The 115,343-nt window shown below is 34.1% G+C and carries 102 protein-coding genes (2 of these 102 running past the window's edge); 49 read left to right on the forward strand and 53 right to left on the reverse strand.

The window, feature by feature from the left end:
* Positions 1 to 1,043, forward strand: the 3' portion of a protein-coding gene (locus tag SCB73_RS00710; RefSeq protein ID WP_320568283.1) for a PAS domain S-box protein. 2,188 nt of this gene lie to the left of the window's left edge; 1,043 of the gene's 3,231 nt are visible here — the last part of the coding sequence; its start codon lies off the left edge, out of view; it ends in the stop codon at positions 1,041 to 1,043.
* Positions 1,044 to 1,237: 194 nt separating this feature from the next.
* On the opposite strand, the gene SCB73_RS00715 is transcribed toward SCB73_RS00710, so the two are convergent.
* The 15 genes from SCB73_RS00715 to SCB73_RS00785 form a co-directional block, all read right to left on the reverse strand.
* Positions 1,238 to 3,157, reverse strand: coding sequence for a sialate O-acetylesterase (locus SCB73_RS00715; RefSeq protein WP_320568284.1), 1,920 nt, complete (start codon positions 3,155 to 3,157; stop codon positions 1,238 to 1,240).
* 389 nt (positions 3,158 to 3,546) lie between these two features.
* Complete coding sequence (locus SCB73_RS00720; protein WP_320568285.1) at positions 3,547 to 5,466, reverse strand: RagB/SusD family nutrient uptake outer membrane protein; 1,920 nt, start codon at positions 5,464 to 5,466, stop codon at positions 3,547 to 3,549.
* A 13-nt stretch (positions 5,467 to 5,479) separates the two neighbouring features.
* Positions 5,480 to 8,554: a SusC/RagA family TonB-linked outer membrane protein gene (locus tag SCB73_RS00725; RefSeq protein ID WP_413927821.1), complete on the reverse strand. Its 3,075-nt coding sequence runs from the start codon at positions 8,552 to 8,554 to the stop codon at positions 5,480 to 5,482.
* 541 nt (positions 8,555 to 9,095) lie between these two features.
* Positions 9,096 to 10,070, reverse strand: a complete 975-nt coding sequence (locus tag SCB73_RS00730) for an aldose epimerase family protein (protein ID WP_320568287.1) — start codon at positions 10,068 to 10,070, stop codon at positions 9,096 to 9,098.
* A 25-nt stretch (positions 10,071 to 10,095) separates the two neighbouring features.
* Complete coding sequence (gene fsa, locus SCB73_RS00735; protein WP_320568288.1) at positions 10,096 to 10,752, reverse strand: fructose-6-phosphate aldolase; 657 nt, start codon at positions 10,750 to 10,752, stop codon at positions 10,096 to 10,098.
* 372 nt (positions 10,753 to 11,124) lie between these two features.
* Entirely contained in the window at positions 11,125 to 12,450 is a 1,326-nt protein-coding gene (gene xylA / locus SCB73_RS00740) for a xylose isomerase (protein WP_320568289.1), read from the reverse strand.
* A gap of 9 nt (positions 12,451 to 12,459) precedes the next feature.
* Positions 12,460 to 13,941, reverse strand: a complete 1,482-nt coding sequence (locus SCB73_RS00745; RefSeq protein WP_320568290.1) for a xylulokinase — start codon at positions 13,939 to 13,941, stop codon at positions 12,460 to 12,462.
* Positions 13,942 to 13,943: 2 nt separating this feature from the next.
* Positions 13,944 to 14,951: a GntR family transcriptional regulator gene (locus SCB73_RS00750; protein ID WP_320568291.1), complete on the reverse strand. Its 1,008-nt coding sequence runs from the start codon at positions 14,949 to 14,951 to the stop codon at positions 13,944 to 13,946.
* 393 nt (positions 14,952 to 15,344) lie between these two features.
* A complete protein-coding gene (locus tag SCB73_RS00755) occupies positions 15,345 to 16,370 on the reverse strand; it encodes a glycoside hydrolase family 43 protein (RefSeq protein ID WP_320568292.1) in 1,026 nt (341 codons plus the stop codon).
* A 31-nt stretch (positions 16,371 to 16,401) separates the two neighbouring features.
* Positions 16,402 to 17,835 carry an MFS transporter gene (locus tag SCB73_RS00760; RefSeq protein WP_320568293.1) on the reverse strand — a complete coding sequence of 478 codons (1,434 nt, stop codon included), beginning with the start codon at positions 17,833 to 17,835 and terminating at the stop codon, positions 16,402 to 16,404.
* Positions 17,836 to 18,058: 223 nt separating this feature from the next.
* Entirely contained in the window at positions 18,059 to 19,168 is a 1,110-nt protein-coding gene (locus SCB73_RS00765) for an endo-1,4-beta-xylanase (RefSeq protein WP_320568294.1), read from the reverse strand.
* Positions 19,169 to 19,384: 216 nt separating this feature from the next.
* Positions 19,385 to 21,991 (reverse strand): glycosyl hydrolase 115 family protein, encoded by a 2,607-nt coding sequence (locus SCB73_RS00770; RefSeq protein ID WP_320568295.1) that lies wholly within the window; start codon positions 21,989 to 21,991, stop codon positions 19,385 to 19,387.
* A gap of 139 nt (positions 21,992 to 22,130) precedes the next feature.
* Positions 22,131 to 23,294 (reverse strand): mannonate dehydratase, encoded by a 1,164-nt coding sequence (uxuA, locus tag SCB73_RS00775; protein ID WP_320570062.1) that lies wholly within the window; start codon positions 23,292 to 23,294, stop codon positions 22,131 to 22,133.
* Positions 23,295 to 23,416: 122 nt separating this feature from the next.
* Complete coding sequence (locus SCB73_RS00780) at positions 23,417 to 24,154, reverse strand: SDR family NAD(P)-dependent oxidoreductase (RefSeq protein WP_320568296.1); 738 nt, start codon at positions 24,152 to 24,154, stop codon at positions 23,417 to 23,419.
* Positions 24,155 to 24,329: 175 nt separating this feature from the next.
* A complete protein-coding gene (locus tag SCB73_RS00785; RefSeq protein WP_320568297.1) occupies positions 24,330 to 26,483 on the reverse strand; it encodes an alpha-glucuronidase family glycosyl hydrolase in 2,154 nt (717 codons plus the stop codon).
* A 447-nt stretch (positions 26,484 to 26,930) separates the two neighbouring features.
* On the opposite strand from SCB73_RS00785, the gene SCB73_RS00790 reads away from it, so the two are divergent.
* Complete coding sequence (locus SCB73_RS00790; protein WP_320568298.1) at positions 26,931 to 28,547, forward strand: L,D-transpeptidase family protein; 1,617 nt, start codon at positions 26,931 to 26,933, stop codon at positions 28,545 to 28,547.
* 61 nt (positions 28,548 to 28,608) lie between these two features.
* On the opposite strand, the gene SCB73_RS00795 is transcribed toward SCB73_RS00790, so the two are convergent.
* The gene (locus SCB73_RS00795) at positions 28,609 to 29,526 is read right to left on the reverse strand and encodes a hypothetical protein (RefSeq protein ID WP_320568299.1); all 918 of its coding nucleotides are present in this window, start codon (positions 29,524 to 29,526) and stop codon (positions 28,609 to 28,611) included.
* 580 nt (positions 29,527 to 30,106) lie between these two features.
* Here SCB73_RS00795 and SCB73_RS00800 point away from each other — a divergent pair.
* Together SCB73_RS00800 and SCB73_RS00805 are read left to right on the forward strand one after the other, a co-directional pair.
* A complete protein-coding gene (locus SCB73_RS00800; protein WP_320568300.1) occupies positions 30,107 to 30,775 on the forward strand; it encodes a response regulator in 669 nt (222 codons plus the stop codon).
* Between the two features lie 242 nt (positions 30,776 to 31,017).
* A complete protein-coding gene (locus SCB73_RS00805; protein ID WP_320568301.1) occupies positions 31,018 to 32,370 on the forward strand; it encodes a GH1 family beta-glucosidase in 1,353 nt (450 codons plus the stop codon).
* Positions 32,371 to 32,449: 79 nt separating this feature from the next.
* Here SCB73_RS00805 and SCB73_RS00810 read toward each other — a convergent pair whose 3' ends face one another.
* Positions 32,450 to 32,815 (reverse strand): hypothetical protein, encoded by a 366-nt coding sequence (locus SCB73_RS00810; RefSeq protein WP_320568302.1) that lies wholly within the window; start codon positions 32,813 to 32,815, stop codon positions 32,450 to 32,452.
* Positions 32,816 to 33,179: 364 nt separating this feature from the next.
* Positions 33,180 to 33,806, reverse strand: coding sequence for a hypothetical protein (locus tag SCB73_RS00815; RefSeq protein WP_320568303.1), 627 nt, complete (start codon positions 33,804 to 33,806; stop codon positions 33,180 to 33,182).
* 555 nt (positions 33,807 to 34,361) lie between these two features.
* On the opposite strand from SCB73_RS00815, the gene SCB73_RS00820 reads away from it, so the two are divergent.
* Together SCB73_RS00820 and SCB73_RS00825 are read left to right on the forward strand one after the other, a co-directional pair.
* Positions 34,362 to 34,562 carry a hypothetical protein gene (locus SCB73_RS00820; RefSeq protein ID WP_320568304.1) on the forward strand — a complete coding sequence of 67 codons (201 nt, stop codon included), beginning with the start codon at positions 34,362 to 34,364 and terminating at the stop codon, positions 34,560 to 34,562.
* A gap of 51 nt (positions 34,563 to 34,613) precedes the next feature.
* Complete coding sequence (locus tag SCB73_RS00825; protein ID WP_320568305.1) at positions 34,614 to 36,323, forward strand: tetratricopeptide repeat-containing sensor histidine kinase; 1,710 nt, start codon at positions 34,614 to 34,616, stop codon at positions 36,321 to 36,323.
* A gap of 274 nt (positions 36,324 to 36,597) precedes the next feature.
* Here the strand turns inward: SCB73_RS00825 and SCB73_RS00830 are convergent, their stop codons facing one another.
* The 5 genes from SCB73_RS00830 to SCB73_RS00850 all read right to left on the reverse strand — a co-directional run bounded on the left by SCB73_RS00830 (position 36,598) and on the right by SCB73_RS00850 (position 43,623).
* Positions 36,598 to 38,040, reverse strand: a complete 1,443-nt coding sequence (locus tag SCB73_RS00830; protein ID WP_320568306.1) for a TolC family protein — start codon at positions 38,038 to 38,040, stop codon at positions 36,598 to 36,600.
* On the reverse strand, positions 38,033 to 41,200 hold the full coding sequence (locus SCB73_RS00835) for an efflux RND transporter permease subunit (RefSeq protein ID WP_320568307.1): 3,168 nt from the start codon (positions 41,198 to 41,200) through the stop codon (positions 38,033 to 38,035). Before SCB73_RS00835 ends, SCB73_RS00830 begins: the two co-directional genes overlap by 8 nt.
* Positions 41,201 to 41,305: 105 nt before the next feature.
* Complete coding sequence (locus tag SCB73_RS00840) at positions 41,306 to 42,388, reverse strand: efflux RND transporter periplasmic adaptor subunit (RefSeq protein ID WP_320568308.1); 1,083 nt, start codon at positions 42,386 to 42,388, stop codon at positions 41,306 to 41,308.
* Positions 42,389 to 42,566: 178 nt separating this feature from the next.
* The gene (locus SCB73_RS00845; protein ID WP_320568309.1) at positions 42,567 to 42,950 is read right to left on the reverse strand and encodes a hypothetical protein; all 384 of its coding nucleotides are present in this window, start codon (positions 42,948 to 42,950) and stop codon (positions 42,567 to 42,569) included.
* 259 nt (positions 42,951 to 43,209) lie between these two features.
* Complete coding sequence (locus tag SCB73_RS00850) at positions 43,210 to 43,623, reverse strand: GNAT family N-acetyltransferase (protein WP_320568310.1); 414 nt, start codon at positions 43,621 to 43,623, stop codon at positions 43,210 to 43,212.
* Between the two features lie 173 nt (positions 43,624 to 43,796).
* Here SCB73_RS00850 and SCB73_RS00855 point away from each other — a divergent pair, with 173 nt between their 5' ends.
* A complete protein-coding gene (locus SCB73_RS00855) occupies positions 43,797 to 44,360 on the forward strand; it encodes a hypothetical protein (RefSeq protein ID WP_320568311.1) in 564 nt (187 codons plus the stop codon).
* 54 nt (positions 44,361 to 44,414) lie between these two features.
* On the opposite strand, the gene SCB73_RS00860 is transcribed toward SCB73_RS00855, so the two are convergent.
* The 6 genes from SCB73_RS00860 to SCB73_RS00885 all read right to left on the reverse strand — a co-directional run bounded on the left by SCB73_RS00860 (position 44,415) and on the right by SCB73_RS00885 (position 50,718).
* Positions 44,415 to 45,026: a tetratricopeptide repeat protein gene (locus SCB73_RS00860; RefSeq protein ID WP_320568312.1), complete on the reverse strand. Its 612-nt coding sequence runs from the start codon at positions 45,024 to 45,026 to the stop codon at positions 44,415 to 44,417.
* Positions 45,027 to 45,174: 148 nt separating this feature from the next.
* On the reverse strand, positions 45,175 to 46,062 hold the full coding sequence (locus tag SCB73_RS00865; RefSeq protein WP_320570063.1) for an IS3 family transposase: 888 nt from the start codon (positions 46,060 to 46,062) through the stop codon (positions 45,175 to 45,177).
* Positions 46,008 to 46,526 carry a helix-turn-helix domain-containing protein gene (locus SCB73_RS00870; RefSeq protein ID WP_320567984.1) on the reverse strand — a complete coding sequence of 173 codons (519 nt, stop codon included), beginning with the start codon at positions 46,524 to 46,526 and terminating at the stop codon, positions 46,008 to 46,010. The genes SCB73_RS00865 and SCB73_RS00870 overlap by 55 nt, the downstream gene beginning before the upstream one ends.
* An 81-nt stretch (positions 46,527 to 46,607) precedes the next feature.
* Positions 46,608 to 48,479 carry a M1 family metallopeptidase gene (locus SCB73_RS00875; protein WP_320568313.1) on the reverse strand — a complete coding sequence of 624 codons (1,872 nt, stop codon included), beginning with the start codon at positions 48,477 to 48,479 and terminating at the stop codon, positions 46,608 to 46,610.
* Between the two features lie 269 nt (positions 48,480 to 48,748).
* Positions 48,749 to 50,329 (reverse strand): NADP-dependent glyceraldehyde-3-phosphate dehydrogenase, encoded by a 1,581-nt coding sequence (locus tag SCB73_RS00880; RefSeq protein WP_320568314.1) that lies wholly within the window; start codon positions 50,327 to 50,329, stop codon positions 48,749 to 48,751.
* 77 nt (positions 50,330 to 50,406) lie between these two features.
* Complete coding sequence (locus SCB73_RS00885) at positions 50,407 to 50,718, reverse strand: rhodanese-like domain-containing protein (protein ID WP_026728137.1); 312 nt, start codon at positions 50,716 to 50,718, stop codon at positions 50,407 to 50,409.
* A gap of 455 nt (positions 50,719 to 51,173) precedes the next feature.
* Between SCB73_RS00885 and SCB73_RS00890 the strand changes: the two genes are divergently transcribed.
* The gene (locus tag SCB73_RS00890) at positions 51,174 to 51,800 is read left to right on the forward strand and encodes a Crp/Fnr family transcriptional regulator (protein WP_320568315.1); all 627 of its coding nucleotides are present in this window, start codon (positions 51,174 to 51,176) and stop codon (positions 51,798 to 51,800) included.
* A 289-nt stretch (positions 51,801 to 52,089) separates the two neighbouring features.
* Complete coding sequence (locus SCB73_RS00895) at positions 52,090 to 52,875, forward strand: sulfite exporter TauE/SafE family protein (RefSeq protein ID WP_320568316.1); 786 nt, start codon at positions 52,090 to 52,092, stop codon at positions 52,873 to 52,875.
* A 135-nt stretch (positions 52,876 to 53,010) separates the two neighbouring features.
* On the opposite strand, the gene SCB73_RS00900 is transcribed toward SCB73_RS00895, so the two are convergent.
* The 6 genes from SCB73_RS00900 to SCB73_RS00925 all read right to left on the reverse strand — a co-directional run bounded on the left by SCB73_RS00900 (position 53,011) and on the right by SCB73_RS00925 (position 58,849).
* The gene (locus SCB73_RS00900) at positions 53,011 to 53,862 is read right to left on the reverse strand and encodes a hypothetical protein (protein ID WP_320568317.1); all 852 of its coding nucleotides are present in this window, start codon (positions 53,860 to 53,862) and stop codon (positions 53,011 to 53,013) included.
* A gap of 187 nt (positions 53,863 to 54,049) precedes the next feature.
* On the reverse strand, positions 54,050 to 54,544 hold the full coding sequence (locus tag SCB73_RS00905; RefSeq protein WP_320568318.1) for a hypothetical protein: 495 nt from the start codon (positions 54,542 to 54,544) through the stop codon (positions 54,050 to 54,052).
* Positions 54,545 to 54,732: 188 nt separating this feature from the next.
* A complete protein-coding gene (locus SCB73_RS00910; protein ID WP_320568319.1) occupies positions 54,733 to 55,209 on the reverse strand; it encodes a hypothetical protein in 477 nt (158 codons plus the stop codon).
* A 246-nt stretch (positions 55,210 to 55,455) separates the two neighbouring features.
* Complete coding sequence (gene cydB, locus SCB73_RS00915) at positions 55,456 to 56,532, reverse strand: cytochrome d ubiquinol oxidase subunit II (RefSeq protein ID WP_320568320.1); 1,077 nt, start codon at positions 56,530 to 56,532, stop codon at positions 55,456 to 55,458.
* A gap of 2 nt (positions 56,533 to 56,534) precedes the next feature.
* A complete protein-coding gene (locus SCB73_RS00920) occupies positions 56,535 to 57,881 on the reverse strand; it encodes a cytochrome ubiquinol oxidase subunit I (protein ID WP_320568321.1) in 1,347 nt (448 codons plus the stop codon).
* Positions 57,882 to 58,258: 377 nt separating this feature from the next.
* On the reverse strand, positions 58,259 to 58,849 hold the full coding sequence (locus SCB73_RS00925) for an HD domain-containing protein (RefSeq protein WP_320568322.1): 591 nt from the start codon (positions 58,847 to 58,849) through the stop codon (positions 58,259 to 58,261).
* A 225-nt stretch (positions 58,850 to 59,074) separates the two neighbouring features.
* Here SCB73_RS00925 and SCB73_RS00930 point away from each other — a divergent pair, with 225 nt between their 5' ends.
* The 7 genes from SCB73_RS00930 (at position 59,075) to SCB73_RS00960 (ending at position 65,487) form a co-directional block, all read left to right on the forward strand.
* Entirely contained in the window at positions 59,075 to 60,493 is a 1,419-nt protein-coding gene (locus tag SCB73_RS00930; RefSeq protein ID WP_320568323.1) for an MBL fold metallo-hydrolase, read from the forward strand.
* Between the two features lie 95 nt (positions 60,494 to 60,588).
* Entirely contained in the window at positions 60,589 to 61,152 is a 564-nt protein-coding gene (locus SCB73_RS00935) for a YeeE/YedE family protein (RefSeq protein WP_320570064.1), read from the forward strand.
* Positions 61,153 to 61,162: 10 nt separating this feature from the next.
* Positions 61,163 to 61,639 carry a DUF6691 family protein gene (locus tag SCB73_RS00940; RefSeq protein ID WP_320568324.1) on the forward strand — a complete coding sequence of 159 codons (477 nt, stop codon included), beginning with the start codon at positions 61,163 to 61,165 and terminating at the stop codon, positions 61,637 to 61,639.
* A gap of 261 nt (positions 61,640 to 61,900) precedes the next feature.
* Positions 61,901 to 63,478, forward strand: a complete 1,578-nt coding sequence (locus tag SCB73_RS00945; RefSeq protein ID WP_320568325.1) for a glycerol-3-phosphate dehydrogenase/oxidase — start codon at positions 61,901 to 61,903, stop codon at positions 63,476 to 63,478.
* A gap of 311 nt (positions 63,479 to 63,789) precedes the next feature.
* The gene (locus SCB73_RS00950) at positions 63,790 to 64,245 is read left to right on the forward strand and encodes a MarR family winged helix-turn-helix transcriptional regulator (RefSeq protein WP_320568326.1); all 456 of its coding nucleotides are present in this window, start codon (positions 63,790 to 63,792) and stop codon (positions 64,243 to 64,245) included.
* Positions 64,246 to 64,256: 11 nt separating this feature from the next.
* On the forward strand, positions 64,257 to 64,889 hold the full coding sequence (locus SCB73_RS00955; RefSeq protein ID WP_320568327.1) for an NAD(P)H-dependent oxidoreductase: 633 nt from the start codon (positions 64,257 to 64,259) through the stop codon (positions 64,887 to 64,889).
* Between the two features lie 31 nt (positions 64,890 to 64,920).
* Complete coding sequence (locus tag SCB73_RS00960) at positions 64,921 to 65,487, forward strand: YceI family protein (protein ID WP_320568328.1); 567 nt, start codon at positions 64,921 to 64,923, stop codon at positions 65,485 to 65,487.
* Positions 65,488 to 65,553: 66 nt separating this feature from the next.
* On the opposite strand, the gene SCB73_RS00965 is transcribed toward SCB73_RS00960, so the two are convergent.
* Both SCB73_RS00965 and SCB73_RS00970 read right to left on the reverse strand, forming a co-directional pair.
* Positions 65,554 to 65,871 carry a type II toxin-antitoxin system RelE/ParE family toxin gene (locus SCB73_RS00965; protein ID WP_320568329.1) on the reverse strand — a complete coding sequence of 106 codons (318 nt, stop codon included), beginning with the start codon at positions 65,869 to 65,871 and terminating at the stop codon, positions 65,554 to 65,556.
* Positions 65,862 to 66,098 (reverse strand): hypothetical protein, encoded by a 237-nt coding sequence (locus SCB73_RS00970; RefSeq protein ID WP_320568330.1) that lies wholly within the window; start codon positions 66,096 to 66,098, stop codon positions 65,862 to 65,864. The genes SCB73_RS00965 and SCB73_RS00970 overlap by 10 nt, the downstream gene beginning before the upstream one ends.
* Positions 66,099 to 66,325: 227 nt before the next feature.
* On the opposite strand from SCB73_RS00970, the gene SCB73_RS00975 reads away from it, so the two are divergent.
* The 17 genes from SCB73_RS00975 (at position 66,326) to SCB73_RS01055 (ending at position 82,419) form a co-directional block, all read left to right on the forward strand.
* Complete coding sequence (locus tag SCB73_RS00975; RefSeq protein ID WP_320568331.1) at positions 66,326 to 67,606, forward strand: hypothetical protein; 1,281 nt, start codon at positions 66,326 to 66,328, stop codon at positions 67,604 to 67,606.
* A 305-nt stretch (positions 67,607 to 67,911) separates the two neighbouring features.
* Complete coding sequence (locus SCB73_RS00980) at positions 67,912 to 69,312, forward strand: anthranilate synthase component I family protein (protein ID WP_320568332.1); 1,401 nt, start codon at positions 67,912 to 67,914, stop codon at positions 69,310 to 69,312.
* A gap of 197 nt (positions 69,313 to 69,509) precedes the next feature.
* Complete coding sequence (locus SCB73_RS00985; RefSeq protein ID WP_320568333.1) at positions 69,510 to 69,953, forward strand: hypothetical protein; 444 nt, start codon at positions 69,510 to 69,512, stop codon at positions 69,951 to 69,953.
* 72 nt (positions 69,954 to 70,025) lie between these two features.
* Positions 70,026 to 70,592, forward strand: a complete 567-nt coding sequence (locus SCB73_RS00990; protein WP_320568334.1) for an anthranilate synthase component II — start codon at positions 70,026 to 70,028, stop codon at positions 70,590 to 70,592.
* Positions 70,593 to 70,733: 141 nt separating this feature from the next.
* Entirely contained in the window at positions 70,734 to 71,141 is a 408-nt protein-coding gene (locus tag SCB73_RS00995; RefSeq protein ID WP_320568335.1) for a GNAT family N-acetyltransferase, read from the forward strand.
* A 140-nt stretch (positions 71,142 to 71,281) separates the two neighbouring features.
* Complete coding sequence (trpD, locus tag SCB73_RS01000; protein ID WP_320568336.1) at positions 71,282 to 72,274, forward strand: anthranilate phosphoribosyltransferase; 993 nt, start codon at positions 71,282 to 71,284, stop codon at positions 72,272 to 72,274.
* A 48-nt stretch (positions 72,275 to 72,322) separates the two neighbouring features.
* A complete protein-coding gene (gene trpC, locus SCB73_RS01005; RefSeq protein ID WP_320568337.1) occupies positions 72,323 to 73,102 on the forward strand; it encodes an indole-3-glycerol phosphate synthase TrpC in 780 nt (259 codons plus the stop codon).
* Positions 73,103 to 73,270: 168 nt separating this feature from the next.
* A complete protein-coding gene (locus SCB73_RS01010) occupies positions 73,271 to 73,903 on the forward strand; it encodes a phosphoribosylanthranilate isomerase (protein ID WP_320568338.1) in 633 nt (210 codons plus the stop codon).
* An 11-nt stretch (positions 73,904 to 73,914) separates the two neighbouring features.
* On the forward strand, positions 73,915 to 75,096 hold the full coding sequence (trpB, locus tag SCB73_RS01015) for a tryptophan synthase subunit beta (RefSeq protein ID WP_320568339.1): 1,182 nt from the start codon (positions 73,915 to 73,917) through the stop codon (positions 75,094 to 75,096).
* Positions 75,097 to 75,154: 58 nt separating this feature from the next.
* Positions 75,155 to 75,472, forward strand: coding sequence for a gamma-glutamylcyclotransferase family protein (locus SCB73_RS01020; protein ID WP_320568340.1), 318 nt, complete (start codon positions 75,155 to 75,157; stop codon positions 75,470 to 75,472).
* Between the two features lie 15 nt (positions 75,473 to 75,487).
* Positions 75,488 to 76,225, forward strand: coding sequence for a carbon-nitrogen hydrolase family protein (locus SCB73_RS01025; RefSeq protein WP_320568341.1), 738 nt, complete (start codon positions 75,488 to 75,490; stop codon positions 76,223 to 76,225).
* Positions 76,226 to 76,316: 91 nt separating this feature from the next.
* A complete protein-coding gene (gene trpA / locus SCB73_RS01030) occupies positions 76,317 to 77,078 on the forward strand; it encodes a tryptophan synthase subunit alpha (RefSeq protein ID WP_320568342.1) in 762 nt (253 codons plus the stop codon).
* Positions 77,079 to 77,096: 18 nt separating this feature from the next.
* Positions 77,097 to 77,618 carry a hypothetical protein gene (locus SCB73_RS01035; protein WP_320568343.1) on the forward strand — a complete coding sequence of 174 codons (522 nt, stop codon included), beginning with the start codon at positions 77,097 to 77,099 and terminating at the stop codon, positions 77,616 to 77,618.
* A 175-nt stretch (positions 77,619 to 77,793) separates the two neighbouring features.
* Complete coding sequence (locus SCB73_RS01040) at positions 77,794 to 78,423, forward strand: TetR/AcrR family transcriptional regulator (protein ID WP_132989778.1); 630 nt, start codon at positions 77,794 to 77,796, stop codon at positions 78,421 to 78,423.
* Complete coding sequence (locus tag SCB73_RS01045) at positions 78,413 to 79,732, forward strand: TolC family protein (RefSeq protein WP_320568344.1); 1,320 nt, start codon at positions 78,413 to 78,415, stop codon at positions 79,730 to 79,732. Before SCB73_RS01040 ends, SCB73_RS01045 begins: the two co-directional genes overlap by 11 nt.
* Before the next feature lie 12 nt (positions 79,733 to 79,744).
* Positions 79,745 to 80,824 (forward strand): HlyD family secretion protein, encoded by a 1,080-nt coding sequence (locus SCB73_RS01050; protein WP_320568345.1) that lies wholly within the window; start codon positions 79,745 to 79,747, stop codon positions 80,822 to 80,824.
* A gap of 5 nt (positions 80,825 to 80,829) precedes the next feature.
* On the forward strand, positions 80,830 to 82,419 hold the full coding sequence (locus SCB73_RS01055) for a DHA2 family efflux MFS transporter permease subunit (RefSeq protein ID WP_320568346.1): 1,590 nt from the start codon (positions 80,830 to 80,832) through the stop codon (positions 82,417 to 82,419).
* A gap of 294 nt (positions 82,420 to 82,713) precedes the next feature.
* Here the strand turns inward: SCB73_RS01055 and yaaA are convergent, their stop codons facing one another.
* On the reverse strand, positions 82,714 to 83,472 hold the full coding sequence (yaaA, locus tag SCB73_RS01060) for a peroxide stress protein YaaA (RefSeq protein WP_320568347.1): 759 nt from the start codon (positions 83,470 to 83,472) through the stop codon (positions 82,714 to 82,716).
* Between the two features lie 396 nt (positions 83,473 to 83,868).
* Between yaaA and SCB73_RS01065 the strand changes: the two genes are divergently transcribed.
* Positions 83,869 to 85,302: a CCA tRNA nucleotidyltransferase gene (locus tag SCB73_RS01065; protein WP_320568348.1), complete on the forward strand. Its 1,434-nt coding sequence runs from the start codon at positions 83,869 to 83,871 to the stop codon at positions 85,300 to 85,302.
* Positions 85,303 to 85,314: 12 nt separating this feature from the next.
* Positions 85,315 to 86,340, forward strand: coding sequence for a COX15/CtaA family protein (locus SCB73_RS01070; RefSeq protein WP_320568349.1), 1,026 nt, complete (start codon positions 85,315 to 85,317; stop codon positions 86,338 to 86,340).
* Between the two features lie 186 nt (positions 86,341 to 86,526).
* Here SCB73_RS01070 and SCB73_RS01075 read toward each other — a convergent pair whose 3' ends face one another.
* The 10 genes from SCB73_RS01075 to SCB73_RS01120 all read right to left on the reverse strand — a co-directional run bounded on the left by SCB73_RS01075 (position 86,527) and on the right by SCB73_RS01120 (position 94,224).
* Positions 86,527 to 87,294: a LytR/AlgR family response regulator transcription factor gene (locus SCB73_RS01075; protein WP_320568350.1), complete on the reverse strand. Its 768-nt coding sequence runs from the start codon at positions 87,292 to 87,294 to the stop codon at positions 86,527 to 86,529.
* A gap of 46 nt (positions 87,295 to 87,340) precedes the next feature.
* On the reverse strand, positions 87,341 to 87,709 hold the full coding sequence (locus SCB73_RS01080) for a 2TM domain-containing protein (protein ID WP_320568351.1): 369 nt from the start codon (positions 87,707 to 87,709) through the stop codon (positions 87,341 to 87,343).
* A 17-nt stretch (positions 87,710 to 87,726) separates the two neighbouring features.
* Entirely contained in the window at positions 87,727 to 88,095 is a 369-nt protein-coding gene (locus tag SCB73_RS01085) for a 2TM domain-containing protein (protein ID WP_320568352.1), read from the reverse strand.
* An 18-nt stretch (positions 88,096 to 88,113) separates the two neighbouring features.
* Entirely contained in the window at positions 88,114 to 88,419 is a 306-nt protein-coding gene (locus SCB73_RS01090) for a 2TM domain-containing protein (protein ID WP_320568353.1), read from the reverse strand.
* Between the two features lie 2 nt (positions 88,420 to 88,421).
* Complete coding sequence (locus SCB73_RS01095) at positions 88,422 to 88,757, reverse strand: 2TM domain-containing protein (RefSeq protein WP_320568354.1); 336 nt, start codon at positions 88,755 to 88,757, stop codon at positions 88,422 to 88,424.
* A 2-nt stretch (positions 88,758 to 88,759) separates the two neighbouring features.
* The gene (locus tag SCB73_RS01100; protein WP_320568355.1) at positions 88,760 to 89,062 is read right to left on the reverse strand and encodes a 2TM domain-containing protein; all 303 of its coding nucleotides are present in this window, start codon (positions 89,060 to 89,062) and stop codon (positions 88,760 to 88,762) included.
* Entirely contained in the window at positions 89,062 to 90,420 is a 1,359-nt protein-coding gene (locus SCB73_RS01105; protein WP_320568356.1) for a 2TM domain-containing protein, read from the reverse strand. Before SCB73_RS01105 ends, SCB73_RS01100 begins: the two co-directional genes overlap by 1 nt.
* A gap of 21 nt (positions 90,421 to 90,441) precedes the next feature.
* The gene (locus SCB73_RS01110) at positions 90,442 to 91,065 is read right to left on the reverse strand and encodes a hypothetical protein (protein ID WP_320568357.1); all 624 of its coding nucleotides are present in this window, start codon (positions 91,063 to 91,065) and stop codon (positions 90,442 to 90,444) included.
* 48 nt (positions 91,066 to 91,113) lie between these two features.
* A complete protein-coding gene (locus tag SCB73_RS01115) occupies positions 91,114 to 91,521 on the reverse strand; it encodes a DUF2141 domain-containing protein (RefSeq protein ID WP_320568358.1) in 408 nt (135 codons plus the stop codon).
* Between the two features lie 537 nt (positions 91,522 to 92,058).
* A complete protein-coding gene (locus SCB73_RS01120) occupies positions 92,059 to 94,224 on the reverse strand; it encodes a TonB-dependent receptor (RefSeq protein WP_320568359.1) in 2,166 nt (721 codons plus the stop codon).
* Positions 94,225 to 94,365: 141 nt separating this feature from the next.
* On the opposite strand from SCB73_RS01120, the gene SCB73_RS01125 reads away from it, so the two are divergent.
* The 11 genes from SCB73_RS01125 (at position 94,366) to SCB73_RS01175 (ending at position 102,963) form a co-directional block, all read left to right on the forward strand.
* Positions 94,366 to 94,824 (forward strand): DinB family protein, encoded by a 459-nt coding sequence (locus SCB73_RS01125; RefSeq protein ID WP_320568360.1) that lies wholly within the window; start codon positions 94,366 to 94,368, stop codon positions 94,822 to 94,824.
* 14 nt (positions 94,825 to 94,838) lie between these two features.
* Positions 94,839 to 95,294 carry a YciI family protein gene (locus SCB73_RS01130; protein WP_320568361.1) on the forward strand — a complete coding sequence of 152 codons (456 nt, stop codon included), beginning with the start codon at positions 94,839 to 94,841 and terminating at the stop codon, positions 95,292 to 95,294.
* Positions 95,295 to 95,296: 2 nt separating this feature from the next.
* Positions 95,297 to 95,872: a sugar O-acetyltransferase gene (locus tag SCB73_RS01135; RefSeq protein WP_320568362.1), complete on the forward strand. Its 576-nt coding sequence runs from the start codon at positions 95,297 to 95,299 to the stop codon at positions 95,870 to 95,872.
* A complete protein-coding gene (gene gloA2 / locus SCB73_RS01140; protein WP_320568363.1) occupies positions 95,872 to 96,261 on the forward strand; it encodes an SMU1112c/YaeR family gloxylase I-like metalloprotein in 390 nt (129 codons plus the stop codon). The genes SCB73_RS01135 and gloA2 overlap by 1 nt, the downstream gene beginning before the upstream one ends.
* A 217-nt stretch (positions 96,262 to 96,478) precedes the next feature.
* Positions 96,479 to 97,777 carry a chloride channel protein gene (locus SCB73_RS01145; RefSeq protein ID WP_320568364.1) on the forward strand — a complete coding sequence of 433 codons (1,299 nt, stop codon included), beginning with the start codon at positions 96,479 to 96,481 and terminating at the stop codon, positions 97,775 to 97,777.
* An 85-nt stretch (positions 97,778 to 97,862) separates the two neighbouring features.
* Positions 97,863 to 98,462, forward strand: a complete 600-nt coding sequence (locus tag SCB73_RS01150) for an HPP family protein (RefSeq protein ID WP_320568365.1) — start codon at positions 97,863 to 97,865, stop codon at positions 98,460 to 98,462.
* 198 nt (positions 98,463 to 98,660) lie between these two features.
* Positions 98,661 to 99,203 (forward strand): IS1096 element passenger TnpR family protein, encoded by a 543-nt coding sequence (locus SCB73_RS01155; RefSeq protein ID WP_320568366.1) that lies wholly within the window; start codon positions 98,661 to 98,663, stop codon positions 99,201 to 99,203.
* 96 nt (positions 99,204 to 99,299) lie between these two features.
* Complete coding sequence (locus SCB73_RS01160) at positions 99,300 to 99,659, forward strand: four helix bundle protein (RefSeq protein ID WP_320568367.1); 360 nt, start codon at positions 99,300 to 99,302, stop codon at positions 99,657 to 99,659.
* Positions 99,660 to 99,704: 45 nt separating this feature from the next.
* Positions 99,705 to 100,763 carry a nucleoid-associated protein gene (locus SCB73_RS01165; protein ID WP_132989752.1) on the forward strand — a complete coding sequence of 353 codons (1,059 nt, stop codon included), beginning with the start codon at positions 99,705 to 99,707 and terminating at the stop codon, positions 100,761 to 100,763.
* A 189-nt stretch (positions 100,764 to 100,952) separates the two neighbouring features.
* Positions 100,953 to 101,990 carry a hypothetical protein gene (locus SCB73_RS01170; RefSeq protein WP_320568368.1) on the forward strand — a complete coding sequence of 346 codons (1,038 nt, stop codon included), beginning with the start codon at positions 100,953 to 100,955 and terminating at the stop codon, positions 101,988 to 101,990.
* Positions 101,991 to 102,000: 10 nt separating this feature from the next.
* A complete protein-coding gene (locus tag SCB73_RS01175) occupies positions 102,001 to 102,963 on the forward strand; it encodes a hypothetical protein (protein WP_320568369.1) in 963 nt (320 codons plus the stop codon).
* A gap of 72 nt (positions 102,964 to 103,035) precedes the next feature.
* Here the strand turns inward: SCB73_RS01175 and SCB73_RS01180 are convergent, their stop codons facing one another.
* Together SCB73_RS01180 and SCB73_RS01185 are read right to left on the reverse strand one after the other, a co-directional pair.
* On the reverse strand, positions 103,036 to 103,617 hold the full coding sequence (locus SCB73_RS01180; RefSeq protein WP_320568370.1) for a TetR/AcrR family transcriptional regulator: 582 nt from the start codon (positions 103,615 to 103,617) through the stop codon (positions 103,036 to 103,038).
* A 73-nt stretch (positions 103,618 to 103,690) separates the two neighbouring features.
* Positions 103,691 to 104,443 carry a glucose 1-dehydrogenase gene (locus SCB73_RS01185; RefSeq protein WP_320568371.1) on the reverse strand — a complete coding sequence of 251 codons (753 nt, stop codon included), beginning with the start codon at positions 104,441 to 104,443 and terminating at the stop codon, positions 103,691 to 103,693.
* A 229-nt stretch (positions 104,444 to 104,672) separates the two neighbouring features.
* On the opposite strand from SCB73_RS01185, the gene SCB73_RS01190 reads away from it, so the two are divergent.
* On the forward strand, positions 104,673 to 107,042 hold the full coding sequence (locus tag SCB73_RS01190; protein ID WP_320568372.1) for a GAF domain-containing protein: 2,370 nt from the start codon (positions 104,673 to 104,675) through the stop codon (positions 107,040 to 107,042).
* A 168-nt stretch (positions 107,043 to 107,210) separates the two neighbouring features.
* Here SCB73_RS01190 and SCB73_RS01195 read toward each other — a convergent pair whose 3' ends face one another.
* The gene (locus SCB73_RS01195; RefSeq protein ID WP_320568373.1) at positions 107,211 to 108,398 is read right to left on the reverse strand and encodes a Pycsar system effector family protein; all 1,188 of its coding nucleotides are present in this window, start codon (positions 108,396 to 108,398) and stop codon (positions 107,211 to 107,213) included.
* A 26-nt stretch (positions 108,399 to 108,424) separates the two neighbouring features.
* Between SCB73_RS01195 and SCB73_RS01200 the strand changes: the two genes are divergently transcribed.
* A complete protein-coding gene (locus SCB73_RS01200; RefSeq protein ID WP_320568374.1) occupies positions 108,425 to 112,171 on the forward strand; it encodes a metallophosphoesterase in 3,747 nt (1,248 codons plus the stop codon).
* 173 nt (positions 112,172 to 112,344) lie between these two features.
* On the opposite strand, the gene SCB73_RS01205 is transcribed toward SCB73_RS01200, so the two are convergent.
* Together SCB73_RS01205 and SCB73_RS01210 are read right to left on the reverse strand one after the other, a co-directional pair.
* Entirely contained in the window at positions 112,345 to 113,202 is an 858-nt protein-coding gene (locus SCB73_RS01205; protein ID WP_320568375.1) for a hypothetical protein, read from the reverse strand.
* Between the two features lie 88 nt (positions 113,203 to 113,290).
* A complete protein-coding gene (locus SCB73_RS01210) occupies positions 113,291 to 114,343 on the reverse strand; it encodes a hypothetical protein (RefSeq protein ID WP_320568376.1) in 1,053 nt (350 codons plus the stop codon).
* A 94-nt stretch (positions 114,344 to 114,437) separates the two neighbouring features.
* On the opposite strand from SCB73_RS01210, the gene SCB73_RS01215 reads away from it, so the two are divergent.
* On the forward strand, positions 114,438 to 115,343 hold the 5' portion of the coding sequence (locus SCB73_RS01215) for an ABC transporter ATP-binding protein (protein WP_320568377.1). It continues 6 nt past the right edge of the window; 906 of the gene's 912 nt are visible here — the first part of the coding sequence; the start codon lies at positions 114,438 to 114,440; its stop codon lies beyond the right edge, outside the window.

The following is a 115,343-nucleotide window of genomic DNA, read 5'->3' on the forward strand; positions in this document are numbered from 1 at the left end:
CACAAAAAATCAAAGGATATAAAGCTGAAGAAATTATTGGTAAAAATTTCTCTCAATTTTACACCGAATCTGACCGAAAAAATAATCTTCCTCAGAAATTATTGAATTTAGCCATTGAAAAAGGAAAATCAAGCCACGAAGGATGGCGTGTTCGAAAAGACAAAACACTTTTTTGGGCAAATGTAACGTTGACTGCAATTCATAACAAAAACAATCAGATTATTGGTTTCTCAAAAATGACGCACGATCTTACAGAGAAAAAAAGTGCCGATGATAAACTGAAAATGAACGCCTTAGAACTTGAACATAAAAATGTAGAACTTGAAAAAATGAATCAAGAACTTCAATCTTTTGCTTACATTTCAAGTCATGACTTACAAGAACCATTGCGAAAAATTCAAACTTTTGCTACGCAGATTATGGAAAAAGAATCTGAAAATTTATCTGATTATGGAAAAGATAAATTCAAGAGAATGCAAAATGCCGCGCAACGAATGCAAACTTTAATCAACGATTTGCTTTCGTATTCTAGAACGAATATTCAAGAAAGAGTTTTTGAAAAAATAGATTTAGGGAAAATTGTAGCTGAAGTCATAGAAGATTTAAAAGAAGAAATTGAACAGAAAAATGCCAAAATCGAGAGTTTGGAAAATTGTGAAGCTAATATTATTCCGTTTCAGTTTAGACAGCTTTTGTATAATTTAGTCAGCAATTCTCTTAAATTTTCAAATCGAGAAAAACCAATTGTGATAAAAATCAATAGCGAGATTGCCAAAGGTTCTGATTTGAAAAATGAAAAATTAGTGCCCGAAAATTATTATTGCCATATCAGAATCGAAGACAACGGAATTGGTTTTGAACAACAATACAGCTCAAAAATCTTTGAGGTTTTCCAGCGTCTTCACGGAAAACTCGAATATACAGGAACTGGAATTGGCCTTGCAATCGTAAAAAAAATCGTAGATAATCATAACGGAATTATTACGGCAATGGGCGAACTAAATAAAGGCGCCATTTTTGACATCTATATTCCGGCTACATAAAATCAAAACTATACTACTTTAAACAAATTCTAAATGAATAAATTGCCTCCAGCTTTAGCTGGAGGAATTTATAGGATTTTTTTAAGGCTTTAGCCAAACTTGCTTTTTTTGGCTAAAGCCAACTTAAGATTCATTATTAACCCTCCAACTGAAGTTGGAGGCAATTGATTTAAAGCTTAAATTTTCATTAGATCTTACTTAAATACAGCACCCTCAAAAGGTGAAGCAGGCAAATTTTCTTTATTGTACAAATTGGCCTCAATTGGATTATCTGCCCAAGCATAACGAACTTTGACAGGCTTGGCAATATTTTCATTCCAAACGTTGACTTTATTTCCTTCGATCACAGCGCTTGCCCAAACAAATTTTCCGTCGCTTCCAGCAATTTCAAATCCTTTCAAACGATCGCTATTTTTAATCATCAAGCCACTTCCAGTATCAGTAAAAGATAAAATCAATTGATTGCCTTTTTTTTCTGCCGATTTAAAAAGCGGACCCGAAGCCACAATATTTTTTTCTCCGTACGCAATTTTTTCAGCTTGTAATGCCAATCTTTTTCCAACATCATATTTGTTCAAAGGATGAATGTCATTCCATTCACCGAGATCTATCGTTACTGCCATTCCCGTATTCGGAATTGCTAAAGTGTTTTTTTGTTGTTGACGCAAAGCGGCCCAATTGCTTTCTGCCGGTTCTGTTTTCGGTTCCATAAAATTGGCTAACTGTACAACCAAAAATGGAAAATGGCCTTGCTTCCAAGCTGAACGCCAACTTGAAATTAACGTTTCCATCAGTGCACCATATTCCTCAGGTTTTTTAGTGCTCGATTCTCCTTGATACCAAAGTGTTCCTTTTATAGCATAATTCGTCAAAGGTGCAATCATAGCATTATATAATCCCACGGGTTTCCACCTGATGAAAGTTGGGGATGGCAGAGGAGACATTTTCACTCCTAATTTATATTTCCACGGACCTCTCAAATCAATTGAGTCTTTATCTAAAATAAGCTGATACGGTTTATCCTCAACAAAACCTCCTTTTCCTGAATTATTGATTACTCGAATTGCAATTTCATTTTTTCCCTCTTTTAAAAATTTCGGATCAAAGGAATATTTTCTTGGTGGATACAAATAAGAAGTTGTTCCAACGAAATTCCCATTTACATAAACCGAATCAGCATCTACGATTCTTCCCAAAATTAATTTAGCTGAAGAAGCTTTTAGATTTGACAAATTGACTTCTTTCCTGAACCAGACTGCACCATTAGTTTTCTCTAAAGCATAATCGCTCCAATATCCAGGAATATTCATAACAGGCCAGTCGATATCATCTAAATCAGCTTTTGACCATTGTTTTTTCAAACCTTCATCTTGGCGATTTATTCCAGAATACCAATCGGAGCTGACTTTTTTGTCATTCGCTTCAATTTGTGTTCCTAAAGTTCCATCCTTGAATTTTTGATACTCCGCATCATATTCGGGAAATTTCTTCACAGCATCGGCGCTCAGCCAAGATTCTGCAGGAGAACCTCCCAAAGCGCTGTTGATTAAACCAATCGGAACTTTGTATTTTGCATAAATTTCGCTTGCAAAAAAATAAGCAACTGCCGAAAAATTTAAAATATTTGCTGCGTTTACTGCTTTCCATTCGCCCGAAGACAAATCCGTATTTTCTTTGGCAAAATCATATTGATCCGGAACTAAAAATTGTCTTATTTCCGAATTGTTTGCTTTGGCAATAATATCTCGGTATTTATCTTTTACGCGTTCCATCGGCAATTCCATATTCGATTGTCCAGAACAAAGCCAAACATCACCAAACAAAATATCTTTGAGAACAATTGAATTACTCGCTGACAAAGTCATTTCATAAGGTCCGCCCGCTTTTTGAGAAGGCAAGGTAATTATCCAATTTCCATCTTGAGAAGCTGTGGTGTTAAACTTTTTTTTGTCGAAAGAAAGCTCAACTTTTTCATTTGGTGCCGCCCAGCCCCATATTTTCACCGGAATATCGCGCTGTAAAACCATTCTGTCACTAATCAATCTCGGAAGTTTTATTTGAGAATAAGTAGTACTGCAAATGAGCGCACTGATAAAAATTAGTATTTTTTTCATTTTCAAAATTTTATTTTCTGCTAATCCCGAAACTTCGGGACTGAAATCATTTTTAAAGATAATTAACCCGTTGGTGTAATTTGAAAAAATATTTCAACACATAGAAACATAGATTTTTCTTTTTGAAAAGGTAGTTGAAAAAAACTAGTTTCTAACAATCGGGAATGTTTCTATATATTAAAATTAATATCCACATCAAGTTTATTATTCTCCTCTAACATTTGACAGCAAAAAGCCGAGAGGGCTCAACTCTCGGCTTTTATATAAAACAATTTATTTGCAATTTTAGCCAATTCTGTAAAAGAAACACTTACTTACAACTTTATCCAACTTAATTGGCTGTTTTAATTGTTTTATCAATTTGATTTCGGTTATTAGGATTTTATTTCTTAGTAACCTGGATTTTGATACGTTGCTTTTTCTGCTGTTGTCATTACCATAGCATCTAATTGCCCTTGTGGGATTGGACGCAAATAATGATGCTTATCAATAGTTCTTGTAACGGTTACAGGCGTATGATCACCATATGTACTACCACAAATTTGGTATGAACCAGCAAGTTCTTCCCATTTTTGAGTACGAACTAAATCAAACCAGCGATATCCTTCTGCATAATATTCACGAGAACGTTCTGCTAAAATATAATTGATATCGATTACTGCTGGAGTTGCTGCAGTCAAGGCTGCGCTATTATCAGCCACTTTTGCCATATTTCCACCATTATCCCATCTCCATTTTCCAGCTCGTGCGCGAATAACGTTTATTAATTCGCGAGCACTTTTACCAGCTCTTGGAGCTGCGCCTTTTACAGCAGCTTCAGCGGCAATAAAGTAAAGTTCAGAGAATTTTGCAATATTAAATGGACGTGTACTAGCTGCGTTTGGCTGTCCTAAGCCCGTTCCATTATCTGTACGATAAACACCCAATTTCCAAAGTCCTGGATAAACAATTCTGCTGATACCGCTCGGATTAATAACATAATCTGCTCTTCCTGGCAATAAGCCGGCACCAATATTTCCTGTTGATGCAGCATAAACTACAGCTGGATTATCTTGAGGCAAAAATGACAAAATAGCTCCACCTGGACTTACAGGCAATCCGTTTGCATTATTTAAAGTTGCAGAAGTATTTCCTGCCTTGTTCCAATTTCCTCTATATACTGTTGTAAAAGTTCCGTCGTAACGAGAATCATTTGTTTTATCAGCAAAAGTGTTTTTAATTACATTGATTGTAGGGCACATACGTGTCCAAGGACGTCCTAAAGGTTGAACAGCTTCACGTTGCACAGAACTTACTCCAGAACTTCTGATGTTCGTATAATTCCATGTCATCATCCAGCCTGCAAAGTTTTCTGGCGCTGCACCATTTGAATAAGTCAAACTACTTGCATTATAAAATTCGCTTGACTCTGTGTGGTCTGCATATAATAATATTTCACTATTTCTATCATTAGTACCTACATTCACATCATAATATGTGTTTTGCAAACTAAACGATCCTGGATTTTCAATTCCGTCTGCAGCAATATTATAAGCTTGTTGAAAATACCAGCTTGCGTCGTGTCCGTCAGGATCTGTTCTATTTGTTTCAGGATAAGTTGGAACATTATTCGGATTTTGAAGCCACCAAGCATAAGTTAAATATGCTTTTGCCAAATACAATCTTGCAACCGTTTTAGTTACACCTCCTTTTACTCTTCCTGCCACTGGCAAATCATTTACAGCAATCAATAAATCAGGGAAAATCGCTTTTGTATAAACTTCAGTCACCGTGTTGCGTTTAGAAGTTCTCACAGGATTTGTATTAAATTTCAACTCTCCTGCACCTAAATCTAGTGGTACACCTCCAAAAGTTTGAACCAAAAGAAAATAATCAAAAGCGCGGAAAAACCTAGCTTCGGCAATTAATGCATTTGAAATAGTTCCAACTGCCGCTGCATTTTCAATAATACCGCTCGCTGTATTTATATTTGGAAATGCAGTACCCCACAATCCGTCAGAACGGCTGCTAGTAGCTGTTATTGAACCAACACCTGAAAGATCCATATCCTTAAAGTTGTTGTCGGCACTTTGTGCATATGTCGCTTCATCTGTTCCGGTCACTAATGTGTTGTAATAATAAGCCGGACCATAAATATAACGCAAGTGCGCATACATTGAAGTCAATCCTCCAAAAACACCTTTTTCTGTCTTAAAAAAACCAGGCTCATAAATACTTCGTGGCTTTTCATCCAAAATTTCACTGCATGACCCTAAAAACAGCATCAAAAATAGTGCTGTTATAAAAGTTCTTATTTGTATACGTTTCATCGTTTTCTTTTTTTTAAAATGTTAAGTTAAATCCAATCAAGAAGTTTCGTGTAGCTGGAGTATTAGTTCCAAGGGTAAGCAAACGTCTTTTGTAAGCAGTTGTTACTGCAGCGTTTTCATCACCATAAGAATTTGTTTCTGGATCCATACCCGACTCTTTATGATATGGCGAGAACATAACGAATGGATTTTGTACAGTACAATAAATTCTAAATTTATCTAAGCCTGTTTCTTCTAAAAATTTGTTTTTGAAATTATAACCTAATGAAATAGTACGAACTTTTAAATAAGAAGCATCAAAATATCCTAAAGTAGAACCATATTTTGGATTATCTCCATCTGAAAGTCCACCTGGTTTTGGGTATTTAGCACCTGTATTTTCTGGTGTCCAATAATCTACATCCACGTTTCCACGACGACCGCTTAACATATTAAGATATCCTGAAGAAGAATATAGCGTACTGATTAAAATTCCACCACTTTGGAAAGCTCCTACTGCAGTCAAATCAAAATTTTTGTAGGCAACACGCGTATTGAATCCACCTTGAAAATCTGGATCTACTTTTAAAATTTGTCTGTCGTCTGGACCAATTTGTCTTGTTGGAGTTCCATCTGCATTAAAAGTTCCTGTGTATTTTACTTTGATCATTCCCGGATTTCCTCCTGGCTCATATTTCGTCAAGTTGGCATCGCCTTGTTGCCAAAGTCCGATTTTTTCATAATCATAAATTACATTGATTGGTTTACCAACAAACCACCAGTTCGCTTCGTCTCTTTGTTGTCCTGAAGCCAATGCAACCAATTCATTTTTATTTGAATAGAAGTTCACTCCTGCTTCCCAAGTCCAACCTCCTACATTGTCAAGAATTACTCCATTTAATGAAAACTCAATACCTTTGTTTTGAGACTGCCCGATATTTCCTGTATAGCTGCTTACACCAGAAGTGCTTGGAAGATTTACTCCTAAAAGAATATCTTTTGTATCTGTCACATAATATTCTGCTGTTGCAGATAAACGGTTTTTAAGAATTGTAAAATCTAATCCGTAATTCCAAGTTGTCGAATATTCCCAACCTAAATTTGGGTTTGGCAACTCAGACACATAATATCCTACTGCGTAATCTGTCCCAAAATTGTAAGGTCTTGTGCTCAAACGCCCAAGCGTTGCGTATGGATTGATAGACTGATTAGAAGTTTCTCCGTATCCAACACGAAGTTTTAATGCATCAATGAAATCTACATTTTTCATGAACGATTCTCCTTTGATGTTCCAACCAGCAGAAATCGCTGGATAAGTATGCCATTTATGTCCTTCCGCCAATCTTGAAGAAGCATCAGAACGTACTGTAGCTGTCAACATATAGCGATTGTCATAAGAATACATTGCACGTCCCATCCAAGAAATCAAACCACTTTTATAATAGTTTTGATCATTTGGATTAATTGTGATTTCGCCCGTCGCATTTCCTAAATTGTAAAATTGAAAAGCATCTGAAGGAATCCCTCTTGCTGAAACTGAAGAACTATTGAAAGAAGTTTGTTCTGACGAATATAATCCTACAACATTAATTTTATGCTTTTGTGCAAAAGTACGATCATACGTCAACAAGTTTTCGAGCACCCAGTTTGTAGTAAGTGAATGATTAATATTGGCTGTTGAAGGTGTAGTTGGGGTTGTGCTGAAAACGCCTTCTCCAGTATAACTTCCACCATCTGTCATACGCAAATTAAGACCTACGTTTAGGCGATATTTCAAACCTTCAACTCCTGGAATCTTAACTTCTCCAAATATATTGTTGTAAGATCCAAAAGCTCTTGTTTGATTGATCCATTTATCTCCTAAAGCCTCTACACTTTCTCTTGTGTAAACCCATTGCTGGTCTAAAGGCATTTGGATAATTCTTTTTAAAGATCCATCCGGATTATATGGATTTGCGATTGGTGTACTGTTTAAAACACCATACATTGATAAATTGCTTCCGTTTGTAATAGAATAATTATTATTTGTTGTGATTCCGAAACGGAAAGATTTTCCAATTTCTTGATCTACAGCAGCACGTAATGAAATACGCTCGTAATCTTGTCCTGGAAGTACAGCTACATCTTTATAGTGTCCTAATCCAAAATTATACGAACCGTTTTCAGTTCCTCCATTTACGCCAAAATCATTTGAGGTAACCATTCCTGTTCCATAAAACAAATCCTGCCAGTCTGTATTGACATCATTTGCTTCGTCAATACCATTTGTATAGATTCCCGCAGTCTGGCGAAGTTTTACAAAATCTGGCCCGCTCATCATTGGGTAGCGAGCAAAAACGCTTTTTAAACCATAGTAATTATCAAATGTGAATCTTGCTTTTTGTCCCTTTTTTCCTTTATTTGTTGTGACCAAAATAACTCCATTTGCTCCACGAGAACCATAAATCGCAGTTGAAGATGCATCTTTAAGAATATCTACACTTTTAATATCTGTCGGATTAATGTCTCCCAAAGATCCAGCAAACGGTATTCCGTCGAGAACAACCAAAGGATCGTTGCTTGCATTTAAAGAACGTGTACCACGAATTCTGATCTGCATGGTCGCTCCAGGTTTCGAAGAAGTCTGCGTCATTTCGACACCGGCAATTCGTCCTTGAAGCGCCTGAGTAATATTTGCAGATGGAACTTCCCTCAAAGCTTCCCCAGTAATTGAAGCTACAGAACCCGTTACTGCCTCTTTGCGCTGTGTACCGTATCCTACAACAATTACTTCCTGCAGATTATTTAAGTTTTCCTCTAAAACTGCATTGATCTTAGTTTTTCCTGCAACCGGAATTTCTTTGTCTTTTAATCCTAAAAAACTAAATACTAAAACTCCATTAGAAGGAACATTAGCAATAGAATAATTTCCGTCAAAACCTGTCGCGACACTGTTTTTAGTACCTTTAACAGTAACATTCGCCCCCGGAATTGGTCCAGTAGCATCAGATACAACTCCTGTAATAGTATTCTGTGCCACTGTGTTGACAGAAAACAGAAACATCAAGGATAAAAACCCCAGGCATTTCAGGAGTTTTGATTTGCTTTTAATTGTAAAAAAGTCAGTCATAAAAATTAAGTTAGATAGTTAATATAATAGTTTAGTTAGTTGAAATTCATGAAGCAAAATCATGTGCTTTTGCAAGGCTAAAACAGATATTTTTGCATTTGTTTAACAAATATATATAAAATTTCAAATTACACAACCGGTTGTTTATTATTTTTTTATTTAGTCGAAAAAAAATAGTTGTAAAAAATAGTAGTTGAATAATTTTTAAGCCAAAAAAATAAGTAATTCATAACAAATTAGCTTTTTCAACAAACCTGAGTAGATGAAATTTATTGTTTTTAAAAAATGGTTAACAATTCCCTAAAACCCAACAATAAAGCATATTATAGGATTTTTTTATTCCGTAAAACAAAATATGTTTCAGCCAATAAAAAACACAAAACATTAAGAAAATATTCATTTGGAAAAAAATTCAAAACAAAACCGCTTCCAATTTATCGTTTGCTTTAAAAAGAAACCATTTTCAACACAATCGTTTGCATAAAAAATAAAAAAAAACTCCTTTTTCACAAAAGAAGTTTAAAATTGATAAAAAATGAATTTATCCAAAAGTAAAAGCAAAAATCATTTCATTTAGATAAGTTTCGCCAGGCTTCAAAATTGAATTGGGAAAATGTTTTTTATTTGGAGCATCGGGAAAATTTTGAGGTTCAAAACAAATTGCAGGGAAAGTTCCAAATTGATTATCATTTGAAAAAGGCAAATCTGGAAATTTTTCTGGAGTATAAACTACCATTGCTGGCTGATTAGAATATATATCCATAATTATACCGCTTTCTGCAGAAGACAAAGATGCCTTTAGTCGCTTTTCATTAAAAACAAAAGTATCATCAAAACCTTTAAAATCTTCTCTTTTTATTTTAGCTTTTTTATTTCGATCAAAAGAAGTTCCTTCTGATTTATTCAATTTTCCCGTTGGAAGCAATTGTGAATCAACATCTAAATGAAAATCGCTATTAATTTGCAATTCATGATCTAAAATTGAATCTTTTCCGTTTAAATTCATATAAACATGACTGGTCAAATTCACTGGCGTGGCTTGATCCGTTTGCGCTTGATATATTATTTTCACTTCATTTTCAGGCGTCAGCTCAAAAATTGCTTCAACATTCAAATTCCCAGGATAACCTTCTTCAAGATGTTTGCTTTCATAAGTCAAAACGGCGCGGTTTTGAAAAACTTCTTTTACTGACCAAAACTTTTTAAAAAAGCCGTTTCTGCCTCCATGCAAATGAACTCCGTCTTCATTTTCGATTTTATAAACAACATCATCAATCGCAAATTGACCACCAGAAATTCTTCCAGCATATCTTCCGATACTGCATCCTAAAAAGAGTTTCACATTTGAATAAGGAGCTTCAAGATAATTCGAAGCTTTTTCCAAACCAGCCGCAACGTCAAAGATTTCTCCTTTTGCATTTTTAACTTTCAGCCCAATAACGGTAGCGCCAAAATTGGAAATTTTCATTTCCAATGCATTATTATTTCTAATTGTAATTACCTCTAGCTTTTCCATTTTACAATTGATAAATTCTGAAATCTTATAAATTCATCTTTTTTGCGTCATCAATAAATTGGTTCAAACCAATATCAGTAAGAGGATGCTTCAGCAAACCTTTAATTGCCGACAACGGTCCGGTCATAACATCAGAACCCACTTTGGCACAATTAATTACGTGCATTGTGTGACGCACAGATGCCGAAAGAATTTGAGTATTGAAAGCGTAATTATCATAAATCTCTCTGATTTCAGCAATAAGATGCATTCCGTCAGTTGAGACATCATCCAATCTTCCTAAAAATGGAGAAACGTAAGTCGCACCCGCTTTTGCCGCTAAAAGAGCTTGCCCTGCAGAGAAAACAAGAGTCACATTCGTTCTAATTCCTTTATCCGAAAAATATTTACAGGCTTTAATTCCGTCAGCAATCATTGGTAATTTCACTACAATCTGCTCATGCAAAGCAGCAAGTTCCTCGCCTTCTTTGATCATTCCTTCAAAATCAGTTGAAATTACTTCAGCTGAAACATCGCCGTCCACAATATTGCAGATATCCAAATAATGTTTTAAAATATTAGCTTTTCCAGTAATTCCTTCTTTCGCCATTAACGACGGATTTGTTGTTACGCCGTCTAAAACGCCTAAGGCCTGCGCTTCTTTAATATCGTTTAAATTTGCGGTGTCAATAAAAAATTTCATTGGTTTTTGTTTTTTTATGTTAATAGAGTTCATTAAGAAATTCTATATCTTCAATTCATAACAAGATGAATCTTCAATACAGACAAAATGATTTTATGTTTTAATTTGAAATGAAAAGCAAAAGAAATTGCTTTGAAAAGACAGCAGAAAACTATCCTTTGAATATGAACTTAATCATATGACCGTCAGTGCTTCATTCATCCAACGGTCATAATCACTAATTAATAAAGTTTTCTCTGGCGCATCAACTAACCTTCAAATATGCACCAGAGAAGAAAAACTACAAAAAACAATCTTGATTCCGATTTTATGATTTTATACAAAACCGAAAATTATTTTATGCAAAAACTGCGTTTACAGTTTGTTAATCAATTAAATATATTGATTGATGATGTTTTCAAACAATTCTTGTTTACCGCTTTGAAGATTTAATTCTCCATTTTCATGAGCGATAGTGTAAAGATCTTTTAAACCTAATTTTCCATCAGCAAAATCTTTTCCTTTTCCAGAATCGAAAGAGCTGTATCTTTCTTTTCTCAATTTTTCATATGGAGACGAAGAAATGATTTTATCTGCTGTCAATAAAGCTCTTGCAAAAGTATCAGCACCGCCAATGTGTGCTAAGAAAACATCTTCTAAGTCTGTTGAGTTTCTTCTGATTTTAGCATCAAAGTTAACTCCACCGCCTTGTAATCCGCCAGCTTTTAAGAAAACCAACATAGCTTCAGTAGTTTCTTGGATGTTATTTGGGAACTGATCTGTATCCCATCCGTTTTGGTAATCTCCTCTATTTGCATCGATACTTCCTAACATTCCAGCTTTTGCCGCAACTTCTAATTCGTGTTGGAAAGTGTGTTGTGCCAATGTAGCGTGGTTTACCTCGATATTGATTTTGAAATCTTTATCTAAACCATATTCTTTCAAGAATCCGATTGCAGTTGCCGAGTCAAAATCGTATTGGTGTTTTGATGGCTCCATTGGTTTTGGTTCAATAAAGAAAGTTCCTTTAAAACCTTGTGCTCTTGCGTAGTCTCTAGACATTGCCAAGAATTGCGCCATGTGGTCTAATTCTCTTCCCATATCTGTGTTTAGCAAAGACATATAACCTTCTCTACCTCCCCAGAATACGTAGTTTTCTCCGCCTAAAGCGATTGTTGCATCAAGCGCTAATTTTACTTGTCCTCCAGCTCTTGCCACTACATTAAAATCAGGATTTGTAGCCGCACCGTTCATGAATCTTGGGTTTGAGAAACAGTTTGAAGTTCCCCAAAGCAATTTAATTCCAGATTCTGCTTTTTTCTGTTTTAAGTAATCTGTAATAAAAGCCAAACGTTTTTCTGATTCTGCGAAAGTTGCTCCTTCAGCAATCAAATCGTAATCGTGGAAACAGAAATAATCGAATCCCATTTTGCTGATGAATTCAAAAGCAGCATCTGCCTTGTCTTTTGCAGCTTGATAAGGATCCGATGAAGCATCCCATGCAAAATTTTGAGTTCCCGGTCCGAATGGATCGCTACCTTGTCCGCAGAAAGTATGCCAGTAAGCAATCGCAAATTTAAAGTGATCGCGCATTGTTTTTCCAGCTACAACTTGGTCTGGATTGTAATATTTAAATGCCAACGGATTGTCAGATTCTTTTCCTTCAAATTTAATTTGGCCAATACCTTTGTAGTATTCTTTATCTCCTAAAACTATCATTTTATCTTTTTATTTATTTGTTAATATTAATTCTAATTCTTGTTTCCATTTTTTATAAGCCGTCTCATAAGGCTCCTTGTTGTGCAACGGCAAAAACGTCATTACGTGATCGTTGTCACTAACATTAGCTCCAAATTTGCTGTAATCGCCATCTTTTAAGCCAACCGCTCTCGCTGCGCCAACTGCTCCTGTCGTATTGTAAATCTCAATTTCGTGGCCAATTAAAGTCGCCACAGTATTGGAGAAAATCTCGGAGCGGAAAAGGTTATCATTTCCGGCTCTAATGACATTGATTGTTGCATTATCCTCTTTCAAACATTCCATTCCGTACACAAATGAAAATGCAATTCCTTCAAGAGAAGCTCTAAACAAATGCGCGCTGTTATGAATATTTAAGTTGAGGTTTAAAAAGTGAGTTCCGATTGTTTTATTGTTGAACATACGCTCAGCACCATTTCCAAACGGAATCACCACAACGCCTTCTGATCCAATTTCAATATTTGAAGCTTTTTCATTCATTACTTCGTAACTTTCGTTGCCCATATTATTACGCAACCATCTGTATTGAATTCCCGCTCCGTTAATATTCAAAAGCTTACCTACTCTAGGCGTTTCTAATTCGTAATTTACGTGAACAAAATTGTTTACTCTTGTGCTCTTTCCAGAAGACATTTCGCTAACGGCATAAAAAACTCCTGAAGTTCCGCCCGTAGCCGCCACTTCTCCCGGATTCAAAACATTTAATGACAAAGCATTATTAGGTTGATCTCCCGCTCTATAAACAATCGGAATTCCAGCAGGAAGACCTGATTCTGTAGCCGCTTTTTCAGTAACAACTCCTTGATTCGTAAAGTTTTCTACGATTTTCGGAGTCAACCCTGTATCAATTCCGTAATATTCTAAAAGCCAATCGGCTACTTTATTTTCTTTGTAATCCCAAAGCATTCCTTCAGACAAACCATTTTTGGTCGTCGTTACTTCGCCTGTCATTTTCAAAGCGATGTAATCTCCCGGAAGCATGTATTTAGCGATTTTATTGTAAATCGCAGGTTCATTTTCTTTAACCCATTTCAGTTTCGAAGCCGTGAAATTCCCAGGCGAATTCAATAAATGCGACATACATTTCTCTTCTCCAATTTCGGCGAAAGCCTTGTTTCCAATTTCAACCGCACGGCTGTCACACCAAATAATGGAATTTCGAAGCGCATTTCCAGCTTCATCCACAATCACCAATCCGTGCATTTGGTACGAAATACCAATTCCTTGAATGTTAGACGCGTCAACGTTTGCTTCTTTAATCGCTCTTTTTGTTGCCGTACAAATGTGCTGCCACCAGATTTCAGGATCTTGTTCAGCCCAGTCTGGGTGAATTGAAAGGATTTCCATTTCGTTCTGAGGTTCATTCAAAACGATCACTTTTTTACCCGTTTCTGCTTCTACCAAGGCTGCCTTGACAGAAGAACTTCCAATATCATAACCGATATAATACATACTTACAATGATTCTCTAATTATTAATTTTGTCGGCACATAACATTTCGTTTCTTCGTCATGCGTAATAAATGCCGCTGCTTTGGTTCCTATTTCTTTAAAATCAGTTGAAACAACCGAAATTCCTTTGTATATAAACTTCTTCATCGGGGTTTCGTTGTACGATAAAAAGCCAACGTCTTTTCCCGGTTCGTAATCTTTCTCTTTGCATTGCTCTAAAAAGTACCCCAAAATCCTATCACTAACACTGATGTAGGCTATTCCTTTTTCGATATTGAACTTTTTAGGATCTGTAATAATGTCGTATTTAAAACTAAAATCGGCACAGAATTTCTTAAAATATTCTACCGTTTCCCACGGATGATTCGTAAAATCTGGATACACAAACTGTATCTTTTTATACTTTTTAAACAAATCCACCGCCTCTGTCAAAGACTCATAAAACGCCTTTCCAAAATCCTGAAAAATGTAATTGTTCGTTTTATCGGCCTGAATATTCCAGTCGATCAAAAGCAATTTGTCTTTTGAAATTGCCGACAATGCTGGAGCAATATCCTGATGATCAAAATTCATCACCACATACTTGTAATACTTCCCGATTCCGTTATTAATGATCGTTTTAAAAACATCAATATTATAATGGTGAAACTGCACATCTGTAATCACATTATCCGCCAGATTATTTACAAACGAATGATACAAAACCTCTTTATAAGCCTTAAACGTATCCAAAACCAAAAGCACTTTTCTCGTTTCTCCCGCTACATAATATCCTTTATTAGGCACAGAATCAATTACATTTTGATCTTTTAAAATCGAATATGCTTTAAAAACTGTGTCTCTCGAAAGCTGGTATGTTTTGCAAATTACATTCACAGACGGAAGCAAATCTCCCTTTTGTAAAATATTCTCCGCAATGGCGTTTGTAATTCCGTCAACCAATTGCTGATACTTCGGAATATCACTTTCGTGATTCATTATAAACTCAAATTTTTCTTCTTCTTTTAGCATACCGTTCTGTTCCGTTCTGTTATGCTAAAGTAACTAAAAAACTTTTATAAAAAATTAATTTTTAAATGAATTATGTTAAGTTTTTAAAATTCTATATTTCAATATTTTGGGCGTGCCCCGCCGAAAAAGGCGGGTCGGGCTATCCGTTGCAAGTCCTCGCACTTCCTTCGTCAGGCTGTGGGCTTTCCACTGCTATCCCTCACGCATACAGGCTTCAAAAGAAAATCTTCGTCATATTTGTCATTGCGAGGAACGAAGCAACTTCACTTAAATTTTAATTTAGCAAATGCGATTCCTCATTCCTCAGCATGACAAAACGTTGTAACCAGTATTTCTCAAAAAACTTACTCTCGCTTTTTTCAAACAACCGGTTGTGGTTTCAGGGAAATTTTTTTAATCTTGGTTCTTATAAGGATCAATCGTCACAATCGAACCGTCTTCGTTATACTCAATTTTGGTAACTTTTATAGATCGCAAATGCGTCACGCCTTTTGACAAACTCGAATCATGATAAAACAAATACCATTCGTTTTCAATTTCGCAAATAGAATGATGCGAAGTCCAGCCTACCACAGGATTTAAAATGCGTCCTTTATAAACAAAAGGTCCGTATGGACTGTCGCCAATTGCATAACAAATAAAATGCGTATCACCGGTTGAGTACGAAAAATAATATTTTCCTTGATATTTATGAACCCACGAAGCTTCAAAAAATCGACGTTCATTATCTCCAGCTAATAAAGGTTTTCCGTTTTCATCCAAGATTTTAATCTCTTTTGGATCTTCAGCAAACTCTTTCATATCATCAGAAAGCAAAGCTACGATTGGACCTAAAGCTTCTTCATTTGCCAGCGGTTCCTCATTTGATTTATCGTATATATTGTTTCTATACTTTTGAAGCTGACCGCCCCAAATGCCACCAAAATAAATATAAAACTTCCCATCATTATCCTCAAAAACGGCTGGATCAATAGTGTAGCTTCCTTTTATAGCAGTTGGTTCTGATTTAAATGGTCCAATTGGAGAATCGCTTATTGCAACACCAATCTGGAAAATTCCGTCTGCGCGTTTTGCTGGAAAATACAAATAATATTTGCCATTTTTACAAGCAGCATCTGGCGCCCACATTTGGCGAACAGCCCACGGAACATCATTAACATGTAAAGCTACGCCATGATCTACTGCTTTTGCATTAACATTCTCCATCGAAATTACATGATAATCCTCCATTCCAAAATGGTCTCCATTATCATTAAAGGGAATTCCCGCATCAATATCATGCGATGGATAGATGTATATTTTGCCGTTAAAAACATGTGCCGACGGGTCAGCGGTGTAAATATGATTGACTAATGGACTTGAAATTGCACGCTTATCTAATGCGGCAAAATCAATGTTTTCAATGCTATCTTCAGGCATACTCTCTTTTTTTAAAATTTTCTTTAATACATTAAACTCTTCTTTCTTTTAAATCTGATTCAATCTGCACTTCCATTTTCTTGTCGATTTTGTAAAAAAACAATAATCCAACGCCAATTAGGAAAGGTATTGCAGGAAAAACACTAACCAGCAATTTTATTCCATTTATTGCTATATCTGTCTGCTGCGGAGCATTTGGAACGTAATTAAAATATCCTAACAGTGAAGTTGTCAAAGCACCTCCAATACTTAAACCTGCTTTTAACCCAACCATCATGGCTGAAAAAATAATTGCAGTCGCACGGCGGTTATTCAGCCATTCAGAATAATCGGCAACATCAGCAATCATTGCCCAAAGAAGCGGAATTGTAATTCCGTAGAAAAATCCATGCAGGATTTGCGAGAAAAACATAAAGCCGATTGATGTTGAAGGAAAAAAATAGAAGGCAAGAATAAAAAGCGTTGAAATGAATAAAAACAAACCGAATATATTTCGCTTTCCGTATTTATCTGCAAGGCTTTTGGACAAAGTAATTCCAACTATCATAAAGATGATGCCACCGGCATTAAATAATCCAAATCCTGCTGAAACGGGATCACTACCAAAATGGTTCAACCCAATATTTGATAAGGTATTTAAAATTGGCCGAATAAAAACTGCCAATTGATCTTTATCTACATAATTTTCAAAATAATATACATACGATCCGCCTTTCATTGCCAGTGTAATAAAAACCAAAGTCGTAAGCGAAAGCATAATTACCCATGGCCTGTTTTTTACCAAATCGCTTAAATCCTCTTTCACGCTTGATTTTTGCTCTGGCTTTGGAACTATTCGTTCTTTTGTAGTGAAAAAAGTAATCAAAAGCATAATGGTCCCAATAATTGCCAAAACAGTCATTACTTTCTCGATTCCAACAGCTTTGTCGCCATTTCCAACACTTTTTATAATTCCTAGCATAAAAACTTGAACAAAAAACTGTGCAAACATAACCGCCACAAATCGGTAGGATGACATACTGTTTCGTTCGCCCATGTCACCTGTAATCACACCGCTTAACGCAGAATATGGCAGATTATTTGCTGCATAAAAAAGCAATAACAAGCTATAAGTTGTAACGGCATAAATTACCTTGCCTTGATAAGAGAAATTTGGTGTTGTAAAAGCAAGCAATGCTATTACACCCAATGGCACGGCAGTCCATAAAATCCAAGGTCTGAATTTTCCCCATTTACTAGTCGTTCTGTCTGCCAGGACACCAATAATAGGATTGAAAATAAAGGCAGCGATCAAACCAACAACCAACATTATAATGGAGGAATGTGCGGGCGATAATCCGTAAATATCAGTATAAAAATACGCCAGATAAGTCATCAATGTCTGAAACACTAAATTTGCTGCAAGATCACCTAAGCTATATCCAATTTTTTCTTTTATGGATAATTTTTGGGAATTAAAATTCATTATTGATTCGTGGTTATTTTGGTTAATTTTAAAATCAATCCTTATAAAAAAATTGATTATTTTAGTTAGCTTTTATACTGATTTCAAAAGGATTTCGCTTAAGCAATCGGTTGTGTAAAATTAGCAAAAAAAATATATCATGCAAATTTACTTTGCTTTATTGCATAATTTTCACAAAAACAGTTCGTGGGGGATTCACAATAAACAAAATTCGCACTCTTTTTTAATCTTTTTTTGCTTTAAGCTGCAAAATGCTGTTGTATGCTTTTTTATGTTTCAATTGAGTATCAAATGGAAGCGGGTAATTCGTTCTTCCTTTTATAGGCCAATCGTTTAACCAAGATTGTCCGTCATGAACACCCCAAAAAGTTACTCTGCTGATTTTGTCTTTGTGTTTTAAAAACAATTTAAAAATCGAAGCATAACGCTCTGCAAGTTGGTTTTGAATAGAATCTGGCAATGCTTTTGGATACGGATTCTTTTTTTCGCTTCCTTCAAAATTCTGATTTACATCTGCCCCTTTTAAATCCCACGGATTTGGCAAGACCGTAATATCTAATTCTGTAAACGCAACTTTAATTCCTAAAGCTGAATATTCCAAAATACTTTTTTCAATTTCTTCAATTGACGGACTTGCTAATCGCCAATGTCCCTGAATTCCAACACCGTCAACCTTTCCGCCAGCAGCTTTTATTTTTTTGATTAAAGCGATTGCTCCGGCTCTTTTTGCAGGTTCTTCAATATTGTAATCGTTGTAATATAAATCTACTTTTGGATCTGCTTTTGCTGCTAATTTGAAAGCATCAACTAAATATTGTTCGCCAAGCGTATTCAAAAAAACTGATTTTCGTAAAGTTCCATCTTCGTTTAAAGCTTCATTTACAACATCCCAGGAACCAATTCTTCCTTTATATTTAGAAACAATCGTCGTGATATGATCTTTCATAAAAGCTTTCATTTCGGTACTGTCTTTTATTTTTTCCATCCAAGGCGCTAATTGGCTGTGCCAAATCAAAGTATGTCCGTGAACAAACATTTTATTTTTTTCGCCGTATGCCAAAAATTTGTCCGCCAATGTAAAATCATATTTATCCTTTTGCGGATGCACAAACATTGATTTCATAATGTTTTCTGCAGTAATTGCATTAAACTCTTTTTTAATCAAGGAATCTTCTTTAGTATTTTTTTCTTGAATTTGGTCTGCACTTAAAGCCGTTCCAATGTAGAAATCGTTTTTATAAGCGTCTTTTAAAGATAGCGTTTCTTTTTTTGAAGAACAGCTTACCATCAACAACGTTGCAGCGGCAAACACATAAGGGTTAATAAATTTCATATATTTTGGTTTTAATAGTTAATAGTTTTTATTCTTAACTGAGACCTGACAGGTTTTAAAACCTGTCAGGTCTAATATTTGCTCATAGTTTTGTCATTTCGACGTAAGGAGAAATCTTCACAAGAAACTCTACAAAGTTGATCCAGCATGCGGAGCTACTAACGAAGATTTCTCCTTACGTCGAAATGACAAACAGAACGTAGTATTATAAAAATATCATTCCTTTCTAAAACTCTCTGGAGGCCCCAAATACGACTCCAAAACCTTTCCTTCTTCAGTCTCAATTACAATTTTCTGAAGTACCAAAGCCGCATCGATCGCATAAATTTTCAAAACGTGATTCCCTGAATTTTCTATTTGATGTTCTGATGTTATTATTTTAATATTATTTGCTACCGATGTTGCCCAAGCTTTTTCAGAAGAATCTCCATTGAGGTTCATGATTTGCGGTTTTTCTGAATCAAATCCAATTCCGTATTTTAAGCCGTCACCCATTTTAAAATTGATTGTGGGTGAAAAAAACGCTTTTACTTTTACCTTTCCTTTGCTGAAAAAATGAACGTTGTATTCTAATCTTGGAGATTGTTCCGAGATTTCAATCGGCTGGATATTTGAAGGTTTTATTGTTATTCCAGAATCTGTTTTACCTAGATTTGGAATAATCGTCCATTTCACTGAATCCGAATTTATTGCCTCAGAATAATTTTTACTTTCTATCGAAATATAACCGTTATCCTCAACAAAACCTCGAACATTAGCTAAATCTCTATTTTTATTAATTGATGTTTCAGCATTCGGAGTATCTTGAGCAGAAATCCCAGCTTCTGATTTGTTTAAAACCTCAACTGTTTTAGTTTTCGGAATCACATTTTTATCCGGCTGTTGCCAATTTGTATAACCAATGTGTGTCTGCGACATCATGTGATTCCATTTTCCATTTGCCACTTTGGTATGATAATAATTCGTCAACAGGCTATCTCTTTCAAATAATGATTTTACTTTTTCTACGTATTCATTTGCCGATGCCTTTCCCTGCGCTGCATACAAATGATTTTTGGCCGTCGCGACATACAATTCATTTAAGTTTGCACTTGCCAAAACCGGAAATAAAACCAGCTGATAAAAAGCATCTTTATATTCAGGCTGTAATTTCTCATTTATTGCATTGGCTTTTTCAACCAATTTTTGATAATCGGCAACAACTCGGTCAGCTTCGTTATAATTTGTGACGCTATAGGTTTTCTCATCCAATAATTCAGGTTTTCTGCGCGAATTGTATTTGGTATATAATTTTAAAATTGTAGCAATTTCCTCTGCAAACTGACCTCCAAAATTCTCTTTTGCCCAATTCACATAATATTCTTGTAAATTTCCGGCATTGAATTTTTCAGGATTCCATGCCATATCTAGGAAAAAGGCAATCGGAAATTCCATTGGTTTTATATCGCCAACATTTACAATCCAAATTTTATCAACTCCGCGTTGGTAAGCCAAATCCATTTGTTCCCAAGTGCGTTCGATTTGGTTAGTGTTGATCCATTTATAATTGCGCGGACCGCCCACATAATCATAATGATAATAAATTCCGTAACCGCCTTTTCTTGGTTTTGCGTTCAATTCCGGAAGTTTTCTAATGTTTCCCCAATTGTCATCGCACAATAAAAGCGTCACATCATCGGGCACTCTCATTCCTTTGTCGTAATAATCCTGAACTTCTTTATAAAGTGCCCACATTTGTGGCGTTTTTTCGGCTGGTTTTTTCGTAACTTCTGCAATAATATTTCTTTGCGTTTTTACGATATTTTCCAAGAGTCCAATTGCAGTTCCTTCCGTCATAGGTTCATCGCCGTCGCCACGCATTCCAATTGTCACAATGGTTTCTTTATTTCCCATTCGTTTAATTCCATCTTTCCAGAATGTAATCAAAGCCTCTGAATTGGTATTAAAATCCCATTTTCCTTTTTCTTTTCCCCATTCAGCGTGCGCTCTCGATAATGGTTCATGATGCGAAGTTCCCATCACAATTCCATATTCATCGGCCAAAACAGCATTCTGCGGATCTTCGACATAAAACATTCTGCCCCACATTGCCGGCCATAAATAGTTGCCTTTCATTCTCAGAATCAATTCAAAAACATTGTCGTAAAATTTCGAATTGAATCCGCCAAATTTTTCAAATGCCCAGCCTGTTAATGCAGGAGCTTCATCATTTATAAAAATACCGCGATACTTTACTTTTGGCTCTCCTTGCGAATGTATTCCAGGCAAAACATGCAATTCCGATTGTTTTTTCGCAGGAACATCAGCCCAAAAATACCAAGGAGAAACACCAATTTGACTAGACAAATCGTAGATTCCGTAAATTGTTCCTCTTTTATCTGAACCTGCAATTACCAGAGCTTTTTTGATCCCTTTAAACGGATTTTCAACAATTTGAGTCGTAAATTTTTCCCATTTTCCCTGAAGTTCCTTGGCATCAATTTTTCCTTTTTTGGCCAATTGATTTATGATTTCGCTTTTTCCAATTGTTCCAATTATCACTACAAAATCTCCTGCTTCAGAAACCTTTTTAATTCTTTTCGGATGCAAATCAGAAACTTTAAAAAGATCGTTTTCTAAATGCCCCGTCACTTTTAAAACTCCTGCATAATCTTTATCGTCAACTAAAACCGAAGCTATTTTTCCTTTTGAAACCAAAGGAAAATTTTCATTAGAACCCTGATTAACTATATATTTCTCAGGATTTATGGCATACGAATTTGCGCTTAATCCGATTAGGAAAAACAATAAAATTATGTATGATGTTTTAATTTTTAAGCACATAGCGTTACAAACTTTTTTATTTAATCTCGCAAAGTCGCAGAGTCGCAAAGCAATTCTTTTTAAGCTTTTTCAAAACAAAACTTTGCGACTCTGCGACTTTGCGAGAGATTCTCAGCGCATTAGATTTAGTAAACTTTATTTACAAATTCAATTTATACCCAATTCCCATTTCCAAACCTCGCAATTCCGCCAAACCTTTTAATCTTCCTGTCAACGAATAACCTGGATAGGTTTCTGTTTTTTCATCAACTGCATGGAGAAAACCATGATCTGGGCGAACTGGGAGACTTGTTTTAGTTTTATTCATTAGAAGCAAAAATTTCTCTACAATCAATTCCATTTTTACATCACCGTTCAAATGTTCTGATTCTCGGAAAATGGTTTCGCTTTCGCGGATGGTATTTCGAAGATGCAAAAAGTGAATTCGGTCTCCATAATCATCAATTATTTTTTCCAGATTATTTTTTGGATCGGCGCTTAATGAGCCTGTGCAATAACACAATCCGTTTGCTGTTGAAGGAATGGCATTGAAAATCGCTTTCAAATCGGCTTCTGTCGAAACAATTCTTGGCAAACCTAAAACTGAAAATGGTGGATCGTCTGGATGAATCGCTAATTTTTGTCCATTTCCCTCCGCAATCGGAGTTACTTCTGATAAAAAATAAATCAGGTTTTCTCTTAGTTTTTGATTGTCGATTTCGGCATAATTTTCTAAAAGCGCCAAAATCTGTTCCGCGGTAAAATTGATTTTACTTCCTGGAAGGCCTAATAATACATTTTTAAAGAGCAACGCTTTTTCATCTTCAGATAATTGATTTCCAAATTGCAACGCTTTTTCTTTTTCAGCATCTGAATAATCATTTTCTGAATTTGGTCTTTTTAAAAGATAAACATCAAAATAAGTAAATGCATCCTGATTGTACAGCAAAGCTTTGCTTCCATCTTCGTTTATAAAATTATGATGGGTTCTCACCCAATCCAGAATCGGCATGAAATTGTAGGTTATGATTTTGATACCACATTCTGCCAAATTCTTCAAACTAATTTTATAATTTTCAATGTATTGCAGATAATTTCCTGAAGCTCGCTTAATCTCTTCGTGAACAGGAAGACTTTCAACAACCGCCCATTCCAGACCTTCATTTTTAATGATTTGCTGTCTTTCTTTAATCTCACTGATTGTCCAAATTTCGCCAACTGGAATATGATGCAAAGCCGTAACAATTCCGGTTGCTCCAGCTTGTTTGATATCTAATAAAGTCACGTTGTCCTGAGGTCCAAACCAACGCATTGTTTGTTGCATTTTTGTCATATTTATTTTTTTAATCTCGCAAAGGCGCAGAGGCGCAAAGTTTTTATTTAAAAAAGTTTAAAAAGAAAAATACTTTGCGCCTCTGCGTCTTTGCGAGCAATTTTCAGCGTTCACTAAAAACCAATACTATTCCCGCCATCAACAGGCAAAATAGTTCCGGTTGTATATTTTGATTCGCTTAAAGCGAAATAATAAACGGCATCAGCAATATCCGAAGGTTCTCCTAAAAATCCCATTGGTGTTCTTCCTAATACTTTGTTTTTTCTTTCTGGATCGCTGTCCAAAGCTTTTGCCGACATTTTAGTTTTGATAAAACCTGGAGCGACACAATTTACACGAATCCCAAATGGCGCCAATTCTACCGCCATTGCACGTGTCATTGATTCGATTGCGCCTTTGCTGGCTGAATACGCAATTACTTTCGGAATTCCGTATTGCGATGCCATCGAGCTGATGTTTACAATACTTCCTGCCCCATTTTCTTTCATGTTTTTTACAACCGCTTTGCTTACTGCAAAAACACTTAAAAGATTGGTGTGAATTATGGATAAAAAATCTTCATCGGTTACGTCTAAAAATTCCTTTTTTAAATTGATTCCGGCATTGTTTACCAAAATATCAATTGGATTTTCTTTTGTGATGCTTTCAATCATTGCTGGAATTCCGGCCAAATCATTCAAATCGAAGATTACCGGAATAGCATTTTCTCCAATTTCCTTGCAAGCTTCTTCTGTTTTTTCTTTTGATCTTCCTATTATGTAAGTTGTGATTCCGTTATCACAAAGTTTTTTTGCTGTTGCAAATCCTAAACCTGAATTTCCTCCGGTTACAATTGCCGATTTTTTGCTCATAATTTTTAATGTCTATTTTTTTAGTACGCGGATGAAACGGATTCGCTATCGCGAAAACGCTGATTTACACGGATTTTTTTTATTCTTATTTTAATTGGAAAAAATCAGTTTTTTTCCGTGTCTTCACGATAGCGAATCCGTTTCATCCGCGCTACAATTACTCCAAATAATTTATTTATCCATTTCCCGGTGCAAAAGGAAATTTTAATGATTTAAAATACTCTAATGTCTGTGTTGGTTTTTCAACTCCCGCCGGAAGTTCTTTTCCTGAAAACTGCTGAAAATATAACAGACATGCATCACGCCACCATTTTGCTTCTTTGTACTGAATTTCTAACAACATTCCGACTTCGTTAAAACGTTCGTTGTCAATGTATTTTTCGGTTTTCTTCCAGACATTCTGCATATTTTTTACCTGATTTACGCCTTCCTGATATTTCAGTGCCAAACCATTCCAAAGCGTCTGACCGTTTTTCAGTTTATAATCCCACGAAACATGATGAAACCATAAGAGATCTTTTTCTAGACACGTTTCTAAATTATCAAAAAGCGTTTCAACTTCAGGCGCATATTGCGAAGTGGCATTTGTCCCCGATTTTGATCGGTCAAAACCAATTCCGTTTTTGTCTGCTTTATGATAATACGTCGGATTCCATTCTGGTCTTGATAAATTCGAAACCCACGGACCTGGCCCATAATGATGTCCAGTATCCATAATGTGATGCAATCCAAGAGGCGTCATATAATTGACCACCGCTTCGCGCGATTCGATCATTATATTTTTTACAGGTTTAATGAAATTTTCATCGTTTGAAAAAGTACACCTCAACCATTCATCGGCTATTGTTTCGGAATCTAAATAAAGATTCCATGCCAATCTGCCGAAACCGTACCAATTTGCCTGCGCAAAAGGATGTCCTGTCCAGTTTAAATCGTTCCCAATATTGGCAACGCCCGCAATTCCGGTTAGTTTATTATTGTATAATGAACCATCAACGACTTTAACAACGGTTGAACCTTTTCCTTTTTGATACGTATCAGATTCTAGAACTTCCTGAAATAATTTAGGTAGAAAAACCAAATGCGTGCTAAAGCCTAAATATTCCTGCGTGATTTGAAATTCCATCATTAATGGCGTCTTTGGCATTGCTCCAAATAACGGATGAAAAGGCTCTCTAGGCTGAAAATCTATTGCTCCGTTTTTGACCTGAACAATTACATTTTCTTTGAATTTTCCATCATACGGCTGGAATTCGGCGTAAGCTTGTTTGGCACGGTCATTTGCATCGTGTTCAGAATATACAAACGCTCTCCACATAATTACGCCACCAAAAGGCGCAACGGCATCGGCCAGCATATTCGCCCCATCAACATGATCTCTTCCATAATTTTGCGGACCCGGCTGGCCTTCTGAATTGGCTTTTACCAGAAATCCTCCAAAATCTGGAATTCGTTTATAGATTTCTGCCGACTTGCTTTTCCACCAATTAATCACTTCCGGATCTTTTGGATCGGCTGTTTTTAAACTTCCAATTTCGATTGGTGCCGAAAATCTTGCTGTCAAATAGACTTTTATTCCGTAAGGCCTAAAAACATTGGCCAAAGCCTCGACTTTTTCTAAATATTGTGGAGTCAGGATTAAAGCGTTGGCATTTACATTGGTCAAAACCGTTCCGTTAATTCCAATTGACGCATTTGCTCTGGCGTAATCAATATAACGCTGATCTATAAAATCAGGCAATTTCTGCCAATTCCAAAGTGAAAATCCGGCGTAACCTCTCTCCACCGTTCTGTCTAAATTATCCCAATGATTTAGGATTCTGATATTGGTTTTGGGAGAATCGGCAATGTTTAAATTTTTAACCGATTTATTCGTCTGCAAAATTCTTAGGAAATTAAAAACTCCGTATAAAACGGCAACGTCATTTTTTCCGGTAATAATGATTTGTTTTTTATTTTGAATAGAAACCGATTTGATGATAAAACCTTCGCTGTTTATTTTATCAAAATCAGAATGAATTGCCTTTTTTATTTCGGGATTTAATGAAAATTCAGCGCCTACGATTAGGTTATTTTCTTCTTTTATTTCAGATTTTATTTCTGGAACATTTCCCAACATACCCAAAAATCCGGTTTTAAGTTCTTTCTCGACAATTTTAATGGTTTCGGAGTTTCCTAAAACCACAATTCCTTTAAGATTGTTTTTATATTCTGAAACCATTGCATCATTTTTCATAGCATTATACTGAAGCCATAATTTATAATCCTTTTGTGCCGAAAGGGAAAAGGAAATCAGAAGAAAAAGAAAAACAAATCTTAATGAAGTCATTTTGGTTTTTAATTTATTTTTTAAAAATTCGATTTTGAATGAATCAGCATTTTTCTTCTGTATAAAAATATTTGATAAAATTTTAATCTAAAAAATACATTATTCGAAATAAAACAATAATTGCAATCGGTTGCGTAAAAATATAGGATTGCTATTGAAGAAAAAAACTTTTCTTCGATTTTTTTTCAAAAAAATAATTTCTTTAACAAATAAAGGCCGTTTAATTTGAAAAACTATCCTGCACTTTCGTTCCTCGATTGAAAGCAATTTTCAGTTTTAACAATTATTATTTTTTTTGAACATTTTCTTAAAATACAAACCTCAAAATATTAAGATATTTTTTATAAATTTGAGTAAGAATACTGATTTCCCCAAATCATTTTTTTTACAACTTACTGCTTGTTTCCAATATTTTATAAGAGGATTTATAACGTAAAATCGAAAAAAATGAAAAACTTTACTTTTGCCGTAATTCTTTTACTGGGAATTCTTTTTAGTTCCCCAAATGCTTTTTCTAAAAATGATTTGCATTTTTCTGAAGCCCATAAAACAATTGTTTTTTCTGTCTATTCTCCAGAAATTACTACTGCTTCAATAACTGCATTTTTCAAAAAGTATTCTGATTTAAAAGCCTATCAAACAGATGTTGTCGCTTTATATAAAAATAAAGCCAATAAGCCGATTTGGTTTGAAGGAAATGATATAAACGAATTTGGATATCTTTTATATCATAAATTAAATTCAACTTACGAAGAAGGCGTTCAGATTGAAATTCCGTATAAAAAGAAACTTGACGAAGTTTTTAACGAGGAGTCAACATCAAAATCGAAAATTTCAGATTCTGATACCGAACTTTTATTGAGTTCCATGTATATTTTGTACGCCAAACATGTTTATCAAGGAATTGATGCTGCCGAGCAAGATAAAATTCAATGGTATTTGCCAAAGAAAAAATTCTCTTATGAAACATTGCTCGATTCAATTGTAAGCAATCCAGATTTATTGAAGGAAAATAAACAGGTTCTTTTTAGTCAATATTACAAACTTCAGGAAGTTTTAAAAAAATACCGCGAAATCGAAAAAAGCAAACAATGGACCCCTATCTATATGGACACGCCTTATAAAGACTTGCGTCCAGATGCAACTTCTCAAACTATTGCAGACGTGAGACATCGCTTATTTATAATTGGCGATTTAGCCAATGATTCAAAAAGCAATTTTTATGATCAAGAATTGATGGATGGCGTTATGAAATACAAACTCCGACATGCGTTGACGCCAAATTACATCCTCTCGAAAGAACATATTGACCAAATGAACGAACCTATCAGCGACCGCATTAAAACCATAATGCTGAATATGGAACGTTGCAGATGGATTCCGCCTACACTAGAAAATCAAAGCGAATATGTGATGGTCAACATTCCTTCGTTTATGCTATATTTTGTGCGCAATGGAAATTTTGATATTGTTTCGAAAGTTTTTATTGGAACACCATTAACCAAAACCGTGATTTTTAGTGGTCAAATTGATCGTATTGTCTTTAGTCCGTATTGGAATGTTCCTGCCAGCATCATTCAAAACGAATTAAAATTAAAAATGGCCGAAGACAAAAATTATCTTGCTGATCACAATATGGAATGGAATGGCGGGAAAGTAAGGCAAAAACCCGGGCCGGATAATGCTTTAGGACTTGTGAAATTTATGTTCCCAAATCCGAATGACATTTATATGCATGATTCTCCATCGAAAAGTTTATTTGGATTTGAAAAACGTATTTTCAGTCATGGCTGTATCAATGTTGAAAAAGCAAAAGATCTAGCCATTTCAATGCTAAAAGATTATCCGGATTGGACACTTGAAAAAATAAATGCAGCGATGAACGGCCAAAAAGAAACCCCTTTTATGTTGCCTAAAAAAATTCCGATATACATTGGTTATTTTACAGCTTGGGTAACTCGAGACGGAAATATGAACTTTTATCCAGATGTTTATGATCGAGATACTCGTTTAAACGGAATGCTGTTTCCAAATGATACTGCTTATAAATCAGATCAGGAATAAACCGCATCAAAAGTAAACCTCATCAAAACCTCCCAAAACAAAGTTTGCTTTGGGAGGTTTTTTATTTTGCAGCACTAGACCTATGTGCGTACTTTTTAAAAATATCTTTTGTCAATGGTTTCAGCGCAATATTATTTTCGGGATGCCTTCCGTGACCGTTAAAAAAGTCAATTCCATCAGCAGTTTGGGCATACCAAATTATAGCGCGTCCGTATTTATCAAAACAAATAGTATGATCATCAATATCAACTTTCTTCAAATGAACCAAACTTTCATCTAATAATTCAACAGGATTTCGTGTAAGCGAGCTTTGTGATTTCAAATCGCACCTAACAAGCTCGTAATGATCACCAGACCACTGCATACATTCTTTCTGCGGAAGCGCCAAATAAATAATAACACCTATCAAACAAGCAACAGCTGTTATTGCTGCAGCTCGAAACATTTTAAATTTTGACTTATAAATTCTAATTTTCCTTTTCTTATTTGGCGTTTTAATTAAAACTGGTGCTTCCGGATTTTTTAGTGTTTCAATTGTTTTTTCACTTTCATTTTTGCTTAAAACCTCGGCGCCAAAAACCGTAATTTGCTCTTCCTGAGACATTGCTTTTGCCTTAAATTTTCTAAAAGGCCTTGGTTGAAAATCAATCAAAATTGCGGCCATATCAACAGTATCGATTTTTTGGGGTTCTTTCTCACCTTTCAAAAATGCGCCTACTTTTTTATACTTATCCGTATAAGTTGTACAAGTATCTTCTATATTATTATCGAAAGGAACACCTTTAAAATCCCAATACACTTTTAAATCGTCTGGAGCAGGATTTTCACGTAATATTTTCCAACATAAATCTCTCAAATGAGCTTGAGAAGGTGTTTCCAGATAATTAGAGTTTTCCCCTAATTCTTTTTCGCTATTATATTTTCTTCGTATAGCTTCTTTATAAGCTTTTTCATAGTTGCATCTTGTAATGTGGTCCATATACATTCAGGATTTTCAGGATTTTTAAGATTAATTCTCGGATTTTTCAAGAAAATCAGGAAAATTAGGAATCTCCAGATTTCCTTATCAATTCAGAGGAAAATAAATGATTACTTTGCCTCAGAATTAGTGCTCGTTCTGACTCGCGATCATAACAAATGTACAAAACTAGTTTGCCTATAAATTGCGGGAAACCGTAAATTTTAGCTTAGGCTGAAAACCCAAATCAAGACTAACTATTCTACGCTCTTTTCTTCGCAAACAGACAGTTTAATTGCCAAAAAACGATTCAGAACAATTCTGAATAGCAATGCTTATGCCAAATTTTGAAATCTTAAAAAAATGCCTTAAATAATTAATTACTACTTTCGACGAAAGTAAATCTTATGCTAAAATCTCCTTTTTATGTCTCATTATAGTTGTTTTTGCTAGTTCATGCAAAGGCAAAAAAGCTGTTCTTTTAAAAAATGATTTCCAAAATACGGAAAACCGTATTTTGCTTCCAAAGAGAACCATTAATTTTGACACTGAACCTGATAAAGGTTTTAAAATAAAGATATCCATGCCTAAATAATTTGTTATGTTTAAAAAAGTAATAATAGCCGAAGATCTAGATAGCATCAGTTTTGGAATCGAGCAAGTCCTGAAAGATTTAGGAATTGAAAATTTCGACTATTCCAAATATTGCGATGACGCCTATTTAAAAATACGCAAAGCCATTCAAGACAATGATCCTTATGATTTATTGATAAGTGACCTTTCGTTCAAAACAGATCATCGTGAGGTAAAACTTAGTAGTGGCGACGAATTGGTACAGAAAACACGAGAAATACAACCTGATATTAAAATACTAACCTATTCAGTCGAGGACAAAAGTTATCGCATCAAATCGCTTTTTGAAAATGCGTCAATAAATGCCTTTGTTTTGAAAGGAAGAAACAGTATTGATGAACTTAAAAAAGCAATCGGGATTATTTCGGCTTCTGAGGACAAATTCATTTCACCAGAAATTGCATCTGTACTGCAAGAAAAAACCAATTTTGAAATTGACGATATCGATATTAAAATCTTGAAATATCTAACCGAAGGAAAATCACAGGACGATATTATCGAAATTTTCAAAAATGCCAATATAAAACCCAACAGCAAAAGCGCCATTGAAAAAAGATTATCAAAATTGAAAGACTTTTTTAAAGCCAGTAATACGGTACAGCTTGTTTATATTGCAAAAGATATGGGGATTATTTAAAATTATCCCCAGTGGTTTCTAACGCGCTTTTTGTCGATTTTTGAGCGATTTTCATCGTATTTAATTATTTGATAATAATGACTTTACAATTTATTCACATTAGTTTTTTTAATTTGAATAAAAACAAAAAGTTATGAAACTCTTTAATCTAAATTTTCTAGTATCATTCAAAGAATGGCTTTTTTTAAGAGCAATGCAATCTTCTTTCCTTCATTAATAATTAAAAAGGAAAGCAGAATTGAATGAATAAAATTGAAAAATCATTTTTGAACAAAAATCAATTTGGTGAAGATTTCTTGTGGGGTGTTTCAACCGCCGCTTTCCAAATTGAAGGTGCTCATGATACCGACGGAAAAGGTTCTTCGATCTGGGATGTTTTTACTGCCCAGAAAGGAAAAATCAAAAACGGGCATCATGCTATAACTGCTTGTGATTTCTATAATTCGTACCAAACAGATATTAGTTTGATTCGCGAATTGAATATCCCTAATTTTCGATTTTCAATTTCCTGGACTCGAATTATGCCTACGGGAACTCATCCTGTAAATCAGGCCGGAATTGACTATTACAATAAAATTATTGATTCGCTTTTGGCGCAAGGAATCGAGCCTTGGGTGACACTTTACCATTGGGACTTGCCTTATGCACTTGAAGAAAAAGGCGGATGGACAAATCGTGAATCTGTTACTTGGTTTTCAGATTATGTTGCGATTTGTGCAAAACATTTTGGCGATCGTGTAAAAAACTGGATAGTCATCAATGAACCTTCTGTTTTTACTGGCGCAGGTTATTTCTTGGGCATACATGCACCTGGAAAAAAAGGCATCACAAATTATATCAAAGCCATGCATCATGTGACTTTGGCAACAGTTGCTGGCGCAAAAAAACTTCGAGAAAATGTTCCTAATGCAAATATCGGAACCACTTTTTCTTGCACGCATATAGAACCTTTTTCTCAAAATCAAAAAGATATCGAAGCAGCAAAACGCGTTGACACGCTGCTAAACCGAACTTTTATCGAACCGCTTTTAGGACTAGGTTATCCGCAAGACGATCTGCCAGTTTTGAAAAAACTAAATAATTATATTTTTGAAGATGATCGAAATAATCTTGCATTTGACTTTGACTTCATCGGACTTCAATGTTATACTCGAGAAGTTGTAAAAGCATCATTATTGACGCCCTATATTGGTGCCGAATTAATAAGTGCCGAAAAACGAAATGTAATTTCCACCGAAATGGGCTGGGAAGTTTATCCGCCTGCGCTCTATCACATTTTAAAAAGATTCAACGGCTACGAAGGCATCAAAAAAATTATAATTACTGAAAATGGCGCAGCATTTCCGGACACCGTAACAAACGGAAAAGTCTATGACATAAAACGTACACATTTCATCCAAGATCATTTAGAACAAATTTTAAAAGCCAAAGAAGAAGGCTTAAATGTCGATGGCTATTTTGTTTGGACTTTGACTGATAATTTTGAATGGGCAGAAGGTTACAACGCCCGATTCGGATTAATTCATATTGATTTTGAAACGCAAAAGAGAACTATAAAAAATTCTGGATATTGGTTTAAAGATTTTTTATCGTAAATCTTATTCTTTAAAAATAAAAAAAAGCCTTTCGTATTACGCATACAAAAGGCTTTTATGTTTGAAATAAGATTATTTATTATTGAAATCTAAATTTATAATTCTGCTTTAGAATTCCAATATAAAGCTTACCGTTTCCTTTTAAATAAGCTGTTACCTTAATATATTTTTCTTCTGGATATTTTACATCATAATTAAACGTGGTATCTTTTGTTTTGACCTGAAGCAGATGATTTCCTTCATCAGATATTGAAAAATCTGCTGTTTCGTAAGTCGGCATTTCATTTGTTGCTTTTAAGTTGATATCTTGAACTTTCTTTTTGTCAAGAAATACTTCCAGTTTTAAATTATCCAATTTCATATCCGTTGGCTGTTCAAAAGACACTACATACTTTTTACAACCGAAAGTGGATAAAACAATTAATAGTATTAAAAGCTTTTTCATAACTAATATTTTAAATTGATTCTTGAGGGAAATCAGATTGTTTTTTCTCTTTTATAAATATAAATAATTTTATGGCAATTTGGTCTAAAAAAACAAACTTCATCCGAATTATTCATCGAAAAACAAACCTAAAATAACCGAAAAAAAAGTTGCTGAAAAAGGCGAAAAAAAATCATTATTTTACTGATTTTATTAGGTTTAACGGTATTTTTTTCTTATCTTTATAGTGTAAATAACAGTAAATATATGCCGAAAAACAAACTTTTTAAATGCCTAAATTTCACTTTAAAAAACCATTCTTTTTCCAACTTTTTGCATTTTATTTTTCAAAATGCGTTTCATCTTCATTTGGAAATTATTCGAACTAATCTTTTTTCTGCACAAAGTATAAACACGCAGAAGACACCAACGCAACCGCTCCGATTGCAATCGTAATTACTTTTCTTGGATATATTTTCTGAGCCATTTTTTTAGCAAATATATCTTTTAAATTCAAAAAAAGATTTCCTTTTTTAGGAAGCGCTGTAGACTCTTCATGCTCATTTTTCACAAAACTCTTTAATTCTATGACTTCATTCTCAATTGTTGCAGATGCTTTACTCCTTTCTACGTTTTCAATCCTTTTAGCTTCTTCATTTTCATTTCTAAACTTTTTAAAAGGACGCGGTTGAAAATCGACCAGAATGGCCGCGAGATTTATAGCGTCGATATTTGACGGATCTGTTTCGCCTTTAAAAAAGGTTTCAATGGGTCTAAACTTATCTTTCTGTTCCTTAAACTTATTCTTTTTAGTATGATCAAAATCTAAACACAATAAATTCCTAAAAACATTCAAATCATCTTGGGTTGGATCGTTTTCGAAAATGAGCCAGCACAAATCGCGAAGTTTTCCTCGAGATGGATTATACAAGTAATCGAAGTGTTCTCCTTCTTTTTCGAGTTCATATTTAATTTTAATCGCCTTTTTATATTCTTCTAATGTATTATTCATTTTCTCTTTTTTAAGAAACTCTCTGGGGTCTTTATTTTCATTTTTAATCTAAACTTTTTTATATGCCTTTATTTTTGACTTTTAAAATCTGTATTAGCCTTTCATTTTTTACTTTAATTCCAAATTATCTTCACTTTTTTTTCACAATCCAACCAACTTTTGCCAAACTTTTTGCCTCTATTATAGTAGGACTTTGTTTAAAAATAAATCACATTTAATCAAAAAATAGGCATTGCATTTTTATTTTATTGGGAAATCTCAGGAATCTTAGGAAAACGCAGGAATTCCGGGAATTCCGTATCTACAGTAGCTTAGAAGTGCCTTTCCTTTGCATAAGAAATTAGTTCAAGTTTTGTCTGCAGACTAAAACAAAAATAAAAAACTAGTTCTAATTAACATTGTGGAAAACCGTAAGACCGAGTTTATTCGGGAAGTTTAAATTACGTCTTACAGTCTACACGATCAACTTCCCAAAACCAATTTGGTATTGCCAATAACAAACTCTGGATAACTCCGGACAGCAATACCTATGTCTAATTTCTAAATTAAATCAAAATGAAAAAGCTATTATTTTTTAGCGCTATTGCGTTAATGTTCACTATATTTTCTTGTACTCCGGATGAGTTTGAAACGCAACCAAAACAAGAAACAAAAAAAACTATTAATATAGCAAAAGATACCTTTGCTGAGGATGGGCCGGGTGATGGTAAAACTCCTCCACCTCCACCAACAACACCACCACCAGCAGATGAATAAATATATTTTTAGTATCTAATTAATTACTATTTTCGGGGAAAGTAAATTTATATGTTACGGTCCCCGTTTTTTTATTTCATAATTCTTCTTTCTCTTTTTTCATGTAAAGAAAAAAAGACCGTCAATCCTAATACAGAAGCTATACAAAAAGAAGCGCTTAGCTTACGAAATAAAGGATACGAAAATATCTTAAAACAAAATTTCAACACTGCTTTTCATGAGTTTAATAAATCCAAAATACTTTTCGAAACTTTAAAAGACAGTGTCAATATTGGATATGTCCTTCTACAGTTGGCCGCAATACAGCAAGTTAACGGAGATTATTACGGCAGCAAGGAAACAGTTACTGAAGCATCAGCGTATTTTAAAAAAAATAGTATATATGCTCCTGATATAAATATCGTCTTAGGCATTGCCGATAAAGAACTTTCCTTATACAATGATGCAATTTATTATTATAAAGAATCTGCAAAAGAATATAAAGATCCTATTGCAAAACTAGGCCCGCTATCTAATATTGGCCCCATCTATATCCAACAAAAAAAGTACGATAAGGCAATTGCTCTTTTAGAATCTATTTTGGGCAAAAATTTATTAAATAATGAAGCTCAAGCATCCTCTAAAGCTCGAATTCAAGATAATTTGGGTTATGCTTATTTTAAATACGGAATGGATGAAAAAGGATTTCATTTAATGGATAATGCGCTCAAAAAAAGAAATGAAATCAAAGATACATACGGAAGTATTGAAAGCTACCTTCATTTAGCAGACTATTATTCCAAAAAAGATGTTCAAAAATCAGATGAAAATGCCCTGAAAGCATACAATATTTCTACAAAACTAAATAGTGTTGATGAAAGATTAGAAGCTTTGCAAATTTTAATTTCAAATGACCACAGTCCTAAAAAGCAAAAATATGTTCAAAAGTATTTTACGCTAAACGACAGTATTATTAAAGTTAGAAACAACTTCAAAAATAAATTCGCCAAAATCAAATACGATGCTAAAAAAGAAAAAGACGAAAATCAAAAACTTCGTTTAGAAAAAGCGGAAAACCAGTTAGCGCTTCAGAAAGAAAAATTTCTGCGAATTGTATTGCTAATCATATTTATTTTTCTTGTCATTTTAATAGCAATCCTAATACGTTATTATAAAAACAAAAACAAAGCAATCGAATTTAAAGCTTCGTACGAAACCGAAACGAGAATTGCTAAAAAAATACACGATGAGTTGGCGAACGACGTTTTTAACGTAATTGCTTTTACGGAATCTCAGCCTTTGTCTATAGAAAACACCAAAGAGAATCTTCTTCAAAAATTAGATGATATTTATGGTCGTGTAAGAGGAATTTCAAAAGAAAATAATAAAATTGATACTGGTGCAAATTTCACCCGAAACATAAAAGAACTGTTTTCGACTTACAATACTAGCACAAGAAATATCATATTTACTAATTTAGAAAACATACATTGGGAAATGGTCGATGATATAAAAAAAATTACCATTAACCGAATTTTGCAAGAGTTAATGGTAAATATGAAAAAACACAGCAAGGCAAATCTTGTTGCTATAAAATTTGAAAGCGATCAAAACTCAATCTTCATCAATTACACCGATAATGGAGTTGGTTGTGAAAAAAACACAATAACAAAAAATGGTCTGCAGAATATGGAAAGCCGTATTCAGGCCGTTAAAGGAACTGTAGATTTTGAAACAGAACCGAACAAAGGTTTTAAGGCTAAAATAATTATTCCTAAATAGGCAAAAACTTAAAAAGCCTTTAAGACATTTCTGAAAGGCTTTTTTGTATTACTATATTTTAACTGGACTGAAGTCCAGCCCTACAATATGGTAAGAGCCTAAGGCTCTTTTTATAGTTCCGAAGGAACAATTTATATTGTAGGGCTGGACTTCAGTCCAGTTCTGAGTTACAATATAAATTGTTCCTGCGGAACTTGTATTTATGATCTACAAAAAACCTCCCAGAATTTAACTTCTGAGAGGCCTCTACTAATAACTAATTAAAATGGGTATTCTACTTCCAACCTCCGCCTAGGTCTCTGTAAACATGAACTGCAGCGTTAAGTTGTTCTTTTTTAGTATCAATCAATTCTAAATTTGCTTCTAATGCATCGCGTTGTGTCATTAAAACCTCAAAATAATCAACTCTTGCAGATTTGAATAAATCATTCGATACATCAATCGACTTGTTTAATGCATCAACTTGTTGTGATTTCAAATCATAGCTTTTTTGCAGATTATCAATTTTAGAAAGCTGATTAGATACTTCTAAATAAGCGTTTAAGATTGTTTTGTCATAATTATATAATGCCTGAAGCTGTCTTGCATTTGCGCTTGAAAACTCAGCCTTAATAGCGTTTCTATTGATCAGTGGCGCAGCAAGATCTCCTGCCAATGAATACAAAAGTGATTCAGGAAGTGTAAACAAATACGATGGTTTGAACGCTTGAACTCCAAAAGCTGCCGTAATGTCAAGTGAAGGATAAAATTCTGCACGAGCCACTTTTACATCTAGTTTTGCAGCAACCAATTCTAATTCTGCTTGTTTCACATCAGGACGATTCATCAACAATTGAGATGGAATTCCAGCACTTACTGAAGCTGGCAACAAAGTCAAAAATTTTGTGTTGCTTCTTTTAATTTCCTGAGGATAACGTCCTAGCAAGAAATTAATTTTGTTTTCCGTTTCTTTAATTTGCTGCAAAATATCAAACTCCATACTTTTTGAAGTCAATACTTCGGCTTCAAACTTCTTAACTCCAAGTTCTGTTGCTCTCGCCGCTTGCTTCTGAATTTTCACAATTTCCAAAGCGTTAGATTGCAGCGTAATGGTTTGCTTCACAATATCCAACTGATTGTCTAGCGCTAATAATTCATAGTAAGAATCAGCTATTTCAGCAATAAGATTGGTAACCACAAAGTTTTTACCTTCAACGGTTGCTAAATATCTGTTTAAAGCTGCTTTTTTAGAATTACGCAGTTTTTTCCAGATATCAACTTCCCAGTTTGCATAAGCCGCAATAGTAAAATCTCCAAGAGGATCTGGCATTTCAACTCCAGGTTTGATTTCTGTAGTGGCATCACCAGCACCTTGGCTGGTATACCTTCCTACTTTTTCTACTCCAGCTCCGGCACGAACACCAACTTGCGGCAATAAAAGTCCTTTACGAACTCTAACATCGTTCTTAGCAATTTCGATTTCCTGCAGCGTCATGTTTAACTCCTGATTGTTTTTCAGGGCCACATCAATCAAATCGACAAGGTTTTGATCCTTAAAGAACGCTCTCCATTTTACAGTTGAGGTATTTGTTGTATCCTGAGTGGCAGCAGCACCAAATGATTCTGGAACCGGCTCACTAGTAGTTGTTGTATCTGGCGCAGGAGCTTTACAGCCTACTACAGCCAAACACAAACCTAATGCAGCGCTATATTTATATACTTTTAATTTATTATACATGATTGTTGTCAATTTCTTCAGTTAATGGGTTTTCTTCTTCATGTTTAACCAGTTTGTGTTTTTCTGCAATTCTTCCGAAGATGTAGTACAATCCTGGAATCAAGAACACCCCACAAATAGTTCCGATAAGCATTCCTCCCGCAGCTGCAGTACCAATAGTTCTATTACCAATTTTACCTGGACCCGTTGCAAAAGCAAGCGGCAACAAACCAGCGATAAACGCAAACGAAGTCATTAAGATAGGACGGAACCTTGCTTTTGCACCTTCCATCGCCGCGTCAAGAACCGATTTTCCGGCAGCATGCCTTTGAATTGCAAACTCAACGATCAATACGGCATTTTTACCTAATAAACCAATAAGCATTACCATGGCAACTTGAGCGTAAATATTGTTTTCTAATCCTGTGAATTTCAATAAAAGGAAAGCTCCAAAAATACCTGCCGGCAAAGAAAGAATTACTGATAATGGCAAAATAAAACTCTCGTATTGAGCCGCTAGAACCAAGTAAACGAATCCTAAACAGATCAAAAATACCCAAATTGCTTGATTACCTTGCGCAACCTCATCGGCAGAAATACCTGCCCAGTCAATATCGTATCCTCTTGGTAGTTTTTTCTCTGCTATTTGCTGAATTACTTTAATCGCCGTACCAGAACTGTAACCCGCCGCTGGAGAACCACTAATTTGCGTTGAGGTATACATGTTATGGCGCGTAATCTCCGAAAGTCCGTACACTTTCTCCAATCTCATGAAAGCAGAATAAGGTACCATTTCATCACGATCATTTTTAACATACAATTTCAAGATATCATCTGGCTGTGCACGATATTCTGGCGAAGCCTGAACAATTACTTTATAGTTGATTCCGAATTTGATAAAACTGATTTCATAGTTACTACCTACAAGCGTTGACAAAGTATTCATTGCGTTCTCGATAGAAACTCCTTTTTGTTGTGCCAAATCATTATCGACTTTCATCATGTATTGAGGGAAACTCGAGCTATAAAAACTGAATACATTCGATAATTCTGGTTGTTTATTCAACTCGGCAACAAATTCATTATTTACCTTCTCCATTCGTTTATAATCTCCAGAACCCGTTTTATCTAACAAACGAAGCTCAAATCCTCCGGCAGCACCATATCCAGGTACAGCAGGTGGTTGGAAAAATTCGATATTTGCTCCCGCAATATCTTTACATTTTTCCTCCATTTCGTGCATAATCTCAACAACAGATTCTTTTCTGTCGCTCCAGTCTTTAAGATTCACCAAACATGTTCCTGAGTTTGCACCAGTACCTTCAGACAGAATTTCATATCCTGCTAATGAAGAAACAGATTTTACTCCATCAATAGTTTCAGCAATTTTTTGAACTCTTTCAGCAATATTGTTTGTTCTTTCTAATGATGAACCAGGAGGCGTCTGAATAACTGCATAAAACATTCCCTGATCCTCATTCGGAATAAATCCAGAAGGAACAGAACTGCTTATCGCCCAAGTTCCAATACAGAATCCAATTAAAGCAACAAATGTTACTACTCGTCTGTTAACGATTTTTCCTAATACATTTTGATATTTACCTTGTGCAAGGTTGAACTTTTCGTTAAATGCATCAATAAATCGATTCGCTGGTGTTTTCTTTTTAGGTTTTCCGTGATCGTTTTTCAACATCATCGCACAAAGTGCCGGTGTCAATGTCAATGCGACAATACCAGAAAGAATAATAGCCGTTGCCATAGTTACAGAGAACTGTCTGTAAAATACTCCAACTGGACCAGACATAAATGCTACCGGAATAAATACCGCTGCCATAAGGAATGTAATTGCTACGATCGCTCCAGCAATTTCATGCATTGCTTGTTTTGTTGCTTTAAATGGCGAAAGATGCTCTTCTTCCATCTTGGCGTGCACCGCCTCAATAACCACAATCGCATCATCGACCACGACCCCAATTGCCAATACTAAAGCAAATAACGTAATCAAGTTCAACGAAATATCGAAAAATGTCATGAATACAAATGTTCCAACCAATGATACAGGTACCGCAATTGCAGGAATAACTGTTGAACGCCAGTCTCCTAAGAAAAGGAATACTACCAAACCTACCAGAATAAACGCCTCAACAAGTGTGTGGATTACTTTTTCAATAGAAGCATCAAGGAATTTAGAAACGTCGTATGAAATTTCATAATCCATTCCTTTAGGGAATTTTTGCTTGATTTTTTCCAGTTTTGCTTTTACCTCTTCAATAACCTGATTCGCGTTACTTCCAAAAGATTGTTTTAATACAATCGCTGCAGATGGCCTTCCATTCAAATTAGAATAGATATCATACATCGAGCTACCAAATTCAACTTTAGCAACATCTTTCAAACGTAAAAGCTCTCCATTTGAATTTGCTTTCACTACAATGTTCTCGTATTGTTCTTTTGTTGTAAAACGTCCAGAATATTTCAATACATATTCAAACGCCTGAGAACGTTTACCAGAACTCTCCCCTGTTTTACCTGGCGAAGCTTCCAAACTCTGACTGGATAATGCTTCCATTATTTCATCAGCAGAAATTTTATAAGCCAACATACGATCTGGCTTCAACCAAATACGCATTGCATATTCACGTGTTCCTAAGATATCCCCAGAACCAATACCATTTACCCTTTTTAATTCAGAAAGTACGTTGATATCAGCATAGTTATACAAGAATTTCATGTCGGTATTTGGGTCTGTACTGTAAAGGTTCACGTACATCAACATACTAGGTACTTCACGCGTAATTTTGATACCCTCACGAATTACCAAAGGAGGAAGTTTATTGGTAACCGAAGCCACACGGTTTTGAACGTTAATCGCCGCTTGGTTAGGATCTGTACCTAAATTAAAAACCACTTTTATAGTAGCCTCACCGTCGTTACCCGCATCAGAAGCCATATATTTCATTCCAGGAACACCATTTAGGGCTCTTTCCAGGGGAATTACAACGGCTTTGATCATCAACTCACCATTGGATCCTGGATAATCTGCAGTAACGTTCACCATTGGTGGTGAAATGGTAGGGAACTGTGTAATTGGCAAACTCAATACCGACAGCACTCCCAAAAAGACAATAACCAACGATATTACTATCGACAGAACAGGTCTTTGAATAAATTTATTAAACATTTTTATATTTTTTAATGATTAAACTAACTGAAAGTTTAAAATTGTTTCAGGTTTCAAGTTTCAAGTTTCACGAAACCAGAAACTTGAAACTTTTAAACAAAATCCTTATTCCGCTTTTACGCGTAAATGTTTTATTACCTCTTGAGGAGCTTGGTATTCATATTTAATTTTGTCGTTTTCTTTTACTTTCTGAACACCTTCAAGTAAAATTCTATCGTTTTCTGAAATACCGCTTTTTATAACATATAAATCAGGTATTTCGCCAGTAATTGTAATTTCTCTAGAGCTAACTTTGTTGTCTTTTCCTACTACAAAAACATATTTTTTATCCTGAATTTCGTAAGTAGCTTTTTGCGGAATTACAATGGCATTTTTAAGAGGCAAAAACATTTGAACTTGTCCTGTTTCTCCATTTCTAAGTAATTTTTCAGAATTTGGGAATCTTGCTCTAAAAGCGATATTTCCGGTTTCATTGTTGAATTCACTTTCAATTACTTCAACATTTCCTTTATACTTAAATGTATCTCCATTTGCTAAAACTAAGTTTACTTTATTTTCTGCACGACCCGCAACATTAGTTTCATATTGAAGATATTCTGGTTCCGTAACATTGAAGTAAGCAAACATTTGGCTATTGTCTGAAAGGCTTGTCAATAATTCACCTTCATCAATAAGACTTCCTAATTTTAATGGAATACGGTCAATTGTCCCGTCAAACGGAGCTCTGATTTCTGTAAATGATAAATGAAGTTTTGCCAATGAAACTTCAGCTTTTGCAGATTGTAGTTTAGCCTGCGCAACACTTAATTCATTTTTAGAAACGATATTTTTATCTGCTAAAAGTTTAGCATTTTGCAATTCAATTTCAGTTGATTTTTGCTCAGCCTGTGCTTTAAGTAATTCTGCCTGATACATATTTGGCATAATTTTAAACAACAATTGGCCTTTTTTTACAAACTGTCCTTCGTCAACATAAATGTTTTGTAAAAAACCTTTTTCCTGAGCACGGATTTCAATATTTCGAACAGATTTGATCTGCGAAACATATTCTTTAGTAAATGAAGTATCAATTTTTACAGGATTTGTTACCGTAAATTTTTCAACTTCTTCTTTTTCTTCTTTTTTAGTTGTACAACTAGTTAGGCACACAAAGGCCATTAAGCCTGTGAACAAAATAATTCTTTTCATGATTTAGTTTGGAAATTAAGCGATTCAATGCTTGGAATACAAGGATTCCTTTGGATAGAAAAAATGCATCAGACACCAATAGTTATAACCAAACTTTCATACAAGATGAGGTAGAAAAAAAATATACATCAACAAGATAGCAGGATTACAGCATAGGTAACCGATGTATATTGGTAAATCAAATTCTTAATACTCTCTGAGTAATATAGATAGGATTTGAATGCGCTAAGAAAGGCGCGTAGATTTTAAATCGATTTGATTCGTTTATTGCAGACTGATCTGAAAAAGTCAAATACCAGCTATCAAGCAAACTGTAGTTAACTGCAATTAATTTCCCTGAAAGTCCATCATTAAGATCATCATTTCCAGATAAATCTTCACCAAGATCAATGTCTGCATCTTCAATAAGTGAAGTGCCTCTTTCCTGATGCGTGAATTTTACACGGTGCTTTTTTTCAAAGAGGTGATGTTGAGAACCATCAAAAGTATTGGCATTGAGATATTGGCCTCCGCCTGACAGAAGCAAATTCATAAACACTAAAAATACTATTATCTTTCTCATTCGGGTGCGAAAGTAATAAAAGATTGCAACAAAAAAAATAAAATAAGAAAGTCTTAACATGTCCGATATAAACGAAAACGTTTTCATTTTCCAACATTGCTCAATTCGCAACCAAATTGCAAAATTTATATCAAAACAACAATGAGACATCATTTTGAACTGACGTTCCTTTTAAAACAATAATTTTTAATATAGTGAAAACATCAAAACCACAAATATTTGACGCTAAACATCTTATTTAAAAATACGGAGGCTTTTTTTACAGCAAAATTTCCATTATTGTAAATTCCTGACCTTCTTTAATGAAAACTTTATGGGTATCGATCATTCCGAATTTTTCATAAAATGCCTTCTTGTTTGTGCGTGCATTACACCAAATTTTTGTACTGTTTTTTTGCTTCGCAAGCCCAAAAATATGCTTCAGCAATTCTGTCGCTATTCCTTTTCCTTGAAATTCTTCCAGCGTTGCTAGTTTTCTAAACTGCATTTCATCATCTTTAAAAAAACAAGAAACAATCGAAACTAGTTTTTCATCTAAAAATACCCCAAAATGCAAACCCCAATTATCTTCCTCTAATTGAACATATTCCATAGGCAAATTAGGCCACATTACTTCATGACGAATTTGCCAAGTTTGAGAAGGTTCTATTTCGGAAATTTTTAATGAATTCATGACTTGATCTTTTTTTTCAAATTTAGAATATTTTGCACATTTGAATTTAAACGACACACAAATACATCATCACACTCATTTACAGAAAGATAACTTAAAATAAATAAGATAAATCATTCGAAATTAAATTTTAATAATTAATTTTATAGAATCGAAAACAAAAAAATCCGCTTATGAAAAAAATCATTCTCGCAGTATTATTATGTATTAGTGCAAATAGTTTTGCGCAATTAATACAAATTGGTCCTCAATTTTCTACTAATATAACTTCGGCTGTTACGGATGATTTTAGCTCTAAAAGCTCAGGAACAGATTATGGATTTGCAGGATTTGTACGCGTAAATCTGGCACTTTTTTACGCTCAGGGCGAATTTGGTTATGCACAATCAAAATTCAGCGTTTCGCAAACTGGAGTTGGAGAAACAGAATATGAATTGGGCGGAACAGATGCAACTTTGCTTGCAGGATTAAAAGTGCTACCGCTTGGAAAATTAGGCAACGTGAGAATTTTTCTTGGATACAATTGGAAAAATTATTCAGACATCAATGCCAACAATAATCTAAATTTTATTGCTTTTGAAAAAAACAACAGCAGTTTTCTAGGTGGCGTTGGAGTTGATTTATGGCGATTTACAGTCGATTACAGATATCTTGCCGGCGTAACCGATCTTGATCCCTCAGGAAGAAGTTTGAAAACCGGAATTTCGAATTTTTCAGTTGGGTTTAAATTTTTATAAAAAATCTTATTTCAAAAACATATAAAAAGGGAATCAATTTGATTCCCTTTTCTATTATTTCACTTTAACAAAATAAGCTTCTTCGTTATTTTCTGTTATTTTTTCAATCCCAGTTTCATTTTTTCGGGCAACATTAATAACATGCAATACATTAGTTTCTTCATTTAAAAGACAACTCCAAATTGTGCCATCAGAAAGAATAATATCCGAAAAAATATCATCAGAAGCATCTTTATTATAATATTTCAAATCTTCCGTTTTGATCAGTTTTTTGATTTGCGTTTTTTGATCCGTTTCATAAAACAAAATCTTATCCTCTTTAATTTCGACTATTTCTTCAGTTTCATTTTGGTTTATTCCGTTGGTTTGAGCCCAAACTGGCTTATCTCCGGTCATTTTCCAAGTTCCAACTATACGACTTAAAGCATCATTTCTCAGAATCGTTTTCAACGCATCTACTTTTTTAGCAGATTCTTTTCCTAGTTCATTTTCAGGTTTAAGTCTTGAAGCTATGGAAAACAAGTCTAATGCTTTTCTAAAATCAGCTTTTTGGTAATACGAAACGGCTAATTCGTATCTGCTTTTTTGAAATGCAGTTTTCGGATCATTTTGAGAAAAACTTTTAAAAGAAAGCAAAAAAACTAAAAGAACAGGGTATTTTTTCATTAATAATGCAGTTATTTATTTTCTGCAAACCTAACTTTTTATAATGACACTTTGTTACGGTTTTCCACATTTGGATTATTTACTGCAAAAAATAAAAAAGCCGTCATTTTCATTTAGACTGCACCCAAAATTTTAGACAAATTTATAATTAAGTTTGATAATGATGAGCTCGATATTTTATCGGGCTCATTTTGTTTAAATTTGATTTAATTCTTTGGTTATTATAATAGATTATATATCTATTGATTTCTTTTTTTAATTGTTCTATTGATTTGAATTTTTGGGTATAAAACATTTCGGATTTTAATATTCCAAAGAAGTTTTCAATAATTGCATTATCCAAGCAGTTTCCTTTTCTTGACATGCTTTGTTTGATTCCTTTTTGTTCTAATAGATGTTGGTAATGTTTCATTTGGTATTGCCAGCCTTGGTCAGAATGAAGTATCAAATTTGTATTGTTTGGTATTTTCCTAAAGGCTTTTTTCAGCATCATAACTACTTGATTGAACACTGGCCTCTCTGTGAGTTCATAGCTGATTATTTCCCCGTTAAACAAGTCGATTATCGGTGACAAATACAACTTGTTTCCAGCTACATTGAACTCTGTTATATCAGTTGCCCATTTTTGATTTGGGGCTTGTGCTTTAAAATTTCTCTCTAGTATATTTGGGGCTATTTTGCCATTTTCACCTCTATAAGATTTATACTTTTTTACTCTAATAATACTCTTCAGCCCCAATAGATTCATTAACCTGAGAACTGTTTTATGATTGATAATCAATCCCCTGTTTTGCAGTTCATCGGTTATCCTTCTATAGCCATAACGCCCTTTATGCTTTTGATAAATGACTTTAATCAGCTCTTTGGCTTCTTTGTATTTATCAGGTGACTTGCTTTGTTTTTGATGATAATAAAAACTGCTGCGTGCCATATTTGCTAGGTTGAGAAGTAATTCCAAACCAAATTTATGCCTTAATTCGTTTATGGCTTTGGATTTTTCCTGGCTTGAATTAAGGCTTGAAGCTTTTTTAGCAATTCATTCTCACAACGAAGTCTTTCGTTCTCTTTTAGCAGTTCTTGCTCTCTTGTCAAGGGCCTGTCTGATTTGCGGTTTTTGCCTTTATTATCACTCATCGATATGGGTCTGCCTCTTTGTTTTGGTTTTAATCCTGTCAGTCCAAAGTTAGCAAAATCTTTTTTCCATTTTAAAATCATGGAAACATTGGGAATATTGAATCTTATGCCAGCCTGCATCAGGGAAAGAGATTCCTTTTCTATGCGTTTGAGTACTTTCAGCTTAAATTCGGCTGAATAGCTTTGGTTGATTCGTGGCAATAAACCAATTTCACCATATGTCTTATAAAAACTGACCCACTTACGAATATTCCATCTTGCAGTCTGCTTCAATTTTGAAACATATCCAGCTGAATATTTTTTCTTTAAAACCAATTCTACACATTCTAATCTAAATGCATAGTCATACTTTGCTTTTCTTTCCATAAAAAATGCCCCGAATAGTGTCTAACTTTTTGGGGCATGTTCATTTAAAAAGACGGCTTTTTACTTCATATTTATTACCAATTACTGAGCTGACCAAGTATTATTCTTAGGAGTTGCATCCATAAAAATACCACCATCTATTGTAATTTGTTTAATTTGCTTCTTATTTTTCAGAGTAATTGTTGCCAATTTTTGGTTCGTTTCCCAAATTGCAGGCGTTTGATGAATTACTTCAGTTGAATTATCTTCATACACAACTTTTAAATCAAAAGGAACCGCAAATCCTCCAGTATTTTCAATTGCAATTTTATTCTTTTCTACATTTTTAATCGAAAGGTCAATGTAGTTATTAGTGAAAAACCAATTGTTGAAGAACCAATTCAGATTTTTTCCAGTTGCTGTGTTGAACGAATTGAAATAATCCCATGGAATTGGGTGTTTACCATTCCAATTGTCCATATAAGCATGCAAAGCTTTTTTGAATAAATCGTCGCCTAACATATCTTTTAAAGCCAAATACGAAAGAGAAGGTTTTCCATATGAATTATTTCCATAACCCGGTCCTGAAAGTTGAGATGACATTGAAATAATAGGTTGATCCTCTTCTGTAGATAAATCAGTGATATATTGCTGTACTCTAAAGCTTTTGTAAAACTTATCAGCTGCTTCTTTGCCATGTTCTGAAATTCCAATTAAATATTCAAAAGTAGTTGCCCAACCTTCATCCATAAAAGCATAACGTGTTTCATTGATTCCCATGTAAAACGGAAAATAAGTATGCGCCACTTCGTGATCCTGAACCAACTGTGCAAAAACTGGATCTCCCATTTGCGAATCGTTGCACATCATTGGATATTCCATGTCAGCAAAACCTTGAAAAGCCGTCATTTTTGAAAACGGATACGGAACTCCAGGCCAATTATTTGAAAAGAAATCTAATGCATATTGATTATTTTTAATCGAATTCACAAAATCTGTTCCCTTTACATCGTACGCCGCTTGAACACTTGCACGTCGATTTGTTTTTTTGTCCACAACAACACTGCTTGCATCCCACAAATAATGGTCACTTAATCCAAAACAAACATCTGAAATATGTTTTACTTCAAATTTCCAAACGTTCCAATCGTTTTGTTTTGTTACCAAGCCGTTTTTCATTTCTTGCTCACTTGCAATATGCATCACCTCATCGGTTACGTAAGATTTTTTTAAACGTGCCGAAAATTCAGGTTGCAAAACCTCATCTGGATTCAGCAAATCTCCAGTTGCGTAAACCACATAATTTTTCGGCGCTTTTACAGAATAGGTATAATCATTAAAATCATTGTAAAATTCTTGGCGATCGGTGTGAGGAAGCATATCCCAATTGTTATAATCATCAAAAACAGAAACTCTTGGATAACTGTAGGCTGCAAAAAAAGTAGTTTCGTCAATTTGACCTTCTCTCCCGCTTTCTTTAGATAATGGATAATTCCAATCAATATTAATGGTAATTTTAGAATGTGGCACAAGTGCTTTTTTCATTTTAACACTCCCAACAGTTCCCCAGCTTCTTGCATCTTCTTTATAAGCTTCTCCTTCAATTTTCAGAGACGTAATCGTAAGTCCGTTACTTAAAAAATCTTCACTTACACTTCCTCCGCGTGGAGAAGTAGGCTTATGAAGATTATTGACAAATCTAATTTTAAGATTTCTTAGAGTATCATTACTATTATTTTCATAAACAATAGTTTCAGTACCACTAACGATTTTTGTTTTGGCATCTACCGTAATTTCCATGTTGTAATTACCGTGATTCTGCCAATAATTTTTTCCTGGCTTTCCGTCCATAGAGCGGGTTCCTTTTGCATAAGCTTCTTTTATGTTTCTAGGCATATAAAGTTCTTGCGCAAAGGCATTTTGTGCAAAAAATGCCAAAGCAATTAACAAAAACTGCATTGATTTTGTTCTCATAACTGTTTTAAGATTTTGATGATTTTATTTCGCTATAATATTAGTGGATATTTTTAACTTATTGTTACAATTGAGTTAAAAATTTAAAATCAAGTTAGAAAGTACAAAGCACTAAGTACAAAGTGCAAAGTTTAACACTGAGAAATTAAAGAGTGACATTATAAATCTTAGGAACTTAGAATCTTAGCATCTTAGTATCTTTCAAAAAAAACCGTCTCTTTCAAAAAGAAAAAGACGGATCTCCTACAATTAATATATAACCTTAATAACTACAAAATATAATCGGTATTAATGAAATTTGATTCTTTGCTGTTTAGCAATTCCTGCAAAATTTCATTGTTGTAACCGATATCTTTTGAGGCTACGAACGTACGAATTGAAAAAGAACGCAAAGCATCTGGAATACTTAATGTTCCTACAGCAGAGTCTTTACGTCCAGTAAATGGGAACGCATCTGGTCCTCTTTGGCAAGAACTGTTTAAGTTTACTCTACAAACTAAATTTACCAAAGCATCAATAAGCGGTGCCAAAGTTTTAATATCTTTTCCAAACAAACTCACTTGCTGGCCATAATTTGATTCGGCCATATCTTCAAGAGGTTCATTGATATCTTTGAAAGAAATAATTGGAACCACTGGACCAAATTGTTCTTCGTGATACACTCTCATTTCTTTATTTACTGGATATAAAACGGCTGGGAAAATAAAGTTTTCTGTATGTTTTCCTCCCTTTTCATTTATGATATGTGCACCTTTGTGTTTTGCATCATCAATTAATCCCTGAATATAAGCTGGTTTGTCAGTCTCTGGAAGTGGTGTTAATGAAGCCCCTTTTTCCCAAGGATTTCCAAATCCTAAACTATCAACTTTTTCAGCGAAACGTTTGTTGAATTCTTCTCTGATTGATTCATGAACATATAGAACTTTTAAAGCTGTACAACGCTGACCGTTAAAAGATAAAGTTCCTGCAATACATTCCTGAATAGCCAAATCTAAATCGGCATCCGGCAGAATAATCGCTGGATTTTTAGCTTCTAAACCTAAAATCAAACGAAGTCTGTTTTTGTTTGGATGCTGATCCTGCAAAGCAATCGCCGATTTGCTGTTTCCAATTAATGCCAAAACATCAATTTTTCCAGATTTCATAATTGGCGAAGCAACTTCTCTTCCGCGTCCGTAAACGATATTGATAACACCTTTTGGGAAACTGCTTCTGAAAGCTTCCAACAATGGCGAAATACATAAAACGCCATGTTTTGCAGGTTTAAAGATTACGGCATTCCCCATAATCAAGGCCGGAATCAATAAAGAGAAAGTTTCGTTTAACGGATAGTTGTATGGACCAAGACATAAAACAACTCCTAGTGGTCCACGGCGGATCATAGCGTTTACGCCCTGCACTTTCTCAAAATGTGCGCTGCGTCCGTTTAATTCTTTATAACTGGCAATTGTATCATAGATATATTCAACCGTTCTGTCAAATTCTTTTTGCGAATCGCCAAGGTTTTTTCCAATTTCCCACATCAAAAGTTTAACCACTTCCTCACGAGTTTCTTTCATTTGCTTAACGAAATTCTCCATGCATTTGATACGGTCAGCCACTTTCATTGTTGGCCATAAACCTTGTCCTTTATCATAAGCCGCATTTGCAGCTTCAACAACTTCGGCAGCTTCTTTTTCTGCCATAAACGGAATCGATCCTAATAAGGTTGGCGCATATTTTTCTGTAGAGGAAATAGTTGAAAACACAGGTGTAGTTTGTCCTGTCCATTTTTTCAGTTCTCCATTTACAAGATAAGTATCTTGGTTTATCAGCTCTTTAATCTGATATTCTTCGGGTATTAAACTCATAATCTGGTAATTTATAGTTTGGTTATTAATAGCATTTTAAACAAAAAAAGAGGCTTTTATGCGCCTCTTCTTCTATTTTATGGTTGTACGGTATCTCCTTCCCAGTCCAGTATACCACCTAGCAGATTGTAGGCATTCTCAATCCCTAGCTCATTCATTATCTGACATGCTTTGGCGCTTCTGGCACCAGAACGGCAATACACATAATAATTTTTGTTTTTATCTAATTCTTCAATTTCATAAATAAAAGCCTGACCTTTATTGATGTCAATGTTTAAAGCATTCTCAATATAGCCATCATTAAATTCGTCTTCAGTTCTTACATCAAGTATAACTGCATTTTCGTCAGCATTTAACTGAGCAACCCAATCTTCTTGTGATAAATTCATAGTATTATGTGTTTTTGTAAAATTACGACGTTTCTATTTATAAAAAACGTACCAAATGCGATTTCGATTATTATTCTCAGAAAACGTTTTAGAGAAAGGATTATAATCAGTGAATTACAAATTTAGTTACTATTTTTAAAAATTCACTCTACAAAATCGATAGAAAATTAGGATTTATTCATTTGCATAAAATACAACTCAAATACTTATTCCTGATAATTTATACCATAGGAATCTATTATCTTTGTAATAAATTATAATTTTTAATTCGATTTTGATAAAATGTTTTGCCACGAATTACACAAATTAAAGTGTAGAAATTAATGTCTTGGCAAAAAAAATCAACATACCGAAAAAGATAAAGTATTTCAAAAAAAAAAATCGCCATCAAATGCAACGCAGACACCGAATAAATTAGTGAAAATTTGTGCAATTTGTGGCAAAAAAAATAATCCATGCAAAACTCCTTAAAAAATATTTTTCCTAATTTTTCAAACGAACTCATTGCTACGATTGAAGAAAACGGAAGCCAGCAAAATTTTGGGGCGGGAACGATTTTAATGCGTACGGGACAATACATCAAAAACACGGTTTTGATCCTAAAAGGAAAAATCAAAATTTATCGCGAAGGCGAAGATGGTGGCGAGTTTTTAATGTATTATTTACAACCCGGACAAGCCTGCGCCATTTCGATGATTTGCACTGCCAAAAGTGAAAAAAGCCAAATCATGGCCAAAGTTGTCGAAGATGTTACCGTGATGATGATTCCGTTGCAATTGATGGACAAATGGATGATGGAACACCGTTCTTGGTACGAATTTGTTATTGAAACCTACAGAAGCCGTTTTGAAGAAGTCCTGGAAGTGGTTGATAATATTGCTTTCCGATCTATGGATGAACGTTTGGAATTTTATTTAAAAAGACATTCTGATGCTTGTGGCTGTTCTGAAGTCAAACTTTCGCATCAAGAAATCGCAACCGAATTAAATACTTCTAGAGAAGTTGTTTCAAGATTACTCAAAAAAATGGAACAACGTGGTTTGGTAAAACTCAACCGGAACCAGATTGAGTTATTGAAGTGATATTGGCCACAGATTATACTGATTAAACAGATTTTCACAGATTTTTTTGTCACATTGAGCGAAGTCGAAATACTTTGTGGGCTTCGACTTCGCTCAGCCTGACACACTTTTAGTAATTAATCTGTGGCAACCTGTTCCATCTGTAAAATCCGTGGACAATAAAAATCAGCACACAGAAAAAAAATCATTCTAATCAATATAATCTGTGGCAAAACAAAAAAATCCTTCTGTGATAAATGTTACTGTAGAATTCTAATTTACTGAGCAACTTTGCATCAAAATAAATGCAATGGAATATTTAGGCTATTTTGCTTCAATCATAATCGGGATTTCGCTGGGACTAATTGGCGGTGGCGGTTCTATTTTGACCATTCCTATTTTAGTGTATTTATTTAAAGTAAATCCGGAGCAAGCTACATCTTATTCCTTATTTATTGTTGGATTAACCGCGCTTTCCGGAAGCTACAGCCATTACAAAATGGGAAATTTGAAATTAAAATCGGCGTTGTATTTTGCGATTCCTTCTGTGATTTCGATTTTGATTATACGTGAAGTTATCTTTCCGAAAATTGCTTCAACTTTATTTTCAATTGCTTCGTATTCTGTTTCAAAAGATTTTCTGATCATGATTGTTTTTTCAATCCTAATGATCACGGCGGCAATTTCAATGATTCGAAAACCTCAACCCGAATTACAAAGTTCCGAAACTAATTACATTCAATTAAGCATAATTGGTTTCATTGTCGGAATCATAACAGGTTTTCTTGGCGCTGGTGGGGGATTTTTGATTATTCCAGCTTTATTGTTTTTTGCCAAATTGCCAATGAAACAAGCCGTTGGAACTTCTCTTCTAATTATAACAATTAATTCTTCAATAGGCTTTGCGGGAGATTTATACATTGGAACACCAATAAATTACCCATTTTTATTTGGAGTTTCTACAATGGCACTTCTCGGAATGTTGATTGGAAGCCAACTTTCTAAAAAAATCGACGGAGCAAAACTAAAACCGCTCTTTGGATGGTTTGTGCTCGTAATGGGATTTTATATTATTACGAAAGAGGTTTTGTTCTAAAATTTACAACATCACACATATTCGGCAAATTTGTGTAGATTTTTAAATATTTTCAATTTAGTTTACTTGTAAAGCAATCTTTGTCAAAGTTTAATGCTTTGACAAAGATCAAACTAAAAAGATTGTTTAAAATATTTAAATATCATATTTCCATTTTTTATTTTCCTTATCAAATTCTGCACGAACATAACGGATGTACTTTACAGGAACTTTAGTAGTCACATGCTTTTTTTGTTCCCAATCTTTGACCTGACTATATAAATTTATAGCCTCTATTTCAAATTCGTTTAATGGTCGCTTGCTTTTCACACTGAAGCTCTTCAATAATCCAAAAACCGGATCATTTACAAAATCCGGTTCCGAATAATCCATATCCAATCCTGTAAAAATCGAAATCAATTTCCCTTTTTCATCTATATACAATGCCAGTACTGCATATGTTTTTTGATAATCTTTAACCTTTCCATTTCTAAAAACCGAATCTATATCGGTTATTGGCTTCGTATAGTTGAATTCACTTCTGATATCGGGATTATCATTATATATGTAATCTTGCAAATTAAAACGATTTCCGTTGTCTAAGACTTTTTGCACATATGAATCAATCTCTCTTCCTCCTATAAATTCAGAGTTAGAACACATACTACTAAAACCTAACTTCCCATTATTTTCTTGAGCAAAAACCAACCATTCCTGGTATTGATATTCTTCTGTATAACAAGAACTCCATCTTGCATTTTCTTTATTATAATAAGATGTAAAAGACAATTCTTTCGGAATTTTACCTTTTTTATAACTTTCGAGTACTTTAAATTTGATTGTATAAGTTGCAGAATCCTCGCTAAAGATTTTAGAAGTAATTATTCCTTTAAATACATATTTTGAAGAATAAAATTCCAAAATTGTTTTTGGAGTATCACAATCACAAGCAGAAACTTTAATACAGCCAAATAAGAAAAAGAAGAAAGAAAGTATTTTGGTTTTCATGAATTTATAATTATCATAAATAATCTAATTTATTTTTTGGGCGTTTTCGCCGCGGCGAACGGGCTATCCGCTAAATTCCCGATTAACAAAAACTACGGCTAAAAAGCCTTGTCTTTCTAAATAGATAGATGTCGCTTCTATCCCTAACGCAATATCGGGGTCAATGACATTTTTCAATTTCCATATTCTATTTTTTAATTAATCGAATTTTGGTACACTGCATAATTAATTTTCTTCCTTTATTCGTTTCTTCGAATTTTTCTTCTCGTTCTATCTCAAGTTGTAAATCCTCCATCTTCAGCAATTTCAAAATATCTTTTGCCATATTCCTCACCAAATCCCATTCATGACTTGTTTCAAGCAAAAAATCATCCCAAAAATCTGGAGATTTGTCTCCACTTCTGTTGTCAAAAAACAAATCCAATTCCTCAAGTTTTTCAAGCTGTAGATTAGTTAATAAATTAAAATTTCGATATTGATCTACCATTAATGTAAAATACAAATCAAAATCTTCTGCCATTTCACAACAAACTGCACCGTATCCAATAATTTCAAATTGTCTTTCTGAATTACTTGAAAGAGTTATCAAAGTTTTGATTAACTCTCCGAATTTCCAATAGACAAGATTTCTCTCATTTTTCAAGTCAAATTTTCCATAATCTAATAAAGGATGAAATTCCATAATTTACATTTTTGAATTGCCTCCAGCTTTAGCTGGAGGTAAACAAATGTATACAAAAAAGGCTTTAGCCAAAACCGCAAAGTTTGGCTAAAGCCCGATTCAAATCCAAACAAAAACCTCCAGTTAAAACTGGAGGCAATTGATATAATTAATTCGTAAAAATTCGTTACTACAATGATATCCAAAATTCATTTAGTTTCTAAACTTTTGTCAATACTCCAAGGAATATAAGCTTCAAATTCTACCTGAATTAATCCCTCCTTGTCTTCAAAAAATGTCAGACTATTTTGTTCACAAAAACCTATTGAAAAATTATCACAAACATCTACTAATTCAATTTGAAAACTTTCATTCCCAATATTTCTTCTAAAATCTTTACCATCAATAATTTTTCCTTTAAAATGAAACCATCCTGCTATATGATGCAATCCATTTTGCAAAATTTGATACGATAAAATTTCAACTTCCTTTTTATAATCAATCCCTAGATTTAAAAACAAAGTTTTAACTTCTTCAGGAAAAACATTTTCACGATTTTGAATGTAGTTTCTACAATCATTACATAGGCATAATTCTGCTCCACCTTTAATAACATTGGAATAATTCTTAATTGTTAAAGATTTATCAACATCAAATTTCCAATTTTTAAACTGTACTATTTCCATATAATTATTCAATTGCCTCCAGTTAAAGCTGGAGGTAAACAAATGTATACAAAAAAGGCTTTAACCAAAAACCGCAAAGTTTGGCTAAAGCCCAATTCAAATCTAAAAAAAAACCTCCAGTTAAAACTGGAGGCAATTCATTTATATTGATTTTAAAATTTTGTGTAATTTATAGCTATAAAATCCAACAATGGAAATTCAAGTATGTTAAAATAAAAATTCGTGAATTCGTGGCTAACTAAAAACTCAATGTTCCCCATACCCAATATCATCCATCTTACCGCTAAAAACACGATATTGAATAATAAAATAAACAATCACCAAAAACAAAGCAATAAAAAACCAACTCAAACCAGCATTCAATCCATATTCATGCGCTGCTGTATTATAAATTGTTAATGACGGATTTACTTTATTTGTCGAAGGCAAAACATTCGGGAAAATCGAAACTGCTGTCGAGGCAAATCCACCGACTAAAAACAAAGTCGAAAACAAGAATCCGTAACCGTCTTTTTTAAAAGAACGAACTTTAAATAATCCAGCAATTCCAGCGAAAGTCATTAAAGGAAAAAACCACAAAATTGGATTTTCAATAAAATTATGAAACGGCTTTGGCTCAATAAAATGCCAAATTCCCAATGAAATAAAAACCAAAACAAGCAAAACAAAGTTCAGTTTAAAAACTACATTTTTAAGTTTCGGGTTTAAAGACGAATTGGTTTTATAAATAATCCAGTTCGCACCGTGAATCGTCAACGCGACAACACTTACAATTCCCAGAAAAAGCGTAAACCAATCTATAATTCCCAATTCATTTGCTTGCGGACTAAAAGTTGGATTCCACAAAGGCAGAAAGAAAAAATGCGGCTCTTGTGTCGAAACGCCATTTTGAACCATTCCGAGATTGACACCACGAACAATATTTCCTAAAGCAATTCCGAAGAAAAGCGCCAAAAGCAAACTCGCAATTCCGAAAGCTTTATCCCAAATCGCTTCCCACATATGATTGTGAACTTGACCGCGCATTTCCAATCCGATGGCGCGAAAAATCAAAAGCCATAAAATCATAATCAAAGGCAGATAAAATCCGCTGAAAGAAGACGCATATAAAGTTGGAAACGCAAAAAACAAAACACCTCCCGCCGCAATTAACCAAACTTCATTCGCATCCCAAAACGGCCCAATTGAATTGGTAATTGCTTTTTTATCTTTTTCTGTCTCGGCAAAAAATAAATGAATAATTCCTGCGCCAAAATCATAACCGTCTAAAACCAAATAAACAGCTAGAATTCCCATTAAAACTACGTACCAAAAAAATTCCATACTTATATTTTTTCTGTTGAAAGTTCCACATGATGAGGTCCTTTATTGATAATTTTTCCAATCAAAAGCAAAAACAGCATTCCGAGCAAAAGATACAAACCGATAAATCCAAGCAAAGTAAATAATGTATTTCCTGATGAAACTGTTGGCGAAGCTCCGGCTCCGGTTCGCATTAAATTATAAACCAGCCAAGGTTGTCTTCCCAATTCGGCCGTGTACCAGCCGGTTGTGTTGGCGATATAAGGAAACGGCATCATGAACATCAACGACCATAAAAGCCATTTGGTTTCAAATAATTTTCCTCTTATTAATTGAAAAAGAGACAAGAGCATTAATCCGATAAATACAGTTCCAAGACCGACCATAATATGATAGGCATAATACAATCCCGAAATATTCGTTGGATGCAAATCTTCTTCAAACTGGTCTAAACCTTGAATTTCCTGATTCCAATTTCCATAAGTCAGGAAACTCAAAATATTTGGAACGGCGATTTTGTTATCCAATTTCTTGTCTTTTACATCGGGTTGGCCAATTAGTACAATCTCTGAACCTTTCTGTTCCGTATGAAAAATCCCTTCCATTCCGGCAAAAGTCACAGGTTGGTATTTCACTACATTTTTCGCCAATAAATCGCCTGTTGGAACGGCAACGAAAATGCTCGAAATCAATCCGAAAATCACTCCTGTTTTTAAGAACAATTTTCCGAAAGAAACATTTTTTTTACTTAAAATATAAAAAGCTCCAATTCCAGCAACAACAAATGAACTTGTTACCAAAGAAGCGGCTTGATTATGCAAATAAGACGGCCAAAGCCACGGATTTAAGAATAAAGCTTGAAAATTATTCAACACAAATTTTCCGTTTTCTAAGATTTCATAACCTACAGGATTCTGCATCCACGAATGTGTAGCAATAATTAAAAATCCGCTGGCCCAAGAACCGATCATGATTAATAAGCCGGTTACAAAATGCAATTTATGTCCGAGGAGTTTTTCTCCAAATAAAAATATTCCCAAGAAAGAAGATTCGAGAAAGAAAGAAAACATTCCTTCCATGGCAAGCGTTTGCCCAATAATTCCTCCCGTTAATTCGGAAAACTTTGCCCAATTGGTTCCAAACTGAAACTCCATCGGTATTCCAGTCACGACGCCCATCGCAAAATTGAGGGCAAAAATCTTCATCCAGAAATGAGTGGCGTGATTGTATTGTTCGTCTTTAGTTTTGAGGTATTTCCACTTGAAGTAAACAATGATGAGCGAAAGGCCCATTGTAAGTTGTGGAAAAAGATAATGAAAAGTAATCGTGAAGGCGAATTGCATTCGGTCGTAAAAGAGCATTTCTTCCATAAGTGGTATTTGTTTTATGAAGTTCAACAAATTTAACCATTACAACCCGAAATGTCACTCTTAAAAAAAAGTTTATCACCTGATATTTGTGAAACTTTTCAACAATTTAAAGAGTATAGATTACACTTATTTTTAGAATACTTCACAAAGTATGTCATTTCGACTGAAGGGAGAAATCACACTAGAAAATCCGCAAAGAAAATCGCCAATCTTTGTCGAGCTTCTCGTGGAGATTTCTCCTTCGTCGAAATGACAAGATTGCGTATAGATTTACATGATCAAACATAACCCGTGGTTTCAACCACGGGAACACAATGCATATCCGACACGTATCCTGCGGTTTAAACCGCAGGCTATGTTTGATTTTGATTGCGTAATTATTTTTCTAAAATCCCTTTTTCAACACTTTCATTAATCAAACCTTCGGCGTAATTCCATATAGAATTTGAACCTTCTTTAATGATACTTTTCTTTTCGTAAACTTTATCGTATTTCACTCCAAACTCTTTCCAAGTTCCACCATTGTTTGATGTATTTTGCAATAATGGTTCAAGTCTGTCCATCGATTTTGCGAATTTGGCTTCGTTGGTTTCTCCTGCTTCAAATTCTTCCCAAATAGCAATAAAATCCTCGGCTTGTTTTTCCGGAAGCAAACTAAAGATTCGATTTGCCGCTAAACGTTCTTCATCTGTATTCGAATGATTTTTTACGGTATCGTAAATAAAAACATCTCCGGCATCAATTTCAACAATATCGTGAATCAAAACCATTTTTACCACTTTCAAAACATCAATTGGTTCATTAGAATGCTCGGCTAAAACAATCGCCATTAAAGCCAAATGCCAGCTGTGTTCAGCATCATTTTCACATCGGTCGCTGTTGAATAATTTTGTCTTGCGCTGAATGTATTTTACTTTATCAATTTCTTTTATAAAGGCAATTTGATCTAATAAATCTTTTGTGTTCATAGCCATAATTTTAGTAGAGTTGCAAAATTACGCAGTTTTTCACCATCCTAAGTTATGTAAGTACATTTTAGTTTTGGACTAAAACATCCTGCTTAAATTAACTTATATAGCTTATATGGTAAATCAGTTATTTTTTGCGCAGAAATCAAATTTCTGTAACATTAGTCACCTATTTTATTAAAAAACAAACCTACCTTTGTGTTCCATTATTTTTATAACTAAATCATGAAAATAGAACAAATCTACACCGGATGCCTTGCGCAAGGTGCATATTATATAACATCTGACGGAGAAGCTGTTATCATTGATCCGCTCAGAGAAATTCAGCCTTATCTGGATCGTTTAGAACGCGACGGAGTGAAACTGAAATATATTTTTGAAACACACTTCCACGCTGATTTCGTTTCGGGACACGTCGATTTAAGCAAAGAAACTGGAGCGCCAATCGTTTACGGACCAAATGCCGCTTGCGAATTTGACTGCATTTCTGCAAAAGACGGACAGGAATTCAAAATCGGAAAAGTGACAATTAAAGTTTTGCATACTCCAGGACATACTATGGAAAGCAGTACTTTTTTATTAATTGACGAAAACGGAAAAGATCATGCAATTTTCTCTGGAGACACCTTATTTATTGGAGATGTTGGCCGTCCTGATTTAGCTCAGAAAGCAGCTGGAATGACACAAGATCAATTAGCCGGAATTTTATTTCATTCGCTAAGAGAAAAAATCATGACGCTTGCTGATGACGTAATTGTTTATCCTGCGCACGGTGCCGGAAGCGCTTGCGGAAAAAACATGAGCAAAGAAACAGTTTCAACTATCGGGAATCAAAAAGCCACCAATTATGCTTTACGCGCCGATATGACCGAAGCTGAATTCATTAAAGAAGTTACTGATGGATTATTGCCTCCTCCAGCCTATTTCAGCATGAACGTTGCCATGAATAAACAAGGTTACGAAAGTTTTGAAACGGTTTTACATAACGGAATGAAAGCGATAAATGCAAAAGAATTTGAAGCAGTTGCAGAAGAAACTGGGGCTTTAATTTTAGACACTAGAAGCGCAGCCGATTTCAGCAAAGGATTCATTCCGCAGTCAATTAATATTGGAATCAATGGGGATTTTGCTCCTTGGGTTGGAACTTTAATTGCCGATGTAAAACAGCCAATAATTTTGGTTACCGCAATTGGAATGGAAGAAGAAACTGTAACACGTTTAAGTCGTGTTGGTTTTGACACCATAATCGGACATCTTGAGGGCGGATTTGAAGCTTGGCAAAATGCAGGTTTTGAAATTGATACCGTAAACCGAATTACAGCAGACCAATTTGCGAATGAATTTAAATTCGGCACAGATAAAGTTGTCGATATTCGTAAAGAATCAGAATATGAGGCAGAACATATTGACGAAGCTTACAGCAAACCTCTTGCATATATAAATGATTGGGTGAAAGACATTAACCCAAATGAGCATTTTTATTTGCATTGCGCTGGCGGATACAGAAGTATGATTGCAGCTTCTATTCTTCAAGCGAGAGGATTTAGAAATTTCTCTGAAGTGGAAGGCGGTTTTGGAGCAATTTCAAAAACAAATGTCCCAAAATCAGATTTTGTCTGCCAAAGCAAAACATTAAAAGCATAATTTTTTAAGGTACAGAGATACAAAGGTGCAAAGCGACAAAGTTTTTCCCTTTGAACCTCTGCCCCTTTGAACCTTTGAACCTAAAAAAAATGAGTATAATTGAAATCATTAAAGAACCATGGCCTTGGTATGTTGCGGGCCCTTTGATTGGATTAACAGTTCCAATTTTATTAATTATCGGAAATAAATCTTTCGGGATTAGTTCCTCTCTTCGTCATATTTGTGCGGCTTGTATTCCTGCAAATATTTCATTTTTTAAATACGATTGGAAAAAAGAAAGCTGGAATTTATTCTTCGTTCTCGGAATACTTTTAGGCGGTTTTATCGCTTCTTATTTCTTATCAAATCCAAATTCTATGGAAGTTGCTCCCGAATTATCAGAGAAATTAGCGACTTACGGAATCACAGATCATAGTGGTTTAGTTCCTGCACAATTATTTTCTTGGGAAAGTTTATTAACGCTTCGCGGCTTTATTATGATTGTGGTGGGCGGATTCTTAGTTGGTTTTGGAACTCGTTATGCCGGCGGATGCACAAGCGGACACGCGATTATGGGATTATCAAACTTGCAATGGCCATCATTAGTAGCAACAATCTGTTTTATGATTGGCGGTTTTGTAATGTCTCTTTTGATTTTACCTTATATTCTTTCACTTTAAAATTTCGAAAATGAGTTTAGAAAATAAAAATATAGACGGCGAAGGAATCAACGCAAGCCAGAAAAAAGAAAACGCATTCGCAAACCTTAAATATTTAATCGTCGGAATCTTTTTCGGAATTGTATTCGTAAAAGCCGAAATCATCAGCTGGTTTCGCATTCAGGAAATGTTTCATCTTGAATCATTCCATATGTATGGTGTGATTGGATGTGCTGTTGCTGTAGGATTAATATCTGTTCAATTGATTAAAAAATTCAACATCAAAACTCTTGATGGCGAAAAAATCGAAATTCAACCAAAAACTTTCAGCAAAGGACAAATCTACGGCGGACTGATGTTTGGTTTTGGATGGGCAATAACTGGAGCGTGTCCAGGTCCTCTTTTTGCACAAATTGGTACGGGTGCGACTGTAATTGTTGTTACTTTATTAAGTGCTATTGCAGGAACTTGGTTTTACGGTTTGATTAAAGATAAATTGCCGCATTAAAAATTTGTTTCAGGTTTTGCTTGTTTCAAGTTTCAAGTTGATTTAACCGCAAAGCACACAAAGATATACGCAAAGTTCGCAAAGTTTTATTTACAAAGCTTTGCGAACTTTGTGTTTTATAAAAAGTCTCGATTTATTAAAAACCTTGCTCCCGATAGTTATCGGGATTGCGGTTAAATATTTTTCTTCATCGATTTTTAATTTCATTTCGTTAAGTTTGCTTTTAACGACACTTCCGCAAAATAAAAACTAAAAGCCAATATGAATCGCTCTGAACAGTTATCCAGATTACAGCATACCGAAAAATGGGACGTAATAATTATTGGCGGTGGCGCAAGCGGTCTGGGAACAGCTGTTGATACTGCAAGTCGCGGTTACAAAACAATCCTCTTTGAAGCTGTAGATTTTGCAAAAGGAACTTCAAGCAGAAGCACCAAATTAGTTCATGGCGGTGTGCGTTATTTAGAGCAAGGAAATGTGCATTTGGTAAGAGAAGCACTAAAAGAAAGAGGACTGCTGGCTCAAAATGCGGGACACTTAGTCAAAAACCAATCTTTTGTTATTCCGAATTATCATTATTTAAGCGGTTATATTTATACTATTGGATTAAAAATTTACGATTTGCTTTCGGGTCGCCTAAGTTTAGGAAGTTCAAAATATCTTTCAAAAAAGAAAACCATCGAAATGCTTCCAAACGTAGAAGAAAATGGTTTGGTTAATGGCGTTATCTATCATGACGGACAATTTGATGATTCTCGTTTGGCCATAAATTTGGCTCAAACTGCTATCGAAAATGGTGCTTGTGTTTTAAATTATGTAAAAGTTGTCAACTTATTAAAAGACGATAAAAATCAAATCATTGGTGTTCATGCGATCGATCAGGAAACTGGAACGATTTACGATATTAAAAGCGCTGTTGTAATAAATGCAACGGGAGTTTTTACAAATGCCATCATGAAGCTAAACGATAAGGTTTATAAAAAATATATTGTTCCGAGTCAGGGAATCCATTTGGTTTTTGACAAATCTTTTCTTCCCGGAGAACACGCTTTGATGATTCCGAAGACAAAAGACGGAAGAGTTTTATTTGCCGTTCCGTGGCACAATCATGTTGTGGTAGGGACAACCGACACTTTAATCAAAAAACAAAGTTTAGAACCTATTGCATTAGAAAGCGAAATTCAATTCGTTCTAGAAACAGCGCAACGATTCTTGGCAAAAAAGCCAACAAGAGCCGATGTATTATCAGTTTTTGCCGGATTACGCCCTTTGGCTGCTCCAAAAGAAGAAGGCAAAAGCACTAAAGAAGTCTCTAGAAGTCATAAAATCATAGTTTCAGAAACTGGTTTAATAACCATCACTGGCGGAAAATGGACAACCTATCGAAAAATTGCTGAAGATATTATAGACAAAGCGATCAAAACAGGCAAATTACCAAAGAAAGAATGTGCAACCGAACATCTGTCTATTCATGGAAACCAACCAACTAATTCTTTTGACAGAGAAAATCACCTTTATATATACGGTACTGATATTCCGAAAATAATTGAATTGCAAGAAAACGAACCTGAATTAAAAGAAAAACTGCATCCCGATCATGAATTTACAATGGCCGAAGTTGTTTGGGCCATTCGTCATGAAATGGCTAGAACCGTTGATGATATTTTGGCAAGACGTGTACGTTTATTATTTCTGGATGCCAGAGCGGCAATGGAAGTTTCTGAAAAAACAGCGAGAGTAATTGCAAAAGAATTAGGTCATGACGAAAACTGGATTTCTAAGGAAATTGCAGATTTTAAAGCAACTTCTAAAGGATTTTTCCTTTCCGAATTCCGATAATGGTTTCTAATCAGTTCAAAAACAGCACTTTTTTGAAGGTTCACTCCTATTTACGTTCAAAATTTATCTTACAAAAAAGAACTTCAAATAAAAACCTCAAAAACAAAGACCAGTCAATTTAAATTTAGGTTAAATATTAAAATATCAATTAGTTATAATTAAAAAATACACTAATTTTGACGTCGCTAAAATGCATTATTTTATAATGCATGACATCTTGTTTTTCATATTAACAAAAAATTAACACAACACTTGTATATACAACTATTAAAAGTTATACATTTGTATATACAAATTATACACTTACGACTATGACAATTGAAGAGGTTATTAAGAGTACAGTTAAGATGGATAATGCGAAAAAAGTTATTCTGAATATCATGTACACACAAAATGTGATTCAGGATCATTTCAACGAGTTAATTAAACCTTATGATTTATCTGGAGAGCAATACAATGTACTACGCATATTAAGAGGACAAAAAGGAAATCCCGCTAATATGTGTGTGATACAAGAACGCATGTTGGCCAAAACCAGCAACACTACCCGATTAGTGGACAAATTATTACTGAAAGAATTCGTTACAAGAAATGTCTGTCCAGACAATCGACGAAAAATTGAGGTGTTAATTACACAAAAAGGATTAGATGTTTTAAAAGAATTAGACCCGAAGGTAGATGAGCACGAGCGCGTATTTGCCCAGAATATAAGCCCCGAAGAATTAGAATTATTAAACAATTTATTAGAAAAATACCGAAACCAATAAAATTAAATATTATGAGCACATTATTAGATAATTTAAGCTGGAGATATGCAACTAAAAAATACGATGCAACTAAAAAAATATCTGCAGCAGATTTGAATACATTGAAAGAAGCGGTAAGATTAGCAGCTTCTTCATACGGATTACAACCATATAAAGTAATTATCGTTGAAAATCCAGAAATTAGAGAAAAATTAAAAGCTGCTGCTTGGGGACAAACGCAACTTACAGATGCTTCGCAAATATTTGTATTTGCTAATGACTTAAACGCAGGACCAGAATCTGTGGCGGCTTATATTAAAAATATTAGCGAAACAAGAGGAGTTCCTACTGAAGCTTTAGGCGGATTTGCAGATATGATGAATGGGGTAATTTCGAACCTATCTCAAGATGCTAAAAATATCTGGACATCAAAACAAACTTATATTGCTTTAGGAACTTTATTAGCAGCTGCAGCCGAATTAAAAATCGATGCAACGCCAATGGAAGGTTTCAATCCAGCACAATTCAATGAAATCTTAGGTTTCGATAAATTAGGCTTAAATGCTGCTGTTATCGCTGCCGTAGGTTACAGACATGATGAGGACGACGCTCAGCATTACAAAAAAGTTAGAAAATCACAAGAAGAATTATTTATCACTCTTTAATTATTATTAATCCAAATTCAATTTTAACAAAATGAAAAATTTAAAAACAATCGCAATTGCATTATTCGTAGCAGTAGCCGGAATCTCAGTAAACGCTCAAACTAAAAAAATCGACGTAAAAGCATCTTCTATCAAATGGGTAGGTAAAAAAGTAACTGGAGAGCACTCTGGAACTGTAAACTTCAAAGAAGGAGCTGTAGTTTTCAAAGGAAAAAAATTAGTTGGAGGAAGCTTCACAGTTGATATGACTTCATTAACTTCTACAGATTTAACTGGAGAATACCAAGGAAAATTAAACGGTCACTTAAAAGCTGACGATTTCTTTGGAACAGACAAATTCCCAACTGCAAAATTAGTTTTCAAAACTATCGGTGCTAAATCTGCTGACGTTTATACTGTAACTGCTGATTTGACTATTAAAGGAATCACTAAACCTGTTACTTTTGATATTACTGTAGCTGGAAACACTGCAACAACTGCTTTTAAAGTTGACAGAACTAAATATGATATCAAATATGGTTCAGGAAGTTTCTTCCAAGGTTTGGGAGACAAAACTATCTATGACGAATTTGAATTAACTGTAGCTTTAAAATTCTAATTTTTAGACTTACTAATTCATTATACGAAAAACCCCAATAGAGTGAGCTATTGGGGTTTTTCATTTTTATTTATTCCTTTTTATTTTCACTGGATTTTGCCTTGTATCAAACACATCTAAGATTTCCACTGCATTCTTTTCTAAATTAATCCAGTAAATAATCTTATAACTTTTGAAAACTAAATAACGTAGCTCTTTTGAATAATTTTCTAACAATTCTTCTTTTTGACCAATTGTAGCTTGTGTTTTTAGCTTAAGAGTTTCTTTCGTAATTCCAATCACAAGTTTTCTGGCAACGTTCAAACTTGCCTCTTTCTTATAATAGTCAAAAATATTTTTAAGTTCATTTTTTGCAAAATCTGTCCAATAAATCTTTAACTCCATTTTTCGATTTCAGAAATTAAATTATCAGATTCTGTAACACGCCCTTTTCTTGAATCCTCTAAAGAATCATCAATTCTTTTTCGAAAATCAGCAATAGACATTGGTTTAAATTCTGAATCTGTTTTAATTTCTTTCTTCAATAATTTTTCAAATTGAGAAATAGCTTTCTCACTTTCAAGTTTAAGAAAGTCTCTAATAAAAATCACTTTTCGAGTATCTAAATCCATTTCTTTTATTTTTATCAAAGTTACAAATTATCTTTCAATGAAAATTTAATTGTAATTATTTTTAGAACAACTCTCAAATAAAACTATTAGTAAATTTCTTTTCAAAAAAATAACGTTCTTAATACTAAAGTAACGCTTTGATAATAACTATAACCGAATTGATTAACATTCGGACTCTAATTTTGAGCAAATTAAAAAATCAAAAACTAGAAATTAACATTATAGTTATGAAAACAAAACTACAAATTGTTGCTCTTGCCCTTTTGAGCAATTTTTTTCTACAAGCACAACAAGCCACAAAAGGAATTATTGGAACTTCTAATTGGATGAACAATTGGACCAATTTTAAACCTGCTGCGAACGAATATAATGAAGCAACCAATATAATTGCAGGAACTATTGACAAAGACATGAAATTGCTAAAACGCAATACGTATCAATTAGTTGGTGTTGTGTATGTTACCAATAATGCAACTTTAACTATTGAGCCGGGAACTGTTATTCGAGGCGACGACAAAACTTGCGGCACACTTGTAATTACAAACGGTGCAAAAATTATGGCCGAAGGCCTAGAAACAGATCCAATTGTTTTTACATCAAACAAAGAAAAAACAGAAAGAAAACCGGGTGATTGGGGTGGCATTATAGTTTTAGGAAAAGCGCCAATAAACAACTTAGGCGGACTTCATACTTTGCCTTTTGATTTAGAACCAATGCTGAATCACTATGGCGGGCAAGATGCCGAAGACAATTCGGGAATTCTTAAATATGTTAGAATTGAATATGCTGGAAGAAAATTAAGCTCTCTGAAAGAATTAAACGGACTTTCATTGGCTGGTGTTGGAAGAAAAACCGTTTTAAGTAACATCCAAATTAGTTTTTCAAATGATGATTCTTTTGAATGTTATGGCGGCGATATGAATTTGAACAATTTGATTTCGTACCGAACTACAGATGATGATTTTGATTTTACGCAAGGTGCACAAATCAACATCAGCAACAGCATTGCAATTCGTCACCCATTTTCATCTGATATTTCGGGATCAAGATGTTTTGAAGTCGATTCATACGACAAAATCGGGACTACTGATATGTCTAAAAAAATGACCAAAATTAACGCTTCAAACATTACTTTGATCAATTTGGAAGAAAACAATCAAGGATTGGTTCGTGAATCGGTTTATGTTCGTGAAAACACTTTCTTCAATTTATCAAATAGTATTGTTTCAGGTTTTACTCCTTTTGTTTTATTGGAAGGAAATATCGGAAACGGAAATGAAAATCTTTCAAAAATCACTTTCAAAAATATCATTGTAAACAATTGCAACGATGGCATCACAAGCGAATCTGCGGCAAGCAATCCTGTCATCGAAAGTTATTATAATGCTCAAAATTCAGGTATAGAATATACAAAAATGAAAAATACGGAGTTGTTTACAACACCAAACATCAAAGGAAGTCCAGATTTTAGGGCAAACGTAAACAACACCTTAGCCATTGGAAACTAAGGCTTTGTTGTGTTTCTAAATTTTAAAATTTAACAAAATTTCAATTTTTGAAAAGTTTTTTTTGAGATTTTATGTCTTTTAATTCAAATTACCTTTATATCTTTGTGACATCAAAAATAAAGAAATGAAAATATTAATGAACAATACTTGGTGGTGGAAGAATTTACGTCAAACGTCGTGAACGAAGCTTCCTATGGTATTTTCAAAACTATAAATTTAAAGGGCTTGTCATCACGACAAGCCCTTTTTTTTTTTGATCAAAACTCTAGCTGAAAAACATATTAAAAACTAAAAAACAACATACTTTGAAACCGTTTATACTTAATACACATTACAAACAAATTCTGGCAGACACTATTACGCCAGTAAGTATTTATTTTAAAATCAGAGATAAATTTCCAAATAGTTTATTGTTGGAAAGTAGTGATTACCACGGAAATGATAACAGCTTTTCTTACATCTGTTGTAACCCGATTGCAACGATTAAAATTGAAAATGAAGTAATCACAAAAACTTTTCCTGATGGAACTTCGGAACTAAATAAAATCGATACTCAAACTAGTATTCCGGAAGTAATTCAGGAATTTTCAAGCCAGTTTAAATCAGAGAAAAACGATTTTAAATTCATCAATAACGGATTATTTGGCTACATTTCTTATGATGCCGTTCGTTATTTCGAGAAAGTTTCGATTGCCAAAAAAGATACTGCGACTTCAATTCCTGACGTATTTTATGCAGTTTACCAAAATATTATTGCAATCAACCACTTCAAAAACGAAGCCTATATTTTTTGCCACAGCGTTGACGGAAGAAACAACATTTCTGAAATCGAGCAATTATTGCAATCAAGAAATATCGCTTTATACAAATTCACGAAAGAAGGTGAAGGTTTTTCAAACTTAACTGACGAAGAATTTAAGCACAATGTGGCTTTAGCCAAAAAACATTGCTTTCGCGGAGATGTTTTTCAATTAGTTCTTTCGCGTCGTTTTACACAAGGTTTCAAAGGTGACGAATTCAATGTTTATCGTGCATTAAGAAGCATTAATCCATCGCCATATTTGTTCTTTTTTGATTATGGAGATTTCAAGATATTCGGTTCTTCCCCTGAAGCACAAATTATCGTGAAAAACAGAAAAGCTGAAATTCATCCAATCGCTGGAACTTTCAAAAGAACCGGAAATGACGAACGTGACGCGCTTTTAGCAAAAGAGCTTTCTGAAGATAAGAAAGAAAACAGCGAACACGTAATGCTCGTTGATTTGGCCAGAAATGATTTGAGCCGAAATGGTCATGATGTGAATGTAGAAAAATACAGAGAAGTTCAGTTTTTCTCACACGTAATTCACTTGGTTTCAAAAGTTACCGGACATTTACATGACAAAGCGACCACGATGCAAGTTGTTGCCGATACTTTCCCAGCAGGAACTTTGAGCGGTGCTCCAAAACACAGAGCAATGCAGTTGATTGAGGATTACGAAAAAACAAATCGTAATTTCTACGGAGGCGCAATTGGAGTAATGGATTTTGACGGAAACTTTAATCACGCCATTATGATCCGAACTTTCCTCTCTAAAAATCACCAATTGCATTGTCAAGCGGGCGCGGGAATCGTAGCAAGTTCTGATGAAGAAAGCGAAATGCAGGAAGTTTATAATAAGTTAAGAGCGTTGAATACGGCCTTGGAAATGGCAGAAAATATCTAATAAACAGTCACATTTTTAAGTCTCAGTAACGCAGAATAATTAACGTTATGTCCCCGAGGTTAAAACCTCGGGCTATATTTGAAAACAAACGAACATAAAAAGAATGCTAAGTAAATATAGACAGCGGTTTAAACCGCTGGAGACAAAGATTGACAAAACCATAAACTATAAACTACAAACCATAAACATTAAAAACCATGAAAAAAGCAGTATCAATTTTAATTTTAATCATTACCATCACTTCTTGCAATTCTGATAAAAAAACAAATCCAATTCAAGGAACTTGGCGTCTTATATCAGCTGAAACGACAGAAAAAGATTCCACTTTTTCGACTTTCAATCCAAAAACAAAAATGATTAAGATTATAAATGAAACACATTTTGCTTTTTTCAATCATGATTTAGTAAACGGAAAAGATTCGACAAATGCAGTATTTTTTGGCGGAGGCGGAAAATACACTTTAAAAGATAGTGTTTACACCGAAAATTTAGAATATTTCAACAACCGTCAATGGGAAAATGGAAAATTTGAGTTTGTAGTAAAAGTTAAAAATGACACTCTAACTCAAAAAGGAGTAGAAAAAGTAGAAAAATTAGGAATCGATAGAATCATTACTGAAAAGTACGTTCGAGAAAAATAAAAAATTAGTTTCAGGTTTCAAGTTACAAAACTTAGAACCTCAGAATCTTAGCAACTTAGAACCTTAGAAAAAATGAAAAAAATATTAGTTATAGACAATTACGATAGTTTCACTTATAATTTAGTGCACTATTTAGAAGATTTAAATTGCGAAGTAACCGTTTACAGAAACGACGAATTCGAAATTGACGAAATCGCTTCTTTCGAAAAAATATTGCTTTCGCCAGGACCTGGAATTCCAGATGAAGCTGGTTTATTAAAAGCCGTAATCGAAAAATACAGCCCAACGAAAAGTATACTGGGCGTTTGTTTAGGACAACAGGCAATCGGAGAGGTTTTTGGCGGAACACTTTCGAACCTTGATAAAGTATATCACGGCGTTGCAACGAATGTAAAAACAGTAGTTTCAGACGAGATTTTATTTGAAGGCTTAGGAAATGAATTTGAAGTTGGAAGATACCACTCTTGGGTTGTCGATGCCAATTTACCTGAAGATTTAGAAGCAACTTCAGTAGATGAAAACGGACAAATTATGTCATTGAGACACAAAACTTATGACGTAAGAGGCGTGCAATTTCACCCTGAAAGTGTTTTAACTCCAAACGGAAAAAGGATTTTAGAGAACTGGATCAAAAGTTAGCCGAAAGTTTCAAAGTCGAAAGTCATAAAGTCTAATAGCAAACGATTAAACTTTCTTTCGATTAAAACAAAAAATATAAATCAATTCAAAAATATCAAAGTTCGAAAACTTTATGACTTTCAACTTTGGACTTTATGACTCATGGAAATAACAATTTCAGAAACCCGAGAAATCAGCATAGACGACATTTTAGTTTTATATAAAGCAAATGAATGGAGTTCTGCAAGCAAACCAAACGAACTTTATAACGGATTATTAAATTCGGAAACATTAGTAACCGCCTGGGAAGGAAAAAAACTGGTCGGACTTGGGAATGCGATTTCTGATGGATTTTTAACCGTTTATTATCCTCATCTTTTAGTACTTCCGGAATATCAAGGAAAAGGAATTGGAAAATTGATTATGGATAAAATGCAGGAGAAATACAAGCATTTTCATATGCAAATGCTGACTGCAGACGGAAGATCAGTTGACTTTTACAAAAAAAATGGTTTTGAACGCGCCGGAAAAACAGAACCAATGTGGATTTATCAAGGCAATGAACATTAAAAAATTTAGTCGTAAAGTCTAATGTCGAAAGTCATAAAGTCAATTACGAACTAAAAAAATATAAATAACACAACACTAAAATAAGTATCAGAGGCAAAAGACTTTAAGACTTTTGACATTCGACTTTAAGACTCAAAAAAATGAAAACTATATTAAATAAATTAATCAACCACGAAGTCCTTTCAAAAGAAGAGGCAAAGAACGTTTTGATTAATATTTCAAGCGGTCAATACAATCCAAGCCAGATTTCGGCATTTTTGACTGTATTTATGATGCGAAGCATTACAATTGAAGAACTTTCTGGCTTTCGCGAAGCTTTATTAGAATTGTGTATTCGTGTCGATTTATCAGCTTATAACACGATCGATTTATGCGGAACAGGTGGTGACGGAAAAGATACTTTCAACATTTCGACTTTAGCGTCATTTGTTGCTGCCGGAGCTGGAATAAAAGTGGCAAAACATGGAAATTACGGCGTTTCATCGATTTCAGGATCAAGCAACGTAATGGAGAAAATGGGAATTAAATTCAGCAACGAACCTGATTTCTTAGAAAAATGTATCGATCAGGCTGGAATTTGCGTTTTACACGCTCCCCTATTTCACCCTGCAATGAAAAATGTTGGCCCAATAAGAAAAGAACTGGCTGTAAAAACCTTCTTCAATATGTTAGGGCCAATGGTAAACCCATCATTTCCACAAAATCAATTAGTTGGAGTTTTCAATTTAGAATTAGCGAGAATGTATGCTTATTTATATCAAAATACTGATGTGAATTTCACAATCCTTCATTCGCTTGACGGTTATGACGAAATTTCTCTAACCGGGCCAACAAAAATCATTACCAGCCATATGGAAGGCATGATCAAACCCGAAGATTTTGGCGTTCGTCTTTTATCTCAAACTGAAATCGAAGGTGGTACAACAATAGAAGAATCGGCTGAAATTTTTACGAATATTATTTCTGGAAAAGGAAACGAAGCGCAGAATAATGTTGTTTGTGCCAATGCCGCAATGGCAATCGCAACGGTTAATAAGTGCTCTCCGCAAGAAGGATTTGAATTGGCAAAAGAAAGTCTATTCTCTGGAAAAGGACTTCAAGCTTTAAAAAAATTACAGGATTTATCTCTTTAAAACAAAAACTTAGTACCTCAGTACCTTAGAAACTTAGCATCTTAAAAAATGAATATTTTAGATAAAATAATAATAGACAAAAAACGAGAAGTTGTTCTCAAAAAATCAATTATTCCGGTTTCTCAATTGGAAGCTTCGGTATTTTTTGGAAAACAGACTATTTCTCTTAGTCAGAAATTAAAAGAAAGCAATTCCGGAATTATTGCAGAGCACAAACGCCGATCTCCTTCAAAATCAATCATCAACAATAATTTTACAGTTGAAGAAGTAGTAAAAGGTTATGAAAATGCAGGTGCATGTGGAATCTCGGTTTTAACAGACGGAAAATATTTCGGAGGATCTTTGGATGATTTGCTTTTAGCACGAGCTTCGGTAAATATTCCGCTTTTGCGAAAAGAATTTATTGTTGATGAATATCAGATTTTAGAAGCAAAAGCGCATGGAGCCGATTTGATTTTATTGATTGCTGCAGTTTTAACTCGAGAAGAAATCAAATCTTTATCTGAATTTGCCAAAAGTTTAGGTTTAGAAGTTCTTTTAGAAGTTCATAATCAGGAAGAACTGGAAAAATCAATTATGCCGAGTTTAGACATGATTGGCGTAAACAACAGAAACCTGAAAACCTTTGAAGTAAGTCTGGATTTCAGCAAAGAATTAGCCTCTCAAATTCCGAATGATTTTGTAAAAGTTTCTGAAAGCGGTATTTCATCAATCGAAGCGATTCAGGAACTAAAACCTTACGGCTATAAAGGTTTCTTAATTGGAGAAAACTTTATGAAGACTGACGATGCAGGTAAAGCAGCAACAGAATTCATCAGTAAACTATAATTTAAGTTTGCCACAAATTACACAAATTCCCACAAATTAAATTCGTGTTAATTCGTGCAATTCGTGGCAAAAAGACAAACACAAAGCTTTGCGAACTTTTTCGCATTGTAAACACAACACAAAAGAAAAAAACCTTAGCGCTCTTTGCGTTAAAAAACACACAACGAAATGAAACTCAAAATATGCGGCATGAAATATCCAGAAAATATCCTCGAGGTAGGCGCGCTCCTGCCCGACTATATGGGATTTATTTTCTGGGAAAAGTCTGCTAGATATTGCAACGAGAATGTTCCCGAATTGATAAAAACAATCAAAAAAGTAGGTGTTTTTGTCAATCAGAGTCAGGAAGAAATTCTAGAAAAATTAGAAAAATTCAATTTACAAGCCGTTCAATTGCACGGAGAAGAATCGGTTGAATTTTGTTCGGAATTAAAAGATAAACTGCCAACAAAAATTGAAATTATTAAAGTATTTTCGGCTGATGAAAATTTTGATTTTGAAATCATTAAGCCTTTTGAAAATGTCTGCGATTATTTTCTGTTTGACACAAAAGGAAAACTTCCAGGCGGAAACGGAACAACTTTCGATTGGAACATCTTAAAAAAATACAATTCGAAAAAGCCTTTCTTTTTAAGCGGAGGCATCGGAATGGAGGAATTAAAAGCCATTGAGGAAATTTCAAAAACCAAATTACCTCTTTATGCTGTTGATGTAAACAGTAAATTTGAAATCCAACCAGGGCTAAAAAATAAAAATCTATTAAGCAATTTTAAACGAAAATTTGAAATTGTAAACATTTAAACTTTAAAAAAATGAGTTTTAACGTCAACGAAAAAGGATATTACGGAGAATTTGGAGGAGCTTACATCCCAGAAATGCTGTATCCAAATGTAGAAGAATTACGCCAAAAGTATTTAAGCATAATGGATGAACCTGATTTTAAAGCGGAGTTCAACCAATTGTTGAAAGATTACGTAGGACGCCCTAGTCCGCTGTATTTTGCAAAACGCTTATCTGAAAAATACAATACCCAAGTTTATCTGAAAAGAGAAGACTTAAATCATACCGGAGCACACAAGGTAAACAATACAATCGGACAAATTTTGCTGGCAAAGCGTTTAGGCAAAAAAAGAATCATTGCCGAAACTGGCGCAGGTCAGCATGGTGTGGCAACTGCAACAGTTTGCGCTTTAATGGGAATTGAATGCATCGTGTATATGGGCGAAATTGACATTGCGCGTCAAGCTCCTAACGTGGCTCGTATGAAAATGTTGGGTGCAGAAGTTCGTCCGGCACTTTCGGGTTCTCGTACTTTAAAAGATGCAACAAATGAAGCTATTCGAGATTGGATCAATAATCCGGTTGATACACATTATATTATCGGATCGGCAATTGGACCGCATCCTTATCCTGATATGGTGACGCGCTTTCAGAGTATTATTTCGGAAGAGATTAAATGGCAATTAAAAGAAAAAGAAGGACGCGAAAATCCAGATTATGTTGTAGCTTGCATCGGCGGAGGAAGTAATGCTGCCGGAACATATTATCACTTTTTGCATGAACCAGAAGTTGGAATTATTGCAGTCGAAGCAGCAGGAAAAGGCGTTGACAGCGGACATAGTGCTGCAACCAGCAAATTAGGAAAAGTAGGCGTTATTCACGGTTGTAAAACGCTTTTAATGCAAACTCCGGACGGACAAATTACAGAACCGTATTCTATTTCTGCGGGATTAGATTACCCGGGAGTTGGTCCTTTGCACGCGCATTTGGCACAAACCGGAAGAGGCGAATTTTTCTCTGTAACCGACGATGATGCAATGAATGCAGGTTTGCAATTGACAAAATTAGAAGGCATTATTCCGGCAATAGAAAGTGCACACGCTTTTGCGGTTTTAGATCAAAAGAAATTCAAACCAACTGATGTTGTGGTAATCAGCCTTTCAGGTCGTGGCGATAAAGACTTAGACAATTATATTGACTATTTTAAATTGTAATAAAAATCGTAATTTGGGCGTTCGCTAACAAAACCAAATAACGAGAAAATTAATAATTATGGAAAAGTTATTCTCTTACGGAACATTAAGGTCAAAAGAAATTCAAAGACAAGTTTTTAATAGAATCTTGACAGGTATTGCTGATCAATTGCTTGGTTACAAACTCAAAAGCTTAAAAATAGAAGAAGAATTTGGAATGGCAGATTATGTTGTTGCAGTTCCGAGCGAAAATTCGGCAGATATTATTCACGGTGTGCTTTACGAAGTTTCGATTGCAGATTTGGCTAAGGTAGATTTATTTGAATCTAATGCTTACAAAAGAGTTCAGGTAAAATTGCAATCAGGAGAAACCGCCTGGATTTATATGGAAAGTTAAATTTCAGGAGAAAAAATGATTTTAGCAGCTGCACAAACAAAACCAAAACGCGGAGATATATCTTCCAATTTATTGAATCATTATCAGCTTATTGAGTTGGCTGTTCAAAACGGTGCCAATTTGATTGCTTTTCCTGAAATGTCCATCACTGGCTATGAAAGAGAAAATGCTGCACCATTAGCTTTTACAAAAGATGATTATAGAATTGACCATTTAAAAGAACTGGCTGTCAAAAACAATATTATCATTATTGCCGGTGCTCCTATTCAAGTTGAAAATGAAATGTTTATTGGTGAATTTGTAATTTCTCCTGATAATTCGGTGTCAATTTATACGAAGCAGTTTTTGCATGAAGGTGAAGATGAATTTTTCCAATCATCATTTGATTATAATCCGATGAGTACGATTGAAAATCAGAAGATTTCATTTGCGATTTGTGCGGATATTGATAATCCGAAACATCCGGAAAATGCCAAGAAAAAAGAAACTGATATTTATATTGCCAGCATTTTCTTTTCGCCAACCGGAATTCCGAATGCGTACAGAAGTTTGCAAAATTATGCCGAAAAACATCAAATGAATGTTTTAATGTCAAATTTCAGCGGAGAATCTTGGGGTTCGCCATCGGCAGGACAAAGCGCGTTTTGGAACAATAAAGGAGAATTAATTGGACAAATGAATAATTCAGATTCTGGATTATTATTGGTTGAAAATAAAAATGATATTTGGACAAGTAAGGTTTTAAAATTTTAAAAATATGCCACAGATTTCACAGATTTTCACAGATTAGATCATCAAAAAAATCATTGAAATCTTTTTAATCTGTGGCAAAAAAAATATAATAATGAACAGAATAACTCAAAAATTACAAGAAGATAAAAAGATCCTTTCGATCTATTTTTCTGCCGGATATCCAAACTTAAATGATACGGTGCAGATTATTCAGGATTTAGAAAAAAATGGAGTTGATTTAATTGAAATCGGACTTCCTTTCAGTGATCCTTTGGCAGATGGGCCAACAATTCAGGCAAGTTCTACGCAGGCGCTTCATAACGGAATGACAACTCAAATTCTTTTCGACCAGCTGAAAAACATCCGCGAAAGCGTAAAAATTCCGTTGATTATTATGGGATATTTTAATCCGATGTTGCAATACGGCGTTGAAGCTTTTTGCCAGAAATGTGCCGAAATAGGGATTGACGGATTGATTATTCCAGATCTTCCAGTTGATGTTTACGCTGATGAATACAAAGCGATTTTCGAAAAATACGGATTAATAAATGTGTTTTTGATTACGCCTCAAACTTCAGACGAAAGAATTCGTTTTATTGACACCGTTTCAAACGGATTTATTTATATGGTAAGTTCTGCAAGTGTTACGGGTTCTCAAAGTGGTTTTGGAAACACTCAAGAAACGTATTTCGAAAGGATTGCCGAAATGAATTTGAAAAATCCTCAAATTGTTGGTTTCGGAATTTCGAATAAAGAAACTTTCAATCAGGCAACAAAATACGCAAAAGGCGCTATTATTGGAAGTGCTTTCATCAAACATTTGAGCGAAAGTGGAAGTGGGAAAATTGAGGAGTTTATCAAAAATATTCGTTAGATTTACAAGAAAAATCTTATGAAAAATATTATCGTATCTTTAATGTCTGCTTTGATATTTCTTTCTTGTGGAAACAACAAAAAAGAAAATAAAGTTCTTAATTTTAATAAAAAAAATGTTGATTCTGCATTTCATTATAAAAATTTAATGCTTGAGATCGAAGATTCTAGTGATACGATCCAACCTAAAAATCTAAAACAATTATTAGGAATATGGGTTATAGATTCAATTGCGGAAATTGGGGGAACAATGCAAAATGAACATTTAATACAGTCACAAGTTGGTCATCATCTAGTGATAAGTGATTCGCTATTGACCTTGCCTTTTCTAAATCATGATATAAAAATTATCAAACCTAAATATTCATTAGTTAAAGATAAAGATGCCAAAGCAAGCTCATTATTTTACGGTTATAAAAATTCAAGAGAGTTTGTAACATCTTTAAAAGCAGATGAAGGATATTATTTTGAAATAATAAATTATCATGAGTTAGCTTATTTTTATGATGGAAGAATTTATTTTTTTAAAAGAAAAGCATAATACTTAACTTTTCATATAAATTTATTTAAAGCTGAATCAGTAGATAGATACTAATTCAGCTTTTTTTATTCAAAAATACCGAAACCGATTTATGTTAATATTATGTTAAAATAAAATTAAACAAGCGTTTAAATTAAACAACTGTTTAATTTTGCATTCGATTAGAAACAATACCATGTCAAACATCGAATTAAACGATAAAAAAATTCAGATTCTTGAGGTTGCAGAAAAGCTGTTTTCTGAGAAAGGATTTGAAGGGACGTCCATTCGGGACATCTCAAAAGAGGCAAAAATCAACATTGCCATGGTGTCTTATTATTTTGGGTCAAAAGAGCGACTTCTTGAGGCTTTGATCCTCCATAAAACCACCGATTTAAAATTACAACTCGAAAATTTATTGCAGGAAAATATTGAACCGCTTGAAAAAGTCAATAAATTAATCGAAATTTACATTAACAGAATTTGTCTTAACAAAGGGATTTACAGGGTTTTACATTTTGAACTTTATAATAAAAAGAGAGAAAAAAGCCTTCAAGCTTTTACTGAACTTAAAAAAGGAAATTTAAAATCTGTAGAAAGCATTATCAAACAAGGACAAGACCAAGGGGTTTTTAGAAAAGATTTAAACATCCCATTGATTACACCAACGATTATTGGAACCTTTTTTCACTTTCATATGAATCGTTCTTTCTTCGAAGAATTACTGGATTTAAAAACGGAAGAAATGTTTAACAATTACATTAAAAACAATCTTACAAAGCACATTCAACAAACTATAAAAGCGCTACTTGTTTATGAAAATTAGTCAATTAATGCTCTTTGGAGTTTTCTTTATCGGAATATCTTCAATAGAAGCACAAGAAAAAACAAGTTTAACCTTGGATGAAGCCGTAAAAATGGCTTGGGAAAAGAGTAACGAAGTTACGCTTGCCAACACTAAGGTAAACACAAAAAAATACGAATTAAAGACCGTAAAAAACAATCAGTATCCAGATATTAAAGTTTCTGGTCAATATCAACGTCTTACAAAAGCGTCGATTGATATGCCAAATCAAGGCGAAAGTGCTTCGTTAGCTTCTCCAGACAGAGCAATGCTTGGAATGGCAAATTTAAGTCTTCCTATTTTTGCTGGATTTAAAATTCAAAACAGCATTGATGCATACGACAACTTATATGAAGCTGAAAGCGCAAATGCGGCTAAAACAAAAGAAGATGTTGCTTTAAAAGTAATCACTTATTATACAGCATTATACAAAGCACAAAAAACTTTAGACGTTTTAAACGAAAATCAAAAAAGCGCCAAACAGCGTGTTACTGATTTTACTGAATTGGAGAAAAACGGAATTATTCCGAGAAATGATTTGTTGAAAGCGCAATTATTAGTTTCAAAAACACAATTGTCAATTGATGAAGCCAATAATAATATCAATAACATCAACTTTTATCTGACGACTTTATTGAAATTAGATCCTTCGGTAAAAATTGAAGTTAATGAGCAGGATTTCTTTAATTTGAAAACAACCAACTCAATAACATCAGATGCTGTTGCACTTGAAAGCAGAAAAGATTTAGAAGCGATTAGATTGCAAGGCAAAGCTTCAGAAGCTAATGTGAAAATTGCAAAAGCGGGTTATTATCCTTCAGTTTCGTTATTGGGAGGTTATACCGCATTTGACCTTAAAGACATTATTACGGTAAAATATGCAATGAATTTTGGAATTGGCCTTTCTTATGACTTATCTGGAATTCTGAAAAATAATGTTCACGTAAAAGAAGCCGAAAGCAAAGCTTTGGAAGTAAAAAATACCGAAGCAATTATGACGGACCGTATTAAAGTCGAAGTTCAAAAATCTATTGAAGATTATGACTTAGCAATCAATCAAAGCGTGGTTTATGAAGAAGCTTTACAGCAAGCTGCAGAAAATTACAGATTGGTAAAAGACAAGTTTGACAACGGACTTTCAGACACTAATGATTTGGTTGAAGCCGATGTAGAACATTTAAATGCCAAAATTCAAACTGCTTTATCTAAAGCAACAATTATTCAAAAATATTACGAATTACTTTCAGTATCAGGACAATTATCACAATCATTCAATCTTTCTAAAATATAATCGATAGCTCTCATGGAAAAGAAAAAGACAAATAAAAAATTCATCATCATACTTGCAGTTCTTATTTTAGGAGGCGGAACTTACGGGATATCTAAATACTTGCATTCTCAAGCTCACGAAGAGACAGATGATGCTCAAATCGAGAAAAAAATGAATCCGATTATTCCTAGAGTATCAGGATATATCAGCAAAGTTTATGTGAAAGATAATGATTTTGTAAAAAAAGGAGATACTTTGTTTACAATCGACAAAAGAGATTATCAGTTAAAAATTGATGAAGCAAATGCTGCATTATTAGGTGCTGAAGGTCAATATGAAGCAGCAAAAGCTGATATTGGAAGCGCTTACGCAAGCATTAATGTTTCTGATGCTCAAATGAAATCTGCAAGCGGTTCTATCGAAAGCGCTAAAATCAGATTGAGACAGCTTACAAACGATTACAATCGTTACAATAATTTGTACAAAACACATACAATTACAAAACAACAATATGAGCAAGCTTTGACTGCTAAAGAAGAAGCTGAAAATCAAGTACGTGTTTTAGAACAACAACAAAAAGCGACTTCATACCAAAAATCAGTAATTCAATCTAAATCTAAAGTTTCAGATAAGCAAACTGAGGTTGCTGCTGCTAACATCAAAAAAGCACAAACAATGCTTGATGTAGCAAAATTAAATCTTACTTATACTGTAGTAACAGCTGCTATTGACGGACAAGTTTCTAAAGTTGACATTCAGCCAGGACAATTAGTGCAACCAGGACAATCTTTATTTTATATCATCAATAATAATGAAGCTTGGGTTGTAGCAAACTTTAAAGAAACACAATTAAACAAAATGGTTGTGGGACAAAAAGTAAGCTTAAAAGTAGATGCGTATCCAAACTATGAATTCAAAGGAATTGTAACTTCGTTCTCTCCTGCAACTGGATCTCGTTTTTCTTTATTGCCACCTGACAATGCAACAGGAAACTTTGTAAAAACAATTCAAAGATTACCAGTAAAAATTAGTTTAGATCCTTCAAACGATCCAGAAAAAGTAAAATTATTACGTCCAGGAATGAATGTTGACGTAGATGTACATTTGAAATAAGATAAATGGCAACAGCAGTACAAGCAGATGACGATTTAGTAGAATACGGCTTCAGACGTGTTATCATTACGATAACAGCGGTACTTTGTGCACTGCTGGAAATTGTAGATACAACGATTGTAAACGTAGCGCTGACAGACATGCGCGGAAGTCTTGGCGCAACCTTGACTGATGTGGCGTGGGTTATTACAGCATACGCAATTGCGAATGTTATCGTAATTCCGATGACAAGCTGGCTTTCCCAGCAATTTGGAAGACGCAATTATTTTGTGGCTTCGATTATATTATTTACCGTTTGTTCCTTTTTATGCGGAAACGCCACTAATATATGGGAACTTGTAGCCTTCAGATTCTTTCAGGGAATGGGGGGAGGTGCGTTACTTGTAACTGCACAAACGATTATTACCGAAAGTTATCCAGTTGCTAAACGTGGTATGGCACAGGCGATTTATGGAATGGGTGTAATTGTAGGTCCAACTTTAGGTCCGCCATTAGGAGGATATTTAGTAGATAATTATTCTTGGCCTTACATTTTTTACATCAATATTCCACTAGGAATTATCGCGACGATTTTAGCGCTTACTTTTGTAAGAAGTCCAAAATATGGTGAAAAACTAAAAGCAAACCAGGTTGACTGGTGGGGAATCATATTATTGAGCGCCTTTATTGGTTCATTGCAATTCGTATTAGAACATGGACAACAAGACGATTGGTTTAATGATTCATTAATTGTAACATTAAGTGTTGTAACCGTCCTTGGATTGGTATTGTTTATTTGGAGAGAGCTTACCTACAAACATCCAATTGTAAATTTAAGTGTTTTAAAAGATGGAAATTTAAGAATTGGAACTGTTTTGTGTTTCATTCTCGGCTTTGGATTATACGGATCAACATTGATTATCCCAATTTACACGCAATCCATTTTAGGATGGACGGCAACTGATGCGGGTTTATTATTGATTCCAGGATCGATTACAACAGCAATCATGATGCCATTTGTAGGTAATATGATTCAAAAAGGCGTTCCGCAAGGTTATATGGTTGGAGTAGGATTTTTTATTTTCTTCCTCTTCACCTTTATGATGTACACTCGAATGACTCCAGACACTGGTGTAGAACATATGTATTGGCCGTTGATTTTAAGAGGAATTGGTTTAGGATTGCTTTTTGTACCTATTACAACTCTTTCACTTTCAACATTAAAAGGAAAACAAATTGGTGAAGGTGCCGCTTTTACCGGAATGATGAGACAATTAGGTGGTTCATTTGGTATTGCCATTATCACCACTTTTATTACACGTTTCACCCAATCGCACAGAGTAGATTTAATAAATAATTTAGATCCTGCAAAATTTGATGTTCAACAACGTATAGCAGGAATGCAACATGCATTTATGGCGAAAGGCTATAGTGCAGACGTTGCGTTAAAAAAGGCTTATCAAGCTTTAGAATACTCAATTCTAAAACAAAGTACAGTATTGTCGTACATGGATATTTTCATGTATCTCGGAATTATGTTTTTATGTTGTATACCGATTATCCTTTTCATCAAGAAAGGGAAGAACAAGATTAGTGCAGCCGACGCAATGCATTAATAATAATAATTTTATAATACGCAGAAACGCCGAATTCATCATTTAGAATTCGGCGTTTATTTTTTAGTCACAGTTTTTAGTGGCAGTTTTCAGTTTACAAACTTTACTCCCGATAGCTATCGAGATTGCGTAAATAATTGTGGTTAAAAAATTAACATCTTTTTTATTTCACCTCTTCAGGGATTGAAATCCCTGCCTACAATATGTTCCGAGCCTTCGGCTCTCTAATAAAAAAACTTTGAAACTAAAACCTTAGAATCTTAGCAACTTAGAACCTTAGCATCTTTAAAAAAGCTATCTTGTAAAAACCAAATGATTCCCTTTAGAAAGATTCGCATCAAACTGATATCCTTCGTAATTAAAACCTTTTAAATCATCAATAGTTTCAGCATTCGTATCGATAATATAACGAACCATCATCCCTCTCGCCTTTTTTGCAAAAAAACTGATCATTTTTAGTTTTCCGTCTTTGTAATCTTTGAAATCTGGAGTAATTACAGGAACCTTCAAAGTTTTTACATCAACAGCAGAAAAATATTCTGTGCTAGCTAAATTCACAAACAACTCGCCTTTTTTCAATTCTTTGTTTAAAGCTTTTGTTACTGTTGGTTTCCAAAATTCATGCAAGTTTTTAGATTCTCCAACAGGCATTTTGGTTCCCATTTCCAAACGGTAAGCTTGCATTAAATCAAGCGGTTTTAAAAGTCCGTAGAGCCCAGACAAAATTCGAAGTTTATCTTGCAAAACATCCAATTTTTCTAACGGGATTGTATAAGCGTCTAAACCTGTATAAACATCACCATCAAATGTATAAACTGCCGGGCGTGCATTTTCAGGAGTGAAAGGTGTTTTCCATTCTTGATTCCGTTTCCAATTTAAATCGGCTAGTTTGTCTGAAATCGACATTAATTCTGATAATTCAGCGGGCTTTTTTTGTTTCACTACCTTGTGAACTATTCTCGCTTCTTTTAAAAAAGAAGCCTCAGTATATTGAGATGTTGGTAATTCTTTTTCGAAATTCAATGATTTCGCTGGCGATATAACAATTTTCATTTGTACGTTTTTGTATGATTCAAAAATACAAATTGAAATTTTAAAAATTATCCTTTGCAATTGATTTGTTCTATCGTTGTATTTTTTTCTCGCCACAAATTACACTAATTACACTAATTATTTCTGCAAAGATTTTTTGCCACAGATTAAACAGTATTTCCACAGATTTTTTAATCATTTTAATCCTAATAATCTATGGCAGAAAAAATAAATTCGTGAAAATTAGTGAAATTCGTGGCAAGCCTTTCCCAATTCATAAAAATCAACGCTATAAAATGTGAAATTGTTCAAAAAAGTAGGCTGTAGATTATAATAGGCATTTTCTATGTTGTAAATTTGCATGCATTTTATTTCTACTAAAATTTGAAATGCATTTTTTATCCAAAATTTGAATTCGTGGCGATACAAACAAACTATAAAACTGCTTTACAAAACAAAATCTTCGATATTATTTCGAAAGCTTCTCAAGAACTAAATGTTGACTCTTATGTGATCGGCGGATTTGTTCGTGATTTGCTTTTAAACCGAGGTTCTAAAAAAGACATTGATGTAGTTGCTGTTGGAAGTGGCATTGAATTAGCATTAAAAGTTTCAGATTTACTTCCAAACAAACCAAAAGTTCAGGTTTTTAAAACTTACGGAACTGCAATGCTTCGTTTTGAAGATACGGACATTGAGTTCGTAGGCGCGCGAAAAGAATCTTATAATCGTGACAGCCGAAACCCGATCGTCGAAAATGGAACACTTCAGGATGACCAAAACCGTCGTGATTTTACCATAAATGCTTTGGCTTTATCACTGAATTCAACTAATTTCGGAGATCTTTTAGATCCTTTTAATGGTTTAGCCGATTTAGAAACTAAAACAATCAAAACGCCTTTGGATCCAGATATTACCTATTCTGATGATCCTTTGCGAATGCTTCGGGCAATTCGTTTTGCGACTCAATTGAATTTCGAAATTGAAGAAAATTCATTGAATGCTATCACAAAAAATGCCGAACGCATCAAGATTATTACTGGCGAAAGAATCGTTGACGAATTAAATAAAATTCTTTTGACAGATAAACCTTCAACGGGATTTTTGCTTTTATACAAAACAGGACTTTTAGATCTAATTTTGCCTGAATTGACCGCTTTGAATCAGGTTGAAGAAATTGAAGGCCACACCCATAAAAACAATTTTTACCACACTTTAGAAGTGGTTGATAATATTTGCCCAAATACTGACGATGTCTGGTTGCGCTGGTCCGCATTATTGCATGATATTGGAAAAGCGCCAACAAAACGTTTCAACAAAAAACAAGGATGGACTTTTCACGGACATGAATTTCTGGGTGGAAAAATGGCCAAGAAAATCTTCGAACGTTTGCATATGCCACTGAATCACAAAATGAAATTTGTGCAAAAAATGGTCATTATGAGTTCTCGTCCGATTGTTTTAGCACAAGATATTGTGACCGACAGCGCAGTTCGTCGTTTGGTTTTTGATGCTGGCGAAGATGTAGAAAATCTAATGACTTTATGTGAAGCCGATATCACAACCAAAAATCCATCGAAATTCAAGAAATACCATAAAAACTTTGAGCTTGTCCGCAAGAAAATTGTTGAAGTTGAAGAGCGTGATCATGTTCGTAATTTCCAACCACCAATTTCTGGCGAAGAAATTATGGAAATGTTTGATTTGAAGCCTTCACGTGAAATTGGAGTTTTGAAAGAAGCGGTTAAAGAGGCCATTTTAGAAGGCATTATTCCTAATGAATATCAAGCTGCTTATGATTTTGTGATTAAGAGAGCTGAAAAATTAGGCTTGAAAAAAATAGAGAAATAAGTATTTAATAAAATGAAAAAAGAGAATAAATCAGTAATCATTTGGTTACTATCAGGTTGTGTTTTATTATTTTTAATGGTTGTCGTGGGCGGAATCACGCGATTGACCAATTCAGGTTTATCAATGACGGACTGGCATTTGGTAACCGATACTTTCCCACCTTTAACAGAAGCAAAATGGCAAGCCGCTTTTGACGAATACAAGAAATTCCCCGAATACCAAAAAATCAATATTCACAACGATTTTCAATTAGCCGATTATAAATTCATTTATTTCTGGGAATGGTTTCACCGTTTCATCGGGCGTATTATTGGTTTGGTTTTCTTTGTGCCGTTTGTTTACTTTTTAGCGAAAAAGAGATTAGATACCGAGACTATCAAAAAATGTATTGTGCTTTTAGGAATGGGCGCTTTTCAAGGTTTTCTTGGCTGGTTTATGGTTCGTAGCGGATTAATCGATAATCCTGATGTAAGCCACTTCAGACTTTCGTTGCATTTGACTTTTGCCTTTATCACTTTTGCTTATACTCTTTGGGTAGCCTTAGATTTGATTTATCCGGAAAGAAATATCAATAAGATTTTACCGCTTCGAAATATTGCGCGCTATGCTTTGGTGGCATTGTTAATCCAAATTATTTATGGCGGATTTGTAGCCGGATTGAATGCAGGATTAATTCACAATCATTGGCCGTTGATGAGTGACGGCGAATTTATTCACGAATCGGTTTTTATTGAGCAATCTAGTTTGATTAAGAATTTAAGTGAAGGAAAAAGTGGCGTTCAGTTTGTGCACCGAACTTTTGCTTATGTCGTTGTGGCAATGATTCTTTTTCTTTTCTTCAAAAGCAAAAAATACACGCTTACGTCAACTCAGGCAAACGGAATCAAAACCCTTGTCGTTTTTGTTTTCATTCAGTTTTTGCTTGGTGTTTTCACTTTATTGTACAGCGTTCCATTGGCTTTAGGATTGATTCACCAAATTATGGCGTTTTTCCTTTTGAGTGCGATGACGTATACTTTGCATCGATTGAGTAAATAATTTAAAATTTAAGACATTAAAAAATCCTTCAAAATGAAGGATTTTTTTATGCTTATATATAATCTAATAATGTTTCCAATCTTTGTCCAACCGGATTGAAATCCGGCCCTACAAAATCGATCGAGCCTCTGGCTCTTTATTTGGATGGTTTTGAAAAAAATTAGATCTTAAAATGGGGAAATTAATTTATCCCAACCAGGCTTTAAAATCCTGTACTTTTTCGCGGCTCACAATTACCTCATCTTCTTTATAAGATGGCAAAATAACTTTGAGTCGGGAATTGGTGTAAACTTGAATTTCTTTTATTGCTTGAAGTGGCACAATAAATTTTCTGCTTACGCGAAAGAAATCCTTCATATCTAATTCCTGTTCCAAAATTTCCAGAGTCGAATCGATTAAATAATTTCGATTGTCGAAAGTATGAATGTAAGTTCCTTTGTTTTCACTGAAAAAACATTCGATTTCATCAGTAGTAATTACTTTTAAATGTTGTCCGATTTTAACTGTAAAACGTTTTTTGAATGTTTTCTCAAAAGGATTTGACAACATTTTTCGTATTTGTTCAAAATCAAGTTGCAAATTACTGCTTTCTGATTCTGGTTTTGGAAGTCGGGTTTTGAATTTCGTCACCGCAACTTCCAGATCATCTTCATCAATTGGTTTCAAAAGATAATCGATACTATTCAGTTTAAAGGCTTTCAATGCATATTCATCATAAGCCGTTGTAAAAATGATAGCGCTTTTGATATCTATTTTTTCAAAAATTTCAAACGACAAACCATCTGAAAGCTGAATATCCAAAAAAATCAAATCTGGATGCTGATTCTTGTTAAACCATTCAACAGATTCTTCAACAGAGTGAAGCATGGTTTCTACAGCAATATCTAATTTTTCTAATTTTCGTTGTAATAATCTTGCAGCCGGTTTTTCGTCTTCTATAATTAATGTGGTCATTTATTGAATTGAAAAAATTAAAAATTTGTTTTTGGTTTTGGTAAAATTACTCCCATTTATTGGTATTTTGGGCTTCTTTGTCCATATACTTCTGAATTTTTTTCTGTTCCCATTCTCTGCCAAAAAAAATATCGGGACCAAAAACAGAAAAAGCATGGATAACCAATGCTATTCCCCAGTAAAAAGCTGTTGAATACGTATGCCAATCTGACAAACCGTTATAAATTATATCTTTTCCAAATACATCACGGTTCAAATTTGTTATTATAATTATAGCATTTACAATAATATAAACTCGTAAATGCGAGTAAAAGCCTTGTATTCTTTTGACTTTTCTGTAAGCGATATTAAAGTTTTCATCTTTACTATATTCTTCGCCATATTCCTCAAAAATGTTTCTTCCAAAACGTCTCATTTTATATGTCTTTTAAATTATTGCCATTTATTTGCTTTAGTAGACTCCTGATTCATATACTCCTGAATCTTTCTTTCCTCCCAATCATCGCTGAAAAATATATCGCGCCCAAAAACTGATACGGCATGCATTACTAATGCAATTCCCCAGTAAAAAGCCGTTGAATAAGTATGCCAGTCAAACAAACCACTGTCATTAAAATGACTTCCAATAAATTCTCTGTTCAAACTCGAAATGATAATAATCGCATTAACAATTAGATATACTTTTAAGTGTGAATAAAAACCTTTTATTCTTCTCACTTTTCTGTATGCAATATTAAAGCGTTCATCGCTCGAAAATTCGTTTCTGTATTCCTCGTACATGCGTCTTCTTAAACGTCCCATTTTTTTTTCTTTTAATGATTATTGCCATTTCTTTTTGTTCTCTTTTTCCTTCTCCATCAGCTCTTTTATTTTTCTTTCTTCCCAGCCTTTTCCTAAAACCGGAAATACTTCAAAAACCTTCAATCCGTGAAAAACCACTCCAACTCCCCACCACATTAATGGCCAATAAAACCAAAGATGATTTGGTGATGTCAACAGATTGATAGCAATCAAAACTATGTTTACTAAAATAAAAGCGGTCAAGTTTCCATAAAAGCCTTTTATGTTTTCGACTTTCTTTTTTGCCAAATAATATTTGTCTTCTTCGTTAAAATCTACTTCCATGATTATTCCCATTTTTGTTTTTTTACTTTTTTATCTAAAATACTTTTCAGCTTGCGTTCTTCCCAATCTTGCCCGAAGATTTTGAAAGAAGCGAATATATCAATTGTTGAGACCAGAAAAGCCGTTGTCCAAATACACATTACAAACCCGTTTAGAAATCTTATTGGAAAAAAGTGAAATGGTACGTCAAAATATTCTTTTAGTACATAAATAATTAAACCAATTATATAGACAATCATATGACTGTAAAATCCTTTTAATTTCTGCACTTTTTTTGTTGCCATTTCCTGCAACTCTGCCTCAAACTCATCGTTTTCATTATTAAATTTTGGTTCCATAATTATTCCCAGGTTTGTTTGTTTTTTTCTTTTTCTAAAATTTCTTGAATCTTTCTTTGCTCCCATTCTTTGTTAAAAAATGGCATAACTTCAAAAGCTTTCAATCCGTGCATTATCAGTCCAAATCCCCAGCCCATCACACACCAAATAAACCATAAATATCCGGGAGAAGTCATAAGGTTTACCACTATTACAATTGGATTACAAAGAAGAAATACTGTCAAATGCTGATAAAACTCTTTAATTTCTCTCACTTTTTTTTGAGCTTCGTAATAACGGTCAGCTTCAGCATATTTATTTTCCATTATTTCCAAGTTTGTTTGTTGTTTTCTTTTTCTAAGATCTCTCTGATTTTGCGTTCTTCCCAATCTGAGCTGTAACCAAAAACTTTAAAAGCATGCATTACGACTCCAAATCCCCAACCCAAAGCCGAAAACCAAAACCACTGAAATCCAGGAGAATACCTCAAATTTATAAAAATTAAAAATGGAATTACACAGCAATACGAAATTACATTTCCATAAAATCCTTTTAATTCCTCTACTCTTTTTTTAGCTCTGAAATAAGCTCTGTTTTCATCGCTATAGTCTGCACTTGTTTCCATAACTGTTATTTGTTTAGTTAAAATCGGAATTTTAACTGTGAATGTTTTTTCATTTTGTTCAATCAATACTTTTCTGTTGGTTACAATTCCGTATCGGTTTACGATATTTTGCAATCCAACTCCTTGTCTGTCTTGCAATACTTCTTTCTTTTGAAAATCATTTTGAATTGCAAGATAATCTCCGTCAATAAAAATCCTGATATGCAATGGTTTCTGTTCGCTAACTACATTGTGTTTTACTGTATTTTCCAATAAAAGTTGCAACGACAACGGAACCACTTTTGCATCTGGATTAATGGCTGTTGAAGGCAATTCGTAGAACAAACTATTTTCGAAACGCATTTTCAGCAAGTTCATGTACGTTTTCGCAAATGACAATTCGTCTTCAACTGAAACCAATTCTTTATCTTTTTGCTCCAAAACATAGCGATAGATTTTTGACAAAGAAGTAGTAAATCGTTGTGCATTATCTGGATTTTCCTCAATTAAAGAACTTAATACATTAAGGCTATTAAAAAGAAAATGCGGGTCGATTTGATTTTTTAAGCTCTCGAATTTTGCATTTGCTGTTCCGGCAATAATCTTTTGTTGTGTGATTTCAAATTTTGATGCCTGTTTCCATTTTACCATAAAACTTCTGGCCTGCATAAAAGTTGAAACTCCTAGTGATAAGATGATGTAAAAAACGTGGTTCCACATCATTCTTTCATTAAAAAACTGTTCGATTGGCAATTTTTGCACTACAACAAAAACAATATAATTGACTGCTAAAACGGCTGGAACAGTATATAAAACTGTCACCAGAATTCCGTAATACACTCTCAAATTTGTATGTTCCAACCAATCCCATTTTTTATCTAAAAGAACGCTCAAAAAGCCATTTCCAAATCCTAAACCGAAAGAATAAAGACAGCTTAAAAGAAAAGTCAGCACTACGTTTCGGAAAGTTAAATCGGCACCAAGAAAAGCTGAAAAGATTACGGTAAAGACCATAGAAATCTTGAAACAAACTATAGTTCCACTTTTTAAATCTGCAAACGCGTTTCTATGATCTTTCATTCTATTTGGCTTAAATTAAATTTATTTTTTACAATTTTTTTGTGCTTCCAAAGCTCTTTCTAATCCCCATTTTGGAGAAAAAGGCGTTGCTGGTTTAAATGTAGCAAAAAGTTCAATAGCTTTATCAACTTGCGCACAAAGTGGTTTTGTATCAACACCTGTCCATTTTGCGCCACCTAATTGGTAATCTGCTTCTCCAAAAACAGCTCTTGGATTATTTGGATCTATCGCTTTTGCTTTTGCGTAAGCTTCCATCACTTTGGCAGAATATTTCATTCCGTTTGTCATTGGGTCAGCTACAACATATCCTGTATAAATCAGAGCTTGCATAACATACAACTCTGCATTATTTTGATCTTTAATCATTTCTTGATCTAAAGCATCTTGTGCTTTTGTCAACAGCAAATCGATTTTTGTTTTATCTTTTTCCGAAAAAACTGCTGTCGCATTAATCAAGGCAACATAGTAATTAGGAAGATAGCTTGTTTTATCAGCCGCTGCAATTCTTTCAAACATTGCCGAAGCTTCTGCATTTTTTCCTTCTTTCCAAAGCCCAAAAGCTTTTCCCATTCCTTGTTCAAATTGTGTTTGCGCTGAACTTATTACTACGACAAATAATGCGATTAAAGTGATGATTTTTTTCATTTTATAAGTTATTTAATGGTTTGTTTATATGGATTAGTTACTTGTTTATTAGAATTTAATTTCGATTTTTGAATCTTTACTGACATTAAATTTGGCGTCTGCATACGATGGAGGCCCCATAAATCCTTTTGCATTGTTTGAAGCCGCATATTCTTCTGATGGAATTCCCATTGCGTTCCTGTCAAGCTTTCCGTTAATGTTTTCATCATGGTAAGTTGAGATCGCATATTCTCCCGCAGGAAGATTTTCAAAAGTTACAACCGCCTGATTGTTTTTAATTTCTGAAGCCAAACTTTTATAAGTTGTTTTAAGAAATGTTCCGTCTGAATTATATAATCCTACTTTAACAACTCCTGTATCATTTTTTAAGCCTGAAACAGCAACAGTTAATTTTACATTTTGTGCAGACATTAAGCTGCAGATAAATAAAATGGTTATTGTAATAATTTTGGTCATGATTTCTTTTTTTTAAAGTTACTAAGTTACTAAGGTTCTAAGGTTCTAAGTTTTTTTGTTGATGATTAAAACTCTTTTTTAAGGTTTAAAGGGACAAAGTTGCAAAGTGGCTTTTTTATTATTTAAGATTCAAAACTTTGAACCTTTGTCACTTTGTTTCTTTGTTCCTTTTAATTTACACTTCAAAAGTATGCTGGTTTTTAGTCTTTTAAAATTAAATGATACTGAGTTGTCGAATTTGGTGACTGAATTGTTTTTTTCTAAGCAACAAAGGTTCAGAGTTACAAAGTGACAAAGGTTTTTTCTTTTTAATCTGCTGTGAGCTCCAGCGGAGCGTAATATTTATAGACACATTATATAGTTGATCTAAAGCTCCATAGGAGCGGCATTTTCAATATGATTTAAATATCACCCCGATGGGGTTTCAACCTAAAATAAATTAATCCTTCTATAAATATAATGTCCCTCTGGGACTATCAACTTTAGGCCTTCGTCTCTTTGTTACTCTGTCCCTCTGTCCCTCTGTCACTTTATTACTTATAAATTTTTCAACTGATTCTCATTTTTATTCTGGCTAATAGTCCAGAAGAAACCAACGAAGAAAAATCTATCAGCAGTTGGTACAACAGCTTGTCTTTGATAAACTCCGGTTGCGTCTGGAGTTCTGGCGTAATCGTATCCAAAAACATTTTGTGTTCCTAAAACATTTGACACAGAGAAATAAAGGATTTTTTGTGTGGTCAATAAATAGGCCCAGTTGAAACTCAAACTATTATATGATTTTGTTTTTCCGTTCATGAATTGTGTTTGGTTTGGATCATTGTACGGACGCCCAGAGCTGAAACTGTTTGTAAAACCAACTTGTGATTTCCAATCGGTAATAAAATATTTTGTTACTACAGATAAACTGTGATTTGCAATAAAACTTGGCGTTGCCATGGTTGGAAAGTTTTTGTATTGCCTTTCTGAATCTATGTAAGAATAAGAAATCCAATATTCTAAGTTTTTATATAAATTGCTGTCTCTCCAAAACAAATCGATCCCTTTTGCATATCCTGAACCGTTATTATTGAATACCGAATTGTATTGAATATCTCTCGTATTATACTGAACTAAATTGTCATATTCTTTATAATAAGCCTCAGCTCTAAAAGTTTGTCCTGGTTTTGTAAATTGATAATTCAAAATATAATGTCTCGCCTTTTCGCTCTCAAACTGATGGTATTTTGAATATTTGATATAATCGACAACAGGCGTTTGCGAAAAATCTCCGTAAGCAAAAGAAAACTGACTGCTTTTTGAGACTTTATAAGCCAATGAAGCTCTTGGCGCAAAATTGTTTTCATTCAGCAAACTATTGTTTGAATATCTCAAACCAACTTTCATTGCCAGTTTTTTAGAGAATAAAATATCTCCCTCGGCGTAAGCTGCAAAAATGTTTGAATCGTAACCATTTGCAACATTAATAGAAATATTGTCATCGACATTTTCATTGAATTTTGTAATGAAATAATCAGTACCAAAAGACAATTTGAAATAGTTTGAAACTTTTTTCTGCAATTTTAATTTCAGTTGAGCAGCATTTTCGTTGTTGTCAACATCAGTGATATTGTATGTGATTTTATTTTTGCTGTAGCCATAGCTAATTCCAGAAGTCAATTGCCAGCCAGTTCCAAAAGTTCCTTTATAAGAAGAATTCAAATAGAAATTATTATTGTTCATATCCGTTCTGATCGGATTTTCGAAATTGACATTCTTCTGATTCAAATCAAATTTTTCTGAGTCGAAAGAAGCATATAATTTGAAGATTCCGTTTGTAAAATTGTATCTGTAAACCGTTTCTCCACCAAGTGATTGATATGGATTGTTCCAATCGACATTTTGAGGAATTACAGCTTGATAAGGCGCTAGATTTACATACATCATATTTACGCTCAATGAACTTTTCTTGAATTTTTGCGTATTTCCAAGTCCTAAACCAACAGTCATAAATGAAATATCAGTTTTTTCATGATCAGCTTCATCCTGCGTATTCAAAAGCAAAACACTTGATAAAGCTTCTCCATATTCTGCTGAATAGCCTCCGGTAGAAAATGCGATGCCGCTAAACAAAAAAGGAGAAAATCGGCTTCTTGTAGGCAAATTATTTGTGGTTGCTCCGTAAGGTTGTGCAACTCGGATTCCGTCAACAAAAGTCTGCGTTTCGCTGGCCTCACCTCCACGTACAAACAAACGTCCATCCTCGCCTACATTCTGCGTTCCTGGCAAAGTCTGCAAAGCGGCAACAATATTTCCTGCAGAACCTGCAGTGGTTACAATATCTAAAGGTTTTAAAACTGAAACTCTTGCTTTGTCTCCAGATTCTAATGTTCCTGCTGTAATAACAACCGCATCAAGCGTATTAACATTTTCTCTTAATTTGATCACTTGATCTTTATAATTTGCAACGTCAATTTCTTGTTTGAAAGTTTCAAAAAGTAAAAAACTAACCACAATAAATTTATTTCCTGTTTCACTGGTTTGAAACGAAAAATCGCCCGTTTCTGAGCTTGTTGCTCCGTCATAAGTTCCATCAATATAAATGTTTGCTCCCGCAACTGGTTTCCCTTTTTGGTCCACAACTTTTCCTGAAATCGTATTTTGAGCAAAAGTTAAAGCTGTAAAAAGTAAAAAGCTTATTGTAAAAAATAATTTGGTTTTCATGTCATCTTTGGTTTTTGATGAAGCAAATGTATTTTAACAATTTACGTTAAAAAATATATAATAACCCAATTGTAGAATTTCGAGGATGAGTTGTAAAATACTTATTTGTATCTTAGCTAGGAAAACCAAAAATTACCATTTATGTCAGAAAGCAAACGAATTTCAAATCTATATCAATCCATTTATGATGGAAATCCTTGGCTGGAAGTTACTCTAGCGGGCACTTTACAAAATGTAACAGCAAAACAAGCTTACAAAAAGATCAATCCAAATTTGAATACAATTTGGGAAATTGTGAACCATTTGATTCAATGGAGAAGAAATATTTTACAGCGTATGCAGGGCGAAACCATTATTACTCCAGATCATAATTATTTTGTCCCTGTTTTAGATCCTTCCGAAGCTGCTTGGGAACAGTCGCTTCAAACTTTGGCAAAATCACAAGAAGCTTGGAATGCCTTTTTTGAAAATTTTGATGATGATCATTTGGCTAAAATATACGTCAATACTGGCCACTCGTACTATGAACATCTTCACGGAATCATTCAGCACGATGTGTATCATTTAGGGCAAATTGTTATTTTGAAGAAATTACTTTAAAACATAAAATACAAATGAAAAATTCAATTTTAATTCTAGTTTTATTATGCTGCTCAATTGGTTTTTCACAAGAAAACCAAGTGAAATACGACGAAGCTTTAGCTAAATCTCTTCATGCTGATGAATACGGAATGAAGAAATATGTTTTTTGTCTTTTAAAATCGGGAAGTAATACAACCGCTTCGAAAGAAGAAACCCAAAAGCTTTTTGAAGGTCATATGGCCAATATCAACAAATTGGCAAAAGAAGGAAAACTGGCTGTAGCCGGGCCTTTCATGAAAAACGATCGAAATTATCGTGGTATTTATATTTTTAATGTTGAAACTATAGAAGAAGCCAAAGCGCTTGTTGCGACTGATCCCGCAATAAAAGCAAATTTACTAGAAGCCGAATTAACGCCTTGGTATTGCACTGCAGCTTTGCAGGAAATTCCAAAAATGCATGAAAAAATTGCCAAGACGAAAATGTAAATATGAAAACCGAAAAAGAAAAAATGATCTCTGGCGAATATTATAACGCCTTTGATCCAGAATTGGTAAAAGGCCGTCGTGCTGCAAAGAATCTTTTACATACCTTAAACGTAAAAGAATACCGAGTTACCAAAAAGGCAAAAGAAATTTTAAAAGAATTGATTCCAAATGCTGGAGCTGGTTTATATATTGAACCTCCTTTTCATTGTGATTATGGATACAATATTTTTGCTGGCGAAAATGTTTATTTCAATGTGAATTGTGTTGTTTTGGACTGCGCGCCTGTAAATATCGGATCAAATGTATTTATTGCACCAAATGTTCAGATTTACACTGCTTCTCATCCGCTTGACGCTGAATTAAGAAAAACATTAGAAAATGCTTATCCTGTTACAATTGGAGACGATTGCTGGATTGGCGGAAATTCTGTTATCTGCCCTGGCGTAACAATAGGAAAAGGATGTGTTATTGGCGCTGGATCTGTGGTTACAAAAGATATTCCAGACAATTCGCTTGCTGTTGGAAATCCGGCAAAAGTTATTCGAAAATTAAATCAAGAACCTGAATCCAAAAAATAATGCTTACCCTTAATAAAGTCCATCATATTGCCATTTTATGTTCCGATTACGAAAAATCGAAACACTTTTATACTCAGATTTTAGGTTTAACCATAATTAGAGAAATCTATCGAGAAGAACGCCAATCGTATAAACTAGATTTGGCATTAAATGGCTCTTATGTTGTCGAATTATTTTCATTTCCAAATCCGCCACAAAGACCTTCAAGGCCTGAGGCGGTTGGTTTAAGACATTTGGCTTTTGAAGTCATTAATCTGGAAGAAACGATTGCTTTTTTAAATTCAAAAAATATAGAATCAGAACCTATCAGAATTGATGAAACCACAGAAAAACGTTTCACTTTTATTGCTGATCCGGATTTGTTGCCAATTGAGTTTTACGAGAGATAAATTAAGTTATTTTTTAATCTCGCAAAGTCGCAGAGTCGCAAAGTTTTTTAAGTAAATTCTTTGCGACTCTGCGACTTTTCGAGCAATTTCTCTTCATTTTGCCAAGTAAAACACACGACAGAATTTTCTTGTTTATATTCATTTTAACACACTAAAATAAATATTTCCTAGAAAAAACCGATTTTGATGCTTAATTTTGTAACCCGCAGATAAAAAAATGCGAATCTTCAAATTTATAGTGATGAACAAAACGGCGCAAATCAAAAAAAATCATCAATTAATCAAACTTCGAAAATTAGTTATTGTTTCTATTTTAATTGGCTTTCTCTCCGCTTTTCTCGGAATTTCTCTAAAAAAAATAACGGAGTATTACGAAGAAATCTTCTTTCACGAAGTATCGGTTCACCCAATATTTTACGTCATTTTTCCCGTTTTCGGTTTGTCAGTAATTTATTTCTTAAGACAATACCTTTTCAAGAAAAAAGAAAACAAAGGAATCAAAGAAGTCTTTGAAAGTACGGCTTCAAAATCTAAAAATCTCCCATCTTATAAAATTCCATCACACTTCATAAACGGATTATTAACGGTTATTTTTGGAGGCTCAACAGGAATCGAAGTTTCTACAGTTGTAGCAACCGCAACCATTGGATCAGTCGCTCATGAAAAAGAGAATGTTTTTCGTCAATACAAAACCGAACTGATCTGCGCGGGAGTTGCCGCTGGTGTCACAGCACTTTTTAGCAGTCCAATTGCGGGAATTTTATTTGCTTTTGAGGTAATTTCCAGAAAAGTTACACGCGCTTTTGTTATTTCAAATGTCATTGCGGTTTCAATTGCTTTTTGTTTGTTAACCATTTTAAAAGAAGAACCATTATTTGCAGTTTCAATCGAAACATGGAATTTAAAAGCGATTCCATACTTCATTCTTTTAGGAATTTTAGCTGGAATTAATTCTGTTTATTTAACACGTTGTGTATTATTCTTCAAATCTCAATTTGGAAAAATTGATACACATTACTATAAAATTTTAATTGGTTCAGTTGTCTTGAGTGTCTCGTTATTCATTTTTCCACAATTATATGGTGAAGGTTATCATGCGATTAAAGGAATTTTTGGAACTCAAACGCAATTGACCGTAACTTTAGGATTGACTTTTATCGCAATCTTGATTCTGAAACCAATTGTAACCTCAATAACATTGGCTTCTGGTGGTGACGGGGGTGTTTTTGCACCAAGTTTATTTATTGGAGCCTTTTTAGGATTATTATTAGCTTCGGTTTTAAACAGCTTTTTCCATGTAAATGTACTTCCAATTAACTTTATGATTATCGGAATGGCCGCGGTTTTGAGTGCTAGCATTCATGCACCTTTCACCGCAATATTTTTAGTTTGCGGATTAACAAATGACTATACTTTGTTTTTGCCAATTCTTGTAGTTTGCTTGATTTCAAAATATACTGCAAAAATGATTTATCCTTATACCATATATAGTTACACTCCAAGCTTGACGAAATAATCTTAAAAAAAATAAGCATTTGCAAAAAACAAGCTCTAGCAAAGTATATTTAAAAACATAACGAGCAAAATAATACCGCAATACTATGCCTGTTCAAAAAATAAAAAGAAGCTACAGAAAGACACGCTACATTCTATACAAAGAAACTTTAGTAGATTATAAAGAACATTTTTGGTCATTTCTAGGATCTTTTGTCGGCATTGGAATTCTGGCATATCTTGAGTCTTCCCACTTTTACGGATCGGATGTTGTTTTCTTAATTGGCTCTTTTGGAGCATCAAGTGTTTTAGTTTATGGCATCATCCAAAGTCCGTTTTCGCAACCGCGAAATTTAATTGGAGGTCATTTGATTTCAGCTTTTATTGGCGTTACAGTTGGCAAACTGGTTCCTGATATTGTCTGGTTAACGGCTCCGCTTGCTGTTTCGCTTTCTATTATTTTTATGCAGATTACTAAAACACTGCATCCGCCAGGAGGCGCAACGGCTTTAATTGCTGTCACAGGTTCTGCACAAATTAAAGGCTTGGGATATATGTATGTGATTTCTCCTGTTTTAACCGGAGTCCTGATTTTGTTTGTAACGGCTCTCATTTTTAATAATATGACTTCAAGCAGAAGTTATCCTAGCCACAGTACCTATCATAAACATTATCATAAGATTCGAAAAAGATTGACTGGGAAGTAATCTCTATTTTTTATCGTACTGTCACCCTGAGTGGAGTCTAAGGGCTTTCCTATCGGTGCGGGGCTTCGACTCCGCTCAGCCTGACAATCCACATCAATTAATCAGAAAATCGAAAAAATCTTTTCAACAAATCGTAATTCAGAATTCGTATTTCGTTTTTTATATTTTACCTTTGACCTCTCAATAAAAACAAAGATTATGGTTTATAAATTTAGAGTTATTCTAGACGCCGAAGAAGATATTTTTAGAGACATTGCAATTCTTGAGGAAGATACTCTTGAGGATTTACACAATGCAATCTTCAATGCTTTTGGCTTTGACGGATCAGAAGTGGCTTCATTTTATACTTGTGATGATACATGGAATCAAGAAGATGAAATTCCGCTTTTTGACACAGGAGATGTTCCTGGCGAAATGAGAACCATGAACGATTATCCGTTATCTAGTATTTTAGACAAAGAAAACACAAAGATTATCTACGTTTATGATTTTATCAGCATGTGGACTTTCTTAGTTGAATTAGCTGCAATCGAAGATGAAGCTGTTGGAGCAACGTATCCAGAAACTTTGTTTTCTCACGGTGAAATGCCAGACGAAGCTCACGAAAAAAACTTTGAAGCCGATAACATGCACGACGATATCTATGGCGAATTTGAAGACGATTTAGACGAAGACGATCTTGACATGTTCGAAGGTGATGACAGCTTCGAAGATTATGGATTTGAGGAGAATTGGAACTAACGTTAAGTTGCTAAGATGCTAAGACTCTAAGATTCTGAGTTTTTATTTTTTTGAAAGATTTTTCTAATTTTTAGATTTGATTAAAAAAATAAGTTAATGAGTCATTTTAGAAAGATTTTGGTCTGGCAGAAATCAATTTCCTTAGTTACAAAAGTTTATAAAACAACAAGAACTTTCCCAAAAGAAGAAACTTTTGGATTAACTTCGCAAATACGTCGAAGTTCAGTATCAATTCCAAGTAACATTGCAGAAGGATCTGGAAGAGAAAGTAATAAAGATTTTTTACGATTTTTATATATTTCTCTCGGCTCTTTATTTGAAATGCAGACCCAACTTGAAATTGCAAAAAATATAATTTATATAAACGAAGAAGAATTTAACCTTTTATATGAGGACAGTAGAGAGATCGAAAGAATGCTAGCGTCGTTAATCAAAAAAATAAAAGACACTATCTAAAAAACTTAGTATCTTAGAAACTTAGAATCTCAGCAACTCAAAAAAATGATCAACCTTTTCAACACCCACATCGACACGCTGTCAATACACCGCGTAGGAAACAAGAGCCGTAACGAAGCGATTTTTTTATCAGAGCAACCGTTTAATCTTAATGATGAAATTGTTCCTTTGATTAAAGAATTCTTTTTTAAGCCTTTTAGAGAAAAAGAAGAAAACTATTATCAGTTTGCACACGAAGTGGACTTGGATTACAACGACATGTTTAAATATGCAACGGAGATTTTTGCTAATCCGTCAAATGTTCATGAGGTTTCTAAAAACATTACAAAACATTTATTTGAGCAGTCAAATCACCCGCATATTAAAAACGGAGAGGTTTACGTAACTTATTTGACCAACTTAAGCATTGATAATAATGTTGTTGATGCAATTGGAATTTTTAAAAGTGAATTACAAGCAGACTTTTTACAGTTTGAAGAAAACGGAAGCAATCTTGAAATGATTTTACAGCAAGGAATCAACTTGAGTAAGCTAGACAAAGGATGTTTGATTTTCAACTATAAAAAAGAAGAAGGATACAAAATCCTAACTGTAGACAGCAATCGTTATGACGCGCGTTACTGGTTAGAACACTTTTTATCTGTAGATGCTTTTGAAGATGAAAATTTCATAACTAAAAAATATTTAAAATTCTGTCAAAACTTCGCAAAAGATGTGGTTTTGCCAGCAGAAGACAAGAAAGAGGAGGTAATGTTTATGAACCGATCTGTGAATTATTTCGCTAAAAATGATCAGTTTGAAGAACAGAATTTCTTGAATGAAGTACTAGACAATCCTGATTTGATTCCTGAATTTAAAAACTATAAAGTTGATAAAGGAGAAAAATACAGCATCGAAGATGTTACCTCATTCCCTATTGCCAACGCAGCAGTTTCTGACGCTAGAAAATCGATTAAAAATGTAATTAATCTGGATACTCACATTCAAATCAAAATGGATTTTATTAATCCCGAAAGCGCAGAAAAATTTGTTGAAAAAGGCTGGGATGAAGAAAAACAAATGTATTACTACTTAGTTTACTTCAACAAGGAAGAGAAAAACTAAGGGTTTTCATTTTCTATTACTTACTTAAAACAGAAAACGGCAGTTACATTTGTAGCTGCCGTTTTTTATTTCAACAACATTTTTTCAAAAGTAATGATTCTAAAATTGTAGGTTATTTAACAAGTTTTTATATATTCGCCAACAACAATATTTAACCCTAAACTACTTACTTAAACCTACAGCCTCAATATGAGAATATTTTTCGGTACTCAAAATTTTAAAATAAAAGATATTTATCCTCACGAAATTGGCCTCAGCAACAATATTGGCTATACAATTGAAATTCGTCAAAAATATTTTCACATTTACTGGATTCCTTTTTTCGGAACTGGAAAAATTTGGGGAATAAGAAAAGATGGAGAATTATACGAACTTCCGGTAGAATACATCCGAGAAATAAAAAGACGAAATATCAAAGTACGAAGCCCTTGGTACACATATTCTATTCCGTTATTAGTCTGTTTTGGATTTTTTGCTTATTACCTAAGTGAAAAAATTAAGGAACACAATTATGAAAAACAGAATATTGAAAATTTTTCACAAAATGTCGTGAAATTAACTAAAGATATTGATGATCCTGCCACAAATCAATTCTATACACTTCAAGATACAAAAGACAACTCTTCAGATGCGATAATGTACCTGAAGGTTGAAAAAATCTATCATGATAAAATTATGTTTAGTCTCATTCCGGGGTTCTTTCTTAATTCATCGCAATTGGAACTGGACGAATGTTATAATGACAACAAAGGCAACTTAGACACGATTTCTATCTCAAAAGCTCTCTTAAAAAAAGCATTAAATCTCGATTATGAAGCTACAAAAGACTATAGTTATAAAGGTCAAGATTTGTTGGGGTCAAAAAAATTGTATGCGATAACTTCAATCGAAAGGAAATTCGAACCAAAAATCAACATCACACAAACCTATATTGATTATAAAGTAATTCAGATCGAATTAACGAACAGCAGTAGTGCTTTTAAAATTTTATCTATTAAGAATATCTCGAATTCAATACCATGGAATGCAAAATTACCGATGGAAATAAGTGCCGGAACAGAATCGAAACCAACAAAATTCACTCTGGAAAATACTGAAAACAGCAAATTCTCTTTCTACGGAAACAATAAATACAGTGCCGAAATAAAAATCCTGGACTCGAATAATATCGAATACACCTACCTAATCAGTGGAACAGGCACCATGAATTCAATCGAAAAAACTTAAACCCAAAATCATGAACTTTAGCAACCTAAAATGGTATTTATTCGCAGTCATTACAGTTTTTCTTTGTTTCTTTTTAATTCCTGAAACGCAGTACAATTCAAGCGGATGGGCAATCGGAATTGTAACTTCTCTATTAGTTGCATTTTTTATTTTTCTTGGCATCGCCGGAATTAATTCTCTTTCTGAATTATCCTATTTTAATTCCGAAAATCCAAATGCAGGCAATCCATTGATGTATATAGTGCCTATCGCTACATTTCTTTTCGGATCAATTATAATCAATAGTAATTTTAGCGGTCGTTTGGAGAAAAAAATCAAAAAAGAGGGTGTTTTTGGAACTGCCACTATTGACAGCGGTTTTTCTGAAACAACCGAATCATCTCGTAGCGGTTCACATACTGATTATACGCTTTCGCTAACTTTTACCTCTGCTGATCATAAAGTAAATAAAGTGGTAACCGATATTTCATCAGAAGCGTATCGAAAAGTAGGAGTCGGATTAGAGGTAGAAATTATTTATTTGCCACAAAATCCACAAATTTTCAGAGTTTTGGTTGATGACGAAAGCATCAAAAATTTCAAAAACATATCCAACAGAAGTTTAGAATTCAAGGATTTAGAAAAATTTATTACTGTAAAAGATGCGGCCAATTTAGAGAAATCTCTGAAACAAATTAGTGGCGGATGGAAACCACAAGAAAGTGAAATTGGTGGATTCGGATTTATCAATAACCTGAAAAAAGAACTTGTTTTTGTTCATCCATCAAACAAAATGTTGTTATATATACACAACAAGGATTTTGCAGTTGGCAACTTCAAAATACCTAAAGAACAAGTTATCAAAGAATTAAAAGATTCTACCGGCATTCAATATGAAACCGACAAATATTATATAAAGACGCATAGTAAATACGGAGAAGGAAACACTATGACTATGACTGTACTTGAAAACGTTACCATGCAATTAAAATAACTTTTCAATTTTCCTAAATAAAAAAAACGGCGGTTACATTTGTAACTGCCGTTTTTTATCACAATTGATTTTCTAAAAAAGAGCGAAAATCGATTTTAAAATATCATCATAAACTTGCTTGTCTCTCTCGCCTGCTCGTGCCAAAACTCGGATTCCCGAATAATTATTAAAGATAAAACGAGCTAATGATCGCGCCTCTTGCTTATCAGAAATTTGTCCCAAATCTTGTCCTTTTTTGATCGCTTGACAAAAAATATCTTCAACCGTTTTCTGATTATCATGAACAATTTTTGCAATTTCAGGATCGTGCATCGCCAATTCGACTGATGAATTAACCATAAAACAGCCTTTCGTAATTCGGTCTTGCAGACTTTCAGCAACTGCTTGTTTAAAGATTTCTGTAAAAGCCGTTTTTATATTTGCAGCATTTCCTAAAAACTCTTTAAGAATCTCATGGTTTTTCTGCTGATATCTTTTTAATGACTTTACAAAAAGCTTTTGCTTATCTCCAAAAGTATCATACAAACTAGAACGGCTCAATCCTAAATGATTTACCAAATCCTGTGCAGAAGTTCCATTGTAACCTTTATGCCAAAAAATCTCGATTGCTTTATCTAAAGCCTGATCTTCGTTAAATTCTTTTGTTCTAGCCATGATATCCAAAATTAAATTTCTTCACAAAGATACCAAAAATACAGAACAATCGTTCCTGAATTAGTCAAAAAAATTATACAACAGCATTGACAGTAAGTCCACCGTCAACTACAATTTCAGTTCCAGTAATGAACGATGAATCGTCTGAAGCCAAGAACGAAACTGTTTTTGCAATTTCAGCAGATTGACCAAAACGTTTTAATAAAATCTTTTCACCTAAAACAGTTCCAAACCCTTCTACTTCTTCTTTTTGCAAACCAAGTTTTCCATACAATGGAGTTTCAACTGGCCCAGGAGAAACAGCATTCACTCTGATTTTTCTTGGAGCCAATTCTGTTGCAAATACTTTATTTAGTGACAACACTGCAGCTTTACTTGCGGCGTAAACACTTGAATTTGGCATTCCAACGTGCGCATTTACTGAAGTATTAAAAATGATAGAACCACCGTCATTTAAAATTGGCAATACTTTTTGAACTGTAAAATAAACTCCTTTTACATTCACATTCATGATACTGTCATAATGATCTTCTGAAGCAAAATCAACTGGAGCAAAAGCTGCAATTCCGGCATTTAAAAACAAAATATCTACTTTTCCGAATTTTGTTTTTACTTCTTCAACTAAATTATCAATTGATTTTAAATCAGATTGATCAGCTACAATTCCAGTAACATTCAATTCTTTTTCTGCTTTTTCTAAAGCTTCTCTGTTTCTTCCTGTTACAATTACTTTTGCGCCTTTTGCTGCCAAATCAGCTGCAGCTGCATATCCAATTCCACTGTTTCCACCTGTTACTATAGCAACTTTGTTTTCTAAATTTTTCATTTTATTTGTTTTTTAAGTTATTGATTATTCAATTATTATGGTGCAAAGATATAATAACGGAACGATCGTTCCGTTATTATTGATGTTAATTTTTAGTTAAAATTTAGGTCGTCAGATTTTAACCCTTTATTTATAAAGGAAATAACTATGTGACTATAAATGAAAGAAATTACGAAATGTCGGCGATTCTTAATATTTGCTTAATTTTGTATTCCTAAAACAAAAACAGATGGAACGTCTTTTACCACATGAAAGTCCTTTCGAAACCATAATCTCATTTCATAAATTAATTGAATCTTTTGAGGAAATTGCTTTATCCAATGTCGATTATCGCTCCAACTACGCCAAAGCTATTCTGAAAGAAGTTGAAGCTTTTCCGGAATTCAGAACTGGGATTCATAATTATGACATCATAAAAAATAACGAAGGTTTAATCAAAAATATAACTGCCGATTTATTTCCTACCGCTTTGACGCATAACGAAATAAAGGCCATCACTATTCCTTTCCAAAATATTTCATTTAATTACACAGAACGTTTCAAAAAAATTCTGCGCAATGCTGGAGATGAATTTTACATGGAAATTCGTGATTTTGATGGTCATCAATTTTACATCAACAACTGCTGTTTGATTTTGAGCTATTATTACAATCAGCAAATTGATTTCAACCGACCTTTTTTCTACGATATTCCAGACGAAAGAGGAATAGAGAGACATTACAGAATCCTCTATAATGCAGATTTTATGGAAATCATGCCAACGGAAAGAGCTTTAGAATTAACACAGAACGATATTGACGAGTTAATTGACAATTATAATGATATCGAATTATGGAAATCTAAATTTCCGCCGAGAAGCTGGGTTTTAAAAGGTTTCGGAATTGTTTCTTTGTTTGATGCGACAACCGAAAGTGCCATTTCAAACTTAAAAAGTAATTTATTAAAACCTGATTCAACCCGCGTTACTTCAACTGACATTATTGAAAGTATTTTTAGATCAATATTTAGGATTCCGAGTTTAAAAGTGGGATTCATTATTTACAATCCGGAAGAAGAAAAATTTATACGACCAATCAAGTTCGACAATCAAATGCAGAGTTTTCTATTGAAAACAGATCAAGAAGTAGATTGTAAAAATGCTTTTTTTGGCTGTTCATTTGAAAATCTTTTAAACAATAAAGAGCCTTTTGTGATTTCGAATGTCGAAAAATTCATTGAAGAATCTCCTAATAAAAAACTTGGAGAACATTTATTGAGCCAAGGTATCAAAAGCTGTGTTTTTGCACCAGTCATCAAAGATGAACAATTATTGGGCGTTGTTGAATTGGTTTCTGAATATCCAAGAGATCTAAATAGTGTGAACGCCACAAAACTAGAATTGATTTTGCCATATTTAACCGATACTATTGATCGTTACAATACCGATATGCAACATCAAATCGAGGCAATTATTCAGCGTGAATATACCACGATTCACCCTAGCGTTTATTGGAAATTCAGAAAAGAATCTCAAAACTATTTTCAAAATATCAATCATACAAAAGATTATATTTTTAAAGAAATTGTCTTTAAAAATGTATATCCGCTTTACGGACAAATTGATATTAAAGGGTCATCTGAGCATCGAAATGAAACCGTGAAAATTGACCTGAAAAATCAATTGACCGCTCTTTTGGAAATTTTCGACAACCAAAAACCGAATTCGAACCTTGTGCTTTTGGAACAAAGAAAATTTGAATTGGAATCGCTTCGAAGCGAATTGGATTTTCCGCTAAAAGCAGATACCGAACAACATATTCAGCGTTATATTGAAGAAGAAATTCATCCGATATTAAAAAACACAAAAGGCAATGCCAAAAATGAAGAATTAGAAGCTTTGTATTTTGAAAGTTTGGATGAAAAATCGGGCTTGTTTTATCAAGAAAGAAAAAAGTTTGATAACGCAATGTCTATCATCAACAAAAAATTGGCTTCGGTTTTAGATAAAAAGCAATTAGATGCGCAACAAATTTATCCGCATTATTATGAGCGTTTTAAAACCGACGGAGTAGAACATAATTTATATATTGGCGCATCAATTTCGCCTACTAAGCCTTTCGACATCATGTATTTGCATAATTTAAGATTATGGCAATTGCAGACTTTGTGCGAAATGGAATTAGAACATCATCAGCTTAAGGAATCACTTCCGTATGAATTAGATGTTACGTCTTTAATATTAGTTTTTAGCGCACCACTTTCTATCCGTTTTAGAATGGATGAAAAACGTTTTGACGTTGACGGAACTTACAATGCAAGATATGAAGTCGTTAAAAAACGAATCGACAAATCGCATATTAAGGGAACAAACGAACGAATTACAGAGAAAGAGAAAATCACAATTGTTTATTCTCAAAACAATGAAGAAACAGAATACTTAAAATACATCAAGTATTTGCAACACAAAAAAATACTTGAACCTGCAATTGAGCAATTTGAAGTAGAAGATCTGCAAGGTGTTTCGGGATTGAGAGCCATTCGCGTAAAAGTCATCAATAACACGGTCAGTTCAACAACGAAAAAAATTACATATCAAGATTTATTAGATGAGCTCAACTAACTTAGTTGAGCTTTTTTTGTTGGCTGTAAATAGAACACGGATGAAACGGATTCGCTATCGCGAAGACGCGAATGAACACAGATTGATTTTTTAAAAATTAAAAATCCGTTTTATCAGTGTCTTCGCGATAGCGAATCCGTTTTATCAGCGTCTATAAATACACTCAAACTAAATCGACCTAAAAGCAATTACAAAAGCAATTACAGTAATAATTATTCCAACCATGAACAGATTATACGCAATTCGCAATAAGTTGTATTTGCGTTGCAAAACCAATCCTAGATAATATAAATCTTTTATCATAGTCGAATACAAATAATCTCGGTCTTTCATCATTTCATTCATTGCCCAATCGTATTCTTCAAAAGGCATTTTATAAAAATTTCCAAAAAACATCAAGTTCACTTTTTTAGCTTCAACATCGTCACGTGTAAAAAATCCTGAAGTCACTTTTGGTCGCGTTGAAAGAATCGCAAAAATGATTGTAACAACGCTCGAGATAAGCATTATAAAGGTAGGAATAACCAAATGCGCATTTTTCGGGCTGTCCAATTTTGGAATAATAGACGAAAGTGCAATCGAAATAATGATGGCATTTACAGACAATAAAATATTTGCTTTACTGTCGGCAATACCGCTTAAACGCGTATGATTTCCGAGCGTCACGCGAAATAAAGTATCAATTCCACGTTCTGGTTTATCAGCTTTTTCGGCTTTTTCTTTCTTTTTATTTTCTTCTTCAATTGCCGAAGCCGCTTTCAATTCTTGTTTGTTTATTTTCTTCTGAATCAAAGTCAGATTTTTTTCTTTCAAAGGTTGCCATTTTCTTAAGGCATAATCGGTATAAAAACGATGTTTATTCAATAGGAAATTCAAATTCTCTTTTGTCCATTCTGCATTCGAAAATGTCACAATCCCTGTATTTTTTAATTCTAAACGAAGCAATTCGCAAGTTGTAACATATTCTGTTCCCATTAAATGCGCATAATCAGCATCTTTAATTATTTTTTCTAAATGCGTTTTCGGCACATATTCCTTAGTTGTTGCCAAAATCAAATTTGAAACTTCAGCTATAAATTCATTTGATTGTCCTTTTTCCTTCAAAAAAGTTTCCGCAATTTTTACGCTTTCCTTTTCGTGATTCTCATAACCTTCAATATATCCCGTATCATGGAACCATGCAGCCACTAAAAGTGCTTTTTTATCATCATCATCAACGTTTTCTTTCTTGCACAACTCTTTTACCGCAGTAACTACTGTCAAAGTATGGTTAAAATTATGGTAAGAATATAAATTAGAAAGTTTATCTTTGAGTAAATTACCGACAAAATCCTCGGATTGTTCTATTAGATTCATAAAGAATATTTTTATACCACTAAATTATGAAATTGTTTTTGGATAATCATTTTATTGCCAAGATTAAAAACTATTCTTTGGCAATAACCGCCATAGTTATTTTATATTCCTGTGCAACACGTAAAGCACAATACGGAAAAAATGTAAGCGCCAACGAAACGGAAAACGCGACAGACACCATAAAAATTGCACATACCTTTTATTTGGTTGGAGATGCTGGAAACGCTGATGAAGCGCAAGCCCAGCAAACACTGGAGCTTTTGCATCAAAAGTTGAAGAAATCGAGCAAAAAATCAACACTTTTATTTCTCGGAGACAATATTTACCCAAAAGGTTTTCCTGCTGATAAAAATGCCGAAGACAAGGCTCTGGCCGAAACAAAACTGACCAATCAATTAAAATTAGCAGAAGGTTTTAAAGGAAAAACCATTTTTATTCCTGGAAATCACGATTGGTATAACGGTATCAAAGGCCTAGAACGTCAAGCCGATTTTGTAACCAAATATCTAAACGACAAAAAAGCATTCCTGCCTAGAAAAGCCTGCCCGATTGAAGATGTGAAAATTGACAGTACTGCAACGTTAGTCACAATTGACAGCGAATGGTTCCTGGAAGACTGGAACAATCATCCTACAATAAATGACAATTGCGAAATCAAAACCAGAGAAGATTTTTTTGACGCACTAGAAGGCATCTTAAATAAAAATCAAGAAAAAACAGTAATCATTGCCATTCACCATCCTTTGTTAAGCAACGGAACACACGGTGGCCAATTTTCAATGGAAAAACAATTATTTCCTTTGGAGAACAAAATTCCGCTTCCTATTATAGGATCTTTCATTAATTTGCTGAGAAAAACATCTGGTGCAAATCCGCAGGATCTTCAAAATAAACAATATACAATTTATGCAAAACGAATTAAAACGCTTTTGCAAAAGCAGAAAAATGTCATTGTCGTTTCTGGCCATGATCATAATCTGCAATACATCAGCAAAGAAAACATTCAGCAGATTATCAGCGGTGCAGGGTCAAAATCTGAAGCAGCAAGAGCAATCAGCGAAAATGATTTTTCGTATGGAGGAAATGGTTATGCAACACTAACTTTATACAAAAGTGGCGACGCAAAAGTTTCTTATTTTGGAAATGAAAACAACAAAGAAAAACTGCTTTTTGAGCGTGAAATCATAAAAGCCAAAGAAATTAATTGGGGTTCCGATATTCCAAATAATTTTCCTTCAAAAATTACGACTTCGATTTATACAAAAGACATGACCGATAAAAGCATGTTTCACAGATTTTTATTCGGGCAACATTACAGAAAATATTACAGCATGCCAATTGAAGCACGAGTTGCAACAGTTGACACTTTGATGGGCGGTTTGAAACCTATCCGTGAAGGCGGTGGTCACCAATCGATTTCTTTAAGAATGTCTGATCCAAAAGGTCGTGAATATATCATGCGCGCCATGAAAAAAAGTGCCACAACATTTTTACAATCAGTGGCTTTTAAAGATCAATACATTGTAAATGATTTTGAAAAAACATATACAGAAAACTTTTTGTATGATTTTTACACGACCTCTCATCCTTATGCATCGTTTGTAACAGGAAGTATGTCTGATCAAATTGGCCTTGCACACTCAAACCCAATTTTATACTACATTCCGAAACAAAATGGCTTAAAAGAATTTAACGCTGGCTACGGAGATCAACTATATATGGTTGAAGAACGTCCTGCCGACAATCATTTGGATGCAAAGAGTTTTGGAAATCCATCAGACATTATCAGTACTGATGATATGATGTTGAATCTTCATAAAGATGAAAAATATTCTGTTGATCAAAAAGAATATATAAAAGCGCGTTTGTTTGACATTTTAATAGGCGATTGGGACAGACACAGCGATCAATGGCGCTGGGGCGAATACAAACAAGACGGCAAAGTTGTTTACAAACCAATTCCGCGCGATCGCGACCAAGCTTTTGTGAAATACGATGGCGCTTTGCTTTCGTTGATAATGAACATGCCTCCGCTTCGTCATATGCGTACTTTTAAAGGCGACAGAATCAATGTAAAATGGCTTGGAAGAGAACCTTATCCACTTGATTTGGCATTTTTAAGAACAGCCGAAGAAAAAGATTGGATCGAACAAGCAAAATATATTCAAGAAAATTTATCAGATGCTGATATTGATACCGCTTTTAAAAATATGCCAAAAGAAGTTCAGGACGAAACTGTTGATGAAATCAAACAAAAATTAAAAAGCAGAAAAAAAGATCTTCAAAAATATGCTGCAGAATATTTTGATGTGTTGAGTCGTACTGTAATGATTGCCGGAACTGATAAAAAAGACAAATTTGTAATCAATCATAACGCCCAAAAAAGCATCGAAATTCAAGTTTATCGTGTTAAAAAAGAAGGAGATGATTTGGTTTACACCAAAACAGTAACCGATGATAAAACGGTTAACTTATGGATTTATGGACTTGATGATAACGATATTTTCGAAGTAAAAGGAAATCATAAATCAAATATTAAAATTCGTTTGATTGGCGGTCAAAACAACGACACTTATAATATTGAAAACGGACGAAAAGTGATTGTCTACGATTTCAAATCAAAAGAAAACACCTATAACTTGTCCCGAGGCCTCGGTACAAAGGCAAAAACACAACTTACAGACGATTATGATGTGAATTTGTACAATTACGAAAAGCCTAAATACAATTTTATTGCTGGTTTCCCAAGTATTGGCTATAATCCTGATGATGGTGTAAAATTAGGTTTTAACTTAAATTATACTGTAAATAATTTCAAACAAAATCCTTATACGCAAAAACACATTTTAAACGGTTTCTATTATTTTGCAACAGGAGGTTTTGAGTTGACTTATGCAGCACATTTTCCGGGATTATTAGGAAAATGGGTAATTGACGTTGATTCACAACTGACTACACCAAATTTTGCGATGAACTATTTTGGCTACGGAAACGAAACTGTAAATAATGATGACGAATTTGGGATGGATTACAACAGAGTTAGAATTAGAAAATTTACTGTTGCTGGCGCTGCAAGACATGTCGGGCGTTTTGGAAGCGAATTCAGCATACAGCCAATTCTTCAAAGATTAACGGTTGAGGAAACTGAAAACCGATTTATTGATATTCCAGGAATTATAAATCCAAATGTATTTGATAGCCAAGTTTATGGTGCTTTAAAGGCGAAATATGTTTTCAAAAATTCTGATTTTGTGGCAAAACCAACGCTTGGAATCTATTTTATGCTTTCGGGAATGTGGGCTACAAACTTGAGCGATACCAAACAAAATTTCCCAACGCTGGAAAGTATTTTAGGTTTTACGCATAAAATCGATCATAACGGAAAATTAGTTTTGGCTACATTTCTTAAGGGAAAAGCAATCTTGAACAACAATTTTGATTTTTATCATGGTGCAACTTTAGGAGGCGACACAGACTTGCGCGGTTATAGAAACGAGCGCTTTTTAGGAAATTCTTATTTTTCACAAAGCTCTGATCTGCGTTTCACTCTTGGAAAAATCCACAAAACTGTTGCTCCTTTAACCTACGGAATTCTGGGTGGATTCGACTACGGAAGAATCTGGCTTGATGGCGAAAATTCAAGAAAATGGCATCAAGATTACGGTGGCGGATTATGGCTGAATGCGATTAATCTTGTAACAGCTAGAATATCTTATTTCCAATCTCCTGATGAACCTGGAAGAGTTATTTTTGGAGCGGCTTATAGCTTTTAAAAAAAAAGACGCTAAGATACTAAGGTTCTAAGATGCTAAGTTTTTTATAGCAACCGAATAAAAAAACGTCCACGAATTCACGAATCTTTGTGGCAAATAATTCGTGAATTCGTGGACGTTTTTTTAATACTATATTAAAACTTAGTCCCTTAGTATCTTAGCAACTTAGAACCTTAGAGCTTAAACTCATAAACATTCCCTCCTATTTTATCGGCTTTTTCGTCGGCTATTAGTAGGGTGTTGTTGTCTTTAAAAACTGCTGCTTCTTTTTGTGAAAAATGATTTAGGCTTAATTCAATCTGTTTTCCTTTGTGGAACAAATCGCCTTTGAAATCTTTGAACAAAACAATTTTATCATGGCTTAACAAGGCAACTTTTTTTCCATCGGGACTAATTGTCGCACTTGTCAATACACAATGATTGTAGTTGCTACAGGTTTGGAACTCGCCTATTTTTACTGCTTTTTGAGTTCCTTTTGCATTTTTGATTTTGTAGATAAAAGCGGTTCCGTCAAAACCTTTGCTTCTATTTTTTGTAAAAAGATAAAAATAGCCGTTTAGTTCAAAAAAACCTTCAACATCATAAAACAGTTCTTTTTTCTTTGGAGGAAATTCGGTTTGTTCTGGATATGAAAAAGAGATTTTATATTCGGCGGAAGCCACATCTTTATTCAGCTGATTTTTTGCTACTTTATAAATGCATAAATCACGTCGCGTATTGTCATTATTTCCGAAATCACCAATGTAAATATTTCCCAATTTATCTTTTGTAATATCTTCCCAATCTACATTTTTAGCATTTGAAATTGTTATTGTTTGGGCTAATTTCCCTTTCGAATCAATTGCATAAATGGCGTTTTTGTTTCCGCTGTCTTCCAGAGTATAAATCATTTTTGTTTCAGGGAAATATGTAATTCCAGAAACTTCTTTTAATTTCTTTGGAAGCGAAAAAAGCGTTTTGAAATTACTATTTGACTCTTGCTGACAAGCCAATAAAACAATAGAAACGGCTATTAAAAAAGATTTTTTCATAAGATTATTTTTTTGTTTAGCCACAGATTAAAAGGATTAAAAATGGCGAAAAAATCTTTTTAATCCTTTTAATCTTTGGCTAAAACTTTTAAACTAAGTTAGTGTTTTTAAAATTACGCGTGATAAACTCAAATGCAGCGTGCATGATATGTCCCATTGATTTGGCATTTTTAAATTTCATATCATTGGTATAGCGATACAATTCCATTTTGAGCTGATTCAAATGTTCGGGCGTCGAAATGGTATCGTGGCACATTATATTGAGTAATTTTTTGATTCTTGTTTCTGCCGAATGGATTCGTTTTGCCAAAATCGCTCTTTCTTCATCTTTATATTGAATTATCGAACGTTCCTCCAATTTCTCTTTAATCAACTGAATCATCGGATAATTTTCTTTGAAAAATTGCGGACGATACACTTTGAAATTTCCTTCATAACATTGCTGATCAAAATCAATCGGGCGAATTTTATAAACCACTTGATCAAAATCATGAATTGGAACTATTACATAATTGTACGCACGCATATCGCCCAAAAGCCTAATCATGCAACGCTCATTAAACTTTACAAACTCTTTTGCAATTTGAGCTTTTTCGGTTTCGGTGCATTTATCCAATAGCGTATCCATAAAAACATCGCCGGGAATCCCGATAATGTGTTCTTCGATCAACGTATCATTATAAACCAAAAAGTTGATTTTGTCAGGCGAAAGAATATCCTCTAATTCCAATCCGTAAATTCTGGACGCATCGGCTTTTTTGATGTAAAAATGAACGTAGTTGTCGTTGAGAATATTTCGGACTTTAATCCTGAAAGGCTTTGAATTCCCAAAAGTGCAATAATCAATCGCATCAATATTTAAAAACTGAATGATTTCGCTATTTCCATCGGAATGCAAAAGCGAATAAATTTTCTTCAGATTGAGATCAATTTCATTTCGTTCAAATTCGTTGTAATACACGCGAATCCACAAAGTATCTGTTTCGTTTTTATCATAAACATTGATCGAGCCAGAAAATCGCAACAAGTCATCATAAAAAATAGAAACTTTCGAAATACGCTCGAATCTTTCTAAATAACTTAAAAGCGGTTGTGTTAAAGGGTATGAAGGTTTTTTTAAAACCATTAAAGGCTCGCTCATTTTGAATATCTTTAATACAAATTTACATTAAATAAAATTTAGCGTAACAATATTAAAGTTGATTCGTCATACTAAAAACTAAAACCGAAAAAATTTGGAAACCATCCTTACCATCGAAAATCTCAGCAAAAGATACGGGCGCATTCAAGCACTCAAAAATGTATCATTTAGCATTCAAAAAGGCCATGTTTATGGCATTCTTGGTCCTAACGGAAGCGGAAAATCAACAACTTTAGGAATTGTTTTGAATGTCGTAAATGAAACATCAGGCAATTATAAATGGTTTGACGGAAAAATGCAAACGCATGAAGCTTTGAAAAAAGTAGGCGCAATTATAGAACGTCCAAACTTTTATCCGTACATGACGGCCGAAGAAAATCTGAAGTTAGTCTGCAAAATTAAAAGCATTAATTATTCTAAAATTGAAGAAAAGCTAAATCTTGTTGGCTTAACCGAAAGAAAAGACAGCAAATTCAGCACCTTTTCATTAGGAATGAAACAACGTTTGGCAATTGCATCAGCGCTTTTGAATGATCCTGAAATTTTGATTTTAGATGAACCAACGAATGGTTTAGATCCGCAAGGAATTCATCAAATTCGTGATATTATCAAAGAAATTGCATCGCAGGGAACAACAATTTTATTGGCTTCGCACTTATTAGATGAAGTTGAAAAAGTGTGCTCACACGTTGTGGTTTTGCGAAAAGGCGAAATTTTATATTCTGGTTCCGTTGATGAAATGTCTGCCAATGAAGGCTTTTTCGAAATTTCTTCAGATGACAATCTTGCTTTAAAATCAATTTTGAGCAATCACCCGAATGTCGATCATATCAAAGACGAAGATGGGAAAATTTTGGTTTACTTAAAATCAGAATTAGCAGCTTCAGATTTAAATCAGTTTTTATTCTCAAAAAACATCGTTTTAAATCATTTGGTCAAACGCAGAAACAGCCTAGAAGCACAATTTTTAGAATTAACTAAAAACGCCACCATCCAAAAA

Origin of the sequence: Flavobacterium sp. KACC 22761, assembly GCF_034058155.1 — a bacterium.
Taxonomy (GTDB): domain Bacteria; phylum Bacteroidota; class Bacteroidia; order Flavobacteriales; family Flavobacteriaceae; genus Flavobacterium.

Coding starts and splice junctions, on each gene's coding strand:
- SCB73_RS00805 (WP_320568301.1), top strand. CDS start 31,018: ATGAATAAAATTGAAAAATCATTTTTGAACAAAAATCAATTTGGTGAA.
- SCB73_RS00875 (WP_320568313.1), bottom strand. CDS start 48,479: ATGAGAACAAAATCAATGCAGTTTTTGTTAATTGCTTTGGCATTTTTT.
- SCB73_RS00830 (WP_320568306.1), bottom strand. CDS start 38,040: ATGTATAATAAATTAAAAGTATATAAATATAGCGCTGCATTAGGTTTG.
- SCB73_RS01045 (WP_320568344.1), top strand. CDS start 78,413: ATGAAAATTAGTCAATTAATGCTCTTTGGAGTTTTCTTTATCGGAATA.
- SCB73_RS00795 (WP_320568299.1), bottom strand. CDS start 29,526: ATGGACCACATTACAAGATGCAACTATGAAAAAGCTTATAAAGAAGCT.
- SCB73_RS01210 (WP_320568376.1), bottom strand. CDS start 114,343: ATGAGCGAGCCTTTAATGGTTTTAAAAAAACCTTCATACCCTTTAACA.
- SCB73_RS01055 (WP_320568346.1), top strand. CDS start 80,830: ATGGCAACAGCAGTACAAGCAGATGACGATTTAGTAGAATACGGCTTC.
- SCB73_RS00905 (WP_320568318.1), bottom strand. CDS start 54,544: ATGGAATTTCATCCTTTATTAGATTATGGAAAATTTGACTTGAAAAAT.
- SCB73_RS01110 (WP_320568357.1), bottom strand. CDS start 91,065: ATGAAAAAAATCATCACTTTAATCGCATTATTTGTCGTAGTAATAAGT.
- SCB73_RS00720 (WP_320568285.1), bottom strand. CDS start 5,466: ATGAAACGTATACAAATAAGAACTTTTATAACAGCACTATTTTTGATG.
- SCB73_RS01190 (WP_320568372.1), top strand. CDS start 104,673: ATGGAACGTCTTTTACCACATGAAAGTCCTTTCGAAACCATAATCTCA.
- SCB73_RS00725 (WP_413927821.1), bottom strand. CDS start 8,554: ATGACTGACTTTTTTACAATTAAAAGCAAATCAAAACTCCTGAAATGC.
- SCB73_RS00785 (WP_320568297.1), bottom strand. CDS start 26,483: ATGACTTCATTAAGATTTGTTTTTCTTTTTCTTCTGATTTCCTTTTCC.
- SCB73_RS00925 (WP_320568322.1), bottom strand. CDS start 58,849: ATGAACACAAAAGATTTATTAGATCAAATTGCCTTTATAAAAGAAATT.
- SCB73_RS00780 (WP_320568296.1), bottom strand. CDS start 24,154: ATGAGCAAAAAATCGGCAATTGTAACCGGAGGAAATTCAGGTTTAGGA.
- SCB73_RS01130 (WP_320568361.1), top strand. CDS start 94,839: ATGAAAAATTCAATTTTAATTCTAGTTTTATTATGCTGCTCAATTGGT.
- SCB73_RS00820 (WP_320568304.1), top strand. CDS start 34,362: ATGAAAAAGCTATTATTTTTTAGCGCTATTGCGTTAATGTTCACTATA.
- SCB73_RS01135 (WP_320568362.1), top strand. CDS start 95,297: ATGAAAACCGAAAAAGAAAAAATGATCTCTGGCGAATATTATAACGCC.
- SCB73_RS00870 (WP_320567984.1), bottom strand. CDS start 46,526: ATGGAAAGAAAAGCAAAGTATGACTATGCATTTAGATTAGAATGTGTA.
- SCB73_RS01050 (WP_320568345.1), top strand. CDS start 79,745: ATGGAAAAGAAAAAGACAAATAAAAAATTCATCATCATACTTGCAGTT.
- SCB73_RS00955 (WP_320568327.1), top strand. CDS start 64,257: ATGAGCACATTATTAGATAATTTAAGCTGGAGATATGCAACTAAAAAA.
- trpA (WP_320568342.1), top strand. CDS start 76,317: ATGAACAGAATAACTCAAAAATTACAAGAAGATAAAAAGATCCTTTCG.
- SCB73_RS01120 (WP_320568359.1), bottom strand. CDS start 94,224: ATGAAAACCAAATTATTTTTTACAATAAGCTTTTTACTTTTTACAGCT.
- SCB73_RS00755 (WP_320568292.1), bottom strand. CDS start 16,370: ATGCCTGAAGATAGCATTGAAAACATTGATTTTGCCGCATTAGATAAG.
- SCB73_RS01115 (WP_320568358.1), bottom strand. CDS start 91,521: ATGACCAAAATTATTACAATAACCATTTTATTTATCTGCAGCTTAATG.
- SCB73_RS00960 (WP_320568328.1), top strand. CDS start 64,921: ATGAAAAATTTAAAAACAATCGCAATTGCATTATTCGTAGCAGTAGCC.
- SCB73_RS01090 (WP_320568353.1), bottom strand. CDS start 88,419: ATGGAAGTAGATTTTAACGAAGAAGACAAATATTATTTGGCAAAAAAG.
- SCB73_RS01080 (WP_320568351.1), bottom strand. CDS start 87,709: ATGAGACGTTTTGGAAGAAACATTTTTGAGGAATATGGCGAAGAATAT.
- SCB73_RS01020 (WP_320568340.1), top strand. CDS start 75,155: ATGGAAAAGTTATTCTCTTACGGAACATTAAGGTCAAAAGAAATTCAA.
- SCB73_RS00800 (WP_320568300.1), top strand. CDS start 30,107: ATGTTTAAAAAAGTAATAATAGCCGAAGATCTAGATAGCATCAGTTTT.
- SCB73_RS00825 (WP_320568305.1), top strand. CDS start 34,614: ATGTTACGGTCCCCGTTTTTTTATTTCATAATTCTTCTTTCTCTTTTT.
- SCB73_RS00985 (WP_320568333.1), top strand. CDS start 69,510: ATGAAAAAAGCAGTATCAATTTTAATTTTAATCATTACCATCACTTCT.
- SCB73_RS01180 (WP_320568370.1), bottom strand. CDS start 103,617: ATGGCTAGAACAAAAGAATTTAACGAAGATCAGGCTTTAGATAAAGCA.
- SCB73_RS00880 (WP_320568314.1), bottom strand. CDS start 50,329: ATGAGTTTAATACCCGAAGAATATCAGATTAAAGAGCTGATAAACCAA.
- SCB73_RS00840 (WP_320568308.1), bottom strand. CDS start 42,388: ATGAAAAGAATTATTTTGTTCACAGGCTTAATGGCCTTTGTGTGCCTA.
- SCB73_RS00950 (WP_320568326.1), top strand. CDS start 63,790: ATGACAATTGAAGAGGTTATTAAGAGTACAGTTAAGATGGATAATGCG.
- SCB73_RS00890 (WP_320568315.1), top strand. CDS start 51,174: ATGCAAAACTCCTTAAAAAATATTTTTCCTAATTTTTCAAACGAACTC.
- SCB73_RS01040 (WP_132989778.1), top strand. CDS start 77,794: ATGTCAAACATCGAATTAAACGATAAAAAAATTCAGATTCTTGAGGTT.
- SCB73_RS00815 (WP_320568303.1), bottom strand. CDS start 33,806: ATGAATAATACATTAGAAGAATATAAAAAGGCGATTAAAATTAAATAT.
- SCB73_RS00945 (WP_320568325.1), top strand. CDS start 61,901: ATGAATCGCTCTGAACAGTTATCCAGATTACAGCATACCGAAAAATGG.
- SCB73_RS00930 (WP_320568323.1), top strand. CDS start 59,075: ATGAAAATAGAACAAATCTACACCGGATGCCTTGCGCAAGGTGCATAT.
- cydB (WP_320568320.1), bottom strand. CDS start 56,532: ATGGAATTTTTTTGGTACGTAGTTTTAATGGGAATTCTAGCTGTTTAT.
- SCB73_RS00810 (WP_320568302.1), bottom strand. CDS start 32,815: ATGAAAAAGCTTTTAATACTATTAATTGTTTTATCCACTTTCGGTTGT.
- SCB73_RS00790 (WP_320568298.1), top strand. CDS start 26,931: ATGAAAAACTTTACTTTTGCCGTAATTCTTTTACTGGGAATTCTTTTT.
- uxuA (WP_320570062.1), bottom strand. CDS start 23,294: ATGCAACAAACAATGCGTTGGTTTGGACCTCAGGACAACGTGACTTTA.
- SCB73_RS00730 (WP_320568287.1), bottom strand. CDS start 10,070: ATGGAAAAGCTAGAGGTAATTACAATTAGAAATAATAATGCATTGGAA.
- SCB73_RS00965 (WP_320568329.1), bottom strand. CDS start 65,871: ATGGAGTTAAAGATTTATTGGACAGATTTTGCAAAAAATGAACTTAAA.
- SCB73_RS00860 (WP_320568312.1), bottom strand. CDS start 45,026: ATGAAAAAATACCCTGTTCTTTTAGTTTTTTTGCTTTCTTTTAAAAGT.
- SCB73_RS00845 (WP_320568309.1), bottom strand. CDS start 42,950: ATGAGAAAGATAATAGTATTTTTAGTGTTTATGAATTTGCTTCTGTCA.
- SCB73_RS01160 (WP_320568367.1), top strand. CDS start 99,300: ATGAGTCATTTTAGAAAGATTTTGGTCTGGCAGAAATCAATTTCCTTA.
- SCB73_RS01085 (WP_320568352.1), bottom strand. CDS start 88,095: ATGGGACGTTTAAGAAGACGCATGTACGAGGAATACAGAAACGAATTT.
- SCB73_RS01095 (WP_320568354.1), bottom strand. CDS start 88,757: ATGGAACCAAAATTTAATAATGAAAACGATGAGTTTGAGGCAGAGTTG.
- SCB73_RS00850 (WP_320568310.1), bottom strand. CDS start 43,623: ATGAATTCATTAAAAATTTCCGAAATAGAACCTTCTCAAACTTGGCAA.
- SCB73_RS00770 (WP_320568295.1), bottom strand. CDS start 21,991: ATGTGCTTAAAAATTAAAACATCATACATAATTTTATTGTTTTTCCTA.
- SCB73_RS00895 (WP_320568316.1), top strand. CDS start 52,090: ATGGAATATTTAGGCTATTTTGCTTCAATCATAATCGGGATTTCGCTG.
- SCB73_RS00940 (WP_320568324.1), top strand. CDS start 61,163: ATGAGTTTAGAAAATAAAAATATAGACGGCGAAGGAATCAACGCAAGC.
- yaaA (WP_320568347.1), bottom strand. CDS start 83,472: ATGAAAATTGTTATATCGCCAGCGAAATCATTGAATTTCGAAAAAGAA.
- SCB73_RS01010 (WP_320568338.1), top strand. CDS start 73,271: ATGAAACTCAAAATATGCGGCATGAAATATCCAGAAAATATCCTCGAG.
- trpB (WP_320568339.1), top strand. CDS start 73,915: ATGAGTTTTAACGTCAACGAAAAAGGATATTACGGAGAATTTGGAGGA.
- SCB73_RS00745 (WP_320568290.1), bottom strand. CDS start 13,941: ATGTATTATATCGGTTATGATATTGGAAGTTCTTCTGTCAAGGCAGCC.
- SCB73_RS00910 (WP_320568319.1), bottom strand. CDS start 55,209: ATGGAAATAGTACAGTTTAAAAATTGGAAATTTGATGTTGATAAATCT.
- SCB73_RS01025 (WP_320568341.1), top strand. CDS start 75,488: ATGATTTTAGCAGCTGCACAAACAAAACCAAAACGCGGAGATATATCT.
- SCB73_RS01145 (WP_320568364.1), top strand. CDS start 96,479: ATGCGAATCTTCAAATTTATAGTGATGAACAAAACGGCGCAAATCAAA.
- trpC (WP_320568337.1), top strand. CDS start 72,323: ATGAATATTTTAGATAAAATAATAATAGACAAAAAACGAGAAGTTGTT.
- SCB73_RS01070 (WP_320568349.1), top strand. CDS start 85,315: ATGAAAAAAGAGAATAAATCAGTAATCATTTGGTTACTATCAGGTTGT.
- SCB73_RS00920 (WP_320568321.1), bottom strand. CDS start 57,881: ATGGAAGAAATGCTCTTTTACGACCGAATGCAATTCGCCTTCACGATT.
- SCB73_RS00750 (WP_320568291.1), bottom strand. CDS start 14,951: ATGCTAAAAGAAGAAGAAAAATTTGAGTTTATAATGAATCACGAAAGT.
- SCB73_RS01125 (WP_320568360.1), top strand. CDS start 94,366: ATGTCAGAAAGCAAACGAATTTCAAATCTATATCAATCCATTTATGAT.
- SCB73_RS01150 (WP_320568365.1), top strand. CDS start 97,863: ATGCCTGTTCAAAAAATAAAAAGAAGCTACAGAAAGACACGCTACATT.
- trpD (WP_320568336.1), top strand. CDS start 71,282: ATGAAAACTATATTAAATAAATTAATCAACCACGAAGTCCTTTCAAAA.
- SCB73_RS01170 (WP_320568368.1), top strand. CDS start 100,953: ATGAGAATATTTTTCGGTACTCAAAATTTTAAAATAAAAGATATTTAT.
- SCB73_RS00900 (WP_320568317.1), bottom strand. CDS start 53,862: ATGAAAACCAAAATACTTTCTTTCTTCTTTTTCTTATTTGGCTGTATT.
- SCB73_RS00995 (WP_320568335.1), top strand. CDS start 70,734: ATGGAAATAACAATTTCAGAAACCCGAGAAATCAGCATAGACGACATT.
- SCB73_RS00855 (WP_320568311.1), top strand. CDS start 43,797: ATGAAAAAAATCATTCTCGCAGTATTATTATGTATTAGTGCAAATAGT.
- xylA (WP_320568289.1), bottom strand. CDS start 12,450: ATGATAGTTTTAGGAGATAAAGAATACTACAAAGGTATTGGCCAAATT.
- SCB73_RS00970 (WP_320568330.1), bottom strand. CDS start 66,098: ATGGATTTAGATACTCGAAAAGTGATTTTTATTAGAGACTTTCTTAAA.
- SCB73_RS01165 (WP_132989752.1), top strand. CDS start 99,705: ATGATCAACCTTTTCAACACCCACATCGACACGCTGTCAATACACCGC.
- SCB73_RS00835 (WP_320568307.1), bottom strand. CDS start 41,200: ATGTTTAATAAATTTATTCAAAGACCTGTTCTGTCGATAGTAATATCG.
- SCB73_RS01075 (WP_320568350.1), bottom strand. CDS start 87,294: ATGACCACATTAATTATAGAAGACGAAAAACCGGCTGCAAGATTATTA.
- SCB73_RS01200 (WP_320568374.1), top strand. CDS start 108,425: ATGAAATTGTTTTTGGATAATCATTTTATTGCCAAGATTAAAAACTAT.
- SCB73_RS00885 (WP_026728137.1), bottom strand. CDS start 50,718: ATGAATTTATCACAAGAAGATTGGGTTGCTCAGTTAAATGCTGACGAA.
- SCB73_RS00975 (WP_320568331.1), top strand. CDS start 66,326: ATGAAAACAAAACTACAAATTGTTGCTCTTGCCCTTTTGAGCAATTTT.
- SCB73_RS01175 (WP_320568369.1), top strand. CDS start 102,001: ATGAACTTTAGCAACCTAAAATGGTATTTATTCGCAGTCATTACAGTT.
- SCB73_RS01035 (WP_320568343.1), top strand. CDS start 77,097: ATGAAAAATATTATCGTATCTTTAATGTCTGCTTTGATATTTCTTTCT.
- SCB73_RS01205 (WP_320568375.1), bottom strand. CDS start 113,202: ATGAAAAAATCTTTTTTAATAGCCGTTTCTATTGTTTTATTGGCTTGT.
- SCB73_RS00715 (WP_320568284.1), bottom strand. CDS start 3,157: ATGAAAAAAATACTAATTTTTATCAGTGCGCTCATTTGCAGTACTACT.
- gloA2 (WP_320568363.1), top strand. CDS start 95,872: ATGCTTACCCTTAATAAAGTCCATCATATTGCCATTTTATGTTCCGAT.
- SCB73_RS01185 (WP_320568371.1), bottom strand. CDS start 104,443: ATGAAAAATTTAGAAAACAAAGTTGCTATAGTAACAGGTGGAAACAGT.
- SCB73_RS01105 (WP_320568356.1), bottom strand. CDS start 90,420: ATGAAAGATCATAGAAACGCGTTTGCAGATTTAAAAAGTGGAACTATA.
- SCB73_RS01195 (WP_320568373.1), bottom strand. CDS start 108,398: ATGAATCTAATAGAACAATCCGAGGATTTTGTCGGTAATTTACTCAAA.
- SCB73_RS00760 (WP_320568293.1), bottom strand. CDS start 17,835: ATGAATTTTAATTCCCAAAAATTATCCATAAAAGAAAAAATTGGATAT.
- SCB73_RS00765 (WP_320568294.1), bottom strand. CDS start 19,168: ATGAAATTTATTAACCCTTATGTGTTTGCCGCTGCAACGTTGTTGATG.
- SCB73_RS01155 (WP_320568366.1), top strand. CDS start 98,661: ATGGTTTATAAATTTAGAGTTATTCTAGACGCCGAAGAAGATATTTTT.
- SCB73_RS00990 (WP_320568334.1), top strand. CDS start 70,026: ATGAAAAAAATATTAGTTATAGACAATTACGATAGTTTCACTTATAAT.
- SCB73_RS01100 (WP_320568355.1), bottom strand. CDS start 89,062: ATGGAAAATAAATATGCTGAAGCTGACCGTTATTACGAAGCTCAAAAA.
- fsa (WP_320568288.1), bottom strand. CDS start 10,752: ATGAAATTTTTTATTGACACCGCAAATTTAAACGATATTAAAGAAGCG.